Source organism: Bradyrhizobium sp. Ken01 (assembly GCF_055807355.1).
This window is the reverse complement of sequence record NZ_JBVVPC010000006.1, coordinates 108,324-219,067: the sequence shown is the minus strand read 5'-3', so window position 1 is coordinate 219,067 and position 110,744 is coordinate 108,324. Positions and strand designations below refer to the sequence as shown.

Sequence of the window (110,744 nt, the reverse complement as noted above, 5' to 3'; positions counted from 1 at the left end):
GCGGCTTCCTGCGGGTTGTCGATCACCTGCCGCGCCGGGCCTTCCTCGACCACGACACCGTCGCGCATGAAGATGACTCGGTCGGCGACCTCGCGGGCAAAGGCGATCTCGTGCGTCACGATGACCATGGTCATGCCCTCCGACGCCAGCTGCTGGATCACGGCGAGCACCTCGCCGACAAGCTCGGGATCAAGCGCGGAGGTGGCCTCGTCGAACAGCATCACGTCCGGCTCCATCGCGAGCGCCCGCGCAATCGCGACGCGCTGCTTCTGTCCGCCGGAGAGCGTTGCCGGATATTGATCCGCCTTCTCCGCAAGGCCCACCTTCGCGAGTTGGGCCCGCGCCAGCTTCTCGGCGTCAGCCCTCGCCATGCGCCGCACCGTGACCGGCCCCTCCATCACGTTCTGGAGCGTCGTCATGTGCGGGAATAAATTAAAATGCTGGAACACCATGCCGGTGGTCGCGCGGAATTTGGCCTGCGTCTTCACGTCAGGCAGCTTTGTGCCTTCTCCGAAAGCAAAGCGCGTGTCTCCGACGCGAACGCTGCCGCCGTCGGGTGTCACCAGGAGATTGATGCAGCGGAGTAGCGTCGACTTGCCGGAGCCGGACGGGCCGATCAGCGCCACGACACCGCCCTTGGCGACGTCGAGGCTGATGCTCTTCAAAACCTCGTTGCTGCCAAAGCTCTTGCGCAGGCCACGGATCTCGATTTTCGACATCTCGCTCATTCGCCGACTGCCAGTCGTTTCTCGCCGCGCCGGACCATGATGGTCAGGGGAATCAGGATGGCCGCATACGCGACCGCGACGGCGGTGTAGGTTTCCAGCGGGCGGTAGCTGTCATGAGCAGCGACCTGGCTCTGATAGACCAGATCAGGCACCGCCAGCACCGAGACCAGCGAGGTGTTCTTGAACTGGATGATCGACTGGTTCATCAGCGCGGGAATCATGCGCTTGATCGCCTGCGGCAGCACGATGCGTCGCATGCTCTGACCCGGAGTCATGCCGAGCGCGGCGCCGGCTTCGGACTGGCCGCGGTCGATCGAGATGATGCCGCCGCGGATGATCTCCGAATAGAACGAGCCGCCATAGAGCGACAGCGCCAGTGCGGACGCCGTGATCGGCGTCATCTCGACACCCGCCAGGATCGGCAGCGCGTAATAGAACCAGATCAGCTGCACCAGGATCGGCGTGCAGCGGAACGCCTCGATGAAGGTGAGCGCGAGAAGGCGCACCGCGCGAAAGCGCGACAGGGTGCCGAACGCGCCGAACAGGCCGAAGACGAGGCCGAGCACCACGATGACAACGGTAAAGCCGACGGTGACGCCGAGCCCGTTGAGAAAGAGCCAGCGATAGCTCCAGAGGATGCCGAAGTCCCACTGATACATGCGTGTATTGCTCGTCGTACGCCTTGACCGCCGGCATTGTCGTTCCGGGGCGATGCGAAGCATCGAACCCGGAACTTCGAGATTCCGAGTTCGCCCTTCGGGGCGCCCCGGAATGACAGTGGAAGACTACAGCGAAACGCCCGGCGGAATGTCCGCCTCGGTCACGCCCACCAGTTCCATGTTGGTGATGATCGCGTTGCGGATGAAGCCGAGGCCCTTGTTGAAGTCGATCCAGGTGTTGACGTAGTCGCGCCAGGTCTTGTCGGTCTCGCGGCGGAAGCCGGCGTTCGACGTGGTGGCGAAGATCGGCGTCGGCAGCACGAACTGGCCGAGCGACGGATTCTTCTTCAGCACGGTCAGCGACAGCATGGTGATCAGGCACTGCGCGTCGACGCGGCCGGTCTGCAGCGCGGCGGTGGCGTCGTCGGCGGTCTTCAGCCGCGAGATCTGCGCCTTCGGCGTCAGGCGGCTCACGACCTGGTCGTGCGAGGAGCCCTGGTCGACCGCGATCTTGACGTCGGGCGAGTTCAGCTCGGCCCAGCTCTTCGGCTTGAAATCCTTCTTGCAGAGAATGCCGAAGGCGTTGTTGAAGACCGGCACCGAGAAATCGACCACCAGCGCGCGCTTCGGAGTCGGGTTGAGGCCGAAGAAGATGTCGATCTTGTTGGACTGCAGGTCGAGCACCGAATTGCCCCAAGTGGTCTCGGTGATCTCGAGCTCGGCCTCCATGTCGTCCGCGAGTGCTTTCGCGATGTCGACGTAAAATCCCTTCCACTGGCCCGTCGAAAGATCCTTCATGTAATAGGGCGCGCCGCCGCCGACCGCGCCGATCCGCATCTTCTTGGTGCGGCGGATGCGGGCGAAAGTCGATTCGTTGGTATCGGCGGTCTGCGCCACGGCCGGGGAGGCCAGCGTCGCCGCAGCCATCGCGCCAAGCCCGACAATCGATGCAACATCACGACGTGTAACCATTGGGATCAATCGCTTTTCTGTTGGAAGGAGTTCCGGCAGCGTTCTTACCAAGGCGCCTCCGGCAGTGAAAGCACAGCCTATCGGCTGGGCAGACCGGGAATTGCCCGGATGCTGGGCAAGCCACCGTGAAGCCCAGCCTGTTCAAGCCGATACCCGCTTGCTTTCCGGTCCTTTTGGCCCCAAATAGGGACCGGGAGATTGGCGGTGGACGAGCCACTCGCCAACCGGGTCAGGTCCGGAAGGAAGCAGCCCTAACGAGGTCCGGATCGGGTCGCTCGTCAGTCTCCTACCTGTTTTTCCGAGCGAATTGCGCCGGCGGCTCGGGCCGCCAGCGCGCTCCTTTCCGCAAAGCCGGCCGAAAGACACTTCATTGCGGATCGACCGATGACCGACGCTGGCGCCCCTCCCAATCCTGACAGCGCCGGCCGGGCCAGCACGCCCTACCGGGTGCTGGCGCGGAAATACCGTCCTTCCTCATTCGACGATTTAATCGGCCAGGAGGCCGTGGTCCGCACCGTCTCCAATGCGTTCGAGACCGGCCGCATTCCGCAGGCCTGGATCCTCACCGGCGTCCGCGGGGTCGGCAAGACCACCACTGCGCGCATTCTTGCCCGTGCGCTCAACTACGAGATGCCGGATGGCTCGGTGAAGGGCCCGACGGTCCAGATGCCGACGCTCGGCGTGCATTGCCAGGCGATCATGGAAAGCCGGCACATGGACGTGCTGGAGATGGACGCGGCCTCGCATACCGGCGTCGACGACGTTCGTCAGATCAATGACAGCGTCCGATACGCGCCGGCGAGCGCCCGTTACAAAGTCTACATCATCGACGAAGTCCACATGCTGTCGACGGCGGCGTTCAACGCCTTCCTGAAGACGCTGGAGGAACCGCCGGAGCACGCCAAATTCGTGTTCGCCACGACGGAGATCCGCAAGGTTCCGGTGACCGTGCTGTCGCGCTGCCAGCGTTTTGACTTGCGCCGCGTCGAGGCCGACGTGCTGATGAAGCATCTCGCCAACATCGCGGCCAAGGAAAACGTCGAGATCGAGCCGGAAGCGCTCGGCATCATCGCGCGGGCCGCTGAAGGCTCGGTGCGCGATTCGCTCTCGCTGCTCGATCAGGCCATCGCGCATGCGGCCGGCACCGTGAAGGCCGATGCCGTCAGGCAGATGCTGGGGCTCGCCGACCGCACCCGTGTCATCGACCTGTTCGACTCGCTGGCGCGTGGCGACATCGCGTCCGCGTTCAGGGAGTTCCGCGACCAGTACGACGTCGGCGCCGATCCGATCGTGGTGCTCTCGGATCTTGCCGAGTTCGTCAATTTCGTCACCCGCGTGAAGATCGTGCCGGCGACCGCCGACAACGTCGCCTATGGCGAGACCGAGCGCGTACGCGCACGGGATTTCGCCTCGAAGATCTCGATGCGCGTGCTGTCGCGGATGTGGCAGATGCTGCTCAAGGGCATCACCGAGGTGCAGGCCGCGACGCGGCCCGCCGCGGCAGCCGAGATGGTGCTGGTGCGCATCGCCTATGTCGCCGACCTGCCGACGCCTGACGAAGCGATCAAGATGCTGGAGCAGAGCGGCGGCGGTTCGCCGGTCGTGAGCGGCGGCAGTGCCGCGCGCAACGCGCCGGCCGGGCCGGTAGCGTCCGCAGCTCCAGTTCGCATGCCGAATTCCTCGCCGTCCTCCTTCGGCGGCGGCGGTGCCCGTCCGCAGATGGCAACGCCTGCGCCGGATCCGCAAGCTGCCGCGCCCGTGTTGCGCGTCACGAGCTTCACCCAGCTCGTTGCGCTGGCCGGGCAGAAGCGCGACCTCCTGACCAAGGGCGCGCTCGAAGGCGACATGCGCCTCGTTCGTTTCGAGGAGGGCCGGCTCGAAGTCGCGCTCGAGCCCAACGCCTCCAAGACCATGATTTCCGATCTCGCGCGCAAATTCGAGCTTTGGACCGGGCGTCGCTGGACCGTGATCGTCTCCAACGAGCCAGGCCAGCCGACGCTGCGCTCGGTGAGCCAGGCGGCCAAGCAGGAACATGCGCGCACCGCCGAGGCCGACCCGCGCGTGCGCGAGGTGCTGTCGCGTTTTCCGGGTGCGAAGGTCGTCGAGGTCCGCAGGCTTGCCCCCGAGGCGCCGGAATCCGATATTAATGCCGACTACGGCAGCGACGATCCGCCCGACGGTTCCGACGGCGACGATCTCTAGAGCCAAATTTTCCAAGGACAGCACCGATGGTCGATATTTTCGGCATGATGAAGCAGGCGCAGCAGCTGCAATCCAAGATGCAGGAGATGCAGGACCAGCTCGCCAACGTCGAGGTCGAGGGCATCTCCGGCGGCGGTCTCGTCGCCGTGCGCATGACCGCGAAGATGGACGTCAAGGGCGTCAAGATCGATCCTTCGCTGATGAAGGCGGAAGAGCGCGAGGTGCTCGAGGATCTGCTCGTCACCGCGTTCGGCGAGGCCCGCCGCAAGGCGGAAGCCGCCATGCAGGAGAAGATGCAGTCGCTCACCGGCGGGCTCGGCCTGCCGCCGGGGCTGTCGGGGCTGTTCGGCCAGTAATATGGGCGCTGTTGCGGGTCCTGAGATCGAGCGGCTGGTCCAGCTTCTCGCGCGGCTGCCGGGCCTCGGCCCGCGCTCGGCGCGGCGCGCGGCGCTGCATCTGATCAAGAAGCGCGAAGCGCTGATGATGCCGCTGGCCTCGGCGATGCAGGTCGCGCTCGAGAAGGTCCAGGTCTGCAAGACCTGCGGCAACATCGACACGCAAAGTCCCTGCACGGTCTGCACCGATCCGAGGCGCGATCCCTCGATCATCGTCGTCGTCGCCGACGTTGCCGATCTCTGGGCGCTGGAGCGCGCCAATGCCACGCAAGGGCGCTATCACGTGCTTGGCGCGACATTGTCGCCGCTCGACGGCGTCGGCCCGCAGGACCTCACCATCGAGGCGCTGGTGGCGCGCGCGCATGAGGCGCAGGTGCATGAGGTCATCCTGGCGCTGAATGCCACCGTCGACGGCCAGACCACGGCACATTACATCACCGACCTGCTTCAGGACGCCAACGTAAAAGTAACCCGGCTCGCCCATGGTGTCCCGGTCGGTGGCGAGCTTGATTATCTCGATGAAGGCACGCTATCGGCCGCGATGCGGCAGCGTACCCTGTTCTAGCCATCCAGACTCACGGAACGGACGACATGACGAAACTTTTCGCCACACGATGGGCTTTGCTCGCGACGCTGACGATGCTGGCGACGCCGGCCATCTCCGCGCAGCAGGACGACGGCGCTCCGCCGCCGTCGAAGCCCGGCAAGCCGATCAATGCCGGCGAGGTGCTCTCGGGCGAGCTGAACACGATGAAAGTGCGCGACGTCAAGAACGTCGGTAAGCGGATTGCGATGTACCAGATCACCTCCGAGCCGCGCCGGCTGCCGCCGCCGAACGGACTGTGCAATCTCGAGACCGGCCCCGAAACCTTCCAGCTCGTTCCCAGCGGCGACGCCCAGGCCGCACAGTTGAAAACGTTCGCCGGCAAGGAGATCTCGGTCAAGGTCGACGAGATCGCCTGCGCCAACGATCCCGGCCAGATGAGCGAGGCCGTGATCACGAAGTGGAGTTTGATCAAGAAGCAGTAGGGGCGGCGCTAAACCCTTACCGGCCCCAGCGCATCAAAATGCCCGCGCTTCTGCAGCCAGGCCAGCAGCACCAGGCTCGGGATCGCCACCAGCATGCAGATCACGAAGAACAGCGGCCAGCCGGTGGTATCAGCCACGAAGCCAGCGCCTGACGAGAGATAGGTCCGCCCCACCGCGGCAAGCGCTGTGAGCAGCGCATACTGCGTCGCCGTGTGCAGCGGGTTCTGGCAGAGCGCCGAAAGATAGGCGACGAAGATCACCGTGCCGATGGCGCTGGTGAAGTTCTCACAGGTGATGGCGAAGGCGAGCGCCCATTGGCTGGTGCCGACGAAGGCCAGCCAGGAGAAGGAGAGGTTCGCGAGCGCCTGCACCACGCCGCCGATCCAGAGGCTGGTCGCAAGCGAATAGCGCCGCGCGACGAAGCCGCCGGCAAAGCCGCCGATCAGCGTCGCGGCGAGACCGACGCCTTTCACGATCGCCGCATAGTCGTTGCGGGAGAAGCCGAGGTCGATCACGAACGGCGCGGTCATCGTGCCGGAGAAGGCGTCGGTGAACTTGAACAGCACGACGAAGGCGAGTGCCGCAAGCGCGTCCTTGCGCGTCAGGAATTCGGAGAAGGCGCCGACCGCCGCGTGCAGCACGCGCGCCAACGCGGTCTGCGTCTGCGTCGCGGCTTCCGCCCGCACCGACTGCTCGGGCTCGGTCGCGACCAGCGCCGTGATCGTCCCGATCAGCACCATCGCCGCCATCACCACATAACCCCACATCCAGGCGGACGTGCGGGTGATGCCGGTGCTCTCGAAGCCCGAGACGATGAACAGCGCGCCGGCGGTCGAGACCAGCATGCCGATGCGATAGGCCGCGACATAGGACGCCATGCCGGCGGCCTGCTCGCTTTCCGGCAGGCTCTCGACCCGGAAGGCGTCGACCACGATGTCCTGCGTCGACGAGGCCGTCGCCACCAGCAATGCGCCGAGCGCGACGTAGAACGGCGAGCGCGCGGGATCGGTCAGCGCCAGCAGCAGGATCGCTGCGATCAGCAGCAATTGCGAGAACAGCAACCAGCCGCGCCGCCGCCCGAACGCGCGCGTGAACAGCGGCACATGCATCGCATCCACCAGCGGCGCCCACAGGAATTTCAGCGTGTAGGGCGTGCCGACCAGCGCAAACAGCCCGATGGTCTTGAGATCGACGCCCGATTCCCGCATCCACACCAGCAGCGTCGAGCCCGACAAGGCCAGCGGCAGCCCGGACGAGAAGCCGAGGAACAGCACGATCAGCACCCGCGGTTGCAGGTAAACGGCAAGGCTGTCACGCCAGGAGGTGGGGGCCGTGCCGGGGCCGGCAGGGGAGGTCGCGTCGGGTGCGGTCATGGCAGGGTGTTAGCAGATTCTGGCGGCCATAAGTGAGGTGTCGCTCCTGCCGGCCAAAGAGGAGGCGTCGTCGCCCGGCTTGACCGGGCGACCCAGTATTCCAGAGGCCGGCATTATGGGGGGCAGCAATCCCCGAATAGAGATCGTTCCAATCCGGATTGTCTTTCTCGATCAGCGCGATCTTCCAATCGCGCTTCCACTTCTTCAGCCGCTTCTCCCGTTTGATCGCATTCTCCGGGTCGTCGAACTGCTCGAAGTAAACGAGCTTCACGACATCGTAGTCTTTCGTGAAGCTCTCGATCAGTTTCAACTTATGCTCTGCCACCCGGCGAATGAGGTCATTCGTCACGCCGATGTAGAGTGTGCCTCCGATCTTGCTGGCGAGAATGTAGACGTAGTAGCAGCGAGCGCCCATCTGCCGCCTCTGGGATACTGGGTCGCCCGGTCAAGCCGGGCGACGACAGTGTGTTCTATATTCTACTCCCCCGCCTGGAGCTTCCGCGGGAACAGTTCGGCAGCGCCGGTCGCCACGAGATGTGGGGCTTCGGGCGCATCGCTCTTGCTGAAATCGAGCTCCTCGATCCGGCCCGCGCGCTTCTCGATCTTGTCGGCGGAGATCAGGATCTGGCGGACGTCTTCGTTGGCGTCGGCAAAGTGCTTCTGCAATTTCAGCACGCGGTCGCGCAGGCGGCCGAGATCGTCGCCGAGCTTGATCACCTCGGTCTGGATCTGGTCGGCAGCGTCGCGCATACGCGCGTCCTTCATGATCTGCTGCATCACCTGGATCGCCAGCATCAACAGCGAGGGCGACACCAGCACGACGCGGGCGCGATACGCCTTCTGAATCACGTCGTCGAAACCGTCGTGGATTTCGGCGTAGACCGATTCCGATGGCACGAACATCAGCGCCATGTCCTGGGTCTCGCCGGCGACGAGATATTTTTCCGCAATGTCGCTGACATGCTTCATCACGTCGCCACGCAGCCGCTGCGTGGCGATCCGCTTTTCCTCGTCGGTGCGCGCACCATGCAGCGCGGTCATCGCTTCCAGCGGGAATTTCGCGTCGATGCAGAGCGGCCGCTGGTCGGGCAGGAACACGACGCAGTCAGGACGCTTGCCGGTCGAGAGCGTGAACTGGAACTCGTAGGCGCCCTTCGGCAGACCGTCCTGGACGATCGCTTCCATTCGCGCCTGCCCGAAGGCGCCGCGCGACTGCTTGTTGGCGAGCACGTCGCGCAGGGTCGTCACCTGCGTGGTGAGATCGGTGAGGTTCTTGTGCGCGCTGTCGATGATGCCGAGCCGCTCGTGTAGTGCGCGCAGGCTCTCCATGGTGTTGCGGGTGGTGTGCTCCATGGACTGGCCGACGCGGTGGGTCACCGAATCCAGCCGCTCGTTGACCGCGCGTGCCATGTCAGCCTGGCGGCCGGCCAGCGTCTGGGTCATGGCGTCGACGCGCCCCGAAGCCTCGCTCTGGGCATGCAGCATCTGGCTGATGCGTTCCTCGAGCTCGTCGGCGCGGATCGCGTTCGCCATCGCGAGTTCCGCCCCGCGCCGCCCGGAGCGGGCGATCACGACGGCGATCGTCACCATCAGGATAAGGACCAGGGCGCCGAAGCCGATCAGCGCGTCCACGGTGCGCACCGGCCAGTCGCCAAGCATGAAAATGATCTCGTTCATGCCCCTGCTTCTAGCCGATTCGCTCGCCCGCACGAACGAATAGCGAACATTTCGGGCAAATGCCCTGTTGATTTTGATGGTTAACGAAACCCGAAGTTTTATGGTTAGCGGAGGGTTAACGGGGTTCCCGGCCGGATTGACCGCATCGAACGCGCGGCTTAAATCGCGGCCATGGCCCTCAGAGAAATCATCATCCTGCCCGACAAGCAGCTGCGTCTGGTCTCCAAGCCGATCGAGAAGGTCACGCCGGAGATCCGCAAGCTTGCCGACGACATGTTCGAGACCATGTACGACGCGCCCGGCATCGGGCTCGCGGCGATCCAGATCGCGCAGCCGTTGCGGCTGATCACCATGGACCTCGCCAAGCCCGACCAGGACGGCGAGACCAAGCCCGAGCCGCGCGTCTTCATCAATCCGGAAATCATCGCCTCCTCCGAGGACCTGTCGGTTTACGAGGAAGGCTGCCTGTCGATCCCCGAATATTACGAGGAGGTCGAGCGGCCCGCGAAGGTGCGCGTGCGCTACATGGATTTGGACGGCAAGGTGCACGAGGAGGACGCCGAAGGCCTCTACGCCACCTGCATCCAGCACGAGATCGACCATCTCAATGGCGTGCTGTTCGTCGACTACCTGTCAAAGCTCAAGCGCGACCGCGTGCTGAAGAAGTTCGAGAAAGCCGCCAAGCGCGGCGAGTGAGTAGGGTTCTCTCTCGTCGTCATGGCCGGGCTTGACCCGGCTATCCACGCGTTGCTTGCTTGTCGCCAAGACCGTGGATGCCCGGGACAAGCCCGGGCATGACGGAGAACCATCCTTACCGAGCGCCGCCACATGTCCCTCCGCCTGATCTTCATGGGCACGCCCGATTTCTCCGTGCCGACGCTGCTCGAGCTCGTCGCGCACGGCCACGAGATCGCGGCCGTGTATACGCGCGCGCCGAAGCCCGGCGGCCGGCGCGGGCTGCAATTGCAGCCGACCCCGGTGGAAGAGGCTGCGCGAAAGCTTGGCGTGCCGGTGCTGACGCCGAAGACGTTGAAAACGCCAGAGGCGCTGGACGAATTTCGCGCCTTCGACGCCGATGCCGCCGTCGTCGTCGCCTATGGCATGATCCTGCCACAGGCGATCCTCGATGCGCCAAAGCTCGGCTGCTACAATCTGCACGCTTCGCTGCTGCCGCGCTGGCGCGGAGCTGCTCCCATCAACCGCGCGATCATGGCCGGCGATGCCGAGAGCGGCGTGATGGTGATGAAGATGGATGTTGGCCTCGACACCGGCGACGTCGCCATGGCCGAGCGTCTCGCGATCACGGACAACATGACCGCGCTCGATCTGCATGATCGTCTGTCCCGGCTCGGTGCCGATCTGATGGTGCGCGCCATGGCTGCGCTCGATCGCGGCGGGCTCCAGTTGAAGAAGCAGAGCGAGGATGGCGTCACCTACGCCGCCAAGATCGACAAGGCCGAAGCGCGGATCGACTGGACCAGGCCCGCGCGCGAGGTGCTGCGCCATATCCACGGCCTGTCGCCGTTTCCCGGCGCCTGGGCCGAGCTCACCGGCGTGAGCGAGAACGCGCGGGTAAAAATCCTGCGCTGTGAATTGGCGAAGGGTTCGGGCGCGCCGGGCGAGGTGCTCGACGATCACCTCACCATCGCCTGCGGTGAGGGCGCAATCCGCCTGATCGAGCTCCAGCGCGAAGGCAAGGCGCGCATGCAGGCCGCGGATTTCCTGCGCGGCGTGCCGTTGAAGCCCGGCGCCAAATTCACCTGACGCTGTCATACCCCGCGAAGGCGGGGTATCCAGTACGCCGAGGCTTCTCGGTCGAATGGATAGGCTGCGGAGTACTGGATCGCCCGGTCGAGCCGGGCGATGACAGCGAAACTGGACAAGATGCCCCGCTACAAGCTCATCATCGAATATGACGGCGCGCCGTTCTTCGGCTGGCAGGTGCAGGAGACGCTGCCCTCGGTGCAGGGGGCGCTGGAAGCGGCCGTGAAGGCGATGACCGGCGCGGATGCGCGCGTGCACGGAGCGGGCCGCACCGATGCCGGCGTGCATGCGCGCGGCCAGGTCGCGCATGTCGATGTCGACAAGCAGTTTCCGCCGGGCCGTTTTCGCGATGGCTTGAATGCGCATCTGCGCCCGCATCCGGTGGCGGTGCTCGAGGCGGACATCGTGCCTGATAGCTTTGAGGCGCGCTTCTCGGCCGTGAAGCGCCACTATCGCTATCGCATCGTCAACACCCGCGCCAATCTCGCGCTCGATGCCGGCCACGCCTGGCGCGTGCCGCGCCGGCTCGACGCCGATGCGATGCATGCGGCGGCGCAACGCCTGCTCGGCAAGCACGATTTCACCACCTTCCGCGACACCGAGTGCCAGGCCAGGTCGCCGGAGAAGACGCTCGATCAGCTCGACGTGTTGCGCGACGGGCGCGAGATCACGATTCTCACCTCGGCGCGCTCGTTCCTGCATAGCCAGGTGCGCTCGATGGTGGGGTCGCTGATGTGGGTCGGCGAAGGCCGCTGGACGGCCGACGATCTCTCCGCGGCGCTCGCCGCGCGCAACCGCGCCGCCTGCGGCATCGTCGCCCCGCCGGACGGGCTGTACCTGATGCAGGTGGATTATTAGAGCGTGATGCCGCCACTGGCGTCATGGCCGGGCTTGTCCCGGCCATCCACGTGCGGCAACATGCGACCATGCATGGGGGATGGGTGTACATCCTGGCGAGCGCGGCCAACGGCATTTTATATGTCGGTGTGACGAATGACATTATTCGTCGCGTGTACGAGCATCGAAATGGACTCGTGCCTGGCTTCACCAAGAAGTACGGAGTCAAGCTGCTCGTCTATTTCGAGCGCTATGAAGACATCCAGACTGCCATCCAGCGCGAGCACAACATCAAGCATTGGTCACGGACGTGGAAGGTCAGGCTAATCCTGAAGGACAATCCCGAATGGAAGGACCTTTACGATACGATTGTCCAGTAAGGCGGGCCTGAGCTCCCGCCACAGGCGTCATGGCCGGGCTTGTCCCGGCCATCCACGAACTTTCCTGCAAGGACGCCGAAGAACGTGGATGCCCGGGACAAGCCCGGGCATGACGGCGGACTGATTGGCGGCAGCGAGATAGCCTCACAGCCTACCCAAAATACCTCGTCAAAATCCCGCGATACACCTTCGTCAGCTGCTCCAAATCCCTGACCGGCACGCGCTCGTCGATTTGGTGCATGGTCTGGCCGACCAGGCCGAACTCGATCACCGGGCAATAGCTCGAGATGAAGCGCGCATCCGAGGTGCCGCCTGAGGTCGACAGCTCCGGCTTGCGGCCCGTCACCTCCTCGATCGCGGACACCGCGAGCTCGGTGAACGGGCCGGGCTTGGTCACGAACACGTTCGAGTTCGAGGGCTCCCAGACGATGCGGGCGCGGATGCGGTTGCCGCAGGTTTTGGTCAGCCGCGTCTCGACCAGCTCGCGCAGGCTCGCCTGGGTGTGGTTGTCGTTGTAGCGGATGTTGAATTTTGCGCGGGCTTGGCCTGGGATGACGTTGTTGGCGGTGTTGCCGACGTCGACCGAGGTGAATTCGAGATTGGAGGCCTGGAACTGCGCGCTGCCATGGTCGAGCGGCTCGTCGGAGATCGCCACGATCAGCCGCGCGATGTCAGGCACCGGATTGGCGGCGCGGTGCGGATAGGCGACGTGGCCCTGCACGCCGTCGACATACAGCGTGCCGGATTGCGAGCCGCGGCGGCCGACCTTGATGGTGTCGCCGAGGGTCTCGACATTGGAGGGCTCGCCGAGCACGCAATGATCGAATTTCTCGCCGCGCTCGGCCGCCCACTTCAACAGCTTGATGGTGCCGTTGATCGAGACGTCTTCCTCGTCGCCGGTGATCAGAAAGGAGATCGAGCCTTTGACATCGGCGCGCGGCTTGCCGTCGTTGGCGGCAAGATGCTCCAGCACCGCGGCGACCGAGCAAGCGATGCCGCCCTTCATGTCGACCGCGCCGCGGCCATGCAGAAAGCCGTCCTTCACCTCGCCCGAGAACGCGCCGACGCTCCAGGCGCTCTCGTCGCCAGGCGGCACCACGTCGGTGTGGCCGGCAAAAGTGATGTGCGGCCCGTCAGTGCCGATCCGCGCATAGAGATTGTCGACGTCGGCGGTGCCAGGCTCGCTGAAGGTGACGCGGTGGCATGTGAAGCCGGCCACGGTGAGAGCTTGTTCGAGCACGCCCAGCGCACCGGCATCGGCCGGAGTTACCGAGGGGCAGCGGATGAGATCGCGGGCGATCGAGAGAGCATCGGTCATACGCCCCGCTTAACATGCATGCCGCCGGGTGGGCTAGCACTGGGCGGGACAAATTCGATCTCGCTCTGCTGGTCCCAGCTGTTCGCCGCAGGCGAGGCGGGCGCGGAGTCATCCTCAACCTCGGCCAGTGGATCGGGGCCGAATCGGTTGTCGCCGGAGGTGCCGGGCACAATGAACATTTCGACGAGGCCCCAAAACCACGGAATGTGCATGGCCCAGGCGAGGGCAACAGCCCAGTTTGAATTGGTGGGCAGCAGGTCCGAGAACTGGTCGAACAACGCGGGCACGACGAAGAACGGAACAAGCCACCAGCCGCTCCGGTCGCGATCGTGCAGTCGCTTGGTCGCGGTTGCGAGGTAGATCCACAGGAATAGCGAGGTGCCGAGCACCTTGAAGATGAGGGGCGCGCGGTCGGTGGTTGCCAGCAGACGATAGGCCCTGGGATCGACCAGCTTGAAGATGCCGTCGATACCGAAGTCGAGGTCGAGCCTGTAGTTGAAGGCGAAAGTTGCGGCCCCGTTCATCACCCTGATGGCCTGGTCGATCATCCCGAGCAGGCAGGCCAGCACCATGACGATCAGCAGCGCCTGCCACAGCAGGGCGCGGTTGATGCGGCCGTCGAAGCGGAAGAGATACCAGGTCCAGTCCATGCCAAAGGCTCCGGGCGGGAGAGGTCGCCCGGATGTTGGTCGCGATGGAGGGAGGGAGGGTTCGATGGACCCTCGGCGTCGTCCCGGCCTAGTGCGCAATTGCGCACGGGGGCCGGGACCCATACCGCGGAATCTATCGGTCGTGGACGGTCGGCGTACCCAACTGCAAATCTTCGCCAAACCACTGCCTGTGGTTATGGGTCCCGGCCTTCGCCGGGACGACACCGACGGATCAATCCCGCAGCAGCTCGTTGATGCTGGTCTTGGAGCGCGTGCGCTCGTCGACGCGCTTGACGATGACGGCGCAGGCGGTGCTCGGGCCGATCTGGCCGTTCTTCATGGGCTTGCCGGGCAGCGCGCCGGGAACGACGACTGAATACTCGGGCACTTCGCCGATAAAGACCTCGCCGGTGTCGCGGTCGACGATCTTGGTCGACGCACCCAGGAATACGCCCATCGACAGCACCGCGCCCTTGCGCACGATCACGCCCTCGGCGACTTCGGAGCGCGCGCCGATGAAGCAATCGTCCTCGATGATCACAGGCTCGGCCTGCAGCGGCTCGAGCACGCCGCCGATACCGACGCCGCCGGAGATGTGCACGCGCTTGCCGATCTGCGCGCAGGAGCCGACGGTCGACCAGGTGTCGATCATGGTGGATTCATCGACATAGGCGCCGAGATTGACGAAGGACGGCATCAGCACGACGTTGCGCGCAATGAAGGCCGAGCGGCGCACGATGGCGCCGGGGACGGCGCGGAAACCGGCGTCGCGAAAGCGGTTCTCGCCCCAGCCGTCGAACTTGGAGGGCACCTTGTCCCACCAGGTCGCCTTGCCGGGGCCGCCGGGAATGGCGCCCATGTCGTTGAGGCGGAACGAGAGCAGCACCGCCTTCTTCAGCCACTGATTGACCTTCCACTTGCCGTCGGCCCCGCGCTCGGCAACGCGGGCCTCGCCCTTGTCCAGAATCTCCAGCGCGTGATCCACTGCCTCGCGAACCTCGCCCTTGGTCGAGGTCGAAACGCCGTCGCGCGCCTCGAAGGCGCCGTTGATGGTGGATTCGAGGGCGGACAGGGACATCGGGATTTCCTCACAGGCAGGCGGGAATTTGCGGTGATTTGGAGCGCTTTTTCGGGATTTGGGGGGACGGAGTCAAGCTTGGTTCGGTGTCATCACCCGCGAAAGCGGGTGATCCAGTACGCCGCGGCGGTCGTGATGACTCGAGACGGCGGCGATTACTGGATACCCCGCCTTCGCGGGGTATGACGGCTACCTTGGTTGGGACAGCCTTCCCAAGAACCCCGCGAGATCATCCGTGACATGGTCGACATGGGCGGCATCACGGCCCGCCAGCTCCCAGTCCTCACGCACGACCTCTTTCGTCCCATCCGGCACCACCAGCACCGTCGTCATTCCGAGTTCGTGCGGGACGGTGAGGTTGCGGGCGAGGTCCTCGAACATCGCGGCGCGGGTCGGATCGACCGAATGGTCGGCGAGAAACTTGCGGTAGGTCTGCGGCGCCGGCTTCGGCTCGAACTCGGCGGCGATGATGTCGAACACGCCGTCGAAATGCGTGGCAAAGCCGAGCCGCGCCAGCACCGCATCGACATGATCGACCGAGCCGTTGGTCAGGATCAGCTTTCGCCCCGGCAGTTTTGCAATGGCCTCGCCGAGTGCCGGGTTCGGCTCCAGCGGCGAGTGATCGATCTTGTGGACGTAGGCGAGATAGTCGTCGGCGCGGACGCCATGCAGGGTCATCATGCCGCGCATGGTGGTGCCGAAACGCTGGTAATAATCCTTCTGGATCTTGCGCGCTTCCACCGCTGTCAGATTCAGCCAGTTGCAAACGAACTCGGTGATCCGTGCATCGACCTGCTGCCACAGATTGACGTGGTGCGGATAGAGCGTGTTGTCGAGGTCGAACACCCAGGTGTCGACATGGCCGAAGGCGCGAGGAGATTTCATTTTCACTCTCTATCCGTTGACCGCGGCGGCGCTCCACCCTCAATCGTCGTCCTGGCGAAAGCCAGGACCCCTACGCCGTGACGGATCATTGGGGCACTCTGGTCGTCGTTCTCTGCCAAACCTAATCCTGCGGTCATGGCTCCTGGCCTTCGCCAGGACGACAGCGGAGTGCGCGTCCTGATCACAACACCACCCGTCACGGCATCGCAAAGCGCAGCGTCTTGCCGCCGCTCGACATGTCCACCGCGCCAAATCCCGTCGCCGCGAAGCCGCGCGCGCCGCAGTCGGTCTGCTCGTTGGTCTCGAACTTGGTCTCGCGCGTGCAAAGCTGCCTGTCGCCGCCCCAGTTCAGCGGCTTGTCCTTCAGCTTGACGATTCGGTTGTCGGCGTCGATGGCTTCCGCGAAGCTGAAGATCTGCTTCGGCTGGCCGCTTACGTCAGGGTGCAGGCAGGTCTTGGGGTCGATGCGATACCAGCCGCGGCTGGTCACCGACTTGCCGTCGTCGGTGGCGACCGCCGCCATCACCTTGTGCGTGGTGTCGTTGCACCAGGTGAGGCCGGTCGCAGACGGCGTCTGCACGGCATCGACCATGGTCTTGAAGAAGTTCGGCGACGACAGGATGTCGGACGACAATCCGCGGCTCTTCAGGAAAGCGGCCAGCGCGCCTTGCGTCTTCGGCCCGTCGACGCCGTCGATTGGCGCGGCGTCATAACCTGCGATCACCAAAAGCCGCTGGATGCCGGCAAGGCGAGCCTGCTCGTCGTCATATTCGGAGTCCTCGGCGAGATAGGCGACGAAATTGCCGTCCGCGCCTTGCGTCGGCGTGATCTGGGTGAAGGCGGCCTGGGTCTGGCCGCTGCGGCACTGCCGCGCGGCCGCGATGACGAAATTGTCTTGCGCGACGCACAGCGTGTCGCTGCCGTTCTGCGGGATCGGGGATGCGCCGTAGACGCCGAGCGCGCGGGCGTTGAGCAGGATGCGGTCGGCGGAGAGCGTGCCCTGCACCACCACGCGGCAGGTAGCGGGGTCGATCCTGAACCAGCCGCGCGTCGCGGTCGCCGCCTTGTCGTCGATGCCGATCGCGGCCTCGACGACATAGGACATGCGATTGCAGATTTTCAGGTCGGCGAAAGCCGGTGCGGAGGAGAACACGAACGAGATGGCTGCAGCAGGGAGCGTCATCAGGAAGCGCGTCAGGACGGAGCGGCGAGGCCGCCGAGTCCTCAACTCGTCATGCCCGGGCTTGTCCCGGGCATCCACGTTCTTGGCGCGGGACGAAAGGTCGTGGATGGCCGGGACAGGCCCGGCCATGACGGCGTCTCTCGTTTTCTCTTCTCTCACTTGTGGATCAGCGTGCCCGTGCCGGTGTTGGTGAAGAGCTCGAGCAAGACCGCGTGCTGCATCTTGCCGTCGATGATGACGACACCCTCCACGCCCTGTTCGAGCGCGTAGATGCAGGTCTCGACCTTCGGGATCATGCCGCCGGAAATGGTGCCGTCGGCGATCAGCTTTCGCGCATCCTTGACCGAGAGCTGCGGGATCAGCTTCTTGGATTTGTCGAGCACGCCCGGCACGTCGGTGAGCAGCAGCAGCCGCTTTGCCTTCAGCGCGCCGGCCACGGCGCCGGCAAAAGTATCGGCGTTGACGTTCAGCGTCTGGCCCTCTTTCGAGGTCGCGAGCGGCGCGAGCACGGGGATCAGCTCGTAGCCGATCAGCTGGTTGAGCAGCGTGAGGTCGACCTTCTCGGGATCGCCGACGAAGCCGAGATCGACCGCCTTCTCGATGTGCGAGTCCGGATCCATGATGGTGCGCGTCGTCTTGGACGCCTTCACCATATTGGCGTCCTTGCCGGACAGCCCCACCGCCTTGCCGCCGGCCTCGTTGATGTAGCCGACGATCTGCTTGTTGACGGAGCCGGCGAGCACCATCTCGACGATCTCGATGGTGGCGGCATCGGTGATGCGCAGGCCGGCTGCGAATTCCGAGACGATGCCGAGGCGCTTGAGCATGGTCGCGATCTGCGGGCCGCCGCCATGCACCACCACCGGATTGATCGCGGTCTGCTCGAGCAGCACGATGTCGCGGGCAAAATTTTTCGCGGTCTCCTCGTCGCCCATGGCATGGCCGCCATACTTGATGACGATGGTTTCCTCGTCATACTGCTGCATGTGCGGCAGCGCTTCGGACAGGATGCGGGCCTGGTCGAGCGGGGAGATTTCGGTCATGAGGCGGATCTCGCTGGCGGGATACTCGGGCCGCGTTCTATCCGATTGGCGGGCGGGGCGCAAAGCGATGTTCTTCCCCTCTCCCGCAAGGGGAGAAGGAAGAAGAGTGATTATTTCCTCACCACCGCCGCCGCGAGCGTCACCGCCAGCCAGCTCAAGATCATCACCGATCCACCCGTCGGCGCCGCATAGGGAAACAGCGAATGGCCGGCATATTGCCGCAAGGTGAGGTCGCCCGCGAACAGCGCGGCGCCGGCTGCGAAGCCGGACGCGGCGATGATGCCAATTCCGCCGTGCAGAAGGCCGCGGCCGAGCAGGGCGACGGCCGCGAGTATGGCAGTTGCATGAAACAGCAGCATGGCACTTGCGGCGGCGAGCCGGCTCGCATCGCCGCCATGTGCGGAGGCGGCGGCCAGCGCGACGCCGGCGGCGCCCATCACACCGGCAAGCCCGATCAGCAGGCGGAATGCCGCCGTCACGAGGTCCGCTCTTCCAGCAGCTTTGCGATCGCGGCGCGCAGCTCGGCCATGCCGGTCGCGCTCCGTGACGAGGTCGCGAGCACGTTCGGGAACGCGGCCGGACGTTTGGCGAGCGCAGCCTCGGTCTCGACGATGCGCGATTGAAGCTCGGTGGCCTTGATCTGGTCGGTCTTGGTTAGCACGATCTGGTAGCTGACCGCGGAGCGATCGAGTGTCTTCAGGACTTCGAGATCGACGTCCTTGAGGCCGTGCCGCGCGTCGACCAGCACGTAGACGCGCGCGAGGCTGGCGCGTCCGAGCAGGAATTTGTGGATCAGCTCGGTCCAGGACGCGACTTGGCTCTTCGGCGCCTTGGCATAGCCATAACCGGGCATGTCGACGAGGCGCAGGTCACTTTTCCCGGGGACCTCGAAGAAGATCAGCTCCTGGGTGCGGCCCGGCGTATGCGAGGTGCGCGCCAGCGCGTTGCGGCCCGTCAGCGCGTTGATCAGGCTGGACTTGCCGACATTGGAGCGGCCGGCAAAGGCGATCTCCAGCCCCGCCATCGGCGGTAGCGTTTCAGTCGAGGGCGAGGCCCAGATGAACTGCCAGTCGCGGGTGAACAGTTTTCGCCCGACCTCGATCAGCTTCGCATCTTCGTCGTCGGTCATGCGAAGGCTTTCAGTTGGTTTACCTCGTCATTGCGAGCGACTTGTCCGCCGTAGCTCGAAGAGCGAAGGCGGAAGCGAAGCGCTCGCAATAACTGTGGCTACGTCGCCTTCTTCGCGAACGTCGCCTTGAGATTATCGAATAACTCCACCTTCACGCCATTGCGGCGCATGATGAAGCTCTGCTGCAGCACCGATAGCGTGTTGTTCCAGGCCCAGTAGATCACGAGGCCTGCCGGGAAGCCCGCCAGCATGAAGGTGAAGATCAGCGGCATCCAGTTGAAGATCATCTGCTGGGTCGGATCCGGCGGCGTCGGATTCAGCTTCATCTGGAACCACATCGTGATGCCCATGATGATCGGCCAGATGCCGAGCGCCAGGTAGTGGCCGAACACCGGGATCGTGGTCGGATCGAACGGGATCAACCCGAACAGAGTGAACAGGTTGGTCGGGTCCGGCGCGGAAAGATCCTTGATCCAGCCGAAGAACGGCGCGTGCCGCATCTCGATGGTGACGAACAGCACCTTGTACAGCGAGAAGAACACCGGGATCTGGATCACCACGGGAAGACAGCCGGCGACCGGATTGATCTTCTCCTTGCGGTAGATCTCCATCATCTCCTGCTGCTGCTTCACCTTGTCGTCAGGGTAACGCTCCTTCAGCGCCTGAAGCTGCGGTTGGACCGACTTCATCTTCGCCATCGAGGCGTAGGACTTGTTCGCCAGCGGGAAGAACAGGAGCTTCACGATCACGGTCACGAGCAGGATCGAGATGCCGAAATTGCCGAAGAAGCGGTAGAAGAAGTCGAGGCCGAGGAACATCGGCTTGGTGATGAAGTAGAACCAGCCCCAGTCGATCAACAGATCGAAATGGTTGAGGCCGAGTTCCTTGTTGTAGCCGCCATGGCCGGCGAGCGGGAAGTTGATGCCGACGACGCTGGCTTCCTTGGCGCCGGCGAACAGCCGCGCGTTCGCGGTCGCGGAGCCGCCGATCGCGACGGTGACGGGATCGAGCAGATAGTCGGTCTGGTAGGTGTGGACGTTGCCGCTCGGGTTCGACGAGAAGCGCGCCTGAATCTGCGCGCTGGTGTCCGGCAGCAGCGCCGAGGCCCAGTATTTGTCGGTCATGCCGAGCCAGCCATTGGTGGCCTTGAAGTTCACCGTCCTGGCTTCGTCGATTTTCTTGTAGGCGTATTCCTGCAAGCCATCGAGATAGCCGATCAGGCCTTCATGCAGGATGTAGTAGCCGGAGACCTGCGGCGTGCCGTGGCGCGAGATCAGCGCGAACGGATAGAGCGTGACCGGCGCGTTGCCGACATTGCTCACCTCGTCCTTCACGGTGAAGAGGTAGTGGTCGTCGACCGCGATGGTGCGGCGGAAGCTGAGGCCTTCGCCATTGTCCCATTTCAGCACCACCGGCGTGGTCGGCGTCAGGCTGCCGCTGCCGTCCTGCTGCCAGACGGTCTGCGCGTCCGGCAGTTTCGCCGTCACGCCCGTCGCCGGCACCCAGCCGAACTCGGCGTAATAGGGCTCCGCGGTCCCCGAGGGCGAATACAGAACGATCGGCGGTGACTTCGGATCGACCGTTTCGCGGAATTGCACCAGCGCGACATCGTCGATGCGTCCGCCCTTCAGCGAGATGCTGCCTGCGATTCGCGGCGTCTCGATCTTCACGCGCGGGCTGGCGGCAATCGCAACGTCGCGCGCAACGACCGGCTGGGCTTGCTGGTTCGTGCTCGGCGTCGCCGGTTGGGCCGTGCTGCCGGCCTGCGGCGTGGCGCCCGGCGTCGCGGACGCCGTCGGCTGCGGCGTGGTCTTCTGCAGCTCGGCCTGCGCCTGTTGTTGGGCGCGCTGCTTCTCCATCGCCGGCATGTTGTAGAAATATTGCCAGGCGATCAGCACGAAGCCCGACAGAATGACGGCGAGGATGGTATTGCGGTTGTCGGTCATCATTCTCTCGTCATCAATCCGGTTTGCGGCTGGTCGCAGGAGCGGGGCCGGGCTTTAAGCCGTCGGTTCTTGAGTCGGTTGTTGGGCTGCTTTTTGAGCCGCGTCCCTTGTGCGTATGCCGCGCGGGCTTCGCGAACGCTATGCGCAGATCGTCGAGCATGGTGGCGAAGTCGCGCGAGAGCGCGTCCCTTCGGCCGACCAGCACATAATCATGATGGGGCTGCATCGACACCGGATCGAGCCGCTTCACCAGTTCGCGAAGCCGGCGCCGGATGCGATTGCGCTGGGGGGCGTTGCCGTTCTTTTTGGTGACGGTGAAGCCGATCCGGATCGGGCCGCTGTCGTCTCGGCCAAGGTTTTGGCGGTCAAGGCTTCGGCGGTCAAGGCTTTGCAGGACGAACGCGGAACTATTCACCCGCGCGCCATTGGCAACGGCGAGGAAATCCGCTCGCTGCCTCAGCCGATCCATGATGAAATCCCAAAAAGGGGGTCCGGCTCAGGCGCTCAGACGCTTGCGGCCGCGGGCGCGGCGGGCGGCGAGCACCTTGCGGCCGCCGGCCGTGGCGAGACGGGCACGGAAGCCGTGACGGCGCTTGCGCACCAGTTTGCTGGGTTGATAAGTCCGCTTCACGGGTTTTTCTCCGCTGACCGGGCAATTTGCCTGTAGAATTGATGATAAAGTCCGGAAGATGCTGCCCAAAACGAGCCTTTTTCGGCCCCAAGAGAGCCGCTCCCGGCGGTCACACCGGGTCATCGCGGACAATTGGCCGGCTTATAAGCGAGCGCCTTCTTTTCGTCAACGCCGCACAAGAGCTCAATTCCGGCGAATATCGCTGTTTGTGCGGGGTTTTTAACCCTTGAGGTGGCGACTCGCCAGATCTGCGCTTACATCCGACCTTGGCAGATTGACGATCTGTAATTTGACCGCGCTGGGGGCGGGCCGCATCTTCATACGCGCCAACACCCTTCACCCGGCGACATCTTTCATCCGGCAAAGGCAGCGAGGGCGAATTTCGTGGCAGCGACAGACCTCCAGCCGATCCAGGATGGGGATCAGCGGGACCCGCCGGCGGCGCTGCCGCGGGGGACGCGCGGGCTTGGGCTGTCCGGCAAGCTGCTGCTGCTCACCGTTCCCCTGGTGATGATCGCGGCCATCCTGCTCTACGTGCCGGCCATCGCCAACTTCTGGGTCAACCGGCTCAACGACCGCGTCGCCGCGGCCAACACGGCGGCGCTGGTGCTCGATGCGGCGCCGCTCGGCATGGTCCCGGATTCGCTGTCGCGCGAGATCCTGAAGAGCATCAATGCCCGCGCCGTCGCCATCAAGATGGGCCAGCAGCGCCGTCTGCTCGCCAGCGACAATCTGCCGGCCGCCATCGAGCACGATATCGACCTGCGCGATATGACGGCGTGGGAGGCGATCACCGGCTCGTTCCGGATGATGCTGGAGACCGGCAACCAGGCGATCCGGATCGTCGGGCCCGGCGTCGGCAACGCCCAGTTCATGGAGATCGTCACCGACGAGCTGCCGCTGCGGCAGTCGATGTACCGCTTCTCCCGCAACGTCGTGGTGGTCGCGCTGATCATCGCGGTGCTGACCGCGGGCCTCGTCTATCTCGCCATGCATTATCTCTTCGTGCGCCCGATGCGGCGGCTGACCGCGAGCCTGGTCGGCTTCCACGAAAATCCCGAGAGTTCGGCGGGGATCATCGTGCCGAGCCAGCGCAGCGACGAGATCGGCGTTGCCGAGCGCGAATTGTCGGACATGCAGCGCGATCTGATGTCGATGCTGCATCAGAAGAGCCGGCTCGCCGCCCTCGGCCTCGCCGTCTCCAAGATCAATCACGATTTGCGCAATCTGCTGGCCTCGGCACAACTCCTGTCGGACCAGCTTGCCAGCGTGCCGGATCCGCGAGTGCAGCGCTTTGCGCCAAAACTCGTGCGCTCGCTCGAGCGCGCCATCGCCTTCTGCCAGTCGACCTTGTCCTACGGCCGCGCCCAGGAAGCCGCGCCCGACCGGCGCATGATCATGATCGAGCCGGTGGTGCTGGAGGTGCGCGAGACCGCTGGCCTTGCCTCCGACGCCTCGATCGCCTGGGTCGCCGCAATCGAGCGCGGGCTCGCGGTCGACGCCGATCCCGATCAGCTCTTCCGCGTGCTGCTCAACCTCGTCCGCAACGCCGCCCAGGCACTGGAAAGCCATGCGTCCGCCGAGGGCGGTGCGCAGCAGATCCGGATCACGGGAAAACGCGAGGGCGCGGTCGCCATCATCGAGGTTTCCGACACCGGCCCCGGCGTGCCCCAGAAGACCCGCGATCACCTGTTCGAGGCGTTCCAGACCTCCGGCCGCCCCGGCGGCAGCGGCCTCGGCCTTGCCATCGCCGCCGAGCTGGTCCGCGCCCATGGCGGCGACATCCATCTGGTCGAAGGCACCATCGGCGCCACCTTCCGGATCGTCATCCCCGACCGCCCCGTGGAACTGCTCTCCGTCCGCAACGAGCGGGCGCGGGCGTAGTCGGCCAGCGGCCGAGTGCGGAAACCGTCATTTCCCAGCAAAATCTCCCCAATCCGGACCTTGCCAATCGGGGCAAGAGCGGTTAGTCAGAGCGCTCTTTCGCACCCCTCCGGCGTCGCCGGGGGCTGCCTGCGGGCCACGCCCGCACTGTCAGCGAAAAACGCGCCCGTAGCTCAGCTGGATAGAGCATCAGACTACGAATCTGAGGGTCGGACGTTCGAATCGTTCCGGGCGCGCCAGCACTTAGCGGCTTCTGCCGTGCAAAAAGTACGATCGTTTTACGGGATTTGCAAGGAAAGCAGCCCTTAGGCTTCCGTCCGCAGCCTAGCCTGCCCTTTTTGAATGTACCTCGGTCCTTGGGGCGCAAGCCGCTCGATCAGACAGGTGCCAGCTAGCAAACCTGATCAGTCTCAACCCCTCAGCCAAGCGGCAGCCTACAGGCTCATAACCTGAAGGTCATGGGTTCAAATCCTATCCCCGAAACCAGAAAAAGCCGCCAGGTCAATAAGGTGGCTTTTTTCATTGAGGGCCAATCTCGAAAGCGTGACGTGTCAACATAGTATCAACACTGGCAGGGTGGTTGGTGATGGCAAGTCCCGCCAGCAAGTCTCTAGCCTCACCGGCACGATCGCAAAACGGCATTTGCTCAGAGCAGCCGCTCAGGTGTTGCGGCGCATTAAAAAGCAACGACAGTGGTGCGGTCCCCGCTAAGGTTTACCCTTGTGAGCGACTGCGGCTGCCGATGCGGTCAAGGGAAGACGTTTTCCAACGCGGTTAGCGGCAGACATCGCCGTCGGGGAGCCGCCGTTCCCACGGCGGGTCGCGCCCTGCGAGATCGACGTCCCGTGCCGACTTCCTTCAGCAGGGCGGCCAGCGGCCCAGGGGGGAATCCTCCCGCAGATCGTCGTTCCTGCCCTCTCAGAGTTTTCCTGAGAATTACTGGCTCCGACGAACCACTGTTCAATATGTTTGCTTGCGTCTCAGATCTTGCTGCCACTGCTTGGTTAGCAATGATGTCACGCGAAAGCGCCCAAAGAACTCGTGGACAACAGTGATCGAAGAATAGAAACCGGGAGCACCAAAAATCTTGGCTGTGTAGATGCTGGTGTTCAACGCACTGACTTGACCGAAATCGAGAGAGGCCGTTGGCTCGCCAGAGTAAAGCGACAGTATCTCATCTTCGATTTGATCCCGCTTTCCGGCTTCCGCTTTTCGGCTGAAGTTGTGATACAGGTGGCCGACCGCGAAATTATCCGGGAGTGTCCCGCCGCAAGCCTTGTGGACGATCCCGAAGGACAAGGCGGTGAAGACACGGTCAACCCTGGCGACGTCAACCTTGTAAGCAACTGCACCGGAGGAGAGTTGAACCGAGTCTCTTGTGAGCGTCTTACGTAGCGCGTCCTCGTTGTAGCTGAGCTGCGGCACGATTGTCTTTAGGAAGACCTCGCGCGACCTGTTTGAGGGCGACGCGTTCAGGCAAATCTGGGCGAGGACGTAAGTATCGTCGATAGATTTCGCATTGTTGTGGGCCTTACACGAGGGCACAGTTATGAGCTGGTTGCGCTGATCTTTCGGGAAAAAGCATTTCGGCGGCACGTGCTCCATCGATGTTTCGGGCTCAGAGCAGCCTTGAAAATAGCAGGGCATCGGTGTCCTCACTCACAAGGATCTCTTACCAGAAGGCCGCTTTTCGACCGTGAATGCAATAGAGTCTCGCAGACAATTGGGAAATGCAAGAATGGACAAAATTAGGCTCGAACGATTCTCGTATCGTTTTGCAGAACAGGTGCTCAACAGCAAACTCGTTATCAAGCAAGAAATTGAGTCGCTGCTAACAGGTTGTCCAGCTGCTCTAGAAACATTGTCGCGTCCTAACTTCAATAAAGCTCTTCGAGAGTCGTTCGTTGCGAAAGGGTGGACCGACCAGCCATATGTCTTTGGTGAAGACGATGATCTCGGCGCCAAGATGGACTTCTTGAAGGATCGCGTTGGTGTTGAGGTTGGATTTGGTCACGCGAGCTTTATCGGCATAGATCTTCTGAAGTTTCAGGTTTCATCCTATTCCGCACTCGATCAGATCGATGTAGGTGTCTACATAGCAACCACCCGACGCTTTCAGAAGCATCTAGCGAAGCTCGGACAAAACTGGGAAGGCAGTCTCACGTTCGAGAAGATCACGAAGTACCTGCCTCAATTCAAGAGCGCGATTCAGGTCCCCATCTATGTTCTGGGAATCGATATTTAGCTTCTGTTTCACCTTCGCCAAACCTTTCGTTCAGCTCTGAGTGAAAAACACGCGACGTTCTTCGTCTGCGTGGAGATTGTGCTGTGCAATGTGGCTGATGCTGCGGGGCGCAGTCGCGCTAAACAATCTGAACGGAAGCTCGTCGATGCTGATCTCGGCAACAAGCGCTGAGAAATCCTTCTCATAACATTCAGCAAGAACCTTCATGTTGGTGGAAGGAAAGCTGTTCTTGAACTCCTTATTGAAGGGGGGTGGAAGTAGCGAATTAGAGATGCTTCGTAGAGGGTCGTTCGCTCAGCCTCGTTGGTCCCAAAAAGCTTATCGAGGCCCTTCTCGATTCGCTTCGAAGTCTGGCTTTGATCCTTCGCTCGTGGATTGAACATGGTGACAAGCTGGTGCGCAGGCTCGACGGCAAGCATTAGGATAGTAAGCACGTAACCATCGGGAACGCCCTTGATGGCGATCTTTTGAAGTGTCTCGTGCTTCTTGAGGCGGTCAAGGGCATTGCGAGATCCATCTTGGCCAAAAGCTTGGCCGATGTAGAGCACGTCGAACCCGACTGCGTCGTATTCTGCCGCGAGCCGTTGTTGGATCATAAAGCCGCTAGGAAAGGATCGTCTGCCCGCAGGGTCCTCGACGTACCAACCTTGCTCGCCATTGCCCTTTAGTGTCGCCCCGGTCGGCATCGGCCAGTGTATGTCATGTCGCTTGCTTGCGACCTCGATGCTCGTAACGAGGTTGTCTTCGTCTTGGGTCGCTCCCACGAAATCGAACTTTGGGACCGTGCCAATGAGATAGATATGGCAATGCCGAATCTCACCGAGAAGAGGTGCGACCTGCGCGTCATCGTAGATTCCGAATGCTGGCAACGAAACGAAGCTCTTGGCGTACATAACTAGGGCGTGTTCAACGTCGAACGCCTTGTCTTTGAGGAAGTCGATCATTGGCCCTCGGTAAGTTGGCGAGTTTGTCTTTCGCCGATTTGTGCCTGTTCAGAACTGAGAACGCAGGTCATTCCAGTAGCTACCGCTTCGCAAGCCATTAATCGCCTGGGCTAGCTTAAGCTTCTGACGTAATTCGGAATCCGTCCATATTTGGACAAGGCGCAGCCGGCTCTCACCAGATTGTGTATGTCACCTAATCTGTAAGGTGTTAGCTTACGCCTTACGGAGGTGCAGCTAATGACCTTGCTCTCGCGTGATCCAGGAATTCCTCGGCATCCCGGCGAGTACGTCCGGGAAGTGGCGCTCGTCCCCCGCAAGATGACCGTAACCGAGGCAGCTAAGCTGATTGGCATTAGCAGGCCTGGCGTTTCTAACTTTCTGAACGGGAAGGTGGCTGCGACCTCGGAGATGGCGTCACGTATCGAGCGGGCTTTTGGGATTGCTGCTCAGGTGCTTCTCGACATGCAAGCGGCCCACGATGCTTCACAAGCGAAGCTAAGAGGTGCTCCGTCGAACACCAAGGTTTACGTGCCGCCCTTCCTCCAGTTCAAGTCGAATGACATTGAGCATTGGGCGACGACCAGGATCGCGCCACGAACGAGACTATCGGTGTTGCTGCGGACGCTCGTGCATTCAACGGGTAGCGGGCTGAAGAGCGTCGATTTTCCTGGGAATGACGATGCCGAGCGGGCCGGGTGGGATGGCGTCATCGAGGCGAGTGAGGGGACACCGTGGATACCCACCGGTCGCTCCGGTTGGGAGTTCGGAGTAAACCAAGATATCAAATCCAAGGCCGATGGAGATTTCGAGAAGAGTGTCAGGGCTGTCGGAAAAGCCGATCGCCTAGACATTGCTTTTGTGTTCGTAACTCCGCGACGCTGGGCCGGGAAGGCTGCCTGGCTAACGGCGATGAGAGCCAAGAGACAATGGAGAGAAGTCCGAGCATACGACGCGCAAGACTTGGAACAATGGCTTGAGCAATCGTTGGCAGGACAGGCTTGGCTTGCGAATGAAACCAACCGGCCTTCCGAAGGAATACGCTCTCTCGATCGATGCTGGCAAGATTGGGCAAACGTAGTCACTCCTCCTCTTGTCGAGGGTTTCTTTAAGTCGTGCGTGGATGCTCCCAGAAAATCGATGTTGGCGCGTCTCTCCAGCCCGCCGACCGGACCAGTCATAATTGCTGCGGACTCAGCGGAGGAAGCGCTTGCCTTTCTTTCGGTGCTGTTTAGCGAAAGCTCTGATGAACTCGGCCGCTACAGAAGTAAGATTCTGATTTTCGGAGTTCACGGAATACTGCCGCGACTTGCGCAAGGAGCACAAGAGTTCATCCCGGTTGCCTTCAATCGAGAAGTTGAGCGCGAACTGGGCCCGCTTGCGGGGGTGTTGCATTCCATCGCTATCTATCCACGTAACGCAACCGGTATTACTCCAGACATCATTCTCGAACCTGCCAAAGAAGAGGATTTTAGGTCGGCGTTAGATGGCATGGGATTCGATCGGGATCAGATCACTCGGTATGGCGACGAATCGGGACGATCGCTGACAGTGCTGCGGCGCCGTCTTTCCCAAGTCCCCGCTGTGCGCAGTCCGCGTTGGGTAAGTGATCGGAGGACCGCTCCGAGCCTAATTCCTATTCTCTTGGTTGGCGCTTGGAACTCAAACAATAAAACAGATCAGGCCGCACTATCTTTGTTGGCGGAAGACGTAGGCTACGAGGAGATAGAGAAGGAGTGTCAGCTACTATCGCAGATCGATGATGCACCCGTGTGGTCTGTAGGCTCATACCGCGGCGTCGTTTCAAAGATTGATCTACTCTTTGCAATTTCGGGCTGGATCACGGCGATCGATCTGAGGAGATACTTCGAGGTAGCGGAGCTAGTCCTGTCAGAAGACGACCCGGCTTTGGATTTGCCAGACGACAAGCGTTGGGCCGCCCACATCTATGGCAAGCAGCGGGAATTCTCTGCAGCCTTTCGTAACGGGATCTCCGAAACCCTTGTCTTGCTTGCGGTCTACAGCAACGCTCTCTTCGAGCGTTTGGGGGTGGCTACTGATGAGATGGCATCGCAATTGGTGCAACGGCTCCTGCCTTCCCCAGTGGCAGCCCGCAAACTGGAGGCAAATGATCGTGATCTCCCGACGTACGCCGAAGCGGCGCCCGACACTTTTCTTTCCATCATCGAACGTGACTTAAAGACAGGTGCGCCCCAAGTATTCAGCCTTCTCAGACCGGCCGATCCGGGGAGTCTCTGGGCGCATCCAAGCAGGACGGGTCTTCTGCGGGCTCTTGAGGGACTGGCATGGAGCCCGGTCACACTGCCACGTTCCGCGCTGATCTTGGCCCAGCTGTCTCAGATTGAAATCAGCGACAATTGGGTCAACAAGCCAATTAATTCTCTGTATTCCATCTTTAGAGCGTGGATGCCGCAAACGGCGGCCAACCACGATCAACGCCTTGAAGTGTTAAAGATGCTGATCCAGCGGGTGCCCGATGCGGGGTGGAAGATTTGCATCAGGCAATTTGATGCATATGGAGATACAGGCACATATAGCCACAAGCCTCGTTGGCGATCCGATGGGTACGGATACGGAGAGCCGTTTCCCACCCGAGCCCCAATTGTCGCTTTTCTTCAAGATTTGCTGAAGCTGCTTCTTACTTGGAGAAATTACACGAGAGATCAGGTTAGTGACCTAATTGAGAGGCTTCAGAGCTTCGACGATCAAGCTCAGATCGAAGTCTGGAAGCTCGTAAGGAGTTGGGCGACCGGCCAAGCGTCGGATGCGGACAAGGCCATTCTGCGTGAAAAAATTCGAGTCACCGTCCTATCCCGTCGTGGGCGCTTAAGGTCCACCAAGGAAGACTACGAACGCCTTAGGGAAGCTGCGCAAGCCGCTTATGAGGTCTTGGAGCCCACGGATCTTCTTAACAAGCATGAATGGCTCTTCCGGGAAGGATGGGTCGAAGAGTCAATGGACGAAGTCCAGGGCGAAGAGATTGATTTTCGTAAGCGAGAGCAGCGCGTCGCCGATCTACGAAAAAAAGCTTTGCGCGAAATCTTAGCGCAGCGCGGATTTGAAGGAGTCTTTGATCTTGCTCGGAAGGGGCGAGCGGGAACGCAAATCGGCGCCTTGCTTACGCTGTACTTGCTCAACGATGAGAAGTTGCAAGAGTTTTTGCAATCTGCGTCGGAGCAAATGTTAGATCCGGAAGCCTGGTCAATCCGAAATGTAGTTGCTGGTTGTCTTCATTCCATCGAGGACGACGGCAAGCGGACGAGTGTAATTTTGCTGCTCAAGGGGGCGGTTTCAGCTTGTGAGTTCGTTCACGTGCTCTTGGCCGCTCCGTTTAGACTGAGTACTTGGCGTCTTGTTGATGGCTTGGATGCGCCCGACCGAGAGGAATATTGGGGTGCTGTTAGACCGCAGTGGATCTTTGAGTCTGATACCGAAAACGCAGATGCCGTTAAGCGTTTGCTCGACGCTCGGCGGCCACGCGCAGCGTTTTCGTGTCTTCGGTTGGGGCCAGAGAAGATCGAGCCCTCGTTGCTGTTTCGAACTCTCATGGAAATGGCGAAGGGGGGCGAAGACAAGCCCGGCGAATACCAGTTCGAGTACTACAGCCTAGCGAAGGTATTTAAGCTTATTGACCAATGCGCCGATCTTTCGATGGAGCAAAAGGCCGGTCTTGAGTTTACTTATGTCGAAGCGCTCGATCGCAGATGGAGTGATGATAAGGACTATGGTGTTCCGAATCTCGCAAAGTACGTAGAGAAATATCCAGAGCAATACGTCCAGGCGATTGTTTGGAGCTACAGACGTTCCTCCGGCGGAGAAGATCCGACAGACTACAAGGTTCCCCGTGGCCGCGAGGCTGAATATGCCAAGCGGGGGCACGCTCTTCTTGATGCGGTTGGCCGCATACCCGGGCTGGCCGACCTCGATCAGCTTTTAAAATGGGTCAAGACTGTTCGCGAGTCCTGCAGTCAACTTGATAGGACGGAGATCGGAGATATTGTTTTAGGACAGTTGCTGGCAAACGCTCCGATTGGCGCGGATGGCATTTGGCCCTGTGAAACGGTGAGGCAGCTCATGGAAGAGGTTCAGTCCGACGCCATCTCACGGGGGGCGAGAACCGGCAAGTACAATCTAAGAGGCGTACATTTCCGTGGAGAGGGTGGTAGCGATGAGCGGAAGCTCGCGAGCATGTATCGTTCATGGGCGGACGCGCTGCAGTATTCTCATCCGTTCGTCGCGGCGTCATTGTTGACGCAGCTCGTCAAGACGTATGAACAAGAGGCGGGAGTGCATGATGACGATGCTGGTATAAGGCGTCGCCTAAGTTGAGACTTGATAGCGTGGGAATGCTGTGATCGCTTCCATGCGCTTCTTCAAGGTCACCTTCGTGTAATCCTGTCCCTTTGTTCGGGCTGCATGTCCGCAGATCGCGTCGAGTGTCAGTTCGCTTAGCCCCGCTTCGTGGCCATACGTCTTGAATGTGTACCGCCACGCGTGGTTCGGTTGAACACGTGGGTCCGGAACGACGCTTCGCAGAAGATCCCGAATGCGCTTGTAAACACCATCGGCAGGACCCGATGTTGTGCCGTCTTTTCCAACCTCAAAAAAGAGGTGGCCCGGCTTTGCGCTCTGTACGAAATCGATGAAACCTAATGAGACGAGATGCTCGTGTAGCGGGACATCTCGATATTCATTGATCTTCATATCACCGGCCTCAGGCGTGAGGCGAACAATCCAATGCCCGCTCTCCTTCCTTAGGTCCTCCTTACGCAGTTGGATCATCTCCATGACTCGGGCTCCCGAATAAGCACATGGCCACGGCACCCAACGCTTGGCAGCGGAGGTCTTGGGATTTTCTCGATCAGTGCCTTTGACGGCCAGTGCTGCTCTAAGAATTGCGCTATATTCACCGGGTAGGAAGAACTTCTCTCGGGTGACTTTCCTGGCTCGCCCTTCGATGCGGGCCTCCCCTGCGGGGTTCGAGGTCAGCCAAGCTCTTTTTTTGCCCCACCCAAACACAGCTCTCAGTGCGGCAAAGTCGGTGTCGTTGATAGTCTTCGCCGCGATGCCCTTTGCGCTCCGTTCGTCACCCCATCTCTGCACTGTCTCGGGTGCCACTCGGCTTAGATCATCGTGCCGGAGCCAGTCCTTGAACCTGATGACAACTGCCTCCCAACGCCTCGCGTCTCGTGGGCGGACACCTCTCGCCAACGCTTCCTTACGCCACGCCTCTGCGAGGCCTGTGAGTGTCTTGCCGCCCTTAGCAGTGGGCTTCGTTGAGTCTACGGTGGGAAAGCGGCTGACATAGGCGTCGGGTGAGTAGTCACCATCCGCATTTCGCGCGAGCTTTTTGGCCCCTTCCGTGAGGTCACGCGACAACGCTTCGATGAGTTTCCATCGGCTTTCGTCATCGGTGATGATGCCTTCTCGCAGGAGGGTAGCGTGCGCCAATCCACCGAAGCGGTGTTCCATGGAGATTTCGCGCCGGTCTTTGCCGCTCTTGGCAATCAGCAAAGGGTTGCCTCGCCTTGCTGCCTCGTTTGCCTCCGCGACGTTGAGCCATCCTTCCACGGTGAGGCCAGGATTGTCCTCCAACGCTTCGGTAAAAGCTCGATAGGCAATTCCAGACAGCGCGGTGATCTGCCTTACGGTGAGAGGCTTGGGCCCTTCGCGGAGCGCCTTGAGATGTCGCTCTACCGTGGCCGCGACTTCACCGCACTTTGCCTTGGCCGCTGTGCGGTCGGCAGTGCCCAGAGAGATGCTGATGTGCGTCTTGTACCAACCGCGAGGGCGACGCTCCTTTGGGAGCTTCTGCAAGATCGCTTGGACATCCTTCGGGATGGTGCGGCGATAGTACCAGTTGTCGGTACCTTGTCTTTTGGTTGGGCAGGCCATTCTCAGAATCAGATGCATCACTCCCGTGTATCAGGGAGCGGTCCGAAAACCTCAAGGCCTTCAATAGGCTACTGATCTTTCCGGGAAAAAGCTGGTGCTGCCAGACAGGATTGAACTGTCCGATACTCGCCCGTCGTTCCATAACATTCGATTGGCGAATTCGCGCCTCGCCCGATTGCAGCTTGGAAGTTAATGGCTTCCAGTTTTCCGAGCAGATGCGCTGACCAGAACCTGCTTTTCCCAATCAGCTGGGATGGTATCCGACAGAGCAGGCATCTCGGTCCCTGACTGCAGCCCCGTTCAGGATGGCTTCGGTGATAGCCGGTGAGAGCAGGGAGAGCCAAAGCAGCCGGCACAGATAGGACTCGTTGTCGGCTTTGGCGCGCTCTCGCCCCGAGCTGGTTTCGACGAAGCATGTTGCGCCAACGATACGCCCACCATGACCGCCTTGATCAACGATTTGTCTAGCTTAGGCTGCGCCGGTGACCAGCCTAGCGTTCTCAAGTAAATTAGAAACCTGATTCGCATGACGTTCAAACTTTAGGAGGAGCAGTGAGTCGCTTCTACCCCACAGGCGCACCAAAAGTCATGACTGCCGCCCAGAACTGGCGCGATGTCGCTTTAGTAAGAGGTAACTCGATCTTCACGACAGAACAGGTGTGGTCGACTGCGAACATAGAGGTTCTTGATCAGGTTTTTACCCAAAATCCTGACGAGTCTGATCGACCGTTCTCTGCAAAACTCCAGGACCAGCTCAGCGCATGCACGAGTCGGGTCAAGCAATTGGCGGCAGAAGTATTATGGCTGTTGTTGGTGTGTCCAAGCAACATCTCTCCCGAGCGAAAAAAAGAAAATATCAGAACGATTTGGGAGTTGTCGGAGTCTCCTTATCCTGCTGAGAGTGAATGGTTAGCTGACGAAGTTCTTTCCGGTATTGGAAGCGCGGGCCCTGGATATAGCAATCACCGTCCTAGGGAGCTGACATTCTGCATAAATGTCCTTCTTGCATTCCGGCGGCTGAGCCAGGACCGACAAGCTTTGCTGCTGACCCAGCCGTGGGAGTTCGCCGAATGGCTGCAATCTGTACCCGACGCGCGGGCGCGTCAGTTCCGGCACATGCTTCTTCATCTGCTGTTTCCCGATGAATTCGAGAGAGTGTTCTCTGCAGGCGATCGCAAAGCAATAGCTGAGCATTTTGCGGGCGTTTCACCATCGGAAACTAACAAAATGACAGCATTAGAGCTTGACCGGCTACTGCGCCAGACGAGAGCCAAGCTCGAGGAAGAATACGGCACGGCGGAGTTGGACTTCTATAGAAGCCCACTTCGGGAGCTTTGGCAGCAGGATTGGCAAGCTGATAGTTCGTCGATAGCCGATCGTCATGTGCGACAGGCAATCCAGGAGCTCAAAGCAGCAGGAGTGCCGTCTGATGCGAGGTCGTCAAGATATGACCTCCTGGATGATGGAAAGCGATACCCGCCCAAGCTTATCTTTTCACTCGCTTACAAATACGCCACGGGAAAGGAGCTGCCCAGGAACGAATTTCCTGGAGGAGACGACACAGCTTCGTTTCGGATCCTTAGAAAGCTCGGCTTCTCGATAGTGCCGAAGGACTTGATTGGCGATCTTGTCTCCAAGTTCTTGGCCCAAGCGGATGCTGGTCAAGATTTGCGCACAAGCGAGTATCCGAAAGAGTATGGCAGTCTTCAAGTCAGGGTTAGCTTTGGCCAAGGGGTTTTTTCGCGAGTGCCGTGGGTTGCCTTCTTGGCTCCTGGCCAAAAGGTAAGCGAAGGCATCTATCCGGTCCTCCTTTATTACCGAGAAGCAAGGTCCTGCTCCTTGCTTTAGGCGTCAGTGAAACCAATCCACCTGGAAAGAGCTGGGATCATACTTCAGAATTGAGCACCGTGGCAGATCTAATGCGCGAGAAGCATGGCAGAGAAGCAGAACGCTATGGTGACTCGTTCGTAGACGCTGCCTTTATTGTTCCTGACGGTCTGGAAATGAACAAGCTGACAGAGCGCTTGGATGCTGTCATCGATCGATATGAGCGGACGCTTCAATCGGCAGTCAAGTCGGTTAATCACCGGCCCGTCCAGGAGTTATCATTAGCTGACCTGTTGAAAGACGTTTTCGTTGAACGCGAGTTCTTTGAAAGATTGCTTCAACGGTTGGAGTTGAAAAAGAACATCGTCTTGCAAGGACCGCCAGGGGTAGGCAAAACGTTTTTGGCCCGGCGATTGGCGCAAGCAGCAACTCAAGCGGTAGAATCAGATCGCATTGGGATGGTGCAATTCCATGCGTCATATGCGTATGAGGATTTCGTTCAAGGCTATCGACCCGATGGCAAGGGTGGATTTGAGCGACGCGACGGTGTTTTCATACGGTTCTGTCGACGCGCGCTCGCAGATCCGGCTCGGCCATACGTCTTTGTCATCGATGAGATCAATCGAGCCAACCTGAGCAAGGTCTTTGGTGAGCTGTTGATGCTGATTGAAGGCGATAAGCGGAAAGAGCTCTATGCGGTGGAATTGGCATACTCGACGGACGACGACGCGCGCTTCCATGTGCCGCCGAACGTTCATATCATCGGCCTCATGAACACTGCCGATCGATCTCTGGCGCTGGTCGACTATGCTTTACGTCGTCGGTTCGACTTCTTCAACATTATGCCGGGCTTTGAGACCGAGCAGTTTCGAATTCACATGCTGTCTAGGGGCATGTCGGACGATCTCTTCTCGCATCTCAAGCAGAGTTTCAGTGAATTGAATAAAACCATCGCTGAAGATCGGGATCTGGGGCCGGGCTTTGTGATTGGCCACAGCTTCTTCTGTGACCTCCCAATGACCGTAGATGTCGAAGATTCCTACAACGAGGTAGTTGATCTCGAAATTGTTCCACTGCTCCGAGAGTATTGGTACGAGGGTATGCGTGCCGAAGAGTGGCGCATGAAGTTGTTCAAGGTCTAGGTCATGGGATCGTCGATTCCGATCGCAAACCTCTATTATTTGCTCTGCTATGCTTGGGATAGACTGGATCAGGGTAAACTTGTTGACGTCAGTCCTCTGCCATCAACGGAGCTGGTTGACTTGTTTGCTCTTGTGCTTTGCGATGGAATTCATCATCTCGCACGTCGCGGCCTGGAACAAAGCTACGATGTTCGCGAGGAAGAGCTTGGCGGAATTCGTGGCCGCATTGACATATCTCAGAGCTTGCGCCGTTCGCTGTTCTTGCGGGGGCGCGCTCATTGCCGTTTCGATGAGCTGTCGGTCGATACCCTCGCTAATCAAATCCTGAAATCAACCTTGATCGCTTTAATCGAGGTAAAGGAGCTGGATCGAGGACTGAGGCATCGAGCCTATCGCACAGCTCGGTTGTTGCACGGCATACGTCCCTTCCGGCTCTCTCAGAGAGACTTTGAAAGGGTGCGCGTGACCTCCAATAACCTGTTCTATCGATTCTTGCTGGGCGTGTGCAAACTTGTATTCGATTCTTTGTTGGTGGATGAAACAACTGGAGCGACTAAGTTTCGTGACTTCACGCGAGACGAAGCGAGGATGGCCCTTTTATTCCAGTCGTTTCTCTATAATTTCATCGCACGCGAATGCTCCGAGTGGAAGGTCAAGAGCGAAAACATTGCCTGGCAAGCGACCAGTGCGACAGATCCGCAGTTGCGTTTACTGCCACGAATGCAGACGGACATCTCAGCCTTCCGCCGGGGCGAATACCGCATCATTGATGCCAAGTTTTATCAGCGGAGCGTTGGCTCATATTTCGGGAGTGAAAAGTTTCACAGCGACAATCTGTATCAGATTTGCAGCTATCTTCAAAATTCACGTTTGATTGGGGATGTCCAAGCGAGCGGAGTGCTGATCTACCCTCGTGTCGATCGTCAAATCCGGGAGCGCTATGAAATCATGGGGAGGACGGTCTCTGTTTACACCGTCGATCTCAACGCTCCCTGGCAGGCGATCCACAACGAACTTCGCGAGCTGATGCTCTAAAGCGCGCAGCGCCAGGGCCACCGGACTCGATCTAGACAATGGCGATGCCAGAACCGTTGTAGTTGGCGTTTTCGACCTTGATTTTATCATGCGTTCAGTCCGGGGATCTGTTTTGTGTGGCACTCTTGAGTGGCACCATACAACGCGAATTAACTCGGCGCATTCGCATTTACGCTAGCTTCTGTGGCGCTGTTGAGCGGACCATGCATGTCTAGGACATGATCGATCTTGTTCATGTTCGCGGGCCATTCGGATCTTCCTTGACTCCGCGGGCTACGATCCTTAGTGAGCCGTCCGGCAACGGGCGCTGCAGCAGCAAGGCCTCCTCCATAGGTGCGGTCATCCAGGTCTCGACTTCTTCGGACGTCGTCAGGATCACCGGCATGGCCTTGGGGTGGATGGCGCCGACCTCGGCGTTCGGCTGCGTTGTGAGGAAGGCGTAGAGGTCGTTGGTGGTCTCGCCTTCCTTGACCTTTCGGACTGATGTCCAGTTGGTCCAGATGCCGGCAAAGCAGGCGAGGGGCCGGTTTTCATCGAGCGCGAACCAGATGTCGCCGCCTTCGGCCTTGTTGAACTCGCTGAACGAGTTGAACGGCACCACGCAACGGTTCTCGCCGCCAAGCCAGCGCGTCCAGTGTTTGCTCTGCACGTTGCGGATGTTGGTCGTGCCGGAGTCGGGCTCGATCCGGAGCAATTCCTTGAAGTCGACGCTCTTCCCCTTGGCATGCAACTTCTCGGCGCGCTTCTTGGTGGCATCCATCAGAGCCTTTGACGACGACGGCATGCCCCACCGTGCGGTGGCGAGTTCGCGCCCTTCGGCGCCGTTCCGGACGATCGGCGCCCTGTAGTCGGGAAAGACGCCTGGCATCGGCGCCAGGTTGCCGACGTAGCGGTTGACCACCCGGAACAGCTCGATGATGGCGGCCTGGTTGGTCGTGATCGAGTAGAGATTGCACATGATTCAGGGATCGGTTCGGGAATGACGCAGCTGGGCGGTGAGTTGTAGCAGAGTCGCTGCGGGTCGCCGCCCCGCTGTCGCGCATTTCCGGCAGCGCAGCCGACTAGCGAGATCGTGGATGAATGTGGTCGGCACGTGCTTCATCGCGGCCAGATCGACATTGCTCGGGGTCTTGCATCGCGGGCAGCGGATTTCCAGCCACGGGAAGCCCGCATTGATGGCCTGGTCGATCGTGGGCGAGGGATCGATCGGCTCACCGTCCGACCACATCCGCTCGTTCCAGCTTTCGCATAGCAACCTGTCCGCTTGCTGCAGCATGATCTCGGCCTTGGCCCGCATCTCAGTCGACTGCGCAGCCAGGATGTTGGCCATCGCCCGCGACTTGCCGAGCTCCTTCTTCAGGGCCTTGCGGTCGCCTCCGGAAAGGGGCGTCGGGTGATACTTCGGCGACATCGAGCGGCGCCTAGGCCACGTCGAAGGTCGGCCAGCAGCCGTCTTCCTCATGGCGTCCGGTTCGGTTGCCGCAGGTATCATCGAGCAGCCGCTGACCGACATCCCTCCAGACCGCCCCCGGACCGTAGAGCCTGGTAGCGTCCGCCTTCTGAATCTCGACCGCCCTGCCGCAGCGCCGGCAGCCCACCCTGAGAAGGTGCTGGGGTATCTGCCTCAGGCGCAGCAGGCGTGTCGAAGCGCCAGGACCTGAGCCGACCGCTTCCGCGCGAGGGTCCTCCAGCACGGCCTGCCAATATTCCGGCGGCAGATCCTCGTTCGGGGCCAACCCGCGTCCGGGCGCGGCCTTTCTGCCGACTGCAGCTGCCATCTTCTCCATCTGCTTCAGTGTCGGCATGCGCCAGCTCGCGGGTCGGTCGGCCATGGGCCATTAGAACATATCAAGAACACAAGAGTCGAGTCCGCCCAAAGTCGGATTGGGAAATGATGCCGCCGCTCGGTGTCGGAACCGCGTCACGGCCCCGCGAATGGAGAGGCTTCTTGAAACTCACTCGTCACGTGTCCCTGTATCCGGAGATCTCTGAAAGCGGGAAGATTTCATGCAAGGAACCGAAAGCTTCCTCGGCTCGCCCGGCTGGATCTCCGTCCTTCCGAAGTAGAGCCGCACGGTCGTTCCGATACCTGGCGCACTCTTGATCCTCAGCTTGCCGTAGACCTGACTGAGGCCGAGGCACGTACCTTTGCCGACGTCCTTCGTCGTGAAGAACGGTTCTAAGGCAAGTTACGCGACCTGTGCGCTCATGCGCTGATCGGTTTAGTCAGTGCGAGTACGCCTGCCGCATCGTGCTCCTCGATCTGAAGCGGCATTAACCCAATAATCAAGTCGCCTTAATCCGGGCCAAATGTCGTCTATGGCTTGATGCTCCGAGGTGGGCATCGCTGTGATCAAGGTCGTCGTACTTGGATTGGTTTGCGTCGGGGGTATCGGTGCTATTGCTGCCGCCGCCTCCAAGTCTGCTCCGGCGCCGACACCTTCGATCGCTTATCCTGCTGTAGCCGGCAACAAGGCTGATCGGCTATCGCTGGTCAGCATGCAAGACGTCCAACCAACTGTTGAGAAGGTCGCCCTCGCCTTTACGACACCTTCCGAGCCGCCGACGTCGCCACCGCCTCAGCCAAACGAAGTGGCCAAGGCGAAGGCTCCACAATTCATTGCTCGCCACTGGCACGATCCTAATGACAGCCGAGTCAGAGCCAGAAATCCAAAGTCGGAGCCTTCGAGAAGTACCTCACGGAACGGGTCCGCTGCCAAGTTGGCTGACGCGCAAGAGTGCCGAGTAGATGGCCTCAGCTCGATGCTGCGCAAGTTCAACTTGCAGCCGGCCTGCTCCCGCTAATTCCTGCGGAAGGAATTGTGCGCTGCGTCTAAGCTTGGCTTTCTCACTCTGAAGTCAAACGGCTTGCACGTTTCGTTGCTGCCGCGCGCTGTTCTCATGCATACTCGCCAATGCGCGGCTGAACGGCTCACAAGAATACTGGAACAGTTTGCGCTTTAAGGGAGGACAACGATGCGTCGTTCTTACGTCAACTTTGTCTATTCGACCGCAATCACAGCGGCACTTGTTGCAACGCTCTCGTCGACCGCTATTGCTCAAAAGAAATACGACCCCGGTGCAACCGACACTGAGATCAAGATCGGCAACATCATGCCGTACTCCGGTCCAGCATCCGCGTACGCTACGATCGGCAAAACTGAAGCCGCCTACTTCACCAAGATCAATTCTGAAGGCGGCATCAACGGCCGGAAGATCAACTTTATCTCCTATGACGATACGTACAGCCCGCCTAAGACGGTCGAGCAAGCTCGTAAGCTCGTTGAGAGCGATGAGGTGTTGTTGATTTTCAATCCGCTAGGGACGCCCGGAAACACCGCTATTCAGAAATACATGAATTCGAAGAAGGTCCCGCAACTGTTCGTATCGACAGGTGCTGCCAAGTGGAACGATCCAAAGAATTTCCCCTGGACGATGGGCTGGCAGCCCAGTTACCAGGTCGAAGCTCGCATCTACGGCAAGTACATCCTTCAGAACTACCCAGGCAAGACGGTCGGCGTGCTCTATCAGAATGATGACTTTGGAAAAGACTACGTCACCGGCCTAAAGGATGGCCTTGGTGACCAAGCCAGCAAGCTGATTGTAGTTGAAGCTCCTTATGAGACGAGCTCTCCTACCGTCGATTCTCAGGTCGTGCAAATCAAGGGAGCCAATCCGGACATCTTCGTAAACATAGCGACACCTAAATTTGCTGCCCAGGCGATAAAGAAGGTCGCTGAAATGGGATGGCATCCGGTGCAATTTCTTACAAACGTGTCTGGTTCAATTGGCGGCGTCATCAAACCTGCCGGTTACGAGGCCAGCCAGGGCATCTTGTCCACCGCATATCTGAAGGATCCGAAGGACGCTGAGTGGAAGAACGACGCATCCATGAACGAGTGGCGATCTTTCATGACAAAGTGGTACCCTGAAGGTGATCTCGACGACTCTGCGACTGTCTTTGGCTACGGCGTGGCAAAGGGCCTGGAGCAAGTCCTACGTCAGTGCGGTGATACACTGACGCGCGAGAACGTAATGAAGCAAGCAGCGAACCTCGATTTTGAGATTGGAATTTACCTGCCTGGCACGCGGATCAAGACTGGCCCGGATGACTTTGCCCCGATCGAGCAGCTTCAGATGATGCGGTTCAAGGGTGAGAGTTGGGAGAGATTCGGGCCGGTTATGAGCGGCGCCAAGGGATCCTGATCGACCATTTTGCGGTTGTACTTTGGCCCGCACCGTTCGTTGATTGAATAGGTGCGGGGCAGAGCGGCCGACTGTCATTCTGTTCAAGAATCTTTTGAAAAGCGGTCAAAGCATCCAATCTGCGAGTCAAAAATGACACAGGCTGAAATCGAGACCGAGCTGCTCGCCTTGCGTTCCGAGCTCAATGAGCAAGCTACCAGAGCTAAATCTCGCGAGATCGAGTGGCGTAGGCTTGGCTTAATTGCGAAGGGAAGCAGTATATTAGCTTCGTTGACCGGCCTGGGGCTCATCATTTCGAATCTGCTGATCCCGAAAGCGCCATCCAATGGCAATTTTCACGACCAGCTTGTTATGATGAGTATATTTATGATCTTGCTTGCCGTTCCCCTGATGCTCATAGGCCAGGCTTTGCACAAGTCGCCGCAACTGGTTATCGGACGATCCTGACCGGTAGAGTTGTGGGTGGCCCGGGTCGAAGTGACGTGCCGCACATACAGGACCCCAGTGAGCTCCCATTGTATTGGCACAGACACGCAATAGTGCCGTCTGACTTGGGACCACGAACATGACAAGTTTTCGTACAGGGCTCTTCGCCATCGCAACCGCGGCCGTAATCGTTTCGACCGTCGGCTCGGTCTCCACTGCAAGTGCAGGACCATACGATTGGATGAGCAACAAACCATATGTTGCCTGCGTGCAACAGGCTTACAGCCACGGCCAGGTAATCACGCAGCTCTACGGTCATACGGCTGGTGTGATCGCCTACAACCGCGATCGTCGCGCTTGCAACAGGGCGAATGGCTACCCGGATGCCTGATATTGTTCATGAGTGAGCCGGTAGATTCGCAATCGGCTCACCATGATTTCCGAACGTGCGCTGACACGAATACTTCTATTGCCCAACAGTGGAATATCTCAGATGCGCTGGTTTCTTTTGAATGTTATTGGCGCGTCGATCGGCTTAGGAATGCTGCTCATTACGTTGTTTGATAACTGGATGAGGGGTTACAGCATATTCTGGTGGGTCATGCTGGCGCTTCTCTCGATGTTCTCGATCCTAATCAACGCACTGATGTTGGTGGTGCGGATAAAGCGAGCCAGCGCAATCGCTACACCCGCGGCGGTTCGGGAGAGCTAACCGGACCCACGAAACTTAGCTTCAGCCCGCTACTAGCGTTGGTGGCCTAATCCGATCCCAAGCTTCAATGCTTTCTGGCGCAAGGAACCTACGGACCTCTTCGTCAGCTTTGCGATCTTGGTAACAGGTGTTCTTGCTTTCGAATGAGCCCGCAATTCCTTCACATCATCCTTGGTGTATTCCCGCCTGACTGTCTTCTTTGATTTTTTGGCCATGTCGACTCCGATTAACTGGAGTGGCCTTCTATCATGATTAGCTTGATGAGCAACTTGATTGCACGAAGGCTAATAAGTTTCGCTATCTGCACTCGACGATCGCATTTTTATTCGCGGCCGTTGGGATGCAGATAGGCAACGAGTCTGGGTAGCGCTGCCCTATTGAAGGATGTTGCCGCCCTAACAGTTGATCGCCATCCCCGCAAATGCGATGGATAGTTGCCTATAAGACGCTCTTTGTTGTTTATGGAATTTGAAAGTTTAGATGCTGGATTGTGCCAGCCTCGCGGCTTGTGAGCCATCAACATCTCCTTTTTTGCGAATGTGCTGGTAGCCGCCATTGCAAGCCGGCGTCCATGACCGACATGAAATGCCGGGCCTTGAATTCGAGCTCCTGCGGGAACTGCCACCTTTTCCTGGCGTTAGCCGAGGGGAATCGGTGTGGAGAGCAAAGCCTTTATGCAGAACCTCGCCAATGCAGCGTTTTCGCCGGACGTGATCGCTGCGATGACCTCCGCTCTTGAGGCTGCAGTCGCGAATTTGCCTGAGCCGGTGCATTTGTCTCACGTCAACCTTCTTGCAGAGTCCATCCTGCGTACTGCAGGTGCAGGGGAACGCGACCCCGTGGCCTTGCAGAGGCTGGCGCTCATTGAACTACAACTGGTGCGCAGAGATTAGCTTCACCAAGGGACCCTGACGTCGGTGTGCCATCTGAAAAGGGGCGGGGAGTTGATGAGGCGTGCTTCGGGACCTCGTGAAAAAGCTTCAAGTGCTTGTGCGTGACGCCAGGGTGAGCGTGCGCTTTCAGTTCCACAGGGCGGAACTCTTGTCGGGCCGCAACATTGTAGTCGGAGAGGCAAGACCATGAGCGACCCACCATCCTCGATTTCCAAATTCTTTGGTAATCTGGCCAACCAAACTTCGCTTGCGGCTGGGCGCGCTTCAACCTTCCTCCTAGCGGCCGGTGTGGTGGTCGTATGGGGCGTAAGCGGCCCGCTCTTCCACTTCTCAGACACTTGGCAGTTGGTCATTAATACTGGGACCACAATCGTAACTTTCCTTATGGTATTTCTGATTCAGAACTCGCAAAATCGTGACAGCGCGGCCATTCAGGTGAAACTGGACGAACTCATTCGCGTGAGCGCGGCGCGCAATAGTCTCGTGGGAATCGAGCACCTCACGGATGATGAGATTGAGGAGCTTCGCTCGAAATGTGAAGCGCGTGCCCGGGCCGAAAAAGCCGGAGATGAGACACTCGACCGAACCCGACAGTCAGCGCGGCGAGCCGCCGAGCAGATCGCCAGCTGACGATGTCAGCGCCGGCATCATCGAAAAGACCGGTAGAAAACATCGATGCCATCCTGCGGCTTGAAAAGCAGGATGAGAAAAAGATCGCTCTTCATCATCGTGTTTTTCATGCAATCGGATCGTTTGCGGGAACTCCGCAGTTCGTTGTGCTGCAGTGCGGGGCGGTGGTGTGTTGGATTGCGTTCGGCGGGGTATTCCCCGATCGCGCGCTTGATCCATTCCCGTTCCCGCTGCTCGGGACATTCCTTGCGCTGGAGGCGGTACTTCTCACCTCCTGTGTCCTCATTCGCCAAAATGCGACCGACCGCATCTTGGAGAAGCGGGATCGTCTAGAACTTCAGATTAATCTGCTCTCTGAACGGGAGGCGACGCGATCTTTGAGAATATTGCAGAAGCTTGCCACGCGGCTGAATGTCGATGACGAGGATTGCCAACAAGACGAATTGGCGCAGGAGACGTCTGTTGATCAACTTGCCCGAGGCTTGCGCGAGCGCGAGCAGGCTGAAGAGGCTCAATGAGATGTTGGCCCCAAGTACCCGACATGCCGGTCGCCCTGATGCCACCTGCGTGGTCGTCATCATCTACACGAGCTAAGCCTGAACGTCGTCGAACAGAGTCCGTGCGATGCGCACGGTGCTAGAATTTGAGCGTAGTCCGGAGCCCGAACACCGAGGCGTTTTTGAGGACCTTTCCGGCGGATGACGTCGCCGGCCCCGTGGCGCCGCCGCCCGGATGGATGATGTATTGGAAGTTCGGCTGCAACGACCAGCCGTCCTTTATCTGATACTGGTAGACCGTCGTCAGCAACCCCTCGAAGTTTCGCAAGGGCCAATTTGGATTCGCCAACGTCCGGTAGTCGGCATCGAGCGCCTGCGCCCGTTTGGACACATGGGCATAACCCGCGGCGATCCCGAACTTGTCGTCGGGCCGGTCGTCACGAAGCCCGATGAACTCGAGGCCGGCATCAGCGTATATATCGACCAGGTTGCGATCAGCGGGCGCGCCGGCGGCCCTTGCGAACACACCGATCCCGCGATCGTCGCTGTGAGGCACGCGGTAGATCTGTTGCTCGAAGACCGCCCAGCCACCGATGTCTCCTGCCAGCAATAGCGGCTCTCCGCTGCTACCGGGAGCGGCGAACGAGACGCCGTTGGACGCGAGCTGTTGATCCGCGAAAGAGCCAAAGTGCCGCCAGCCGCCGAACTTGATCTGGCCGGTCAGGTTGGCATCGCCCTTCTTGTTGTTCCAGGCGTACTGGATCTGACCCAGTAACAACGGCGGATCGTTGACGCGGAAATTGACGCCGTAGCGATTGCGCTCCTGCGGGTCGCCCGGTCCGGGTCCCGCTTGGTCGCCGTCGAAGATCCCACCCAGAACGGAAAGCTGGTCGGTCAGGTTGACCAGTAGCCTTGCGCCCATAGCCGCCAAAGGTGGCGACGGTCCGCCGCTGGGAAGATTGAGCGACGTGATCGCGGGCCAACCCATTGAGGCGTTGGTGAACACGTCTGTATATTTGGTGTTGAAGAATTCGCTGTCGGCGGCGAGCTGACCCACTTTCAACGAGATCCTCTTCGCGCCCCACTGCTTCTCGAAATACGCTTCGTAGAGACGCGTTGAGGGTAGAGCCTCGATTCCGCTGACGACAAAGAAGTTCTGAAGATTGCTCCGGGACAGGCCATCGCCATGGATCTCGAACATGTTGGCGTGAAAAGTGAGCTTATCGATGCCGACGAGTTTCTGCAGATCGACATCCACCGCAAGGTTGAGACGGCCTTCGTAGATAGCGCCCCGCTTCAGGCCGCCGGAAGCGTTACCCAACGCCTCGCCGATGTAAGTGGCAGCGAACTTCACGCCGTACTTCTGCAGCGGATTGGGCAGAAGGCCGAGCGTCTTTTCCTCGACTGTGCTCTCACCCGTATCTGGATCTGCCGGCTTATCGTCGTCGGTCTTCTTATCCTCCTGGGCGGCGGCGCCGGCTGCCACGAGCAAGAGGACCGACATCGAAAGAACGACCTGCCTATAGACTCGCTGGGGTCTCGACACGCGAGTGTTCCTGATCTCGAGGATAGCCTTACGACTTGCCCGATCTTACAAGACAAGTCCACCGTGCAGGCATCTTCCAAAGGTACGGTCAGACCAGCTGGCTTGGCCTATCGCGACCGAAACTTTGTTGAGTCGCGCTGAGCGAATGTTGGCTATATTGGGACTTTCGCGTTCTGGGGAGTATTGATGTTCGATGCGGCAACCACTGCGCTAGTGCGCGCGGTCTTGGACCAGGTCTGCGAGAGCGTTTTGCAGCGCGAGATCGGACCGCGTAGCCATGTCGCCTCAAAGATACTTGAGGCGGCGACTAGAGGCGAGGTATCGCAGGACGAACTCACGCAGGTCGGCCGTGGCGCCCTTTGGCCGGCGCCCGCGATGATGTGGCGCTGATCGGTCGAGGCGGGCGTGAATTTCCAGGTCACGGTGCTGAAGATCCTGGTGAGCTATCCGGACGGCTTCGCCGTCATGGATGACCTGAAGCGCGACATGGCCATTCTGGCGACCAGCGGCCGCGATTGGGCGGACCGGACCAAGCGCCTCGCTGCGCAGGTCCCCGCCCTCGACATCTTTTCTCAAGGCTTAGTCGAACGCATCAGCGGGGGCTGGCAGATCACGGCAAAGGGTCGGGCAGTGCTTGAATTCATGGAAGCCCGCCCGGAGGCATCCGCGCCGGCCCAACAGGCCGCAGCCCATGAGGCTCCCAAATTGGTATCCGAGACAGCGCCGGTTCCTCCGCTGCGGCAACCTGCCGACCGTGCCGAGCGGCGGCGCGCACGCCGCCAACGTCGTCGTGAGGCGCGCGAACGCGCGAGAGCGAACGCCTCTTGAGGTGGATCGAAGCCAAAGAAGAAGCCGCCGGGTGGGCGCTGCGGTTGAAAAAGTCCCAGACTTTCGTACCTCCTAGCCCGAAGCGTACCGCCGTTACGTTGTTTGCGGCCAGGCTAGTCCGACCTAAGAACGGCATTGCTTCGGGTCGGGACGGCGACTTGTGCACGGATCCTTCTACCCGAGCCGGGAGGCGCGAATGCGAGGACGGAAGCCGAACCCGCGCGGTAAGCGACCGTCCCGCCGGCCCGCACCACGGCTTTGAATGGAAGGCCCCTATTTGCCGACGAGAGCACCAGCCGAGGCCTGCCTGGAGGCATCAAGGAAGACGCAGGCATCCGGAGACCGGGTACGCGAGGCTAGGCGGGCACCTTCAGAGAATCGAGACGCTTCCGGAGAAATGCCAGCACCATGATCTCGTCGGAAGTGAGCTTTGCGTACTGGCGCTTGAACTTCTGCGCGATCTTGGCCTCAATCATCTTCACGAGGTCACCTGACATGTAGGCGTTCAAGACTTCCGGGTGCACGTAGCACTTGCGGCAGATGGCTGGTGTGTTGCCGAGCTGCTTCGAGACGCTTTCGATCGCAGCGACGACGTTGCGCTTCGCCTCGGCCTGGCTGTCGTACTTCTTGAATTCGGCAAGCGCCAACGCCGCCAGAACGGTTCCCGCCCAAGTCCGAAAATCCTTGGCGCTGAAGTCCTCGCCCGTGATGTCCTTGATGTAGGCGTTGACGTCGCCAGAATCGACGGTGCGGGGCTGTCCGTCGTCGTCCAGGTACTTGAAGAGCTCATGTCCCGGGATCTCCGCGCAGCGCTTCACGATCGCGGCTATCCGCTTGTCCTCGACGCGAAGCTTCCATTGTTTGCCCGACTTGCCCGTGAAGTCGAACCGAAGGACGCCGCGCCCGACCTCGACGTGCTTGCGGCGCATGGTCGTGAGCCCGTAAGACTTGTTTTTCTCGGCATATTCGGCATTGCCGACCCGGATCAATGTCTTCTCCAGAAGACTAACGATGGTGGCCAGAACCTTCTCGCGCGGCAGTCCGTCCCGCTTCATGTCGGCGGCGACCCGTTCCCGCAGCGCGGGCAGCGCGGCAGCGAACAGGATGATATGCTCATACTTGTTCTGGTCTCGTAGCTCGCGCCATTTCGGATGGTAGCGGTACTGCTTGCGACCCCGCGCATCGAGCCCGGTTGCCTGGATGTGGCCGTTCGACGACGGGCAGATCCACACGGACTCGTAGGCCGGCGGGATGCCGATAGATTTGATGCGTCGGATGACGGCGGCATCGGTGATGCGCTTGCCATCCTTGTCGTAGTAGCTGAAGCTGGTTCCAGTCTGCTTGCGCGTGTACCCCGGCGCGGAGTCGCTGACGTACCGGAGGCCTTCTTCCGCGATGGTGGCCGCGACCTCGGCGGTGCGATCCAGAACCTCTTCTTCGTTGCTGGCTTGTCGGAGCATGGGCCGGCCCCCTCGGAAGCACCCGGGGATCGAGGCTCCACTCTTTCTCAAGGGATGATGACACCTGTTGGTTCCGCTCTGAGGTCGAACGCGGGGTCTGGATCAGTGGCCCTCCAGAATAGCGGGACCTCAGATGGCGAGCCGGTCCGGTTCCTTTCGACAAGGCGCTGCGCAGTCGATGACGGCATGGTCTAGCTTCAGACAATCGCCACAAATTTCACCGACACGCTTCCCACAGTCAGTCTTCACGAAGGCCCCTATGCCCCAGTATTCGCTCGATGCGTTGCGCCGGCGCTATGTCGTCGAGAAAAGACCGCTCGAGGCCGACATCGAGCAGATCTTGCGGGCCGACGCCCGCGCGGGAGCCCGTGCCATCCTGGCTTCAATCGACAAGCGGCGCTCCGAAAACAGGTCCGAAGGGCAGCGCCTCCGTAAGATGTTCCGCTTCGAGACCTCTCTCTGGGAAAGCGGCCAACATGCCGTGGCAGGCGTGGACGAGGCCGGAATGAGCCCTCTCGCCGGGCCAGTCTCTGCTGGCGCCGTGATCCTGAAGCCCGGCACGCGGATAATCGGAATCGACGACTCGAAAAAGCTCGATGCCGCCGCTCGCGAAGAACTCGCGAAGGAAATCAAGGAAAAGGCAGAGAGTTGGTGTGTAGCATTTGTCGAGGTCGAGGAGATCGACGAAATCAACATCTATTGGGCAGGCATCCAGGCGATGCAACGTGCGGTCCGGGGCCTAGGGTTGACGCCGCAGCACTTGCTGATCGATGCGAAGCGGTTGAAGGAAATCGACATCCCTCAGCAGCCCATCATCAAAGGCGATACCAAGTCCGCCAGCATTGCGGCCGCCTCCATCCTGGCGAAAGTCGAGCGCGACACGGTCATGCGGACCCTCGACGAGCGTCACCCCGGCTACGGATTCGCGGATCACAAGGGCTACCCGGTACCGGCTCATTATGAAGCTCTCGCCAGGCTTGGTGCATGCGCAGCTCACCGAAGGTCATTCGGACCTGTACGCAAGGCCCTCGGATTGCCGCCCCTGCCGCCGTGGCCTTCGGCATCCGAGCGCGCCGCCAGCTGAACTCCAGATCGAACGCTTCGTCTCGGCGGCATTATTTTCGCGACCAACTCGTTTCGCGAACGACGTCCTTGGCGTTTTTGTCCGACCTCAGGCCGAGATAGACCGGCTGGCGCAGCTCGCCCTTGCTGGTCCACTCCGCGAATTTCACTTCCGCAACCAACGAAGGACGAACCCACGTCGTAACCCGCTCATCCTTCACCTTGCCAGGGAAGGGCGACTTGGCTGTCTTGAGCCTGACGAGCTTGTTATGAAGCTCTTCGAGAACCTGGTGGCTGAAGCCGGTGCCGACGTGGCCAATGTACCGCCATGCATCGGCGTCGCGTACCGCCAGCAGGAGGGCGCCGAAGAAGGGCCGGGTTCGCCTCGGCGGTGAAGCCGGCGATCACTACCTCCTGCCGCTGCGCGGTCTTCACCTTCAGCCAATCGGCGGTCCGGCGTCCGGACGCGTACGGGCTGTCGGCGCGCTTGGCCATGATGCCTTCGAGATGTCTCAGCTCGGCTTGTGCAAAGAACTTTGTGCCGCTGCCTTTGCGGTGGTTGCTGAACGCGATGAGCTTGTGGCGCGGCAAGAGGGCCTTGAGCCGCTTCTTGCGCTCGAGAAGCGGCAGCGCACGCAGGTCCTCGCCGGCTGCGAACATGAGGTCGAACGCGCAGTACAAAAGCTTGGCCTCGTGACGCAGGGCGTTTTGAAGCAACTGGAAATGGGATACGCCGTCCTTCCCGATCGCAACGAGCTCGCCATCGATCACGGCGTCCGCCTTCACTCCCTCAAGTGCTTTCGCGACCTCGACATAGGAGTGGCTGATGATCTTCCCGTTGCGGCTGTAGAGCGCGACCCGACCACGCCGGATTTCCGCGACCATGCGGAAACCATCGAATTTGTCCTCGAAGACCCAATTGGGATCGTCGAACGGCGCATCTGTGAGCGTGGCCAACATGGGCTGCAGGCGATAAGGCAGGGTCGATTTGCGGGCCATGGTAGGCTCTTTCTACACGGCCGGCAGAGGCCGAAACGAGGAGGACGGAGGGCGAGCCCGCGCGGTGTCACCAGCCGCGACCATCCCGCCGGCCCGTACCACACCCAGCACCCCAGATTTGAACGGAGGGCCCGTTTCCGCCGACGAGAGCACCTGTTGCTTAAGGCCGGGGTGGAAGCGGTCGATCAGAACGCAAGGCGTCCGGAGGCCGGTCAGTTCCACGATGGCCGTTGGTCCAAGCTCGATGAGCGTCCCGAGCGGCATCCGCTCAAGGTCCAGACCGGCAGTGGTGATGTTCTCGCCGAGCTCTCCCGGTCGTACCTCGAAGCCCGCGTCCGAGAGGGAGGCAAAGAGCTCGGACGGGATCAGGTGGACCTGCCGGAGATTGGGCAGGCCTGGCCGGCGGCGGGCGAGATAGCGGTGCCGGACGAATGGGCCGGCGTGGGCGTCGCCTTCGACGCCGTGGCCTTCCACCAGGACGATGCGGTCCTGGAGCGGTTTGCTGAAGTTGTGCCCCGGGTCGGCGGCGACCGCCACCACCCTTCCCTGCAGCGAGAGATCGTGCGCCTGCGGCATCAGGCCGCCCGGGCGACCGAGCGCCGCTTCTGGCGGAGGTAGCGCGTGATCTCCGGAAGGGCCATCGCGTTCAGGACCCGGTCGGCAGGGACGCCGCCCTTCCGGGCCATCTCGACGCCCCAGTGCATGTGGTCGAGCTCGGGGATCGAGTGCGCGTCCGGATTGATGCTCATCATGCAGCCGAACTCGAGGGCGGCCTGATGCCAGCGCCAATCCAGGTCGAGCCGCCAAGGGTGGGCATTGATCTCGACGACGACGTCATGCCTAGCGCATGCCCGCAACACCTTCTCGATGTCGATTTCGTAGCCCGGCCGCCGCTGCAGCTGCCGCCCGGTCATATGGCCTATGATGGTGGTGTGGGGATCGGAGATCGCACGAAGCAGGCGCTGCGTCTGCGCCTTGGGGTCGAGTTTGAATCGGCCGTGGATGCTCGCGACCACGAAGTCGAAGCGCTGCAGCACGTCGTCCGCATAGTCGAGCGAGCCGTCGGCCAAAATGTCGGACTCGATGCCTTTCAGGATCCGGAAATCCTTGCCGAAGCGCTTGTTCAACCGGTCGGCGTCCCGGTGCTGCTGCCTGATCTCTTCCTCCGAGAGGCCGCCCGCGTAGTGCGCGGACTTGGAGTGGTCGGCGACGCCGAAATACTCGAAGCCGCGCTGGCGCGTGGCCTTGGCCATCGTGTCCAAGCTCTCCGTGCCGTCGGAGGCATCGGTGTGGCAATGAAGGATTCCGCGCAGGTCCTTGTCGGTGACGAGCTTCGGCAACTTGCCCTTCAGGGCGAGCTCGACCTCGCCGCGGCCCTCACGGAGTTCAGGATCGATGAACGGCAGACCGAGGGCACTATAGATCTGGACCTCGTCGCCGGCGATCAGGGTGCGGCCCTTGTGCAGCCCGTCGCTCTCCAGCCGCATTCCTTTCTCCGCGGCCAAAGCCTGGAGCCTCTCGATGTGAGCGGCTGAGCCGGTGCCGAAAAGAAGGGCGGCGCCGAAGTGGTTGCGGTCCGACAAGCGGATTTGCAGTCCGTCGGTCGCCGAAGCATTCGCCGCCTTCTCGATCTTGGCAGCCTCCGCAACGATCGTGAGGTCGCCGACGAGTTCGCAGCCGCGGCGGAAGTCGCCTGCGATCGTCACGCGCTTGAGCTCCGGCCGAGCCTTGCGGAGCGAATCCTTGGCGTGCGCGAGCAGGGCGGCGGCACGGTGCAGATGGAGGCGACCTTCTCCACTTTTGGCGATGGCCAGGTTTTGCAGGATCTTGGTCTGCAGCGCGGCGCCGAGGCCTTTGGCCTTCTTGATACGGTCGTCCTTGGCGGCGGCCTCCAACTCGGCGAGCGAGGTGATGCCGAGATCCTTGTAGAGCCGCAGCACCTTCTCGGGGCGGAGGCCGGGAACGGCGAGCATCTCGAGCACGCCCTCGGGAATCTCCTTCCGGAGCTTCTCAAGGCTCGGATGAGAGCCCGTCTTGTGAAGCTTGGCGACGATGTCGGCGATCGCCTCGCCGACGCCGGGAATTTCGGTCAGTCGGTCCTCGGCGATGAGCACGTCCAGGGGGACGGCAAGGGCCGCCAGGCTGTCTGCGGCCCGCGTGTAGGCTTTGGCCCTGTAGGGGTTCCCGCCACGCAACGCCTTCCGCTGTGCGTATTCTCGCAGGAGACTGACGATCGTGCGAACGTCCACGGAAGCCACTCAACGAGCCTCCCGTTCCGCGCCCGTCCTCACCGGAGCAAAGTCTCCTTTAGCGGGTGGGCTGTCATCGCGCCGGCGATCGAGAGATGCCTCAAGTTTCTGCGCTGCCCGGAAGTCCTCAAGGTGCTGCGTGTTCGGGCTATAAGCGGCCTCCTTCTTGAGGAGATTGTAAATTCGCCCCGCAACCAGCTGCAGATGCTTCATCCTGCCCTGCGGCATGGATCGGGCCTTGCAAAGAGCCCGGACAGCGTAGGCGCGGAAGTAGTCAAAAGCGTCCGACATGATGTCGGTAAACGCCCATTCTCGCGTATAGTTCGGTCGACATCGTCAGCCCGCAGGTCCGTTATGATCGACATTTAGGCGTGCGCCTATCATCGTCAGCAGGTCACAGCGCAGAAGGCAGGGCGATGAAAGCGCAGCTGTCACATTCGTTCGCGGCCGCGCCTGTTCGAAACGTTCAGACGTCACGTTTTCGGACTTGGCAGCGGAGTGGGGAGAGCTTGGGGAGGCTGAGAAGGTGTAGGACTACTCTGCTGCTGCGGCGCCGCGGGGTCGCCACCTCCATGAGGAACGCACGTACCGATGTTGCTGAGCAGGCGTTTGGCCTGGAGATCGCGGACCTTTGAGTATTCGCGCCGTCGCTCGATATTGGCCGCCGCCCATCTGTCCCAAGCCTCGAAAGCGTCCGTATAGTGCTTCCGCATCTGCTCCTCGGCGGCGAGGCAATCGGCGAACTTGTCGAAGACCAGGTCGGTGTTGACCGGGGTCATTCCTCCTACCAGAACAACGAGCATCCATTTCATCTTGCCGATCGCCTTTCGCCGGGCGAATTCTTCGCTAACGCGAAGAATTCCGTTCACGGTGGCTAGATGGCCCGACGACTGCGACCGGCGACAAATCCGTAGACAAAAAGCACGATGATGGCGCCCACGACTGCCCCCACGAGCCCTGCGCCTTCTCCTGGGCGGTACCAGCCGAGGGCCTGGCCAAGATAGGTCGCGACGAACGCCCCCACTATTCCCAGGATCGTGGTCAGGATGAAACCCGACGGCTCATTATCGCCGGGCATGATGAACTTCGCGATGATGCCTGCGATGAAGCCGATAATGATCGACCAGATGATGCCCATGTCTCTCTCTCCCTCTCGATCGCTGTGATTATCCCGCCGATGGAGCCGGAAGACGTCCGTCAGGTGTGTATTTGTCCACGGCTGTAGGAAGCTCTCGGGACAAGCGGTCGAGAATCTCCTGCTGCGACAGGCCGGTCTGCTGCTCCAGCTTTTGAAGAACGTCCGGACCGATAGCCTGCTGGAGTTCGGGCGGGGTGACTTCGCGATTTGGCCCCTGATTGACCCAGGATTGAGCCGCATCGCCCTGTCCGTTCTGCTTGAAGTGCTCGAGCAACTCGCCGATCCCGCCGTTCAGCAGCGAACCGACGCCGCCGCCTCCCACAAGGCCGCCAAGATTGCCGAGCATGCCGCCCAAGGAATCCTTGGCACCCAACGGCTGACCGGCGCACCCAACGGCTGACCGGCGGTCGCATTGCGGAACATGTCGGCGAGCTTGTCCCGATTTTGATAACCGGCGATTGCGAGCATACCCAAGAGGGCGGTCATCGATGGCATTCCGCGGCTCATATTCGGCTCCTCAGTTCGATCATTGGTAACCGTGCAAGAAAAGGGCGGCCCGGCTGGGGCGGGGCCGCCGGCTAATTCATCGCACTCCGGTGCCGTAAAGTTGGCGCTCTTTGCGGACCTCGTCCGCGCCATAAGGCTGAGCGGAGGGATCGTAAGTCTTCCAGCCGGCCTTCTGCCAGGCTGCGCTCCGTTCGCGGAGATTGACGGCGGACTGGTTCAGGATCGCTTCGTAGCGCGCGCGGTCCGCATCAGGTACACGAGCCGAAACCAGGGTGCCGCCGCGCCTAACACCTTCGGCGTAGAGTGGTGCTTCCTCATCGGATACGCCGGCCTGCGTCAACGCTCCCACGACCCCGCCCGTCGCGCCGCCGGCAACGGCACCGAGCGCGGTCGATGCGAGCCATCCGGCCGCCACGACCGGACCCAAGCCAGGTATCGCCAACAAGCCAAGGCCCGCGAGCAAGCCGGCCGCGCCACCGAGGCCTGCGCCGACGCCCGCTCCCGTGGCCGCACCTTCAGCCCGATCATCAACCCCATCTCGATCTCGATCGACCTTCTTGTCGGTGCTGTACCAGTTGTCGGAATTGTTCGCGACGATGCTTAAATCCGAATGCGGCACGCCCGCAGCCTCCAGGCTCGTCACCGCGCGCTGCGCATCGGAGTAGTTATCGTAGAGACGTGAAATCGTGACGGTCATCTTGAATCCCTCAATTTTGTTGGGCGCAGGTTATTTCGCCGCGTTCACGTTGCCTTGGAAATCCAGACTCACATCGGTCGAGGCGCCGCCTTTGCTGGCCTTTCCGCGCCAGACGCCGTTGTCGTCCTTCTTCAGGGATGTGACGTTGGTGTAGCCCGCGTCCTCAATCTTCGATTTGGCCTGACCCTCGGTGAAGCTGTTGGCCCCTGCGACCGGCTTGTTGGAATTGTTCTGACCGGTACTGTTGACCGCGTTATTGTTGGGCCGATCAGTGGCCGGCGGGTTTTGCGCAAACGACGGACCCGCCAGAAGCAAAGCAGCCGTTAGCAGAAGAAGCAGTCTCTTGTTCATGTCGTCCTCCAGAAGTGGCACGGCACAAACATGCGCTGGACTGAGAAGTTCCAAGTTTTCCCGGTCCGTGGGTTTGGAATGGAGGATGTAGAAAAGGATCTGCAAGAAAACGGGAGCGGGCTCCGGGCGCGTACTTCATCCTCATTGGGCCGGAGCGTTCGGAGCTGGCCAACTCAGGCGACTGCGCCAAAGGGCCGCTGTGCTCATGCGGTGCGACGAAGCCTTCGTGCAGGCGGTCGAGCAAACGAAAATGGAAAGGCCAACCAAGGTGGAGCCGAGATGCTGCCGGCGCTCGTTCGGCTTCGGCGCGCAACAGCTTCTTTGCGGGAACCCGGTGATTCCTTGAAGCGTTGCACTGCCGTCAGCTTGGCAGACGGAGGAGCAGATGGCAGCGAAGAAGACCGCACGGGGACGCAAACAGGATCGCGCCCGCGTGGCTAAAGGCCAGGACTACGAATTGCGGTACGAAGCAAAGAAGACTGGCCGCTCGGCCTCGGCGGTGAAGAAGGCCGTGAAGAAGGTCGGCAACAGCCGCAAGCGGGTCGAGAAACGTCTCGGCCGCTGAGGGCAGGTTCGCGCGCGTAGCATGGCCGTTGGCGGCCATCAGATCCTGCAGGAGAAGCGGGTGAAGGCGGTCAGCGTCTGCAGGCGCGGCTCCACATCGCGCAGGTAGATCTCGGTCCGGAGAAACGCGAGCTCGGTGTCCAGCGCCGACTCGCAGACGTCGACGTACCAGGACTTTGGCCGACCGTCCGTGCCGTCGCTCCAGTGATAGCCGCGCCGCTTCAGCGAATCCTTGAGTTCGAACGGCGACTGTTCGGCCCAGATCCGGATGGTCTTCTGTCGTGCGGTCTCGAGCAGGACGGCGAGCGCGGGCGCGCCGGTCGTTGGTAGGTCGAAGTCCAAGATCTCGAGCAGCGCGTGACAGTCGTCAACCGCCCGGTGCGCCTGGTGGAAATAGCCGGCGCCATTCAGAAGGTAGCCGAGCTTCGCTCCATCGAAGCCGTGCTGCCGCCAATCGACCTCCGTCGCGGAGCATGCCCACGCCTTCCGCTCGAAGACGGGCCAGTAGCGTTCGGAAAACTTGCGATCGAATCCACTGTTATGCGCGATGATCAGGACCACGGAATCATCGACGAAGGCGTTCACGGCCGCCTCGTCGATCTTGTGGCCGGCCACCATTTCGTCGGTGATGCCGGTAAGCGCCGTGATCTCGGTCGGGATCGGCTCGGACGGCTCATTGAAGGCGGAGAACGTGTCCCTGACTTCAATGATGCGCCCTTCCGGGGTGTAGCCGAACTTGACCATGCCGAGCTCGATGAGTTCGTCCTTGCGGTGGTCGAGGCCGGTGGTTTCGGTGTCGAGCAGGATGCCGACTTTAATTTCCTGTCCGGAGGCCGGCATCGACGTTGGCCGCGGCACCAGGCGCCGAAGCACCCGGTAGTCGCTCGATCGGCCTAGTGCCTCGGCCATCGCGGCCAGATCCGATGCGTCTCGAAACATCTCTTCTCGTGGTGAGCCGATGAGGTAATCCGTCAGGCCCCACAATATCGGGACCGCTCGGCGCGAGATATCTGAAAGACAAGCAATTCACGAGCTTTTCGGGAGTGTCGGTGCAGTTGGACCCCCTTGCGGGACGCTCGCGCAGGGCCTCAATCGCGAGCGCTCCAGAGGTTTACGCTAACGGGCGGATCGGCGGAGCAGCTCCAAAAGGCTAGACAGGCGCCCGCGTGTGGTGCCGACCCCGGATTGCTACGGTCCCACTGGTGCGTGATCGTTTACGATCTGCAGCTATATTTGGGTCCATGGAATCCTCGTACGACTCCGAGCGCGAGGCCGTCGCGGCAATGAAGCTTGCCGCCGACGCCGATGGGCTAGAACGGCAGAGATGGATCACCGCCGCCCTGGCGTGGTCGGAGCTCACGCGCCTACGCGGGAAAGCCGAGGACAACCTGCCGGAAGGTTGCCCTACGCGGTAGCTCGTTCCCGTGCAAGGGGGCGCCTCTCCGCACCCCGTCCAAGCCGCTAGGATTGCGTTCGGGAAGGCGATGCCGCACCCGCTCACGGCATCAAATCCTCGCAGGTGAGGCCAGGTCCACCGGCTGGGTAGGCGAGCTTGGTCCTGGGGAGGCGTCTCTCGCGGCTCTCTTCGCGCACTGCGGGACGGCCGCCAGGCTCTATCGGGTGCGCGGTGCGGCACCATCGAGAACGACACGGGTGTGGGCGTCACGCCTCGCCGGGCCCAGAGAAAATCGCTGCAGGCGGCGTCGTGCGAGGCGTCGGCAGCGGCCGCTCGGTCGGTCCGGATGCCGAGGGCTGCCTGCCCCTGCTGTCATACCGTTTGGCGAGATCTAGGAGACGACGCCGGGTGAACGGATCGGCTTTCTCCGCCATACCTCGGACCCTTTGGGCCAGACCTCGGTAGAACTCCTGCTCCATGACACGCCCCTCAACATCACTGCCCAGAGTTGAGTGCTGTGCGGCGGCGGAGTCAAGAAGGCGCGCAACAGTGCGTGAACCCGACCTAATTTTTATCGGCCAGCTTGAGCTCGCGATCTCGGCTGAACTAGAGTGCCATCGCAGGGGGAAAACAGATGGCCATGCTCCATCCGGTCCGGAAGGCGTGCCCGGGGTGCGGCAAGCCGATGAAAGCTGTGTCCGACGAAGCTTCGGAACGGCGGCCGCGGTACGTGTGCACCAATTGCAACGATGACCCGCTACACGACCCGGGTGCCCGCAAGTGGGCGGATGGCCCGCTGCGCCCTCCAGAGCCGTAGGGATTCGAGCTGCGCGCGGTCTTGGTCTCGAGCATGGAACGGGCTCGGCCGGATATCGTTGATGTGGCGGGCCCGCGCGAATGCACGGCCTGCGTGGCTCCGCCCTCAAGCCCCCCAGCCCCCGAAAAGGCGGGCCACGCTCATTCTTCGCATTCATTCCGCAGAAATTTCCGCTGACCGTAACTTGCGTGAATCCCTGACTGTGCGGGTTCAGGCAGAATGCTGCTTTCGCTGGGGGAGACCTCCAATGTTCGATGCCGAAACCACCGCGCTTTTGCGCGCGGTCCTCGACGAGGTGTGCGAGAGCGTGTCACGCTACGAGACCTCTGCCCGCACCCACGTCGCCTCCATGATCCTCGAAGCCGCCAGCAAGGGCGAGACATCGGTTGACGGGCTGAAGCAGATCGGCAGGAGTGCACTTCGCGAGGCTTCGATCGCGGAACTAATCCGGCGAGCCGCGAGTCGTCATGGGCCGGCAAGAACCGCCCGCCCGGCGCCACCAACCTACGGTGCTAGTCAAAATTTGCGCTGACAGGGCGCTATGCGTCCGCTCTGCCTCTGATAACCGGCGGCATCTCACCAGAGCTCAGACTTAGGTCCCGGTGGGGGACGCCTCGACTTCGTGCAAGATTTGAAATTCCTTGGCACCCGCAGCCAACTGCGTAGACTGGTCGCGATCATCCAGGAGGGCGACTTGGCGATCGACCGGCAAATCCGACGGTTGACCACGATCCTGGCGGCGGATGCAGTCGGCTACAGTCGGCTTGTGGGCAGTGACGAGGAAGGTACGCTCGATCGCCTCCGGGACCTTCGCAAGGACTTGATCGATCCCGCCATCACTGCCCATCGAGGTCGCATCGTCAAAACTACTGGAGACGGTTTGCTGGCCGAGTTCGCGTCGGTTGTGGATGCGGTTCGTACGGCGATCAATGTGCAACGTGCCTTGGCCGGGAGCAACGCCCACCTAGCGCCGGATAAGCGCATTGAATTCCGCATCGGCATCAATGTTGGTGACGTGGTCGTGGAGGAAGACGGCGATCTCATGGGAGATGCGGTCAATGTGGCGGCGCGATTGGAGGGGATTGCCGAGCCTGGCGGTATTTGCCTGTCCAGTGCAGCCTATGACCAGGTACGTGGCAAGATTGATCTCGCGGCGCAAGATCGCGGCCGCCAGAAATTGAAGAATATCGCCGCGCCAGTCCAAGTCTATACGCTATCGCCCGCGCGCTCGGTAGCAACGGCGCCGGACAACGCCATCGCACCGCGGCTCTCCATCGTCGTCCTGCCCTTCGTCAACCTCAATGGCGACAGCGAGCAGGACTACTTCGTCGATGGTGTAACCGAAAGTCTGACAACCGACCTATCCCGCATTCCTGGAGCTTTCGTCATAGCTCGCAACACGGCCTTCACCTTCAAAAGCAAGCCAGTGGACGTCCGGGTGATCGGCCGCGAACTTGGCGTTCGATACGTGATGGAAGGTAGCGTGCAGGGCGGCGCCGATCGCGTTCGCGTGAACGCGCAGCTCATCAACACAGAAACCGGCGCACACATTTGGGCCGAACGTTTCGACAAGCCGCGCGCCGACATTTTCGACATGCAAGATGAGATCACCACACGGCTCGCTCGGATTGTTGGAATCGAGCTCGTTGCTGCGGAAGGCCGCCGGGCCGAGCGCGAACGGCCAAACAACATGGATGCCGTAGATCTAGCTATGCGCGGTTGGGCGATCCTCAACCAACCCTTGTCGCTGCGCCGCGACCGTGCGGCGTGTGACCTGTTCGACGAAGCGCTCAAGTTGGACGCCCAAAACATCGAGGCGTTGGTCGGTGTCGCGTTCTATCATGGCAACGAACTTCGCACCTTTGCCTCGACCAATCGGGACGAACAGCTACGAATCGCGCTTACCGCGATCACTCAGGCCCTGACGCTGGCCCCTAGCAACGCTCTTGCCCATTTTGTCCACGCCAACGTCCTGCATGTCTCGGGCGCGACAGAACGAGCCCTCAGCGAGCTTGAGTTCGCGATCGGGCTGGATCACAATCTTGCTTGGGCTCACGCCGACGCAGGCTTCATGAAGGTGCTACTCGGGCGCGCGGAAGAGGCAGAAGCTAGTCTCACAAACGCAATCCGACTCAGCCCGCGCGATCCCGGACTGGATCGCTGGCACGCCCTGCTTGGAATTGCCGATCTGTTCCTCGGCCGGCTCGACTCTGCCCTGGACCGGCTACGTAAATCAGTCGGATTGAATCCTAATGTCGGCATGCCTCATTTCTTCCTGGCGGCGGCCTCAGCGCTCAGCGGCCGCGCTACGGAGGCGCGAGAAGCGCGGAATGCCGGCCTCCGGCTCGACCCGAACTTCACTGTCGCTAGATTTCGCAACGAACGCCGCAGCGAAAACCCGATTTTCCTAGCGCAGCGTGAGCGCATCTACGAGGGCCTACGCTCGGCAGGTGTGCCGGAGGGGTAGGCTCGCCGCGAGACTGTCACGTCTACATTGGGTCACAAGCCGCAGATCACGCTCCAGTTTCACTTAGGAGCCGAGGTTCATGAGTACAGACTCTAGCTGAGGCTGATGCCTCGAGCTACCAGGCTCGCGCCCAAGTGCACCTGATCGACACATCGTTGCACTGGTCCTGGGTAGTCCCGCTCTACCCAGGACGCATCGGCCAAGCGAACCTCATCGAGCTTCGAGAGCCGAAGGCAGATCCAGCTGGCTTGGAGAGGACGCCTGATGCTCGAACCGGCGTCCACAAGGAGAGCGAATGCGCGCTCCTCCCCGGCGGCGTGGCCCAGGATGTAGGGACAGACCGTCTGGCGCTGGCCGGCATTGCTCACGTGCACGGGCCGGCGTTCGAGAAGCGCCTGTCGCAGCGCAGTGAAGACTTCGCTGTGGCCTTCGCTCAGTATCTGGAACGGTCGCTTGCGACCCCGGCGGGGTCGGTACGCGGCGAAGTTTGGGTTGAACGTCGCTGCTCGGGTGATCCCCAGGCGCTCCGTCATCGTAAAACTCGTTCGGTCGATCAACGAAAAGCTCTCGTCCGGAAAGCTTGCCTCGATCTCCGAAGCCGCATCCAGATCGGCACGGATGACGGGTTCGACCCGAACTCCGCTGTCGCGCAGCCGCTCCCAAAAGCTTTCCGCCACGTCCTTTCCGAGTTTGGCTCTGAGCAGTTGCCACGTTTCGGTCAGCACCAGGTCGGTGGTAAGGTGCTGGTCGATGCTCCGGAGGATCGATTTGGCGCGCTCATTCTGAGCGTCCCGCTTGGGGCGGCGGCAAACCAGACCGAGCTGTCAACGAACGCTCTCATCCGCGTCACTCCTGAACAGGGTATTCCCAAATCTCGCGCTTCGGCTCGTTGGCCTCAACCCATTTCTGCGCGCTCTCTTTGGAAGCAAAGAGCCTGACCCAATCGGCATCCCCAACGTCTGGGGAGCCCGGGTCCGGCGAGTAGAGCCAGACCGATCCTTCGACTGGACCGCCTTCCACTTCGTATTCCCAGGCCACGCCTTCAGGGTCATTTTCCTTGAACCACCTGTCGGCGACGTCGGCAGACGCAAACACCTTTATCCATCCGGGCTCGCCTGCCGCGAGCGTTCTGCCGTCCTGGTGGTCGTCGAGGTAGAGCCATACGGTCCTTTCTTCACAACGAGCCTCGTCATGGTGACGGACAGCCGCGTTCACGCGTTGCCGGTCGGCGCGATCGGCCTCAGCCAGGGACATCACGGCAGCGTAGAGTTCGGCAGGAATGTTGCGCCTGTCGCCACGCGGTTTGTAGCGCCATTTCAGCCATCGATCGAATGCATCCGACATGTGGCTCACCTCCTTGGCTTGACGCGAAATGGACTATCGATGGTGAAGGCGCCCGGCGCGATCCCGCTCTCGATCCGCTTCCATGTCACGGGCGCGGCGATCGGAAATCCCTCCCGGGCGCGCGGGGAATACGTGCCGATGGCCGTGGTACCGCGGCCATTGCGCAGATAGTCGAGGAAGATGCGATCGCGACGCTTTGCCTGCGCAGACAGAAGGTAGCGGTGTGGATGGCGCGCTGCGAGGGCGGACACCAGCTGATGCGCCACCCGATGTGCTTTGTCGTGCAGCACCGGCTGATCCAGGGGGGCCATCAGATGAATTCCTTTGCCGCCGGTGAGCTTGGGCCAGGTCTCGAAACCTTCCCGTTTCATCAGCGCGCGCAACTCGAGCGCGGTCTCCACGACGGCATCCCAGTCGACGCCCTCGCCGGGATCGAGATCGATCACGATGCGGTCGGCATGTTCGAAGTCCTCGACGGTCGCATTCCAAGGGTGCAGCTCGACGGCCCCGATCTCGACCAGCCCAAGGAAACCTTCCAGGCTCTCGACCCACAGGCGCGTGCCTTCGCCGCCCTCGCGCTTCTGAATCCGGAGCTGGTGCACGGCCGCCGGAATGTCCTTTGGCAGCGGCCCCTTGTGATAGAAGGTCGTGCCGTGCATGTGACGCACCAGCTTGAGCGGGCGATGGCCGAGGTGCGGGAGGGCCTTCTTCCACACCCTGCGCCAGTAGTCGGCGAGTTCTTCTTTCGAGGGGACAACCGCTTCGGGCAGAAGCTGTAGGATGTTTTCTCGGGAAACGCCCAGCTTCGGCCGGCCAGCCAGCGAGGGCACCAGTCGCGGCGCCTTGACCTTGCGCACCGCAAGATCGTCTCGAAAACCCTTGAACACGGCTTCACGAAGTAGGCCATCATCGGTCAGCGCGCCATACTGGACCTCGACTTCGAGCGTCGGCTCGACCCAGGTCGCCTTCGGCTTTGTGACGGCGACATCGAGCGGAGAAGCCTTGCGGATCAACGGATGAAGCCGCTCGCGCAATTCCCGGGCCGTCGTCTCGGTGTAGCCGGTACGCACCTTGCCGGCGTAGAGCAGCTTGCCGTTCTCGCGCCGGCCGACGTAGAGTGAGGCGACCTTGCGCGGGCGCGCCCCTAGCTTCTCCACGAACGCGATGATCGGGAAGGTCTCGCTCTTCTTGCATTTGAGCTTGATCCAGCTCTCCTGCCGCCCTGAGCGATAGGGTTCGCCGAGCCGTTTGGCGACCAGGCCCTCCAGGCCCAGCTTACACCCTTTGTCGAAGACCTCGTTGCCGTCGGCCGCAAGCGCTTCGACATAGATGAATGTCTCCGGTGCGTCCTTCAGAAGCCGCTGCAGCAGGCGCTTGCGTTCCTCGTACACGACGCGGCGCAGGTCGTACCCGTCAAGGTATAGGAGATCGAAGGCATGGTACCGCACACGCTCGCTGCGCTTTCGGCCGAGCTCTCTCCTGAGCTGCTGGAAGTCTGGCAAGCCGCCACTGCCGTACACCACCGCTTCGCCGTCGATGATTGCGGTGTGTGCCTTGAGAAATTGGGCGCCGGCTGCGATCGAGGAGAACTGCTCCGTCCAGTCCAGGCCCGTACGCGAATAGACCTCGGCGTCCCCATTTCGCACGTGCAGCTGTGCGCGGTAGCCATCCGCCTTGATCTCGTAGACCCAGTCTCCGCCGCGCGGCGGCTTTTCGCGCAGCGTGGGATCACACGGATCGATGTAACCAGGAATAGCAGCTTTGATGGCGCCATGGACGCGCGATACTCCGAAACGGGACTGACGCAACGCCACGGCACACATGCCGATTCAACGCGGGCGCGCTGATTCGTTCCTTCCTCGTGCAGGACCCGTCCGGAACGAGGGTTGTCTCCGAGCTTTGGCGAGTTGTGGGCGCGGGTAGGAGCGGCGCGATGATAGAATCGGAGACCCTGCTGGAGAAATGTCCCCAATGCGGCGCATGGCCTATGGCGGCGAACATCCAAAAGTCCGCTTCCGCGCAACGCCAAATCCAGTTCAGGTGTCCGAGGTGCCAGGCGGAGGAGGTCGGCCGGCTCCGTCGACCAACGTCCCCGCTGCGCGCTGCCTGACACAACGCGGCCAAAGCATCGGAGGCGCTATCACCGTAGCCTTCCGCGGTGGCGGGTCCTCGCCCGGCGGGGAGACCAGGCTGACCAGTGATTCCAATAGTCCCCACGAGCAAGGCGAGTAGCTCGCGCGCTTTCAATCCACAGCATCAGGCGTCTGGAACGTAATTGACGTTCCGGCTTTTTGCTCTGTGACAGTGGGAGGGAAGTGCGATGAAATCGACGAGCGCTCTCGCATTGGCACTTGTCGTCTCGACAGCGACGGCCTCGGCGCAGCCGGTGCGATGGACCAGGTACACCATTCCCCAGACCGGTACCTCGATGGATTTCCCATCTTCGATCTTCACGGAAGAAGCTGGCCGACCTGACGGCTACGGGCAACGGTTCCGAACCGCCGACGGACGTGCCGACATCACGATCCAGGCCGCGCCTAACGTCGAGAACGATTCACCCGCGGCCTTTCTCGCCAAAAAGCATCCGCCTTCACGCATTCAGTACAAGCGAGTGACACCACGGTTCTTTGCAGTGTCCAGCTACCGGGGCGACAAGGTTTGGTACAACCGCTGCAACTTCTCGGGGCGGCTGATCCATTGCGTGTTGATCGACTATCCCGCAGAGGAAGAGCACGCCTGGGACAACATCGTCACTCGAATGAGTCTGTCGCTCAGCGGAAGGTAGTTGCCTTGCAGGGCTCCGCACAGAACATCTCCGCGCGTCCCTTCACAAGGTGCTCAGGTCTTCCGGCACGTCGCCGAACTTGCAGATCACGCTTGCGTCTCCGAATTCGCCTGTCGCCGGATCCCCGCTGCGGCTGAAGGCCACCGCACCAACGACGCCGGGCTTTCGCGAAAGTGCCTCGGCTTTCATCACGGCAGCGTTGGGATTGAAGCACTCCACGGCCTCGCCGGCAGCGACGCCGTCATCCGAACGGAGGAACGGCAGAGCCACATAGTAGGTCACCGCGGGCATGTTAGTCGCGCGGGACGTCGAACCGGCCGCGCGAGTAGCCCGCAGAAATCGAAGCCCGCAGCTCTTCGACCTGCGCCTCGAGGAAGCATTCGCGACGATGAGCGCCTTGAGAGCTTCCCGGGCATCGCCCCCACAGGCCGCAATCGCCTGGTCGGCAGCGTCCTCCAAGTCGAAGCTGGCCGGTCCAGATGCCATGGGTTGGGCCATCAGTGCATGTTCTTATTTTGTTCGTAAGAGTCAAGACTGCCCGCCACGTCCGCCAGGCGATTGACCGGGAAGTGGCCTGAATTTGCGGTGGACGCCTGCGGGCAGTGTCGGAACTGTGTCGCGCCGTTCGTCTTGAGTCCAAGTCCCCGTACCTGGAGCGTTGCGTAATCATGGCCCCCCGCGCGAACTGGAAAGGCTTTCTTCGGTTGTCTCTCGTCACCTGTCCGGTCGCGCTCTACCCGGCGACGTCGGAGAGTGAGAAGATCTCCTTCAACCAGCTCAACCGGCAGACCGGCCATCGTATCAAGTACCTGAAAGTCGACGCCGACACCGGCGACGAGGTGTCCAACGAGGACATCGTCAAGGGCTACCAGCTCGAGAAGGACCAGTTCATCGAGGTGACCAAGGAGGAGCTTGAGGAGATCGCGCTGGAATCCACGCGGACCATCGAGATAGACGAGTTCGTGGACAAGGCCGATATCGATCCGCGCTACCTAATCCGCCCCTACTACATCCGTCCGGACGGCAAGGTCGGGCACGACGCCTTCGCCGTGATTCGCGAGACCATTCGCGAAATGGACAAGGTCGCCATCGGCCGGGTCGTGCTGACCAACCGCGAGCACATCGTCGCGCTGGAGCCGATGGGCAAGGGTCTTGTCGGCACGCTGCTCCGCTATCCGTACGAAGTGCGCAGCGAGCAGGAATATTTCGACGAGATCCAGGACGTGAAGGTCACGAAGGACATGCTCGATCTCGCCAGGCACATCGTGAACCAGAAGGCTGGATCATTCGAGCCGGAGAAGTTCGAGGACCATTATGAAAGCGCGCTGATCGAGCTCATCAACCAGAAGCGCGCCGGCAAGCCGATCGTGCCGAAGGACAAGCCGGCGGCGACCAACGTCGTCAACCTGATGGAGGCGCTACGCAAGAGCGTCGGTGGCGCAGCAGCCAAGACCGAGGCTCCGAAAAAGCCTGCCAAGAAGACGAAGAAAGCTGCGGCGGCTCAGAAGGAGATGCTGATGCCGATCACCGGTAAGAAGCCGGCTAAGGAAGCGGGTGCGAAGAAGCCGGCATCTGGGGCGCGGCGCAAGTCGGCCTGATGTAACGTGAAGTATCCGGTGACGCCCGACGGTCGCTACTTCGTCGTCCGTGGCAGGTTGTGGCGCATGGCCAACCCCTGGCCTCGGTGAAGCGGAGCGGACCGGTCTCGTCGGCCATCTGATGAAGGCCCGTCGCGCGGTCCGCGACGCCAAGGGGAGCGCAGACCTCAAGGCGGAGGCAGCAGCGCGTAAGGCAGTGGACAAGGCAAAACGCGAGCTCGGAGAGAGAGGCCCCGTCTGGTGGGAAGACGGCTCGCCTGATCTCAACCGGCACATGGCCAAAAACACAACCTACGCCGAATGGTACTCGAAGATCGATCGCTCACGCTCGGGAGGATCCTGAATTGACCAAAGCTGCAATTTTCGACGTGGACGGGACGCTCTTGGATTCGGTCGATCTCCACGCCCTCTCCTGGCACGAAGCGATGGTGAAATTCGGCCACGATGTCAGCTTCGAGCAGGCGAGAGGCCAGATTGGCAAGGGCGGCGACAAGCTGATTCCGCACTTCCTGGCCGAAGAAGCCCAGCGGGACCACGGCAACGAGATGGAGGAATGGCGCAGCAACCGCTTCAAGTCCCAGTATCTGCCGCTGGTTCGCCCATTCTCGGCGGTCCCCGATCTGTTGCGGCGCGTGAGGGATGCCGGCGTCCGGATTGCCGTCGCCTCCTCCGCCAAGAACGATGAACTTTCCAAATATCTCGAGATCGCGGGCATCGGCGACCTGGTCGACGTGACGACCTCGTCGGACGACGTCGAGGAATCGAAGCCAGCTCCCGACATCTTCGAAGCGGTACTGAAGAAGCTTGGGGTCGAGGGCCACGATGCGGTGGCGATCGGTGACACCCCCTACGATGCCGAAGCGGCGAGGAAAGCGAAGATCGCGATCGTCGGCGTGATGTGCGGCGGCTTCACCGAGAGTTCGCTAAGGCAAGCTGGATGCGTCCAGGTATATCCCGGCCCGGCCGCCCTGCTCGCCTGCTTCGGGGATTCGCTCCTCGCAAGATGAGTCCCAGGGGGAAGGTCATGATCAAGGCGAGCCTTGAGGCGGCGGTTTGCTCTTGATGTACGGAGACGCCTTTTCGCGAACCATCTGACCGGCTACAATACGCTACACTTAGCGGGGACAGGGTGTTGTTCGACGGATTGTACAAATGCGAGTATCGCGGTGGTTCCGTACTGAACCGTAGCGTCATGCATGTCCGCGGTGGCCGCATGCTGGGCGGAAACTCGGCTTTCGCCCACGTCGGAAGCTACGAAGAGATCGACGGCGCGATCGTCGGTCGCGTAGCCGGACAGCGCCATGCCCTCAATCCCGAGGTGCGGCAGCTCTATGGTGCGGACGATGACGAGCTGATCCTGCGCGGCCGTGCGGTTTGCGATTCCTATCACTTCGACGCCTCTCCGGTCCGGCTCCCTGATCAAGTGATGCATGCCGTGATGACCAGCTTGGATCAGGAGTCATTGCCGCCGCTAGGCAAGGTCGGCAACGGCGGCATCCCGAATGGCCTTTACGGGCTGCGCATCCGCGCGCTCGATGGGATTGACGGCGGACTGACCGGTGTGATGCTGCTGGAGAACGGCCGCATGCTGGGCGGGGACGCCTTCTTCTACTATCTTGGCTCTTACTCGTCTGCGGATAACCGCTGGCGCGGTGAAATCGTCAACCAGGAACACACGGCGGCTCGCGACGCGATCTTCGGCGGTTACCAGGTGGGCATTGGCTTTTCGGGCAGCTGCGAGGCCAACGGCGCGGTTTGGGAGGCGACGGCGCTGGCCGGAAAACGAAGTTTCCAGCTGGCGGCCGAGATGAAGCTCCTGCACAGGATCTGATCAAGAGTTCAGTTCGTGGTCGGGTGAGGCCGCTGCAGCCTGAGATCAACAAAGCGGCGAACCAGTAGAGCTTGAGCACGGATGGGGGCGCTCTGGACGAGCAGGGTGGCTCCGAGCACCTGTGCATAGGAACGGCCCCGGCACCGCGCGGTTGGTGCTGGTTCAATTGAAAATGCGCCGATGCATTTGGTCCGACGAGCAGATAGCCGGAGAAAGAGCTCCGCAGGATCGGTCCTGACCTTGGTTATGGCCTGTTGGGCGGGATCGCTGATCCTCCACGCGCCCAGTTGTGAAGAGTTCGAGCAGATGTCGCCTGGCGGCGCTCCATGATTATAAAGACGGTCGAGATCATCGCAGGAATTGTCCTGGTCGTCCTCGCTCTTCGCGATGTATTCGATACGGTGGTGGTGCCCGGTGAGAGCCGAGGCGCGCTGCGCGTGGCGCGGCGGCTGCTCGCCATCATGCTTCCGATTTGGAAGTGGGCCCGCCGCGGCAAAAGCGGGGTCTCCACCAGCTTTGCGCCGGCGATCCTCATGGGCTCCTTCCTGATCTGGATGGTCCTTCTGTGGCTGGGCTTCGGCCTGATCGCGCATGCGCTGGGCGATTGGTTCGCGCCGCCAGCCGATTTCCAGGAGGCACTGTTCATCGTCGGAAGCGCGTTGTGCACGGTGGGACTGAGCGGCATCGAGGCCCACGGTCCGGCCCGCTGGGCCCTCGTCTTAGCCGGCCTTTCGGGCCTTTCGGTCCTGACCATGGCCGTCACATACCTGCTCCAGGTGCAAGAAGGCATTTCCCGCCGCGATGCCGGAATACTCAAACTTACGACGGCTGCGGGTCAGCCGCCCTCGGCTCTCGGACTGCTGGAGCGTTATGCTGACCTCGACTCTCCGGAGGAGATCAGGCGCGTGCTTTACAAAGGACGGGACTGGTGCGCCACCGTTCTGCAGAGCCATGCTTCCCATCCATCCCTGATCTACTTTCGATCGGTTGGCGTCGGCTCGGGTTGGCCTGCAACGCTCGGAGCCATAATGGACCTCGCACTGATGTTCGAACTGCTGATCGAGGACCGCGAGAGCCGAGCGCTGGCGATCCTGCTTCGAAGCGAAGGATTGCGCCTCATCGACGATCTGAATGGACTGATCGGCCTTGAGGCAAAATCTGACGACACCAGTGCTGCGGCACTGCCGCGGGTTTGTGCCCGCTTGACGGCGGCTGGTTACAAGGTGCGTTCGTCGGTGGATGCGGCGGAATTCGCGGAGCAGCGGCGAAAGCACGCTGGCCGGGTGCGCGCCGCTGCCGAGCATCTTGGCACTATGGTGGCGCCCCGGGTCCCTTGATCGACACCGGCATCGGACCGTGGGTTGTTGGTGCGGTTCAGTCGGGCGGGCATTCAGGGCAGGTATCGCCGATCGAATCCAGCACTTCACAGACCTCGGCGACAGCCTGGTCCGGAGACAAGCCGTCCGGAGGCTCCTGCCTCGCGATGTCCAGCGCGCGCTCCCGGGCGTGAGGGTCGGCCCGCTCCTTTGCCCAGCCGTGCTCCTCGCATTCATGGACGGCGCCCGCCTCCTGCAGCACGCCGAGCGCCCATCCGCGCAACGTTCTGATCGCCGGCCGTCTTTCCTTCGTCATCAGCATCGAGCTTGCTCCTGCCGGACGAATCCCTTCGCCCGTCTTTTCGTTCCGGGCGGTTAGCACGCAGCAGGGATTCGCAATCGGCAGGGCTGAGGTTTGTCCCCGTGTTCCGCGGCGCTGTGCACAACGCCACCTTCCGGTGCCGGCATGAGGCGCGTCCCAGTGCCCTGAAGGCTGTTCGGCATTGCTATCCCGATCGCGGAAGGTGTAATTGCACTCGTGGGTACCTCCGAAGTGACAGGAGGGGTGCATGGGTAACTGGCTCGTTGTTCCCAAAGGCACAGGCTTGGCGAGGCGGACCCGAGCGCGCCGTGCTGCGCAGTACGATCGAATGTCGAGAGAGCTCCAGCGCTACTCGATCGCGAACCAGATGGCGACCATCGCCGCCTATGCCGAGACGAACGCGCTCACGATTGTGCGCACCTATCGTGACGAGGGCCGCAGCGGGCTCCGGATCAAGGGGCGTCCTGGTCTCATTGAACTGATCGAAGATGTTCAGTCGGGCCGCGCCGACTTCGACCACATCCTCGTTTACGACGTCGGTCGCTGGGGCCGGTTCCAGGATGTTGACGAGAGTGCGTACTACGAATTCCTGTGCAAGCGTAGCGGCGTACAGGTCGAGTATTGCGCGGAGATCTTCAAGAACGACGGCACCTTTGTTTCCGGGATCGCGAAAAACCTGAAGCGCGGCATGGCCGCCGAGTGGAGCCGGGAGCTCTCCGTCAAGGTGCACGCCGGACAATGCCGGGTCGCGAGCCTTGGATACCGCGTTGGCGCTCCCGTCGGCTACGGCCTCCGACGCTTGATGGTCGACGAAAGCGAGCATCCGAAGGCCCTTCTCGCAAAAGGGCAATTGAAGGCTCTGCAATCGGATCGCGTTCGGCTGCAGCACGGCTCAGCCGAAGAGGCCGCTGTGATCGGGGAAATTTTCGATCAGTTCGTCAACTGCCGGCGATCCTACAGCGACATCAGTCGCCAACTGAACGATGCGGGCATCGCCAATCACAACGGTCGGCCCTGGACCGACGGCATGATACCCACCATTCTCGGGAACGAGAACTAAATCGGCAAGACCGTCTACAATCGCACTTCAAGACGCTTGGGCCAGAAGCTGGTCAAGAATCCGGATAACGCTTGGGTTCGAGGTCCTGCGGCGATCGAGCCTATCGTGGACCAAGGCATCTTCGCTCGCGCCCAGAAGCTGCTGGCCGATCGACGCGTGGAGATTCCGGAAGAAGAGATGCTGTTGCGCCTTCGTCTCACGCTCCGCCGGCGCGGTAAACTCAACTCGCACATCATCAATACGACGCTGGGTCTCAATCACGTCTCCTCGTACGTGAAGCACTTTGGTTCGCTGCGGAAAGCCTATGCGCTGATCGGATATGTGTCGCCTCGCGACTGCGACTGGATCGATACCCGGGATTTTTGGGCCGCCGAACAATCGAGGCATGCCACCGAACTCGCGGAGGCGCTGCGAACGGAACTTGGTCTCCAGGCTAATCTTGTTCCGGACGGCATAGGGCTTGATGTCGGAGGCGCGCGGGTGGTTTCGTTTCTCGTCGCGCGACGACTGGCGTATCGTGGAAAAGACCACGCGGCGCAACGGAAAGCCTACCGTAGGCAGATCTCATCGGGCCTACTTGCCGTGATGCGGTTGGATGCGGCAAATCGCGAGATCGAGGATTACGTTCTACTGCCTGCCTCGTTGAGGTCGGGACGCTACGTCTGGCTCGCATCAGGCTCCCTTCGTCGCCATCGCGGGGCGCTTTACCGGGAAAGGGGGGCACTGTTCGCGGCCATCAAAGCAACGCTGGCAAAAACCACCCGTGCCGCCCCAACCAGCTCAGCACCGCCGAAAGAGCGATCGAAACCAGGCCGGCCCAAAGCCAAGGGCTTCGGCGGGCGGCGCTCACGGTGCGGAGATACAAAACCGCTCCAATGAACGTGCCGTAGTTCCTTCGGAAGTCCCCATTCAGTTTCGCAATCTTGGACAATTCCGAGGACGTCTCGACGTCATTTGCCATCGGGCTGGCTCCTTCGTCTTGGTAGGACCAGCGCCTTATGAACCACTGTTTTGCCCGACGGCGCAAGTGCTATTTCGCGTTATCAGAAATCCACATGGTCGTACTGGAACTTGGCCGTAGGCTTTAGCCCTTGCCCCGCATTGCACGGTGAAGGTGCGGCCTTTCAATCCTGGGCAGCGCTTTACGCTTTCGGTGCTTCATTGGATCACTAGCTGCGCAATGTTTATTCGCCGGCAGGTGCGAGACGTGAAGGAACCCGTGCAGACTTGGCAGGTTTGAGTGCGATGACAAAGCTCGGCATAGGCTCTCCGCATTCTTCCCTGACGCGCCGTGGTGCGCTTGGACTGTCGGCAGCGACGTTACTGGCTGTGAACGCCTCGCGTGCCGGATTGGCTCAGGCAGCTCCTGTAGACACCGGGATGACGCAAGGGGACAAGTTGAACTTCCGGTCCATCGTAAGATCAAGCGAAGCGAGCGAAGAGAATGCGGACGGACCGCTCCCGGCGAGCGAACGCGTCGGCTTCGCCATCGTCGCTTTGGGTCGTCTTTCTGTCGAGCAAATACTGCCTGCGTTCGGGCAAGCGAAGAAAAGCCGCCTGGCCGCGCTGGTTTCGGGATCGCCGGACAAGCTGACCGTGCTTGGCCGCCAGTATGGCGTCCGACGGGAAGCTCTGCTCGGTTATGAGGAACTCGAGCGGCTCCGCGAAATGGAAGACGTCAAGGTCGTGTACATCGTTCTGCCGAACTCGATGCACAAGGAATACGTTCTTCGATCGGCGGCGATCGGAAAGCACGTGCTCTGCGAGAAGCCAATGGCGACGAGTTCAGAGGATGCTCGATCGATGATCGAGGCGTGCTCATTGGCCCGCGTCAAGCTGATGATCGCGTATCGCTGCCGCTACCAGCCTCATCATTTGGAGGTCATTCGTCGTGCGCAAAGCGGAGAGCTCGGGCCGATCAAGCTGGTCGAGTCGATCAACGGTCAGAATCAGGGAGATTCCGAGCAATGGCGGCTCCGCAAGGCATTGGCCGGCGGCGGATCCCTGCCGGACGTCGGCATCTATTGTCTCAACGCCGCGCGGGCTGTCACCGGCGAAGAGCCGGTCGAAATAGAGGCTCGCATTCACTCGAGTAAGGGCGATCCGCGCTTTCGGGAAGTGGAAGAGAGCGTCGCCTGGATCATGCGGTTCCCATCGGGCGCTATGGCCAACCTTTCGACCAGCTACGGTATTCATAGGGCATCGCGCCTGGCGGTCCACTCGGACGGCGGCAGTCTCCTGTTGGACAATGCCTATCCGTACAAGGGGCAGCGGCTGACAGTGCGTCGCGCAATAGACAGTCGCGAGACCGAGACGTCGATCGAGATCCCTGCAAAAGACCAGCCCTCGAGTTGGATCACATGGCGGAATGCGTTCTCACCGACAGGTCGCCAAGGACGCCGGGTGAGGAAGGCCTGCGCGACATGAAGCTCATGGAAGCGATCTACAAGTCAGCGGATCAACGAACCCTTGTCAGGATCGACTGAATTCTCAGATGCGGCCGCATAGCTCGGCCCTTCCCTGGAATGGCTACGCTGCTTCGCGGTACCCCTCTTCGCTCCGCTTCTTGTTGATGAGATTCAACAGCTGCGCCGAGGCCCGTGCATCGCATAAGGCTCGATGATGATTGTCGAGCGAGATGCCATATATCTCGCAAAGTTTCCCAAGTCCGTAGGACTTGTGTCCCGGATAGCGCCGTCGCATGCCGGCGCACGTGCAGAGCTTGGGAAATCTGAAGCGCCGCGCGATCCTTTCGAATTCGTAGGCCATGAAACCGTAGTCGAAGCTGACATTATGGGCGACGAAAATGCCGTCCCCCATGAACTCCATGAAACGGTCCGCCACCTCCGCGAACAAAGGTGCATCCCGAACCATTTCGTTCGTGATGCCGGTCAGCTGAACGATCTTTGCGGGAATGGAACGCTGAGGATTGATGAGAGAATGCCACTCGTCGACGACACGATGATTGCGAACCTTCACCGCGCCGATCTCGGTGATGCGATCGCCATTCGACCAGGAGCCGGTCGTCTCGATATCGACCACCACGTAGTCCTGCTCGGGATCGAAACGATAGTCCACCCGGCCGATCTCGGCGATGATGCCGGCGGCGCCGAGCTGGCGGAGGCGGGTCAGCTGGTTGCGGCGGATCACGTCCCCCTCCGCCTTGACCTCCATGAAGGACGCTTTGCCGTCCTGCAGCAGCATTAGATCGGGGAAACCGTCCCGCATGCCGCGGAAGTCGTCGCACATGCTGCGGACGATGCTGGCTATGGCGGCTGGATCGAATCCTTCGAGCAGCGCGCGGAGCGCCTCCACTTGCACGTGATCCCAGCTGAAGATCCCATTCGGGCTGCCCCATTTTGCTGCGACGGTGCGGAGGATCAACGGAAGAGAAGCTCCGGACGCGATGGCGGCCAGTTTCTCGTCGATCGGCACGGCGAAGAGCCGACGGAAGCTGCGGTCCTTCAAGCAATGGGGTACCCAGTCGAACCCGCTGGGCATCCGGGTGCTCTCGAAGAGCTCGTCCCAGAAGAGAAGGCCGAACAGGGTGTGCCACAGCACATTCTCGGTGAAGAAAACCTTGGTGCCCTCGCGCCGCAGAACGCCGGCGACGCCTGCTTCTGGATTGCCGCGATGCGTATCGTCGACGGTGATCGTTCGCCCGGACCGCAGCAGTTCGGTGTAGACGCCTGTGCGCCTTCCTCCGAACTTGCGAGCGTAGAAGTCGGTGGCGAAAAGATGCTCCCCGTCGCTGGCGGGATCATCGATCATCCGTTGCAGCAGGTCTTCGGCCCCAATGCGATCCCCGGTATTGTAAAGCAGGCGGACCAGGCGCTCGTTGCAGTCCGGCGAGCACCCCACCCGGTAGAGCTGACGGGCAAGATCGCTCTCGCCCGCTTTCTCGAAGAAAAGTCCGGTCTGATGAGCCGCTCGGCTGCGCAGCTCGTTGGCATACTGTGTCCCGCAGGCAGGCCCGGACAGCACGTCGATGGCGGCCCGCCTGTGGACAGGCTCCGATCCGTCCTCAAGGCTGTCAAGAATTTGGCTGTAGTGGAACGAGGCAAGCGCCTCCTCGGCATCGGTGAAGCGTGCGCTGAACGTGGTCTCGCTATTGGTGCGGAGGATCCCCAGGTCACGCAGCGCGAAGTTCTTGAGGTTCACCTCGGTCTTGCCGAAGTAGAGATAGAGCAGGAATTTGATCGGCCGCGTGCCGTCGAGAGCGATGAATTTCCGGGCGCCGCAGTGCTGCGCGGCCGTCGAAAAGGGGATCTGTTCGAGATAATAATCGATGAACTTGGCTTTGGCCCAGGACTTGCGGACGTCTTTGCGCCCGGCCGCCTGTGCTCCGGTGAAGAGGACATCTTTGGGAAGAGACGCGACGAACCCCGCGTAGTCGGTTTCACCGATCACCCGGGCATGACCGACCATCATCAGATCCGACGTCGCCTGCTCGATATCGTCGATCTCGGGGTACTCGAACAGGGACCGATTGAATATCGCACCTCGCCGGTTGATCATGCGGATCAACAGGCATCGGGCATCTCTCGAAAGGCCCTCGAAGCGCGCTATGAACGCGTGATGATCTCGGCCAAGAACGGATTCGTAAGTTCGCTGCACGAACCCGAGCATTTCGGCGAAATGTTCGAGATAGTAGTAGACGGGCAGTTGCGGCAGTTTAGCCAAGCGGACCTTCGCGGTTGGAATCGTTTGTTCTATTTTTGTTCGAATGCCGTGGGTAAAGTCAAGCGCCTCGAAGGACTCCCGCTTCCCCACGTTGCCATGACCGCTCGCTGCGCCGTCCAGCCGCCGCTCGCTGGGCTAAGAAAGCGGAGGTGCGGTATCTTCCTTCACTCCGCGTGCGAGGATTCGAAGTGCCCCGTCAGGTTCGACCTCGTCGTCAGGATCACGGGCATCGCCTTGGAGTGGATTGCGCCGACTTCTGCGTTCGGTTCCGTCGTCGAGAACGCGTAGAGATCGTTGGTCGTCTCGCCCCCCTTCGCCTTCCGCACCGACGTCCAGTTGGCCCAGATGCCGGCGAAGCACGAGAGCGGACGGGTCTCGTCAAGGGCGAACCAGATGTCGCCGCCCTCGGCCTTGTTGAACTCGTTGTGCTTTGAACGGCACCACGCAGCGGTGCTCCGGATCCAGCCACCGTGCCCAGTGTATGCTCGTCATTTGAGCCCCTGTTTCCAGCGGGCGCTGGGCGGCATGCCACGTCGCTCCCCGGCGGCATTTGGCTAAGCTGCACCGCTCGTCCTTGATCGCGACCGGCGGCGGTGGCGTCCAAGGGTGGGTCACCGACTCCTCCGGTTTTATCTGCTCACATCCGGAGGCGAGCACCTCTATCCACGGGCATACTGGCTAACACATTACCTGAAGAAATATTTTTCTGCCCTTGTAGGGTGCCGTCCTGCGCTCCGTTCTTTCCCGCATAGAAAATGAGATGGCGGAAGGACCCACTAAAAATGGTGAGGGCGACTTCCGATTTATTTCTCTATTCTCCATGCCGGATTACGAAGGTTGATCAGAACTCCTTCTAGATAGTTCACCGGTGGAAGAAGATCTCTTCTTATTATTCTTCTTCTTCTTGATTAGTCTTATATTAGAATAAGGAGTAAGAAAAAGGGGCTGATACCGCGCCCGTCCGAATCGGGATAGGCACGTACGGTTACATCGAGACCAATGGAGCGAAGGACCATCGATCATCTTAGATGATAGCTGGTGAGTCGATGCATCACGGACCTGCCACGTTCGCCCATAGATGGTCGTGTAAGAGCCGAGACGATCCGGCATATCGCGCCAAGGCGCGCCGGCTCGCAAGACCCAGAAGATGCCGCCGAGGATAGCTCGTCGGGGATCATCGGCGGCTGGCTTGCGATGGTGGAGACGTTGGCGATTTTGCTTTCTTTAATCTGTCGATACGAAGACGAGGGCGTGGCTGGCGATGGTCCGTCATTTACCGGTTTGCAACACTTTGTTGACTGGGAGCGAGTGCAGCAGGACTGCAGCTCGTTACAGGCACCAGGGCAATCTTCCAATGTTATTGACGGCTCCGTACCGAATTCAAAGTTCTCCAGCAGCCTGGTCGCTCGCCTCGAAGATTGAGGCGCCGCGCGCTTCCCTAGACCCCGGGAGAACGCGCGGTCGAGATCGAGGGGCTAATAGAGGACGCGGCGGTCTAACGAGCTGCGAGAAGGCAGAAGAGTCCCGTGAGGTCAAAGTTGATCAGAGGCGCCCGGTAAGAGCAGCGCAAACGGCGCATCTGATCACTGCACTTTGCGCCCGAGGTCTTTCAGGAGCGAGTGGAGATAACCACTTGCATGGTCGTACCGCGCGCCGCCGCTCGCCATGTCACCAGCCAGGGGCTCCACTACACTGCCGACGGTTCCTGAACGTCGGTGCGATAGTCGACGCCTCGCCCATCGGAGCCGCAGCTGGACTAGAGCTTGTGCTCATAACTTCGATCAGCCCACGGTACCGAGGCGGTCGTTCAGTTTTCGCAAATGGACTTGGCCAGAGATAGTTGCCCCCTACAGGGCTGTTAGGTTGGTGCCCCCTCGCACGGCATCGCTAATTCCGCTTGTGGTCCACCGCGACATTTGCGGCGGCGGCACAAAGGTGGACGGCATCGACGCAAAGCGGACATGGCCGACTTTATGGGTAATGTAGGTATACCTCCCCGCCGCGGCTGTAGTTCGCTCGGCGGAGAGGCTGGCTCGCCTCAGAAGAAATTCATCCTCTTTCTGTTGTCTCCCTCTACCACGTCTGCCCAATGGCCATCGTTGGCCATCTGGGTAGCTTGCGCCGCGATGACTTCGATTTTCCAAAGTTTGTAGGCGCTCCAGATTTGAGCCGCCTGTTCAGTGACGGCGTAGCCCAAATCTAGAGGTCGACAATGTTCTACAAGATTTTCCAGGGAGGAGATTCCATACTGCTCCGCCTTTAGGGCTCCCTCTTGCTCTCGCAAAGCTTCTGACAAATTCCAACTACTCGCGGGGAGACCAGCGGGGGATTCTTGAACAAAATCTCGAAATGAGCTGTTCGGGGTCGATGTTCTCATGAACCAACCAACCAAGTCGGGTTGCCGGCCGGTACGTTTCTTTGTTCGCAGGTGCTCATCTGGCTTTGTACCAAAAACAAGTGCCAGCTTCTTCGCCACCTCAAGGTTAGGAGTTCCCTCCGAGATCAGCATTCGTGCGTAACGGATGCCGCAGCCGACCAAGTCTGCGACCTGCCTAACCAGCTGAGCATTTTTTTGTCGCTTCTCGGTCCGACGACTTTGTGCGTCTCGCTTCAGCCGCCAGCCCTCCTCGCTGTTGGCGGTGACGTGGCGGCCATCCAAGACAGCTTCATCGAATGCATCCTGCAGGAGCTCCTTCAAAAACTCGGGTGAAAGTTGTGGCTGGTTTCTGAGAGTCCACCAGTTGTCTAGACAATAGTGAATTGCGCTGATGCTTGCGCTAGGAAAGCGCGCGATGATTCTATCGATCATTGCATCGAACCGCTTTCTGCTTTTCTGGTCCGATCCAATGTTCTTCGGCGCTTTATTGGCTAACCAAGCTCCGAGAAGATCCTTTTCTTTATCAGTTTCGAGGCCGGAAGACTTTGGTGCGTTACTGCTGGTCATAGTGTGCTCCCTGCAAAAGAAAGCTTTCATGCAGACAATTCTGCAATCGCGATGGTCGCTGCGGAAGTTCGACGGTGCTTTCCGTTGAGCCGTTTTGCCATTTCAAGTACGCCGCGAAATCGAAAGACGCGTCGTCAAACAGCGCATCGATCATCGAAGGGGGCATGAAGCGTTGCCGCACGCAGACTTTGCGGAGTAGGGCCAACGCGTTGGCCATCGGTGACCGAAGCTTCGCCTTCGCCCAGAGAGCATCGAGCTGTGCGATGTCGGCCGGCGACGACCAGTCGCTCCATGTCCGCACTGCACTCAAAAGTGCTCGAAAGGCGTTTGGATCGCCTTCCGAAGCGTCGTGAAGCGCCTTGATAAAGGCCGCTTTCCCACTTCTTTGCAGGATATCCGGAAGTACGAGCATGCTGAGCATAACTTCGGCTCTGCCGGCATCGAGCAAACTGCACTTTTCACAAAAGGGATAGGCGGATCTGAACTGCGGCCAGCGTCTCGTTTTATACCGCTTGCGTTTGGTCTTCATGATAGAATTCCTTCTCGAATTAGAATGACTGTTCCTGGGTTTCTGCATCTGGGCTCGCGTGAAGGGCGCCAGCTTCTTTCGGCAAATTGCGAATCCATTCGACGACCACTTGGCGCTCGTAGCGGACCCACTTGCCCTCGCCCGACCATGGCGGCCCGTGGCCCCGCGCACGCATTCCGCACAAGTGCTGAGGCGTCACACCGAGCAGCGCAGCGCATTCGGTACTTCGAATGAAGGGTGAATTGAGCTTGTCGGCGCCAAGCTGTTCGGCAATCGCTTGCGCAATTTTGCGAGCAAGCGCTTCGACGTCATCCTGCCCAGTGAAGGCGGCGAGCGAAGAAATGGCTTTTGAAGGCGACATGCGCTGTTCTTTCGGTGTTGACCGAATGAGGTGCGCCTACGTTGTCGAAGATGTTTCTAGCGGGATAAAAGAGCGACAGCGACGAGCGCCCCCATTCGAGATGGGTTGCATTCGTCGGACGCTTCAGTATGGCCTCTGCTAACCCGATGTTCCTAGGCCTGAAGGAGCTGGGCTCCGTTAGCCTACGTCGCGGGGCAATTGCGTTCCGATATGAGGACCACCGGCCATCGAATGTGGTCAGTTTCTAGAATATGCGTCTTTCCTTACAAGTTCAACTGCATGCTTGAGAAAGGGTTAATCCTGTCTTTGGGCACGAAAACAATTAGGCACCTCAACACGCATCCCGTCTGTAGATCCGTCAACAATCGCGACCGTTCGCGCGACCCGGAAGCCAAAATAGCCGGCTGGGAGTTTGTCGCCGTTTCGAAGCGCTAGGCGCGTAGTCGCGCGTAGTGTTTTGGTGTCTCCCTTCCAATGTTGGCCCCGTGAGGCCATCCATCCGACAGCCTCTTTGCGGCCAGCAACAGACGGACTTCCTTCCACTTCAAAGACGATCCAAACTTCTCGGCCGTCACCCGTATAAAAGCAGAGTTGGCGGCTCGGAGACGGATTGGCGTCAAGGTGTTTTGCGAATTGCTGCGCAGCGCCGCTCCGCGCTTGATGCAACCGACGCCTCGAAGCCTTGCTTGTAGTCGAGGCAGCGATTTGCCGATCGAGCTCATCGATCAGCTTAAGCAGCGCAATCGATTTGCGCTCTTGGCGCAAACCCAGAATATAAAACGATTTGAGATTCAGAGGGCCATCTGCCAGGACTGGCTCCTGCTCAAGGTCGGCTTCTGCCTTCCACGCATCCAGGAAACTCATTGGGAGGCCACCATGCTTTTGATTATAAACGCCGAGATCTGCTCCTGCGCATCTCGAAGGGACGCGAATAGGGCCGGCACATTCGCATACGCGTCGGTGACATCGTCGTCGATGGCATGATTCATCAGAATCTTCAGATGAAGACGATCGATGCCGGCGGCGGCGGCCAAGGTCCGGAACGAATGCCGAAGGGCGTGCCCGGTGTGGGATAGCTTTTGGCGGCCTTCCTCCTTCACTTCCGCGACGTGGCCACCTGAAGCCGGGAATATCCATTCCTTGCTTTCCTCGGGGAAATAGGTACGCCCCCCTTCTCGGGCGCGCTCGAGGCATTCAACCATGGCGTTCGAGAGCGGCAGTTCGAACGCACGCTCGTCGCCCCCTTTTGGTAAGGGGAGCTTGAGAGAGGGGCGTATAAGGTCGAGGTTTGCCCATCGTCCGGTGATAACGTCCGTGCGTCGCAATCCCGATAGAAGGCTGAAGAGATGCAGTTCGCGGCGGATAGGATTGGCCAGCGCCTGGAGCTGGGCCCACCAGGCGGGAAGCTCTGACACGCCCATGCCTGTGCTGCGAGCCTTTTCCTTATGGAATAGCTTACCCGACCGGAACGGGTTGCGCTCAGGGAGTCCCGGGGCTTCAAGCTCATCTTTGGCGTAGTTCCAAACCGCACGAGCGAAGCGCATCGTGCCGTTAGCGGCGTACTTGCCGCTGGAGTATTTTTGGCCCGCCCTTGATTTGCGGGCGCGCTCCGTGATCGCGGCGTGCTCCTGTATTACGTCTTCGCGCTTGATGTCGGCCAGTGGCCGACCATGCCAATCCTTGAGGTGGCGGTCGAACTTGTCCTGGTAGTCGGCAATGGTCCGAACGCTCTTACCCTCCTTTGTGATTGCCGCTTTGTACGCGTCCCAGGCCGACTTGAATGTCAGAGCTGGTGCGGCTTCCGGGACGGCGGCGACGACAAGACGGGGGATGGCCTCGCCGCGGGCGCGCAGCGCCTGGATCTCGAGGGCCTTGGCCCTCGCCTCATCTGCGGTGGCATGGGGATGTTCACCCAGCCACTGGACCATTGTGGTGCCGCGCTTGCCGCCGATCCTGGGCGTCTCGTATTGGAGCCGGTAGGTCTTGGTGGTTTTGCCGACCCAGACGTGGAATCCCGGAATTCGGGCGTCCCGGACGATCTGTGGCTTGGCTTCGGAGTAGGGCAGGCCTTTCACGGCCTTTTCGGTGAGCAAGATGCGGCGGGTAGACGGAGCGGACAACATGGAACCTCCTGCACGGTATTTGCACGTAAGCAGAAGCCCAGCACCGCGCATCGCAATCTGGAGGGGTAGCCTTGTTTTGATTAAGGGACGTTAATTTCCCTCATCAAATCCAAGGCTTAGCCTTCCCCGGCGCGATCTCGCTTAACGACCCATAACCAGGATTTGCCGCCTGGCTAAAACTACGAATCTGAGGGTCGGACGTTCGAATCGTTCCGGGCGCGCCATTTACGCCAAAGCACGATATGGACAGCCTGCGGCTACCGTTCGACCCAAACGCATCTTGATCTCCGCCATTTTCCAACAGCTCGCGCGCTGTTTGAGCAGCTCTATAGCTCTGATTTGGTCTGGTTTGGCGCTGTGATGAAGTCGCAGTCATTAGCTCGCAGCAATCGATCTTTCAGGGCGGCAGCGATCATGCGACGTCACGGTTCTCTATGCGGTACCACCTCGAAGATCAGGCAGGTCGTGCTCGCCTGGGCGAAAAGCCTGCCACTCGCATCCGACAAGCTCGCTTCCGCCATCGCTGTCTGGCGGCCCAGATGGATGACGCGCCCGACCGCCTTCATTGGTCCGGACTCGCGCTTGACGCCCCGGAGGTAATTCACCTTGATTTCCAGCGTCGTGTACGCCCGTCCGAAAGGAAGCTTGGTGTGGACGGCGCAGCCCATTACCGAGTCGAGAACCGTGGCGATTATGCCGCCATGGACTGAGCCGATCGGATTGTATTGCGACTCTTGCGGCTTCAGAACCATTTCAACGCTGCCATCCCCAACTCGGTCGATACTGAAATCGACCAGACGGCAGATCGGCGGGAGCGGAACGTCGCCTCGAAGCATAGCTTCGAGGAAATCTCGCCCGCTCATCGTCTGACCTGCTGCGGCCAAGGCTTGCGGATCGTCCCAGCGAATTGTGCGCTCGCGCGGGAGCTGTGCGGATAGCGTCGGCATGTCGATCATCCAGCGAGGACGACTTTGCCAAACGGTCGATCCTCGATCAGATGGCGCAGGGCTTCGCCCGCTTCACCGAGGAGATAGACCCGCTCGACGACAGGTTTGACTGACCCGCCCACGATCAACGGAATGATGTCCCGCCATGCCGCGGCAACGTCGAGCGGAGACTGGGCGAACAAAGAGAAACCGCTCATACGCGCGCCTTTCCAGATCAGGTCTGTCACATCGATCGTGGTCTTGCGTCCGGCGGAATAGCCCAGCGTAATCAGGACACCGCCGAATGTGAGGGTGCTCAGCGCCTCACTGGTCACGGTGCCGCCGATGCCATCGATAACGATGTCGACGCCCTTGCCGTCCGTTATCCGGCGCACGCCGTTGGCAAGATCTTCCGCGGAAAGGTCGATCACGTCTTCGAAACCAAGCTCGCGTGCTCTGGCGGCTTTCGCAGCGCTGCCGGCCGTTGAAATCACCTTGCCGGCGCCCTGTGCCCGCGCGAGCTGATAGGTCGCGTTGCCCACCGACCCACCGATTGCCGGAGCCAGCACCGATTTGCCCGGTTTGAACCCTGCGAGCGTCAGCGTGATCTGCGCCGTCAGATAGGCCACCGGGAGGCTGGCCGCGACGACATTGTCGATCGCGTCGGGCACGAGCGCTGCATCTTTGGGGCTCACCAGCAGCCATTCTTGCCATGCGCCGTTTTCGCGAACGCCATAGGGACCGGCGAACATCACGCGACTTCCCACCGCAAAACCGGAGTCGCCGGCATCCTCGATCACGCCGACGCCTTCATTGCCGAGCACCAACGGCGCCTTCGCCCGGGGCAGCCCACCCGACAGAATTGTGTGATCAAGCGGCGTGACGCCGGCGGCCGTGATGCGAACCAGCAACCTGTCCTTTGCCGGTTTCGGTTTGAGCAATTCGATCTGCCGCAGCCCGCCATAGCCGGAGAACGTTTCCGCCTGGATCGCACGCATCGATATTCTCCATTAAAGTTACAGACCTGTTAGTAACTTTTATATTACGGACAGGTCTGTAACATTGTCAAACGATAAGTCGTCAAGGCGAGAGCAAGCGGATATGGAGACAGTAACCCGACCCCGGCGGGGCGCCCCGCCAAAGGGCGAAGTGAGCGCCCGCGAGCGTATTCTTGCGACGGCAAGCGAATTGTTTTACCGCGAAGGCATCCGCGCCATCGGCGTAGACACGGTCGTCGAGCGATCCGGTGTCTCGAAGACGAGTCTCTATCGCCTTTTTGAATCGAAGGACGCTTTGATTGCTGCCTTCGCCGCCGAACAGGATCGGTTGTTCTGGGTGTGGTGGGATCGTGTGGAAGACCAGCACGCGGGTGATCCACGCGCTATTCTCGAGGCTTTGCTTTCCGGTATCGCAAAGCGGATCGCGCACCCCGCCTATCGCGGTTGTCCGTTCCTCAACCTGGCGACGGAATTTCCTGACGACAACCATCCGGGCCGGGTCATCGCCCGGCGCAACAAGAAGGAAATGCGGACGAGGCTCGCGGCCGTGCTTGGCAAACTTGGCGTCGGTGATCCCAGCCGCACCGCGTCACAAATAGCGCTGATCATCAACGGCGCATACGTCACGGGCCTCATCGCACAACCGGCTGATCTGAGGGGCGACCTCAGCGATGCCGTCATGAAGTTATTGGTCTAGTGATTCCATCGCGTGAGCGCGCTACATCACACGCGATCACATCTCTTCGGGTTCTGACGTGATTTTGGATACAGCATCATAGCGTCAGGGCGAACCGATAGTGCCCATCTTCATCGGCCGCGGCGCGCCATTTCGGAATACGCGATCAGCGCCGATTTCCCCACCCGACCGGTTCGGTTTCATCCCCAGCGGCGTACGCGATTGGCGAGTACAACTCGCTGCACTGCTTCCAGGATTCCGCGTGCCGTGACCAAACTCGCTTAGCGCCGCCCAACTTCCTGCGCCGCCGGATCCGAACCAAGCCCCTTGCTCGTCAGCAAACGGTTGAACTGATCGGCGGAAAAAAGCTGCCCGTCCGGAGCCGTTATCGACACCGCAAAACCATTCACCGCGTGCTTGCGGGCCAGGATCACCGCAACGATCGCGCTGTCACGGAAATCCACGGTGCGGCAGTCGTCTTTTATAGCTTCGATGATAAAAGTCATTTGGCCCACGACCAACGTTGGCACGCGCCAATTGCGCGCCGGGCAATTCAATCCCGTATCGGTGAAAATGATATTGCCGACAAGCCAGCTATTGACCCGATGGAACCGCGACCATACCCATATTGGGGTAAACAACAGACCGATCCTGCCTCACGCCCTCCGCCACGGATACGGACAACCGGCTTGCAACGGGCTTGTGGCGTCGGACCGGAAAACCGTAGAAACGGGACTGGTGATGGTTGGTACGACTGAAGGCGAGGACATCGCGTCGGATTTGATCCGAACCGTCTCTCGGCACTCGTTGGCCTACATGCTGTGCGCGGCCAGCGAAATGTTCCGCCACTACGATTTCGATCCGCTGGACTTGATGATCATTCATGCGGTCTTGAACGCCAACGTTCTCAAGATCATGAAGAACCCCGAACTGGACCGGCAATTTGGCAGTATCCAGGCGGTCGAGCCGGACAAGATCAAGCAGGGCGTTTCCCGTGCCGCCCTGTCCCGCTTTTTCGGCCTGCCGATCGAAACCGTCCGGCGGCGCGCCGATCGCTTGAAGAAGCAAGGCATTTTCCGTGAGACCGACCAGGGACTGATCGTAACTGAGGCTAACCAGTTCAAGTTCGGCAATAATCACGAGCTGCAGCGAACCAACATGCTCCTGGTGCGGAAATTCCTCCGGGACCTGACGGAAGCGGGCGTCGAGCTTCCGGGCGGGATTTGATGGCCGGATCCGGCGCTTGTTTGCCGGCGGCATCCTTGGCGCCAAGTGAGACGATCCGGTTGAATCTTCTTCGCGCATCGCTGCCGCGAGGTGCGGCACGCAAGATCACCTGTAATCTGCTTCACACGCAAATGCCCCTAATGACGCTAGATGGAACAGGCGGCGCCTTCCGCGTGGCCTGTTCGGAGCTGGCGATGATGGCTGCACTGGCAAAGGCGATATCCCGCGCGACGAGAACCAACGTCGACGTCGAAACTCTGAAAGTCCTCGCGATCTTTTCCGGCGCGGGTTTGCTGCTCTCTCTCGTGGCCGCAATGATCTACGGACAGGCTGCCAGCGCCGCTTTGTTTTGAGAGCGCGCGCTTCGCCAAGTCGAGGGTTCGCCTCAGCGCCACCCCAGCGCCGGCGCCACGTGCGTGAGGATCGCCTCGATCGCGTGCGCGCAATAGTCGACACCGAGCTGGTTCGGGATCGTCAACAGCAACGTGTCGGCCTCGGCGATCGCTTCGTCCTGCTTGAGCTGTTCGATCAGCACATCCGGCTCCGCGGCATATGAGCGGCCGAAGATCGCGCGGGTGCGCGGGTCGATGAAGCCGACCTGGTCCTCGCTGCCGCGCTCGCCACCGAAATAGGCGCGGTCGCGATCGTCGATCAGCGCGAAGATGCTGCGGCTGACGGAGACGCGGGGCTCGCGGGGGTGGCCGGCCTCTTTCCAGGCTGCGCGATAGGTGCGGATCTGCGCGGCTTGCTGCACATGGAAGGCCTCGCCGGTCTCGTCGTTCTTCAGCGTCGAGCTCTGGAGATTCATGCCGTGCTTGGCGGCCCAGACCGCCGTCGCATTCGAGCCGGCACCCCACCAGATCCGTTCGCGCAGGCCTTCCGCATGCGGTTCGAGCCGCAACAGCCCCGGCGGATTTGGAAACATCGGCTGCGGGTTGGGCTTTGCAAAACCTTCGCCGCGCAAGATGTCGAGAAAGACCTCGGCATGACGCCGCCCCATGTCGGCGTCGCTCTCGCCCTCGGCCGGCTGGTAGCCGAAATAACGCCAGCCGTCGATCACCTGCTCGGGCGAGCCGCGGCTGATGCCGAGCTGGAGGCGCCCGCCGGCGATGAGATCGGCAGAGCCTGCGTCCTCCGCCATGTACAGCGGATTCTCGTAGCGCATGTCGATCACGGCCGTGCCGATCTCGATCTTGCTGGTCCTGGCGCCGACCGCGGCGAGCAGCGGAAAGGGCGAGGCGAGCTGGCGCGCGAAATGGTGCACCCGGAAATAGGCGCCGTCAGCGCCGAGCTCTTCCGCCGCAACCGCAAGCTCGATGGATTGCAGCAGCGTGTCCGCGGCCGAGCGGGTCTGCGATTGCGGCGAGGGCGTCCAGTGCCCGAAGGAGAGGAAACCGATTTCTTTCATGGGGGCAACATATGGATGACGGGCAGAGTTTGCGACACCTCGGCCGGAGGAAAGATGGCAAAGATGGAAGGCGTGTGCTCGTAGGTGGTGCCGCCCCGGGGGAAGCACACCTAAACGGACAAAGCTGCAAGCGCGCCTTTTTGACCCGGAGCTGAAATTCAGCGCATTGCCCCGTGTTGCTGTCGTGAGCAACTGAAGGTATTTTGGTCGCCTCTCAGCAGAGGCCACACCTTGTTCGGGCTCGGTAATCTTCCGTCACAGGCGTGGAGGTCCGATCATCAGCTGACCTCAAGTAGTTTCTGGAGAGCTTGGCAAAACGCAAGGCGCCAACGCGCGCCAGCCATTCCGGCCTATGAGAAAGGGCCAGCCGTAGGGCTGGCCCTTCAAGTATCTTATGTAAACCGTCAGTAACGAGAAGCCGACGCGGCGCCCCAATTGAACCGGTAGTTCAGGCCGGCCTTGATGGTGTGCTCGTCATTGCGGAAGCCGACGGCGGTAACAACACCAGCGGCGCTGGTGAAGAGAGCGTTGCGCGTGCCGAAGTCGTAGTACTGATATTCGACCTTGCCCGACCAGTTCTGGGCGAACATGTATTCGAGACCACCGCCCACGGTGTAGCCGTCGCGGCCGCCGCCGTTGTTGGTAAAGGTGCCGCCGCCGAAACCGTTCGTAAGGCGGGAGTCAGCCCAGGCATAACCGCCTTTGACGTACAGCAGCGCCGGACCCCAGGTGTAGCCGAGGCGACCGGCGACGGAACCGAGCCCACGGTTGACGAACGGATTGTTATTGGTGTCGAGGAAGCTGTAGTTCGCTTCAATGCCCAGCACCCAGTTCGGCGAGAACTGATGGTCGTAACCGACCTGCACGCCGCCCATGAACACGCCATCGTTGCTGCTGGTGCCGGTGAAGCCGGGGGCCAGAATGTTGTTGCTGCCGCCGAATGCGCCGCCGACGTGACCGCCGATGTAAAAGCCGGTCCAGTTGTAAATCGGCGAGGCCGCCATCGGTGGGGCTTTGGTGTAAGGACGCGCGGCCATATCAGCTGCCGATGCTGTACCCGCCAGGGCGGCGAAAGCGACAGTAGCGAGAAGGAACTTTTTCATTTCGAGTCTCTCAGGTTTAAACAACGTGTGCCAAACGCTTAACCCAACTCACCGAATTTGCTGTAGCGCGCCAGACACACGTGTCCGATCTGGGTGTGGAACGCTCTGGTCATTTGTTAATTGAGGAACCGTGAAGATTCGGAACCGGGCATCTGAGCGACAAGTTCCGCGGTTCCGTCATCGCGAAGCACTGATCATTTGAGCATTCCAAAGCCCGGTATGATGCGGGGCTTTTTTGCCGTTCATACTGGAAGCTCATCGACCCGATGTCGCAGCTTGGCCCATCGCTCCCGTTGGCGCGGTATCGCTGCATGTCGGCTCACAAGGTAGATCGGAAGTTTGAAGTCGGCCGCCAGTTCGACCGCTTGTGACTACGCGCCCTGGCGCATCCGGCGTCGCATTGACGCCGGCCGTGTTGACGAAGCCGTGGCGCCTCAGGCGTACGCGACCCAGCCTCGGAAAGTGAAGCCGGTATAGAACAGCGTCGGGTCGGAGAAGCCGGCCTGCCGCAAAATCGCTTCGTCATGCGCGGGCGCGAGAATTTCCAGATGGTTGGTGACTGCGTTCCGCGCGGCCGCCGCCCGGTCCGGCTCGACGCCGGACGCGGCGAGGTACGCGGAGTACCGCGAGAGCCACAGCGGGCGTTCCTCTTCGCCATCGGGCGCGCTCAAATGCGCGACCACGAAAGGCGCGCGCGGCTTGAGCCGGCGGCGGATCTCCGAGGCGATGCGGCGTCGCTCCTCGACATCGACGAAGTGCAGGGTCAACAGGCAGGTAGCGCCGTCGAACGGGCCTTCCGGAGCATCGTCGATGTAGCCCTGATGAAGACGCGCGCGTGGCGCGAACGATCCCAGGGTTTGCCGCGCAAGCCCCAGCATGGCCGCGGACGGATCGACGCCATCGAAGCTCCAGCCTCGATGCGCTTGCGCAAAGGCCTTCAACTCCAGGCCGCCGCCGGCTCCGAGGACGAGGATCTTGGCATCGTCACGCGCGCGCTCGGCCAGAAGGATCGCCGCCATGGACAGCATGGCATTGTAGCCGGGGACGAACCGTGGCGGTCCTTCGGTGTATCTTGCCACCGCTTGCGGATCGGAGAACATGTTCTGAACGTCGGCCATGATGTCGTCCTTGCTGAATGGGCCAATCACGCGCCATGCGCGCTCATGCCCTGAAGCTTTCGGGAGCCGAGGCGTTTGCGCAGATCATCGCCCAGCATCGCCAGCGTCACCTCGCCAAGGCGCGACAGCAGCAGCGCCTGCGCATCCCCAAAGGCCTGATCGAGGGCGGCATTGACGGACTGCTCGACGAGGCAGCCCGGCGCCTCCGTGCGGTTGCCGATCGCCAGAAGCGAGGGACTGCCGAGCGCGGTGTAGACGTCGCGCAGCGTCACCTTCGTGAGGTCGCAAGCCAGCGTCCAGCCGCCGCCGTGGCCTCTTTCGGAGCGGACGTAACCGAGGTCCCGAAGGCCGGCCATGATCCTCCGGATCACCACCGGGTTCGTATCCATGGCCTTTGCCAGGGTCTCGGACGTGAACGGACCAGGGTGCTGTGCCATGTGCAGCAGAACGTGAAGCACGCCGGATAATCGACTGTCTCTTTTCATGTAACTTTATATGTTACATAACTGCATTCAGGTCAACCGATTTCGGCGCGTGCTCTTCGCTTTCATGGCTGGCAAAAGGCTTGTGTACCAGGCTTCATTCGTCGGGTAATCTCCTTCGAACCCTTACCCATTGTGGTGCGGTTGATGGCTGAAGATGACCGGATCACTTTAATCATTGAGGGCTTGCCCGAGGACAACGGGCAGGTGCGCCTTGGCGCGTTCATGAATCAGCTTCAAAAGCTGAATGCGACCATCACGAAACTGGACCGCGAAGCCAACGACGGAAAGCAGGCCACCGTCTATAAGATCGCGGAACTTTCCTACAAAAGCCCCGTGCGGGTTGTCCTAGAGCCGCAAGCGCTTCCTAAGCTCCCATATGTTGGCCACACCATCGTTGAGAGATTGCGCCGCGTAAGTCATGCGCTCGAAAATGGCGATGATCTTTCCGGGTTGGATGCTGACTTACTCGAGGATATTCGCGGTCTCGCCAAGCCCGTGGGGAAGTCCGTCGCCAACGTCACGCTTCTCTTCAACGATCACCGTCTGGATCTGACGCCAAAGATTGCTTCCAAGGTCGATACTGCTCTGGCGGTCGACGAGGAATGTATCGGTGCGATTGAAGGCATGTTAGAGCAGATAAATTTGCACGACGGCGCGAACGTTTTTTATGTCTATCCTGAGGTCGGACCACGCAAAGTCACCTGCCATTTCTCGCCGGCTTTGTACGACGACGCTGTCTCTGCGGTCGGACGCAAGGTCGAGGTGTACGGTACGCTGCATTATCGGAGCGGTGCCACGTTTCCACACCAGGTACAGGTAACTCAGATTGAACCGTTCCCGCCTGAGTCTGAATTGCCGGATTGGGACGACGTGCGTGGCATGGCTCCAGATGCCACCGGCGAGTTGAGTAGCGAAGCTTTCATTCGGGAGCTTCGCGATGGCTGGTACTGAACCGGTCTACTACTGGGACTCGTGCCTGTTTTTGGCTTGGATCAAGGATGAAGAACGCCCGACTGGTGATATGGATGGTGTTCGAGAAGTCATCGAACGCACGAAGCGGCGGGAAGCTAAAATTATCACCTCGGTTCTCACAACTACCGAAGTGCTGGAGAGTCGGCTCCCTGCTGGCATGAAGAGCCTCCTAGAGGGGCTCATGAAGCGTGTTATTCGCGTTGGCATGGACATCAAGATCGCGAGGTTGGCGCACGATCTCCGCGACTATTATATGCAACGGACGGCGCAATTTGGGGGCAAGACGCTTGGGGTTCCTGATGCCATCCATTTAGCAACGGGCATACTCAACCGAGTAACTGAGTTTCATACGTTCGACGGGGGCGCCACAGGCAAATCGCTCGGGTTGCTTCCCCTGTCAGGCGATGTTGGCGGCCATAGGCTCATGGTCTGCAAACCACGGGCAAGAAGCCCGCAGCTAGACCTGCGAAAACCGAAGCCCGACAAAACGACCTAGAACCAGCCAAGCGGTTTCACGCCGATCGGGCTTGATCCACCGTGCAATGGCCAATGCGTCCGATGATGGCATCCTGCTCCTGTTTTGCCCGACGGAGCAATGACTTTTTGTCCGGACGGATCAACGTCTCAGCAACGCGCCTAACCCATTGATCCCGCTCATGCCGGCTACTGTGCATGGGGTTGTTTTCGAGGTTTTTGTTTTGAGGGCACGACGGTGCGAGAATGAACCGGACCTGATCCGGCTCGCCCGCTACTTCATCACCCGCAGATTCTTGGTCGTGAACCGCTGCGTCTTGTCGCCGGGACGAACCGGCCGCCGCGTGCCGGCGGCCTTGCCGGTGCCGGGCGGCTGGTGCGCGGGGACCAGCTGGTCGGGGCGCGAGCCGATCAGATCGGCGCGGCCCATCTCTTTCAGGGCTTCACGCAGCACCGGCCAATTGTCGGGGTCGTGGTAGCGCAGGAACGCCTTGTGCAGGCGGCGCTGTCGCAGGCCCTTGATCGCCTCGACCTTGTCGCTGCCGCCGCGCCGCACGCCGCGCAGCGGATTGACGCCGGTGTGGTACATCGCCGTTGCGGTCGCCATCGGCGAGGGCAGGAAGGTCTGCACCTGATCCGCGCGGTAGCGGTTCTTCTTCAGCCACAGCGCGAGGTTCATCATGTCCTCGTCGGTCGTGCCCGGATGCGCCGCGATGAAATACGGGATCAGATAATATTTCTTGCCGGCCTGTTCGGCCGCGGCATCGAACATCCGCTTGAACTGGTTGTAGGCGCCGATGCCGGGCTTCATCATCTTGTCGAGCGGCCCGCGCTCGGTATGTTCGGGCGCGATCTTCAAATAGCCGCCGACGTGATGGGTGACGAGCTCCTTGATGTATTCGGGGCTCTCGACCGCGAGGTCGTAGCGCACGCCGGAGGCCACCATCACCTTCTTGATGCCCTTGGTCTCGCGCACCTTGCGATAGAGCCGGATCAGATCGTCATGCGAGGTGTTGAGGTTCGGGCAGATCTCGGGGAAGACGCAGGACGGCCGCCGGCACGCTGCCTCGACTTTCGGGTCCTTGCAGGCCATCCGGTACATGTTGGCCGTGGGACCGCCGATGTCGGAGATCACGCCGGTGAAGCCGGGCGTCTTGTCGCGGATCTTCTCGATCTCGCGCAGGATCGAGCCCTCGGAGCGGTTCTGGATGATGCGGCCCTCGTGCTCGGTGATCGAGCAGAAGGTGCAGCCGCCAAAGCAGCCGCGCATGATCGTCACCGAGAATTTGATCATGTCCCACGCCGGGATCTTCGCGTCGCCGTAGGACGGATGCGGCGCGCGCGCATAGGGAAGATCGTAGACCGCGTCCATCTCCTCGCTGGTCAGCGGGATCGGCGGCGGGTTGAGCCAGAGGTCGCGGTCGCCGTGACGCTGCACCAGCGGCCGCGCATTGCCGGGATTGCTCTCACGATGCAGCACGCGTGAGGCGCGCGCATAGGCTTCCTTGTCCTGCTCGACCTGCTCCAAAGCGGGCAGCCGGATCACGGTCAAGCCTTTCGTCCGCGAAGCGCCTTCGTCGGCGGAATCGAGATCGTCGGCGTGCAGTTCGACGTAGTCCTCAGGCACGCGGCGGAACAGCGCGACGCCCCTGATGTCGTCGAGCTCGCGCGGCGCCTCGCCGGCGGCAAGACGGTTGGCCACTTCGACGACGGCGCGCTCGGCATTGCCGTAAAGCAAGAGGTCTGCCTTGGCGTCGGCCAGCACCGAGCGGCGCACCTTGTCGGACCAGTAATCGTAATGCGCGATCCGGCGCAGCGAGGCCTCGATGCCGCCGAGCACGACCGGGACGCCCTTGAACGCCTCGCGGCAACGTTGCGCGTAAACGACGGTGCAGCGGTCCGGCCGCTTGCCGCCTTCGCCGCCCGCGGTATAGGCATCGTCGCTGCGTATGCGGCGGTCCGCGGTGTAGCGGTTCACCATCGAATCCATGTTGCCGCCGGTGACGCCGAAGAACACCTTGGGCTTGCCGAGCGCCTTGAACGGCTCGGCCGAATGCCAGTCCGGCTGCGAGATGATGCCGACGCGAAAGCCCTGCGCCTCCAGCAGGCGGCCAATGATGGCCATGCCGAAGCTGGGATGGTCGACATAGGCATCGCCCGTCACCAGAACGATGTCGCAGGCGTCCCAGCCGAGCGCGTCCATCTCGGCGCGGCTCATCGGGAGGAACGGCGCCGGCTTGCGCGGGCGCGCCTGCGCCATCAGGGGTTTTTCGGCGGCGATGATCTGGATGTCCATGGCGCATACGCATAGGACTCCGGGACGGCGAATACAACCGACGGGCACGCGAAAGATCCGGTTCCGCGGCCGGCAGCCCGGGCGTGCGACCGCGTTAACCGTTCGCGGGCGCCGCCATCAGCTGTCTGCACCTTCTCGGGTCACACGCAGGAACCAACTGCCCTCGCGAACATTCTGATGCAGGGTTGCGCCGGGCGCGGCTGGCGCGCGCTCGCCTCCGGGGTCTAATATTGCCTCGATGTTCGCCTCGGGCGGATGGGGGAGCCGTGAGTACAGTTATAGAGAACTTGCTGCTCCGAAAGCAGAAGCTGGTTGAGCAGCTGGAGAAGGCGCCCACGGTCGAGGACCGCGACAAAATCGAACACCAGCTCGAACAGATCAACACCGCCCTGGATTTTTTGGACAGGCCCGGCACGAAAGGCGCGCGGTAGCAGCGCTCAAACGACCTGCAGCGCTTTTGCGTAGACCACGCCCGAATTGGTGATGTGCGTGGTCATCAGCGTCGCGAAGGCGGCGAACTCGCCGCGGGCGAACAGATCGAGCAGCTTGCGATGCTCGTCGAAAGACGTGCGCGTGCGCACGTCGATCGGCGAAGTCAAATTGGTACGCAGTGCTGCGACGCGGCTGGAGGCGAGCTGATAGGATTCGGCGAGATAGCGGTTGCCGCAATGGCTGAACAGCGCCTCGTGGAAAGCGGCATCGGCGCGGCCATAGGCGATATTGTCCCTGGCTGCGATCGCCGGCTCCATCGCCGCGATCGCCTCGCTCATCGTCGTGATCGCACCGGTGCGATCGTGGTGGAAGGCGAGCTCGGCTGCCTTGGGCTCGAGCGCGATCCTGAATGTGCAAAGCGAAGTGATGTCTTCCGCGCTTGGCGTAAAGACAAAACTGCCGACCTGCGGCCGGATCACGACGAGGCCCTGGGCCTGCAGCTGGCCCATCGCCTCACGCACCGGGGTGCGGCTCACGCCGAAGGAGGTTGCCACCATCTCCTCGGAAATGGCGGCGCCGAGCGCGAACTCGCCGTCGATGATGGCTTGACGAAGCCGCTGCATCACCCGCTGCGACAGCGATTTCGGTGCATCGAGCTTCAGCGATCGCATGGTTGCCCTCAGATCACCTTGCCGGGGTTGAGCAGATGATCGGGGTCGAGCGCGGCCTTCAGCGTCCGCATCAGTGCGATCTCGGCCTCGCTGCGGGCATGACCGAGCCACTTCTTCTTCAGCGTGCCGATGCCGTGCTCGGCGGAGACGCTGCCGCCCATCTCGCGCACGAGACCGTAGATGATGGCGTCCATCGCTTCCTTCGGCTGCTGCTCGACGGCAAGCCCGGTCACCCAGGAGACGAGATGCAGATTGCCGTCGCCGATATGGCCGTAATAGACGCTCTCGCAGGCCTCGATGCCGTCGGCCAGCGCCGCCTTGCAGCGCGTGACGAACTCGTCCATCCGCGCCACGGCGAGGCCGATGTCGTAAGAGATGTGCGGCCCCAGCACCTGGCCGAACTCGGCGCAGATGTCGCGCACGCGCCAGAAGCCTTGCGTCTGCGCCAGCGATTGCGCCACGGCGGCGTCGGCGAGCAGTCCGCGCTCCATCAGCTCTTCGAGCCAGCTTTGGAAGCGCGGCGCGTCGAGGCTCTCGTCGGTGCCTTGGGCTTCGACCAGCACGTAGAGGCCGTGGCCTGCGGCGACCGGCGGCTTGACGCCGGCGCGAGTCGTGATCACGTCCCAGTAATCCGGCCACATCACCTCGAACGCCGACAGCAGCGGGCCGAGCCCGCTTCGCGCGGCGCCGAGCAGCGCGATCACCGCGGCATAGTCCTCGAGCGCGCAGAGCGCGGCCATGGTCGAGCGCGGTTTTGGAAACAGCCGCAGCACCACGCGGGTGATGATGCCGAGCGTGCCTTCCGAGCCGATGAACAGATGCTTCAGATCGTAGCCGGCATTGTTCTTCATCAGCTTGTTGAGGCTGGTGATGATGGTGCCGTCGGGCAGCACGACTTCGAGCCCGAGCACCAACTCGCGAGTCATGCCGTAGCGGATCACGCGGTTGCCGCCGGCATTGGTCGAGAGATTGCCGCCGATCGCGCAGGAGCCGCGCGAGCCGAGGTCGAGGGGAAAGAAGAAGCCGGCTTCGTCGGCCGCCTGCTGGATCGTCTGTAGCGGCGTGCCTGCCTTCACCGTCATCGTCATCGAGGCGTGATCGATCTCCTCGATGCCGCTCATGCGCTCCAGCGAGATCGCGACCCAGCCTGCCTCAGGCGATGCGCCGCGGCACAGCCCGGTCAATCCGCCCTGCGGCACGAACGGCAGATGCGCCTGCCCGCAAGTCCGAATCGCATCCGCAACGCCTTGCGCGTCGACCGGGCGGATCACCGCGAGCGGCGTTTGCGGCAGGCTCGCGCTCCAGTCGTTGCAATTGCGCGCGGGCACGTCGGTGCCGACAAGCACAGCAGCCGCGCCGAGCTTGTCGCGCAACGCGCCAAGCAACTGGGTGGGCCGCTCGACGGGGGTCACCATGTTCATGCGAGACCTCCTCGGAATCTGGCTGCGTGTCATGCGCGCCATGACGGGGGAAAGGATTTGCGCCTTTGTTGTATGTAAGGTACAAGGTGGAAAGTAAAGCAAAAACAGCGTTCGGGAAGCCTTCCTCAGATCTTTCGAGATCAGAGGCGTGGTCCGAAGCCACAGCAACGGATGGTGTGATGACGGAGGCAATTCGCGGGTTCTGGGTGGCGTCGGCGACGCCGCTGACGACGGACGGCAGCGTGGACTCCGCAAAGCTCGCGGCCCACGCCAAGCAACTCTTTGGCAAGGGCGTCGACGGTGTCGTGCTGTTCGGCACCACCGGCGAGGGCACCTCCTTCAATGTCACCGAACGGGTCGCGACCATCGAGGCCGTGCTCAAGGCCGGCGTCGCGCCGGACCGAATTGGAATCGGCGGCGGCTTCCCCGCGATCAGCGACAGCATCGCATTGACGCGCGCCGTGCTCGGCCTCGGCCTCCGTCACGTGCTGTATCTGCCGCCTTACTTCGACCGCAGCGTCACCGCTGAAGGCATCGAGGATGCCTTTGCGGCGATCCTCGACGGCGTCGCCGACGATCGCCTGCGTGCCTACCTCTATCATATCCCGCAGATCTCGGGTGTCGCGATCCCGACCGGCGTCGCCGCGAATTTGCGCAAGCGCTACGGCAAGGTCGTTGCAGGTCTGAAAGACTCCAGCGGCGACTTCAAGCAGTTCCAGGCATTCCGTGCCGCCGCGCCCGAGCTCGCCATCACCGTCGGCAACGAGGTTGACATCACCCGCGCGATCGCCGCCGGGGGTGCCGGCACCATCTGCGGCATGGCCAACATCGCGCCGGAGCTGGTCAAGGCAATGATCGACGGCAAGGATGTCGAGGCACGGATGCAGGCTGCCGTGGACATCGTGGTGAAATCACCATCCTTCCTCACGACGCTGAAAGCCATCCTCGCTGCACAGAGGGGCGATGTGAGCTGGCTGCGCGTGCGGCCGCCGCTCCGCGCGTTGTCCGACGGCACCGTGCTCAAGCGGAAGCTCGACGAGCTGACGGCTCCCGCCATCGCGTGAGAACGCGCAAAACCGCGACACGTTGCCGCGCATTCGCGCGCTACGTGTCGCGACCGCTGCGCAATCAATCGAGGATTGCCAAATATCGCGATTAGAGCCTAGAACCATTCAACACTAGAGCGATTCAAGTCCGCTTGCCGTTCTCTTCACGCGCAGCGGCTGTTAGACGCGCCAGCTTCTGCGTCTGACTTGGAAGTGAATCGAAAGTGCGTGTCTATCTGGACGGCCAGCGCGTCAGCGGCCGTCGAACGCCTGCCGGCGAGAGCTGCGCGGGTCTTCTCGTCGGAGCGGCCGTGCTGCTCGCCGAATGTCTCTCCAGCTCGGCGACCGCGCAGGCCCAATCCGCACTGCCGCCGGTGACGGTGGAGGCGCCGGCGCCGCGGCCGAAAGCGGCGCGTGCATCGGAGCAGGCTCCACGGCGCACGCAAACCGCCGCGCGCCAGCGCAATCGCAATCCGGCCCCCGCAGCGCCGACGCTCTCGGAGCGCGCCGCCGCGGAAGCCGCAACGCAACAAGCCGCAAAGCTCGGCTACCGCGCGATGCCGAGCGCAACCACGTTGCGCAGCGGCGCCTCGCCGCTCGACACCTCGCAGGCCGTCAACGTCGTACCCGAGCAGGTGTTGAAGGATCAACTCCCGCGCAACATCGACGACGCGCTCATCAACGTCTCCGGCGTCACCCAGACCAACACGCTGGCCGGCAGTCAGGATGCCGTGATCCGCCGCGGCTTCGGCGATAACCGCGACGGCTCGATCATGCGCAACGGCATGCCGCTGGTGCAGGGACGCAGCTTCAATCCCGCAGTTGAAAGCGTCGAGGTGCTGAAGGGGCCGGCCTCGCTGCTCTACGGCATCATGGATCCCGGCGGCATCGTCAACACCATCAGCAAGCGCCCGGAGCTCTATCAGCATGGCTCGGTCACGCTCCTCGGCTCCGCCTTCAGTGCTTCCAAGACGGGCGCCGACGGCTTGCTCGACGTCACCGGTCCGGTTGGTGACCAGGGCCTCGCCTATCGCTTCATCGGCTACGGCGTCAGCGAGGATTACTGGCGCAATTTCGGCCGCCATCGCGAGATGCTGGTTGCGCCGTCACTGGCCTGGTACGGTCAGGACACCACGGTGCAGCTCAACTACGAGCATCGCGAGTTCATCTACCCGTTCGATCGCGGCACGGCGTTCAATCCGGTGACGAAGGCGCCGCTGGCGGTGCCCACGACGCGCCGGCTCGACGAGCCCTTCAATAACACATGGGGCACGTCGGACCTGATCCAGGCGTCGGTCGAGCACCGCTTCAATCAGGACTGGAAGCTCTACGCCGGCTACAGCTACAACACCGAGACCTTCAGCGCCAACCAGCTCCGCATCTCCACGCTCAACTTTACGACGGGCGTCGAGACCCGCAGCAACGATGGCACGCAGGGCTCGCTCAGCAACGCCAGCTACGGAACGTCCTACATATCCGGGGGCTTCTGGCTCGGCAACATGCGCAACGATGTGGTGTTCGGAGGCGACGGCCAGTATCGCACCATCTACCGGGACAATCTGATCCGGCAGGCAACTCCCGCCTTCAATGTCTACAATCCCGTTTACGGCCTGATCGGGCCGGGAACGACGGTGTCCAATCCAGACAGTGCGCAGACCGACAAGCTCGGCCAATGGTCGATGTTCGTCCAGGATACGCTACATCTGACAGAGCGGTTCGCGTTGGTCGGCGGCGTGCGCTACATGGACTACGACCAGATCGCCGGGCGCGGGAAGCCGTTCGTCACCAACACGAATGTGTCCCAGGACAAGGTGCTTCCGCTCGGCGGCGCTATTTTTAAGCTCACCGACCAGATCTCGCTCTATGCAAGCTACACCGAATCGCTGAAGCCGAATTCGACTATTGCGCCGATCGGCGTTTTGATCGGCTCCAACGTCGCACCGGAAGAAGGCGTCTCATACGAGACCGGCGTGAAGTTCGATCTGAACAAGCGTGTCTCCGGAACGCTGGCGCTCTACGATCTCGACAAGAAGAACGTGCAGACGACGAAGACGAACAGCGCAGGCGTGGTAGAGCTCCACACCGTGGGCCGTGCCCATTCGCGCGGCGTCGAGTTGGACGTCACCGGCAGGCTCACCGATAGCTGGGCCTTGATCGGCAGTTATGGCTACACCGACGCCCGCGTGACGGCATCGGAGGATGCCACTCTCCTCGGTAGGAAACTGCAGAATGTCGCTCTGAACACGGCCTCGCTCTATCTGGTCTATGACTTTGGCACGGCCTTGCCGGGTCAGCTCCGCCTCGGCGGCGGCGCGCGTTATGTCGGTGATCGTCCCGGCGATTCGATCAACTCCTTCTTCCTGCCGTCTTATGTGGTCGCCGATATTTTCGCGACCTATGAGACGAAATACCAGAACACGCCGGTGATATACCAGTTCAACGTCAAGAACCTGTTCGACACCGTCTACTATCCTTCCGCCGTCAACAATCTGAACGTCGCCATCGGCGACGCGCGGCGGGTCTCGCTGTCGGCGACGGTGAAGTTTTAGCGATGGGCATGTCGCGCAGGAACGTCCGTCCGATGATCGCGCCGAGCAGGAGGCGCTGCGCCGATGCGTGAGTCCTGGCGCGCGATCAAGGCGGTCTTGCTTCAGGTCCACTCCATCGCCGGCCTCGTGCTCGCGCTGCTGCTTGCCATGATCGCGCTGACCGGCGCGATCATGAGTTTCGAGGACGAGATCGTCGATCATCTCAACGTCGGCATCATGCAGGTCGCGTCGCGCCAGGCACCGGCGCTGATGCCGGACGAACTGGTTGCGCGCCTGACCGCGATGCAGGACGTCGGCAGGGTCTCCGCCGTCACGCTGGCGAGCGACCCATCCGCCGCGGTGCATGTGCGCTTCGCCCGCGACGAACGAGGCGCGCGGCCGTCCTCGCTCTATGTCGATCCCTATGACGCGCGCGTGTTGGGCGCACCGCGCGGCGAAGAGTTTTTCGCGACCGTGCGCAAGCTGCATCGCTGGCTGTTGATTCCCGGCGACGCCAAGGGCTGGGGGCGTCAGATCACGGGCGTGGCCGCGGTCGGCTTGATCGTGATGCTCATCTCGGGCCTCGTGCTGCGCTGGCCGCGGCGTGCAGGCAGCGTGAAGATGTGGCTGAAGCCCAAGCTCGGTCTCAGCGGACGCGGCCTCCATCGCTCGCTGCACGCGGTGATCGGCACCTGGGTCCTGCCGGTCTATCTGGTGATGACGCTGACCGGGCTGTGGTATTCGTTCGACTGGTACAAGGATGGCGTCGTCTGGTTGCTGTCACGCCCGCAGATCGCCGCCGCGAAGATGCAGCCGAAGATGCCTGCAAAGGCGTCGCGTCCCTCCGGCGCCAGCGAGGCGGCACAGCCGATCGGCTTTGACCGCGCGTGGGCCGCCTTCCAGCGCGAGGAGGGCAGCCGCTTCTCCAAGGCGTTGCTGACGCTGCCCGCCGGCTCGGGCACGGTGATACGGATACGCTCGTGGGGTAAGAATTCCACTCTCGATACCGCGCGCGACGAATTCCGCATCGACGCCGTGACCGGTCAGTTGGTCTCCGCGGAACGCTACGCCGACAAGACGTTTGGCGAGAAGATCATCGCGAACGTGCTCGACATCCACCGCGGCGCGATTCTGGGTTGGCCCGGCAAGCTCGCGTTCATGCTCGCGGCTGTGCTGATGCCGCTGTTCGCGGTCACCGGCGTCCTGCTCTATCTGTCGCGCCGCAGGCTGCGGCGCCCGGCGCAGCCGCGGGTCGGGCAGCTTGTTCCCGGCGAGTGAACGGGCTGTCGCAAAGGCTAGCCAACACTTCTGCAATCGTTCAAAAGCCCATGGCCAATCCTCGTCAGGGTTTACGCCATGAAGCTCACCTCCGTCACTCCCGCCGATATCCGCCGTGCACTGCTGCTCCGCGAGGAGATCGCGCTGCTCGATCTCAGGCACGAAGCTGGTTTCGCGACGGGACATCCGCTGTTTGCCGCCAACATGGCCGCGGACCGGATCGGGATCGAAGCTGAGGTGCGGCTGCCGAGCAAGGACGTGGCGATCGTGCTCTATGATGACGGCGAGGGCCTCGTCACTGCCGGCGCCGACCGGCTGGCCGCGCTCGGCTATACCAATGTCCGCGCGCTCGATGGCGGGCTGAAGGCCTGGCGCGACGCCGGCTATCAAATCTTCGAGGACGTCAACTCCTACTCAAAAGCCTTTGGCGAGCTGGTCGAGTCGCGCCGGCACACGCCGTCGTTCAGTGCCGACGAGGTGGCAAAACTCATCGCGGACAAGGCCAACATCGCCATCCTCGACGTTCGCCGCTTCGACGAATATGCCACCATGAACATTCCGGGCTCGGTCAGCGTGCCCGGCGCCGAGCTGGTGCTGCGGGCAGGGCAGGCGGCACCCGATGCCGACACCACCATCATCGTGAATTGCGCCGGCCGCACCCGCTCGATTATCGGCACCCAATCGCTGATCAATGCCGGCGTGCCGAACAAGGTCCGGGCGCTGCGCAACGGCACCATCGGCTGGACGCTGGCGCGGCATACGCTCGACCATGGTGCTAAAAGGCGTGGCGCGATCGGATCGTTTAACGGCGGCCCGGCTAATGCGCGCGACGTCGCCTATCGCGCCGGTGTGCGCCACATCGACGCGCGCGAGATGTCTGCGCTTGTCGCGCAGACCGATCGCACGCTCTATCGCTTCGACGTGCGTGACGCCGAGGAATATGCCGCCGGCCATCTCCCGGGCTTTCGCCACTATCCCGGCGGCCAGCTCGTGCAGGAGACGGACATGGCGGCACCGGTGCGCGGCGCGCGCATCGTGCTGACCGACGACAAGGGCGTCCGCGCCGACATGACAGCGTCCTGGCTCGCGCAGATGGGTTGGGAGGTCTATGTGCGGGACGGCGGCTATGACGGCGCACTCGAAATCGGCCCGCCGCACGTCCTGCCCAGGCCCGACCCCGCCCACCGTTACCGCCGCCCCTATGAAGGCACCGGCGTCGACGAGCGCGCGATGCAGGCCTATCTCGACTGGGAATATGGTCTGGTCGACCAATTGCGTCTGGACGGAACGCACGGGTTTTACGTGATCTGACGACCGCCCCGCCATCTTCTCCCCGTATCCGAACCCTATTGTGCTGCGCATCCCCCGCGGTCTATGAGCTGCGGCGAAGCTGTACCCACGGAGATTTCATGCCAGCCCCAGGCCAAAGCCCTGAGCGGAACGCGAAGGCGCTGCTGCTCGAAGGCGTCAACGACAGCGCCGTGGACCTGTTCAGAACGGCGGGTTTCACCAATGTCGAGCGCCTGACCAAGGCGCTGGACGGCGAGGACTTGCGGCGGGCGCTCAAGGGCGTGTCGTTGCTCGGCATCCGCTCGCGCACCCAGATCACCGATCAGGTGCTGGAGGCGGCCGACCAGCTTCTCGCCGTCGGCTGCTTCAGCGTCGGCACCAACCAGGTCGATCTGCTGGCGGCGCGCAAGCGCGGCGTTCCGGTGTTCAACGCGCCGTTCTCCAACACGCGCAGCGTCGCCGAGCTCGTGATCGGCGAGATCGTGATGCTGCTGCGGCGCATCTTCCCGCGCTCGGTGTCGGCTCATGAGGGCGGCTGGGACAAGTCGGCGACCGGCAGCCGCGAGGTGCGCGGCCGCACCCTCGGCATCATCGGCTACGGCAATATCGGCTCGCAGCTCTCGACGCTGGCCGAGGCGATCGGCATGCGCGTGATCTATTTCGATCGCACCGACAAGCTCCGCCACGGCAACACCGAGCCGGTCGAGAAGCTGGAGGAGCTGCTGGCGCAGAGCGACGTGGTCAGCCTGCACGTGCCGGAGACGCCGGAGACATCAGGGATGATCGGCGAGAAGGAGCTACGGGCGATGAAGCCCGGCTCGCTCCTGATCAACAACAGCCGCGGCACCGTCGTCGATCTCGATGCGCTGGCGGGAGCTCTGCGCGACGGCCATCTCGCGGGTGCCGCGATCGACGTGTTTCCGGTCGAGCCGTCCTCGAATTCCGATCGCTTCAAGAGCCCGGTGCAGGGCCTCGGCAACGTCATCCTCACCCCGCATATCGGCGGCTCGACCGAGGAGGCGCAGGAGCGCATTGGTGGCGAGGTGGCGCGCAAGCTGGTCGATTTTTTCATCACCGGCTCGACCACGGGGGCGGTGAATTTCCCGGAGGTGCAGCTGCATCTGCGTCCCTCCGGCGCGCGCTTCAGCCACGTCCATCGCAACGTGCCCGGCATGCTGCGCCGGTTGAACGAGGTCTTTCTCCAGCGCGACATCAACATCGCCGCGCAATATCTGGAGACCTCCGGCGACCTCGGTTACGTCGTGCTCGATGCCGACCTCGGCGGCCAGGATTCGGGCGCGCTGCTTGCGCAGATCCGGTCGCTCGAGGGCACCGTCGGTGCGCGGCTGGTGTTTGAGCACTAGCACTGCATTGACGACCGGCCGGAGGGCGCCTTGAATGCGGCCTCCTGGCAGAACGAACGAGAATAGAAAGTACAGGGGGAAACGATGGCGCAAGTGCGTGCGAAGTTGTGTGTATTGCTCGTGGGCGCAGTGACTGCACTGGGCGCGAGCTCCGCCTCGGCAGCGACGCTGGCCGAGGATGCGGACACCGTCTGCAAGGGTCTCGTCGGCAGCATTGACGCCGTAAAGGTGGATTCGGCGACGTTGCTGGCGCCGTCGCAACTGGCCGTGGCCGAACGCGGCCCGACGCCGTCCGGGCGCGTCACGCCCGCCAATCCCGGCTTCTGCAAGCTGCTCGGCCATATCGATCCCACCGATCCCAAGGCGCCGCCGATCAGATTTCAGGTCAATCTCCCCGTCGAATGGAACGGCCGCTCGCTGCAATATGGCGGCGGCGGATTCAACGGCGTGCTGATCACGGGCCTGGCGCTGCCGCCGGCCTATCCCTTCGACAAGCCGTCGCCGCTCGCGCGCGGCTTCGTCACCTACGGCACGGATTCCGGCCACGAATCCAAGCCGGGCGAGCCGCCGCAGCTGTTCGCGCTCAACGACGAAGCCTTCGGGAATTTCGCCCATCGCGCCTACAAGAAGGTGCGCGATGCCGCCGTCGCGCTGATGCAGCGCGCCTACGCCAAAAGACCTGAGAAGATGTATTTCATGGGTTCGTCCGAAGGCGGCCGCGAAGGCCTCACCATGGCGCAACGCTACCCTGATGATTTCGACGGCATCTTTGCCCGCGTGCCCGTCATCAACTGGGTTGGTTTGCAGCATGCCGGCACGCGTTCCGGGCTAGTGACCATGGGTGACGGCTGGATCAATCCCGCCCAGGTGAAGCTCGTGGGCAATGCCGTGCGGGCCGCTTGCGACAAGGCCGACGGCTCCGATGACGCGCTGGTGCAAGATCCCGTGTCCTGCAAGGCGGCGTTCAAGGCGGAGACGCTGCGTTGCGCGAGCGGCAAGACGGGCGATCAGTGCCTCACCGACGCACAGATCAAGGCAATCGAGACCTTGCATGCGACCTACAAATTCCCGTTCCCGCTCGCCAACGGTCTCGACGATTATCCGGGCTGGGGCGTGTCGGGCGAGGATACGCCGGCGGTCGGCCCGACCGGCGGCTGGGTTGCATGGTGGCTCGGCACGGCGCCTCCCGCTCAGCCGCCCGCGCCCAATAACGGCATCGCCTGGATCTACGGCGCCGGCGGCATCCAATATGTGTTCGCGCGCGATCCCAAGCTCGACGTGACGACGTATAAGCCCGAAGAACACAAGGCGCGGCTGCTCGAGGTCTCCAGCCTGATGGATTCAACCGACCCCGATCTCAGCCGCTTTCGCGCTCGCGGCGGGCGGCTGATCATGCTCGAACACATGGCGGACTACGCGCAGAGCCCCTATGCCGGCATCCGTTATTTCGAGAACGTCGAACGCAAGCTCGGCAAGGCCGAGACGGCCGAGTTCGCGCGGCTCTACACCGCGCCCGGGGTCGACCATGTCGGCTCCGGCGCGCCGGCCAATGTCGACATGCTGAGCGTGCTGGTCGACTGGGTGGAAAAGGGCAAGGCGCCCGGCGACCTCGAAGTCGCCGAGCAGAAGGTCGAGGCGCCGTCGTTTGCGACGCTTCGCGCGCTGCCGCTGTGCCGTTGGCCGGCCTGGCCGCACTACAAGAGCGGCCCGGTGACGGCGGCGTCGAGCTTCACCTGCGCGCCGTGACAAGACCAACACGTTTGACAAGAGCCTTGCGCGCCGCTATCTATTTCGCATGCGAAGTAAAGGAGCCGGCGCGGGGCACCATCGGCTGATCTACCTGCTGAGCGTTGCGCAGCGGCGGTTGCAGCGCTGGATGGCGGCGCAGCCTTCGAGCGAGGTCACGCCGGCGCAGGCAGGACTCCTGTTCATCCTGGGCAAGCAGGACGGCGTCCTGATGGGCGAGGCGGGCACGGCGCTCGATCTGGGGCCGGCCGGCATCTCCGGCCTCGTCGACCGCACGGCAGCTGCAAAATTGATCGAGCGGCGAGCCGATCGCGAGGACGGGCGCGCTTGGCGCGTCTGGCTGACGCCGAAGGGCCGTGCAGCGCTCGCACAGGCGAAAACCAACGCGGCACGGGTCAACGCGGCGTTGACGGATGGATTCACCAGTGCGGAGATCGATATCGTCGCGCGCTGGCTGACCAGCATTCGGGACAAGTTTCCAAGAGAACTTTCAACAGAGCTTTCGAAAGATCCAGAGGAATAGAGGAGAGACCCATGACCGAGCACGTCCGGATCGAGAACGACGGCGGAATTCTTGCGCTCACGCTGGCACGCCCCGACAAGAAGAACGCGCTGACGGATGCGATGTACGGCAAGCTCGCCGATGCCATCGAATCCGCCGACTCCGATGCGTCTGCCCGCGTCATCCTGATCCGCGGCGAAGGCGACATGTTCACTGCCGGCAACGATGTCGGCGAATTCGCGGCGGTCGCAGCGGGCAAGTCGGAAGGAAGCCGCAACGTCGTGCGCTTCATCCAGTCGCTGGCGCGCTGCACCCGGCCCTTGGTTGCGGCGGTGCAGGGCCGCGCCGTCGGCGTCGGCACCACGATGCTGCTGCATTGTGACCTCGTCGTGCTTGCCGACAACGCGCAATTGTCGACGCCGTTCGTCAGCCTTGCGCTGGTGCCGGAAGCAGCCTCCAGCCTGCTGATGCCGGCGCGCATCGGCTACGCCCGGGCCTACGAGATGTTCGCGCTGGGCGAGACGGTGCCGGCCAAATCCGCGCTGGAATGGGGGCTCGCCAACCGCGTGGTGCCGCTCGACAGGCTCGATGCCGAGGCGCTCGCGCTGGCGCAGCGTCTTGCCCGTCAGCCGGCCGGCGCCCTCACCGCCACCAAGAAGCTGATGCGCAATGGCGAGGCGCTGGTCGCGCAGATGAATGCCGAGGGCGAGCAGTTCGGATTGCGCCTGCGCACCGCCGAGGCGCGCGAGGCCTTCACGGCGTTCGCAGAGCGCCGCCCGCCGGATTTCTCCAAGGTTGCGTGATATGGGGGCACCGAGCCTCGTCCGGGGGGTGCTCACAGCAATTCGATTAAACTTAACGGAACATTGGCATGTCGCGGGGCAAGGTGGCGCCCGAAGAATAGGCCCCCGACCCCAGGCCCGCGACACCATGGCAATGTTTAAGAAATCGGTAAGTTCGCTTCTCCTGACCTTGATGGCGCTGCTGGCCGCGGGTGCGCTAGCCTCCACGGCGATCCAGATGGTCGGGGCGTTCGGCCGCTATAGCGACAGCCTCGAGACCGCGCGGCTTGCCGCCGCCGACAAGGCGATCTTCCATGGCGTGCTGGCGCTGCGGAACAATCGCGGCGATGCGCAGAGCGCGATCCTCGGCGAGGACGACCCGCGGGCAAAACTCGACGCGGCGGAGAAGGCCGAGCAGGGCGGCTATGACGCTATCGGCGCCGCGCTTGCCACCGTCGACTTCGCCCGCCGCGACGAACTTGCTGGCACATTGAAGCAAGGCTGGAGCGCCGCCTCCCCGCAATTCCAGCTGTTCTACGACGAAGCCAAGCGCCCGCGCGCGGAGCGCAAGATCGAGCGCACCAATTCATGGTATGATGCCGTCACCAAGGTGATCGACACGGCCAACCTTGCCTCCACCGCGGTGTCGAACCGTGCCTGGATGGACGATCCCTTCATCGCCCGCATGATCCAGGTCCGGCGCTTCGCCTGGCAGGTGCGCGACCGTTATGGAATCCATTGTTCGTCCCTTCGCTCCAACGTCAACGGCAGCAAGCCGCTCGACGACGCTCAGAAGCGGTCAGTGGCGCAATGGGATGGCACGATCGCCTCCGGCTGGGCGGGCATGGCCGAGTTGCTGGCCGCGCCCGGCGTGGCGGCGGAGCTGGTGACGGCAGCGGCGGACGCGAAGGCCAAGACCGACGGTGCCCTCAAGCAGATCGGCGACCTCACGAAGAATTTCGACGGCAGCGGCAAGCCCGCGATGCCCGCCTCGGAATGGAATACGCTGTGCCAGTCACCCTTCGCGTCCATCGTCGCGGTGGCGAACAAGGCGCTCGACCAGTCGATCGTCCGGGCGGAAACGGTGCAGGCCAAGGCGCTCACCAATCTCGTCGTGCAGTCGCTCGCGTTCCTGCTCGCGCTGGCCGTGACCCTCACCGGCGTGTACGTGGTCCGCAATCGCCTCATGCGCCCGGTGCGCGCCATCCTGGATGCCATTGCCAAGATCAGCGCTCGCGACTACGCGACGCCCGTCCCGCAATCCAGGCATCCCGACGAGTTCGGCACCATGGCCGCCGCACTCGAAAGCCTGCGCGAGAGCGCGGCGACCGCGGAACGCCTGGGCCGCGAGCGCGAATCGCAGCAGGCGCTGCAGCTTGCCCGCTCCGGCACCGTCGATGCGGCCTGCCGCAGTTTCGACGACACCGTGCAAGCCGTCATTCACAGCGTTGCGGCGTCGACCAAGGAACTCGACGCCACCGCGACCGACGTGCGCTCGCTGGTTTCGGAATCGAGCAGCCAGACCGCGGCGGTCTCGTCCTCCGCCGAGCAGGCCACCAACAATCTCGAGACCATCGCGGCCGCGACCGAAGAACTCTCGGCGTCCGTCGGCGAGATCTCCGCGCAGGTGCAGGCCAGCGCCCGCGAGGCTCGCGAAGCCGTGTCGCAGGCAGCGCAGACCAATGCGACGGTCGAGATCCTCGATCAGACCGCTGGCCGCATCGGCGAGGTCGTGAAGATGATCAACGCCATCGCAGGGCAGACCAATCTGCTGGCGTTGAACGCCACCATCGAAGCCGCGCGCGCGGGCGAGGCCGGCCGCGGCTTCGCCGTGGTCGCCGGCGAGGTCAAGAGCCTCGCCTCGCAGACGGCGACGGCGACGGAAGAGATCTCCCGCCAGGTCGCGGAGATCCAGGGCGCGACGGGCCAGGCGGTCACTGCCATCCGCGCGATCGGCGGCGCGATCAGCGGCATCGACGAGAAGATGACGGCGATTGCCGCCGCCGTCGAACAGCAGCGCGCGGCCACCACCGAGATCTCCCGCAACTTCCAGCAGGCCGCGCAGGGAACCCGCGAGGTCACCGACACCATCGGCAGCGTCGCCAGGCTCAACCAGGAAACGGGCAATGCCGGTTCGGTGCTGTCGGTGTCCGTGTCGAAAATGTCCGCCGACGCCGATCGTCTCCGCGTGGCGGTCGAGGGCTTTTTGGGCGCGGTGAGGACCGCATAACTTCGACAAATCCTTCCTCCCTACGTCGCGCGATCGGCATTGCCGCAGATGCGCGGGGCGGGTACATCTGTGACGCTGCGCGAGCGTTGCGGCAGATGTAAGAGATATCAGGGATGGAGAGTTCGATGCCGGTCACGCCCCAACACAAGGCGCAGCGCCCCTATCGCGGCGTGTTCCCGGTCGCACCCACCATCTTTAACGAGCGCGGCGAGCTCGACCTCGACGGACAGCGCCGCTGCATCGATTTCATGATCGACGCAGGCTCGAACGGTCTGTGCATTCTCGCCAATTTTTCCGAGCAGTTCGTGCTCACCGATGCCGAGCGCGAGACCGTGATGCATGCGGTGCTGGAGCATGTCGCGGGCCGCGTTCCCGTGATCGTCACCACCACGCATTTCAGCTCGGCCGTCTGCGCCGCGCGCAGCCAGCAGGCCGAGGCGGCCGGCGCCGCCATGGTGATGGTGATGCCGCCCTATCACGGCGCAACCTTCCGCGTGCCCGAGAAAGGCGTCGTCGAATTCTTCAAGGTGCTCTCCGGCGCGATCAAGATTCCGATCATGATTCAGGATGCGCCTGTCGCCGGCACGCCGCTGTCGGTCGAGCTGCTCGCGCGGCTGGCGCGCGACTTCTCCAACATCCGCTATTTCAAGATCGAGGTGCCGGGCGCCGCGTCAAAGCTGCGTAGCCTGATCGAGGCGGGCGGCAAGGATATCGAGGGTCCCTGGGACGGCGAGGAAGCGATTACGCTGCTCGCCGATCTCGATGCCGGCGCCACCGGCGCGATGACCGGCGGCGGCTACCCCGACGGCATCCGCCAGATCGTGGATCCCTATTTCGCCGGCAAGCGTGAAGAGGCCAAAGCCGCCTACGAACGCTGGCTGCCACTGATCAACTACGAAAACCGCCAATGCGGCCTGATCGCCTGCAAGGCGATGATGCAGGCCGGCGGCGTGATCAAGTCGGACACGGTGCGGCATCCGCTCCAGCCGCTGCACCCGGCGACGCGGGCAGGGCTGCTGGAGCTCGCGAAAGAACGTGATGCAATGGCGTTGAGGTGGGGGAAGTAGGGCGCTGCCTGCTCGGCGGTCGCCATATAACTCAGCCGTCGTCCTGGACGAGCGTAGCAAAGCGGAGCGCAGATCCAGGACCCATTACCCCAGGATGTCGTTTGGCGAAGACTCGGGAGGCTATGGCTCGCGCTATAACCGCTCCCTGGGGTAATGGGTCCTGGCTTTCGCCAGGACGACAGCGAGAATGACGCGCGAGCGCAATGCTATCTCGTTAACATCCACTCGCCGACGAGACGAAACCTTGCCCCCGCATTATCCTGCTTGAACAACGCAATGCGATCGACCACCAGCGTCTCAAGCCCGAGCGCCGCGAACCGCGCGCGCAGCATCTCCAGAATCGGGCCGCGCCGCTCCGCGTCCAGCCGCCCCGTCAGCGTCATGTGGAAGCGGAATTCCTCCATCACGTACGGGTAGCCCCAGCGATGGAGATAGTCGCGCTGCCGTTCGCTGAGCTTCTCGGGTTTGCGACGCGCACGATCTTCCGCCGTCAGGGCGGTGCGAAAGCGGTCGAACGCGCGGACGCAATCAGCGGCGAGCTCTTGGAGCGCATCGACCTGCTCGGCCGGAATGACCGCAATAAAGCCGCTGATGGCATCGACGACCGGGCGGATCACCGGGATCTTCCGCGCCTCGCCGGCAAAAGCCGCGCAGGCCGCAAAAAGCTCCGCTTCGGTCTTGCCCGGCGCGAGCGCCATCGGCGCCTTCAGCGTGCCGTGAAAACCGTATTTGCGGGGATCGGCGGTGATGTCGCGCCAGTCCGGCGCGAGACGGGATGCGTCGGCGGGAAAGGGCGGCTCGTTGCCGGTATAGGCATCGTAGCCGAGCAACTCCGCGCCGAAGCGGGACAGGGCGCTGTTGCTGCCTGCGGCAAAATAGATCGCGTAGCGGGGGAAACTTGTCATCGTCCGAGCATAGCGGGTTTATGCTGCGACGACAGCTTCGCGCGGGGTAGCTGCCATGCCAAGCAACCGCGTCGCGTCGGTGAGATGTACGAGCTTGCCGCCTGATATCACGGCGATCAGCCGCGGCCGCAGCGGCATGCTGTCGTCGACCAGCAGAATGTCCGCGCGCCGGCCTTCCGCGAGCACGCCGCGATCTGCAAGACCGGTCGCGCGCGCGGGCGCGGCGGAAACCAGGTTCCAGGCCTCGGTCAGCGGCAGCACGCCATCGGCGGCGAGCCGGAACGCAGCGAGCAGCTGCGCGGGATAGTAGTAGTCCGAGGCCAGCACCGAGCAAAGCCCTTTGGCGATCATGTCGGATGCCTTGGTCCAGCCGGTGTGGCTGCCGCCGCGCACCACGTTCGGCGCGCCGTAGACGATGGCGTCTCCGTGGCTTGCCGCCGCCCGCGCCGTCTCCTCGTTGATTGGAAACTCCGCGATCGCCACGCCCATGGCGCGAAAGCGCTGGCGCATCGCCGGCGTCGCATCGTCATGCGATAGCATCCGCACGTCGGCGGCGCGGGCTGTCGCGGCGAGCCGCGACACGGAAGCC

At 61.7% G+C, this 110,744-nt stretch carries 108 protein-coding genes, 1 tRNA gene, 1 other RNA gene and 7 pseudogenes (2 of these 117 cut by a window edge); 56 read left to right on the top strand and 61 right to left on the bottom strand.

The annotated features are described in order from the left end of the window. From AC0L3S_RS09470 to AC0L3S_RS09460, 3 genes are all read right to left on the bottom strand, one after another. A protein-coding gene (locus AC0L3S_RS09470) for an amino acid ABC transporter ATP-binding protein (RefSeq protein ID WP_473278867.1) crosses the window boundary here: on the bottom strand, positions 1-728 show its 5' portion. Its footprint begins 67 nt before the window's first position; only the first 728 of its 795 coding nucleotides appear in the window; the start codon lies at positions 726-728; the stop codon falls past the left edge of the window. After that, positions 725-1,387 (bottom strand): amino acid ABC transporter permease, encoded by a 663-nt coding sequence (locus AC0L3S_RS09465; RefSeq protein WP_018453014.1) that lies wholly within the window; start codon positions 1,385-1,387, stop codon positions 725-727. The genes AC0L3S_RS09470 and AC0L3S_RS09465 overlap by 4 nt, the downstream gene beginning before the upstream one ends. 126 nt (positions 1,388-1,513) lie before the next feature. Beyond that, on the bottom strand, positions 1,514-2,359 hold the full coding sequence (locus AC0L3S_RS09460; protein WP_473278865.1) for a transporter substrate-binding domain-containing protein: 846 nt from the start codon (positions 2,357-2,359) through the stop codon (positions 1,514-1,516). A gap of 193 nt (positions 2,360-2,552) precedes the next feature. On the opposite strand from AC0L3S_RS09460, the gene ffs reads away from it, so the two are divergent. The 5 genes from ffs (at position 2,553) to AC0L3S_RS09435 (ending at position 5,985) form a co-directional block, all read left to right on the top strand. Next, positions 2,553-2,649: signal recognition particle sRNA small type (gene ffs, locus AC0L3S_RS09455), an RNA gene on the top strand. Between the two features lie 94 nt (positions 2,650-2,743). Continuing rightward, on the top strand, positions 2,744-4,561 hold the full coding sequence (locus tag AC0L3S_RS09450) for a DNA polymerase III subunit gamma/tau (protein ID WP_473278864.1): 1,818 nt from the start codon (positions 2,744-2,746) through the stop codon (positions 4,559-4,561). A 26-nt stretch (positions 4,562-4,587) separates the two neighbouring features. Continuing rightward, positions 4,588-4,917 (top strand): YbaB/EbfC family nucleoid-associated protein, encoded by a 330-nt coding sequence (locus AC0L3S_RS09445; protein WP_007597704.1) that lies wholly within the window; start codon positions 4,588-4,590, stop codon positions 4,915-4,917. A 1-nt stretch (position 4,918) separates the two neighbouring features. Further along, a complete protein-coding gene (gene recR / locus AC0L3S_RS09440) occupies positions 4,919-5,521 on the top strand; it encodes a recombination mediator RecR (RefSeq protein ID WP_473278863.1) in 603 nt (200 codons plus the stop codon). A gap of 26 nt (positions 5,522-5,547) precedes the next feature. Further along, positions 5,548-5,985, top strand: coding sequence for a hypothetical protein (locus AC0L3S_RS09435; protein WP_473264465.1), 438 nt, complete (start codon positions 5,548-5,550; stop codon positions 5,983-5,985). 8 nt (positions 5,986-5,993) lie between these two features. Here AC0L3S_RS09435 and AC0L3S_RS09430 read toward each other — a convergent pair whose 3' ends face one another. The 3 genes and pseudogenes from AC0L3S_RS09430 to AC0L3S_RS09420 form a co-directional block, all read right to left on the bottom strand. Beyond that, the gene (locus AC0L3S_RS09430) at positions 5,994-7,358 is read right to left on the bottom strand and encodes an AmpG family muropeptide MFS transporter (RefSeq protein ID WP_473264464.1); all 1,365 of its coding nucleotides are present in this window, start codon (positions 7,356-7,358) and stop codon (positions 5,994-5,996) included. A gap of 118 nt (positions 7,359-7,476) precedes the next feature. Then, positions 7,477-7,773 (bottom strand): annotated as a pseudogene (locus AC0L3S_RS09425) (GIY-YIG nuclease family protein); the annotation flags it as partial. Between the two features lie 62 nt (positions 7,774-7,835). After that, entirely contained in the window at positions 7,836-9,035 is a 1,200-nt protein-coding gene (locus tag AC0L3S_RS09420; protein WP_473278862.1) for a DNA recombination protein RmuC, read from the bottom strand. A gap of 171 nt (positions 9,036-9,206) precedes the next feature. Between AC0L3S_RS09420 and def the strand changes: the two genes are divergently transcribed. The 4 genes from def to AC0L3S_RS09400 all read left to right on the top strand — a co-directional run bounded on the left by def (position 9,207) and on the right by AC0L3S_RS09400 (position 12,016). Further along, positions 9,207-9,731 carry a peptide deformylase gene (gene def, locus AC0L3S_RS09415; RefSeq protein WP_473278861.1) on the top strand — a complete coding sequence of 175 codons (525 nt, stop codon included), beginning with the start codon at positions 9,207-9,209 and terminating at the stop codon, positions 9,729-9,731. Between the two features lie 132 nt (positions 9,732-9,863). Next, positions 9,864-10,799, top strand: coding sequence for a methionyl-tRNA formyltransferase (gene fmt, locus AC0L3S_RS09410; RefSeq protein WP_473278860.1), 936 nt, complete (start codon positions 9,864-9,866; stop codon positions 10,797-10,799). A 120-nt stretch (positions 10,800-10,919) separates the two neighbouring features. Next, positions 10,920-11,657, top strand: coding sequence for a tRNA pseudouridine(38-40) synthase TruA (truA, locus tag AC0L3S_RS09405; protein WP_473278884.1), 738 nt, complete (start codon positions 10,920-10,922; stop codon positions 11,655-11,657). Positions 11,658-11,680: 23 nt separating this feature from the next. Continuing rightward, complete coding sequence (locus AC0L3S_RS09400) at positions 11,681-12,016, top strand: GIY-YIG nuclease family protein (RefSeq protein ID WP_473278859.1); 336 nt, start codon at positions 11,681-11,683, stop codon at positions 12,014-12,016. 151 nt (positions 12,017-12,167) lie between these two features. On the opposite strand, the gene dapE is transcribed toward AC0L3S_RS09400, so the two are convergent. The 11 genes from dapE to rpmH form a co-directional block, all read right to left on the bottom strand. Next, a complete protein-coding gene (gene dapE / locus AC0L3S_RS09395; protein WP_473278858.1) occupies positions 12,168-13,334 on the bottom strand; it encodes a succinyl-diaminopimelate desuccinylase in 1,167 nt (388 codons plus the stop codon). Further along, entirely contained in the window at positions 13,331-13,984 is a 654-nt protein-coding gene (locus AC0L3S_RS09390; RefSeq protein ID WP_473278857.1) for a DUF805 domain-containing protein, read from the bottom strand. The genes dapE and AC0L3S_RS09390 overlap by 4 nt, the downstream gene beginning before the upstream one ends. A 232-nt stretch (positions 13,985-14,216) precedes the next feature. Then, positions 14,217-15,062: a 2,3,4,5-tetrahydropyridine-2,6-dicarboxylate N-succinyltransferase gene (gene dapD, locus AC0L3S_RS09385; protein ID WP_473264456.1), complete on the bottom strand. Its 846-nt coding sequence runs from the start codon at positions 15,060-15,062 to the stop codon at positions 14,217-14,219. Positions 15,063-15,251: 189 nt separating this feature from the next. Continuing rightward, a complete protein-coding gene (locus AC0L3S_RS09380) occupies positions 15,252-15,947 on the bottom strand; it encodes a pyrimidine 5'-nucleotidase (protein WP_473278856.1) in 696 nt (231 codons plus the stop codon). A gap of 196 nt (positions 15,948-16,143) precedes the next feature. Further along, positions 16,144-17,130, bottom strand: coding sequence for a DUF1036 domain-containing protein (locus AC0L3S_RS09375; RefSeq protein WP_063996732.1), 987 nt, complete (start codon positions 17,128-17,130; stop codon positions 16,144-16,146). Between the two features lie 155 nt (positions 17,131-17,285). Further along, a complete protein-coding gene (gene argB, locus AC0L3S_RS09370) occupies positions 17,286-18,173 on the bottom strand; it encodes an acetylglutamate kinase (RefSeq protein WP_007597683.1) in 888 nt (295 codons plus the stop codon). Between the two features lie 110 nt (positions 18,174-18,283). Beyond that, on the bottom strand, positions 18,284-18,610 hold the full coding sequence (locus tag AC0L3S_RS09365) for a DUF423 domain-containing protein (protein ID WP_473278883.1): 327 nt from the start codon (positions 18,608-18,610) through the stop codon (positions 18,284-18,286). A 38-nt stretch (positions 18,611-18,648) separates the two neighbouring features. Next, on the bottom strand, positions 18,649-19,302 hold the full coding sequence (yihA, locus tag AC0L3S_RS09360; RefSeq protein ID WP_473264454.1) for a ribosome biogenesis GTP-binding protein YihA/YsxC: 654 nt from the start codon (positions 19,300-19,302) through the stop codon (positions 18,649-18,651). 98 nt (positions 19,303-19,400) lie between these two features. Beyond that, complete coding sequence (gene yidC, locus AC0L3S_RS09355; RefSeq protein ID WP_473264453.1) at positions 19,401-21,248, bottom strand: membrane protein insertase YidC; 1,848 nt, start codon at positions 21,246-21,248, stop codon at positions 19,401-19,403. A gap of 13 nt (positions 21,249-21,261) precedes the next feature. Next, positions 21,262-21,717: a ribonuclease P protein component gene (gene rnpA / locus AC0L3S_RS09350; protein WP_473264452.1), complete on the bottom strand. Its 456-nt coding sequence runs from the start codon at positions 21,715-21,717 to the stop codon at positions 21,262-21,264. A gap of 27 nt (positions 21,718-21,744) precedes the next feature. Further along, positions 21,745-21,879: a 50S ribosomal protein L34 gene (gene rpmH / locus AC0L3S_RS09345; RefSeq protein WP_008542748.1), complete on the bottom strand. Its 135-nt coding sequence runs from the start codon at positions 21,877-21,879 to the stop codon at positions 21,745-21,747. 384 nt (positions 21,880-22,263) lie between these two features. On the opposite strand from rpmH, the gene AC0L3S_RS09340 reads away from it, so the two are divergent. After that, the gene (locus AC0L3S_RS09340; RefSeq protein ID WP_219682512.1) at positions 22,264-23,763 is read left to right on the top strand and encodes an ATP-binding protein; all 1,500 of its coding nucleotides are present in this window, start codon (positions 22,264-22,266) and stop codon (positions 23,761-23,763) included. A 162-nt stretch (positions 23,764-23,925) separates the two neighbouring features. Next, positions 23,926-24,002 (top strand) — tRNA-Arg (locus AC0L3S_RS09335). 721 nt (positions 24,003-24,723) lie between these two features. Here AC0L3S_RS09335 and AC0L3S_RS09330 read toward each other — a convergent pair. Further along, positions 24,724-25,368 carry a hypothetical protein gene (locus AC0L3S_RS09330; protein ID WP_473278855.1) on the bottom strand — a complete coding sequence of 215 codons (645 nt, stop codon included), beginning with the start codon at positions 25,366-25,368 and terminating at the stop codon, positions 24,724-24,726. Positions 25,369-25,501: 133 nt separating this feature from the next. Between AC0L3S_RS09330 and AC0L3S_RS09325 the strand changes: the two genes are divergently transcribed. Then, on the top strand, positions 25,502-26,008 hold the full coding sequence (locus AC0L3S_RS09325) for a BglII/BstYI family type II restriction endonuclease (RefSeq protein ID WP_473278854.1): 507 nt from the start codon (positions 25,502-25,504) through the stop codon (positions 26,006-26,008). A gap of 203 nt (positions 26,009-26,211) precedes the next feature. Here the strand turns inward: AC0L3S_RS09325 and AC0L3S_RS09320 are convergent, their stop codons facing one another. Then, a complete protein-coding gene (locus tag AC0L3S_RS09320) occupies positions 26,212-26,952 on the bottom strand; it encodes a hypothetical protein (RefSeq protein ID WP_473278853.1) in 741 nt (246 codons plus the stop codon). 237 nt (positions 26,953-27,189) lie between these two features. On the opposite strand from AC0L3S_RS09320, the gene AC0L3S_RS09315 reads away from it, so the two are divergent. After that, positions 27,190-31,299, top strand: coding sequence for a HigA family addiction module antitoxin (locus AC0L3S_RS09315; RefSeq protein WP_473278852.1), 4,110 nt, complete (start codon positions 27,190-27,192; stop codon positions 31,297-31,299). Here AC0L3S_RS09315 and AC0L3S_RS09310 read toward each other — a convergent pair. Further along, positions 31,291-32,883 (bottom strand): DUF6538 domain-containing protein, encoded by a 1,593-nt coding sequence (locus AC0L3S_RS09310; protein WP_473278851.1) that lies wholly within the window; start codon positions 32,881-32,883, stop codon positions 31,291-31,293. The two genes, AC0L3S_RS09315 and AC0L3S_RS09310, sit on opposite strands and share 9 nt — an antisense overlap. Positions 32,884-33,417: 534 nt before the next feature. On the opposite strand from AC0L3S_RS09310, the gene AC0L3S_RS09305 reads away from it, so the two are divergent. The 3 genes from AC0L3S_RS09305 (at position 33,418) to mcrC (ending at position 36,869) form a co-directional block, all read left to right on the top strand. Then, positions 33,418-34,713: a ScoMcrA-related endonuclease gene (locus tag AC0L3S_RS09305; RefSeq protein ID WP_473278850.1), complete on the top strand. Its 1,296-nt coding sequence runs from the start codon at positions 33,418-33,420 to the stop codon at positions 34,711-34,713. A 71-nt stretch (positions 34,714-34,784) separates the two neighbouring features. Continuing rightward, the gene (locus AC0L3S_RS09300) at positions 34,785-35,834 is read left to right on the top strand and encodes an AAA family ATPase (protein ID WP_473278849.1); all 1,050 of its coding nucleotides are present in this window, start codon (positions 34,785-34,787) and stop codon (positions 35,832-35,834) included. 3 nt (positions 35,835-35,837) lie between these two features. Beyond that, a complete protein-coding gene (gene mcrC / locus AC0L3S_RS09295; protein ID WP_473278848.1) occupies positions 35,838-36,869 on the top strand; it encodes a 5-methylcytosine-specific restriction endonuclease system specificity protein McrC in 1,032 nt (343 codons plus the stop codon). Positions 36,870-37,101: 232 nt separating this feature from the next. On the opposite strand, the gene AC0L3S_RS09290 is transcribed toward mcrC, so the two are convergent. Genes AC0L3S_RS09290 through AC0L3S_RS09280 form a run of 3 tightly spaced genes read right to left on the bottom strand, consistent with a single transcriptional unit; the run spans position 37,102 to position 38,701 of the window. Next, positions 37,102-37,827: an SOS response-associated peptidase gene (locus AC0L3S_RS09290; RefSeq protein WP_473278847.1), complete on the bottom strand. Its 726-nt coding sequence runs from the start codon at positions 37,825-37,827 to the stop codon at positions 37,102-37,104. Between the two features lie 3 nt (positions 37,828-37,830). Next, entirely contained in the window at positions 37,831-38,280 is a 450-nt protein-coding gene (locus AC0L3S_RS09285; protein WP_473278846.1) for a hypothetical protein, read from the bottom strand. A gap of 10 nt (positions 38,281-38,290) precedes the next feature. Next, positions 38,291-38,701, bottom strand: coding sequence for a hypothetical protein (locus AC0L3S_RS09280; RefSeq protein ID WP_473278845.1), 411 nt, complete (start codon positions 38,699-38,701; stop codon positions 38,291-38,293). Between the two features lie 1,144 nt (positions 38,702-39,845). On the opposite strand from AC0L3S_RS09280, the gene AC0L3S_RS09275 reads away from it, so the two are divergent. The 4 genes from AC0L3S_RS09275 (at position 39,846) to AC0L3S_RS09260 (ending at position 42,213) form a co-directional block, all read left to right on the top strand. Next, complete coding sequence (locus tag AC0L3S_RS09275) at positions 39,846-41,075, top strand: ABC transporter substrate-binding protein (RefSeq protein ID WP_473278844.1); 1,230 nt, start codon at positions 39,846-39,848, stop codon at positions 41,073-41,075. Between the two features lie 132 nt (positions 41,076-41,207). Beyond that, positions 41,208-41,522 carry a hypothetical protein gene (locus AC0L3S_RS09270; RefSeq protein WP_473278843.1) on the top strand — a complete coding sequence of 105 codons (315 nt, stop codon included), beginning with the start codon at positions 41,208-41,210 and terminating at the stop codon, positions 41,520-41,522. A 118-nt stretch (positions 41,523-41,640) separates the two neighbouring features. Further along, a complete protein-coding gene (locus AC0L3S_RS09265) occupies positions 41,641-41,892 on the top strand; it encodes a hypothetical protein (RefSeq protein WP_473278842.1) in 252 nt (83 codons plus the stop codon). 102 nt (positions 41,893-41,994) lie between these two features. After that, the gene (locus AC0L3S_RS09260; RefSeq protein WP_473278841.1) at positions 41,995-42,213 is read left to right on the top strand and encodes a hypothetical protein; all 219 of its coding nucleotides are present in this window, start codon (positions 41,995-41,997) and stop codon (positions 42,211-42,213) included. A gap of 32 nt (positions 42,214-42,245) precedes the next feature. Here AC0L3S_RS09260 and AC0L3S_RS09255 read toward each other — a convergent pair whose 3' ends face one another. Next, positions 42,246-42,428 (bottom strand): hypothetical protein, encoded by a 183-nt coding sequence (locus AC0L3S_RS09255; protein ID WP_473278840.1) that lies wholly within the window; start codon positions 42,426-42,428, stop codon positions 42,246-42,248. 459 nt (positions 42,429-42,887) lie between these two features. Here AC0L3S_RS09255 and AC0L3S_RS09250 point away from each other — a divergent pair, with 459 nt between their 5' ends. From AC0L3S_RS09250 to AC0L3S_RS09240, 3 genes are all read left to right on the top strand, one after another. Beyond that, a complete protein-coding gene (locus AC0L3S_RS09250; protein ID WP_473278839.1) occupies positions 42,888-43,106 on the top strand; it encodes a hypothetical protein in 219 nt (72 codons plus the stop codon). A 186-nt stretch (positions 43,107-43,292) separates the two neighbouring features. Continuing rightward, on the top strand, positions 43,293-43,736 hold the full coding sequence (locus AC0L3S_RS09245; RefSeq protein WP_473278838.1) for a low affinity iron permease family protein: 444 nt from the start codon (positions 43,293-43,295) through the stop codon (positions 43,734-43,736). Between the two features lie 2 nt (positions 43,737-43,738). Further along, a complete protein-coding gene (locus AC0L3S_RS09240) occupies positions 43,739-44,254 on the top strand; it encodes a DUF1003 domain-containing protein (protein ID WP_275170249.1) in 516 nt (171 codons plus the stop codon). Positions 44,255-44,372: 118 nt separating this feature from the next. Here the strand turns inward: AC0L3S_RS09240 and AC0L3S_RS09235 are convergent, their stop codons facing one another. After that, positions 44,373-45,737 carry a carbohydrate porin gene (locus AC0L3S_RS09235; protein WP_473278837.1) on the bottom strand — a complete coding sequence of 455 codons (1,365 nt, stop codon included), beginning with the start codon at positions 45,735-45,737 and terminating at the stop codon, positions 44,373-44,375. A 228-nt stretch (positions 45,738-45,965) separates the two neighbouring features. On the opposite strand from AC0L3S_RS09235, the gene AC0L3S_RS09230 reads away from it, so the two are divergent. Together AC0L3S_RS09230 and AC0L3S_RS09225 are read left to right on the top strand one after the other, a co-directional pair. Beyond that, positions 45,966-46,169, top strand: a complete 204-nt coding sequence (locus AC0L3S_RS09230) for a hypothetical protein (RefSeq protein WP_473278836.1) — start codon at positions 45,966-45,968, stop codon at positions 46,167-46,169. Positions 46,170-46,184: 15 nt separating this feature from the next. Then, the gene (locus tag AC0L3S_RS09225; protein WP_085401355.1) at positions 46,185-46,607 is read left to right on the top strand and encodes a hypothetical protein; all 423 of its coding nucleotides are present in this window, start codon (positions 46,185-46,187) and stop codon (positions 46,605-46,607) included. A gap of 356 nt (positions 46,608-46,963) precedes the next feature. On the opposite strand, the gene AC0L3S_RS09220 is transcribed toward AC0L3S_RS09225, so the two are convergent. Next, positions 46,964-48,067, bottom strand: coding sequence for a DNA topoisomerase IB (locus AC0L3S_RS09220; protein WP_473278835.1), 1,104 nt, complete (start codon positions 48,065-48,067; stop codon positions 46,964-46,966). 259 nt (positions 48,068-48,326) lie between these two features. Between AC0L3S_RS09220 and AC0L3S_RS09215 the strand changes: the two genes are divergently transcribed. Further along, positions 48,327-49,151, top strand: coding sequence for a ribonuclease HII (locus AC0L3S_RS09215; protein ID WP_473278834.1), 825 nt, complete (start codon positions 48,327-48,329; stop codon positions 49,149-49,151). 31 nt (positions 49,152-49,182) lie between these two features. Here AC0L3S_RS09215 and ligD (AC0L3S_RS09210) read toward each other — a convergent pair. The 8 genes and pseudogenes from ligD (AC0L3S_RS09210) to AC0L3S_RS09175 form a co-directional block, all read right to left on the bottom strand. Next, positions 49,183-50,128 (bottom strand): annotated as a pseudogene (gene ligD, locus AC0L3S_RS09210) (non-homologous end-joining DNA ligase). Positions 50,129-50,140: 12 nt separating this feature from the next. Continuing rightward, positions 50,141-50,704, bottom strand: a complete 564-nt coding sequence (locus AC0L3S_RS09205) for an MOSC domain-containing protein (protein WP_473278833.1) — start codon at positions 50,702-50,704, stop codon at positions 50,141-50,143. Continuing rightward, complete coding sequence (locus AC0L3S_RS09200; protein ID WP_473278832.1) at positions 50,704-52,386, bottom strand: helix-hairpin-helix domain-containing protein; 1,683 nt, start codon at positions 52,384-52,386, stop codon at positions 50,704-50,706. Before AC0L3S_RS09200 ends, AC0L3S_RS09205 begins: the two co-directional genes overlap by 1 nt. Before the next feature lie 464 nt (positions 52,387-52,850). Beyond that, positions 52,851-53,189 carry a hypothetical protein gene (locus AC0L3S_RS09195; RefSeq protein WP_473278882.1) on the bottom strand — a complete coding sequence of 113 codons (339 nt, stop codon included), beginning with the start codon at positions 53,187-53,189 and terminating at the stop codon, positions 52,851-52,853. A gap of 62 nt (positions 53,190-53,251) precedes the next feature. Next, positions 53,252-53,515 carry a GlsB/YeaQ/YmgE family stress response membrane protein gene (locus AC0L3S_RS09190; RefSeq protein WP_473278831.1) on the bottom strand — a complete coding sequence of 88 codons (264 nt, stop codon included), beginning with the start codon at positions 53,513-53,515 and terminating at the stop codon, positions 53,252-53,254. 28 nt (positions 53,516-53,543) lie between these two features. Next, positions 53,544-54,022 (bottom strand): annotated as a pseudogene (locus AC0L3S_RS09185) (YidB family protein). Between the two features lie 76 nt (positions 54,023-54,098). Further along, positions 54,099-54,719: a hypothetical protein gene (locus AC0L3S_RS09180; RefSeq protein ID WP_473278830.1), complete on the bottom strand. Its 621-nt coding sequence runs from the start codon at positions 54,717-54,719 to the stop codon at positions 54,099-54,101. 30 nt (positions 54,720-54,749) lie between these two features. After that, positions 54,750-55,070, bottom strand: a complete 321-nt coding sequence (locus tag AC0L3S_RS09175) for a hypothetical protein (protein WP_473278829.1) — start codon at positions 55,068-55,070, stop codon at positions 54,750-54,752. Positions 55,071-55,455: 385 nt separating this feature from the next. Between AC0L3S_RS09175 and AC0L3S_RS09170 the strand changes: the two genes are divergently transcribed. After that, positions 55,456-55,635, top strand: a complete 180-nt coding sequence (locus AC0L3S_RS09170; protein WP_473278828.1) for a DUF3606 domain-containing protein — start codon at positions 55,456-55,458, stop codon at positions 55,633-55,635. A gap of 38 nt (positions 55,636-55,673) precedes the next feature. Here the strand turns inward: AC0L3S_RS09170 and AC0L3S_RS09165 are convergent, their stop codons facing one another. Continuing rightward, positions 55,674-56,573, bottom strand: coding sequence for a 3'-5' exonuclease (locus AC0L3S_RS09165; protein WP_473278827.1), 900 nt, complete (start codon positions 56,571-56,573; stop codon positions 55,674-55,676). A 723-nt stretch (positions 56,574-57,296) separates the two neighbouring features. Next, the gene (locus AC0L3S_RS09160; protein WP_473278826.1) at positions 57,297-57,509 is read right to left on the bottom strand and encodes a hypothetical protein; all 213 of its coding nucleotides are present in this window, start codon (positions 57,507-57,509) and stop codon (positions 57,297-57,299) included. A 585-nt stretch (positions 57,510-58,094) separates the two neighbouring features. Between AC0L3S_RS09160 and AC0L3S_RS09155 the strand changes: the two are divergent. Together AC0L3S_RS09155 and AC0L3S_RS09150 are read left to right on the top strand one after the other, a co-directional pair. Continuing rightward, a pseudogene (locus tag AC0L3S_RS09155) lies at positions 58,095-58,277 on the top strand (hypothetical protein); the annotation flags it as partial. A gap of 264 nt (positions 58,278-58,541) precedes the next feature. Then, on the top strand, positions 58,542-60,314 hold the full coding sequence (locus AC0L3S_RS09150) for an adenylate/guanylate cyclase domain-containing protein (RefSeq protein ID WP_473278825.1): 1,773 nt from the start codon (positions 58,542-58,544) through the stop codon (positions 60,312-60,314). Positions 60,315-60,406: 92 nt separating this feature from the next. Here AC0L3S_RS09150 and AC0L3S_RS09145 read toward each other — a convergent pair whose 3' ends face one another. The 3 genes from AC0L3S_RS09145 to ligD (AC0L3S_RS09135) are packed head-to-tail and all read right to left on the bottom strand — an operon-like array spanning position 60,407 to position 63,481. Beyond that, positions 60,407-61,129, bottom strand: coding sequence for a type II toxin-antitoxin system VapC family toxin (locus tag AC0L3S_RS09145; protein ID WP_473278881.1), 723 nt, complete (start codon positions 61,127-61,129; stop codon positions 60,407-60,409). Between the two features lie 31 nt (positions 61,130-61,160). Further along, positions 61,161-61,658, bottom strand: a complete 498-nt coding sequence (locus AC0L3S_RS09140) for a hypothetical protein (protein WP_473278824.1) — start codon at positions 61,656-61,658, stop codon at positions 61,161-61,163. A 5-nt stretch (positions 61,659-61,663) separates the two neighbouring features. Next, on the bottom strand, positions 61,664-63,481 hold the full coding sequence (ligD, locus tag AC0L3S_RS09135; RefSeq protein WP_473278823.1) for a DNA ligase D: 1,818 nt from the start codon (positions 63,479-63,481) through the stop codon (positions 61,664-61,666). A 497-nt stretch (positions 63,482-63,978) separates the two neighbouring features. Here ligD (AC0L3S_RS09135) and AC0L3S_RS09130 point away from each other — a divergent pair, with 497 nt between their 5' ends. After that, positions 63,979-64,443 (top strand): hypothetical protein, encoded by a 465-nt coding sequence (locus AC0L3S_RS09130; RefSeq protein WP_473278822.1) that lies wholly within the window; start codon positions 63,979-63,981, stop codon positions 64,441-64,443. 42 nt (positions 64,444-64,485) lie between these two features. On the opposite strand, the gene AC0L3S_RS09125 is transcribed toward AC0L3S_RS09130, so the two are convergent. Continuing rightward, positions 64,486-64,734, bottom strand: coding sequence for a hypothetical protein (locus AC0L3S_RS09125; RefSeq protein WP_473278821.1), 249 nt, complete (start codon positions 64,732-64,734; stop codon positions 64,486-64,488). A 377-nt stretch (positions 64,735-65,111) separates the two neighbouring features. Here AC0L3S_RS09125 and ku point away from each other — a divergent pair, with 377 nt between their 5' ends. The 5 genes and pseudogenes from ku (at position 65,112) to AC0L3S_RS09100 (ending at position 69,209) form a co-directional block, all read left to right on the top strand. Then, positions 65,112-66,041, top strand: coding sequence for a non-homologous end joining protein Ku (gene ku / locus AC0L3S_RS09120; protein ID WP_473278820.1), 930 nt, complete (start codon positions 65,112-65,114; stop codon positions 66,039-66,041). 66 nt (positions 66,042-66,107) lie between these two features. Further along, positions 66,108-66,384 (top strand): annotated as a pseudogene (locus tag AC0L3S_RS09115) (hypothetical protein). A 1-nt stretch (position 66,385) separates the two neighbouring features. Next, positions 66,386-67,048, top strand: coding sequence for an HAD family hydrolase (locus tag AC0L3S_RS09110; RefSeq protein ID WP_473278819.1), 663 nt, complete (start codon positions 66,386-66,388; stop codon positions 67,046-67,048). Positions 67,049-67,173: 125 nt separating this feature from the next. After that, complete coding sequence (locus AC0L3S_RS09105) at positions 67,174-67,872, top strand: GrlR family regulatory protein (protein ID WP_473278818.1); 699 nt, start codon at positions 67,174-67,176, stop codon at positions 67,870-67,872. Between the two features lie 437 nt (positions 67,873-68,309). Then, complete coding sequence (locus AC0L3S_RS09100) at positions 68,310-69,209, top strand: hypothetical protein (protein WP_473278817.1); 900 nt, start codon at positions 68,310-68,312, stop codon at positions 69,207-69,209. A gap of 37 nt (positions 69,210-69,246) precedes the next feature. Here the strand turns inward: AC0L3S_RS09100 and AC0L3S_RS09095 are convergent, their stop codons facing one another. Further along, on the bottom strand, positions 69,247-69,510 hold the full coding sequence (locus AC0L3S_RS09095; protein ID WP_473278816.1) for a hypothetical protein: 264 nt from the start codon (positions 69,508-69,510) through the stop codon (positions 69,247-69,249). Positions 69,511-69,757: 247 nt separating this feature from the next. On the opposite strand from AC0L3S_RS09095, the gene AC0L3S_RS09090 reads away from it, so the two are divergent. The 4 genes and pseudogenes from AC0L3S_RS09090 to AC0L3S_RS09075 all read left to right on the top strand — a co-directional run bounded on the left by AC0L3S_RS09090 (position 69,758) and on the right by AC0L3S_RS09075 (position 73,056). Further along, complete coding sequence (locus AC0L3S_RS09090; RefSeq protein ID WP_473278815.1) at positions 69,758-70,570, top strand: recombinase family protein; 813 nt, start codon at positions 69,758-69,760, stop codon at positions 70,568-70,570. 105 nt (positions 70,571-70,675) lie between these two features. After that, on the top strand, positions 70,676-71,449 hold the full coding sequence (locus AC0L3S_RS09085; RefSeq protein WP_473278814.1) for a hypothetical protein: 774 nt from the start codon (positions 70,676-70,678) through the stop codon (positions 71,447-71,449). Positions 71,450-71,815: 366 nt separating this feature from the next. Continuing rightward, positions 71,816-72,847: pseudogene (locus tag AC0L3S_RS09080) on the top strand (Gfo/Idh/MocA family protein); the annotation flags it as partial. A gap of 83 nt (positions 72,848-72,930) precedes the next feature. Next, complete coding sequence (locus AC0L3S_RS09075) at positions 72,931-73,056, top strand: hypothetical protein (protein ID WP_473278813.1); 126 nt, start codon at positions 72,931-72,933, stop codon at positions 73,054-73,056. 43 nt (positions 73,057-73,099) lie between these two features. On the opposite strand, the gene AC0L3S_RS09070 is transcribed toward AC0L3S_RS09075, so the two are convergent. The 3 genes and pseudogenes from AC0L3S_RS09070 to AC0L3S_RS09060 form a co-directional block, all read right to left on the bottom strand. Then, the gene (locus AC0L3S_RS09070; protein ID WP_473278812.1) at positions 73,100-75,253 is read right to left on the bottom strand and encodes an exonuclease domain-containing protein; all 2,154 of its coding nucleotides are present in this window, start codon (positions 75,251-75,253) and stop codon (positions 73,100-73,102) included. A gap of 135 nt (positions 75,254-75,388) precedes the next feature. Next, positions 75,389-75,739 (bottom strand): annotated as a pseudogene (locus AC0L3S_RS09065) (SOS response-associated peptidase family protein); the annotation flags it as partial. A gap of 342 nt (positions 75,740-76,081) precedes the next feature. After that, complete coding sequence (locus AC0L3S_RS09060) at positions 76,082-76,390, bottom strand: transposase (protein WP_473278811.1); 309 nt, start codon at positions 76,388-76,390, stop codon at positions 76,082-76,084. Here AC0L3S_RS09060 and AC0L3S_RS09055 point away from each other — a divergent pair. Next, a complete protein-coding gene (locus tag AC0L3S_RS09055; protein WP_473278886.1) occupies positions 76,292-76,675 on the top strand; it encodes a hypothetical protein in 384 nt (127 codons plus the stop codon). The two genes, AC0L3S_RS09060 and AC0L3S_RS09055, sit on opposite strands and share 99 nt — an antisense overlap. A gap of 616 nt (positions 76,676-77,291) precedes the next feature. Here AC0L3S_RS09055 and AC0L3S_RS09050 read toward each other — a convergent pair. The 7 genes from AC0L3S_RS09050 to AC0L3S_RS09020 all read right to left on the bottom strand — a co-directional run bounded on the left by AC0L3S_RS09050 (position 77,292) and on the right by AC0L3S_RS09020 (position 83,134). Then, complete coding sequence (locus AC0L3S_RS09050; RefSeq protein ID WP_473278810.1) at positions 77,292-78,197, bottom strand: hypothetical protein; 906 nt, start codon at positions 78,195-78,197, stop codon at positions 77,292-77,294. Continuing rightward, the gene (locus tag AC0L3S_RS09045) at positions 78,184-78,726 is read right to left on the bottom strand and encodes a hypothetical protein (protein WP_473278809.1); all 543 of its coding nucleotides are present in this window, start codon (positions 78,724-78,726) and stop codon (positions 78,184-78,186) included. Before AC0L3S_RS09045 ends, AC0L3S_RS09050 begins: the two co-directional genes overlap by 14 nt. A gap of 19 nt (positions 78,727-78,745) precedes the next feature. Continuing rightward, on the bottom strand, positions 78,746-79,087 hold the full coding sequence (locus AC0L3S_RS09040; RefSeq protein ID WP_473278808.1) for a hypothetical protein: 342 nt from the start codon (positions 79,085-79,087) through the stop codon (positions 78,746-78,748). Between the two features lie 294 nt (positions 79,088-79,381). Further along, a complete protein-coding gene (locus AC0L3S_RS09035) occupies positions 79,382-79,951 on the bottom strand; it encodes a hypothetical protein (RefSeq protein ID WP_473278807.1) in 570 nt (189 codons plus the stop codon). Further along, entirely contained in the window at positions 79,948-81,210 is a 1,263-nt protein-coding gene (locus tag AC0L3S_RS09030) for a tyrosine-type recombinase/integrase (protein ID WP_473278806.1), read from the bottom strand. Before AC0L3S_RS09030 ends, AC0L3S_RS09035 begins: the two co-directional genes overlap by 4 nt. Positions 81,211-81,632: 422 nt before the next feature. Beyond that, positions 81,633-82,157 carry a PaaI family thioesterase gene (locus AC0L3S_RS09025; RefSeq protein ID WP_473264450.1) on the bottom strand — a complete coding sequence of 175 codons (525 nt, stop codon included), beginning with the start codon at positions 82,155-82,157 and terminating at the stop codon, positions 81,633-81,635. 5 nt (positions 82,158-82,162) lie between these two features. Continuing rightward, a complete protein-coding gene (locus AC0L3S_RS09020) occupies positions 82,163-83,134 on the bottom strand; it encodes a quinone oxidoreductase family protein (protein ID WP_473278805.1) in 972 nt (323 codons plus the stop codon). A gap of 151 nt (positions 83,135-83,285) precedes the next feature. On the opposite strand from AC0L3S_RS09020, the gene AC0L3S_RS09015 reads away from it, so the two are divergent. After that, positions 83,286-83,831, top strand: coding sequence for a TetR/AcrR family transcriptional regulator (locus AC0L3S_RS09015; protein WP_473278803.1), 546 nt, complete (start codon positions 83,286-83,288; stop codon positions 83,829-83,831). Between the two features lie 260 nt (positions 83,832-84,091). Here AC0L3S_RS09015 and AC0L3S_RS09010 read toward each other — a convergent pair whose 3' ends face one another. Then, positions 84,092-84,451, bottom strand: coding sequence for a hypothetical protein (locus AC0L3S_RS09010; RefSeq protein ID WP_473264447.1), 360 nt, complete (start codon positions 84,449-84,451; stop codon positions 84,092-84,094). A 100-nt stretch (positions 84,452-84,551) separates the two neighbouring features. Here AC0L3S_RS09010 and AC0L3S_RS09005 point away from each other — a divergent pair, with 100 nt between their 5' ends. Both AC0L3S_RS09005 and AC0L3S_RS09000 read left to right on the top strand, forming a co-directional pair. Next, positions 84,552-85,037, top strand: a complete 486-nt coding sequence (locus AC0L3S_RS09005; RefSeq protein ID WP_106941182.1) for a hypothetical protein — start codon at positions 84,552-84,554, stop codon at positions 85,035-85,037. Continuing rightward, entirely contained in the window at positions 85,037-85,390 is a 354-nt protein-coding gene (locus AC0L3S_RS09000; protein WP_473278802.1) for a hypothetical protein, read from the top strand. The genes AC0L3S_RS09005 and AC0L3S_RS09000 overlap by 1 nt, the downstream gene beginning before the upstream one ends. Positions 85,391-85,422: 32 nt before the next feature. On the opposite strand, the gene AC0L3S_RS08995 is transcribed toward AC0L3S_RS09000, so the two are convergent. The 4 genes from AC0L3S_RS08995 to AC0L3S_RS08980 form a co-directional block, all read right to left on the bottom strand. Next, the gene (locus AC0L3S_RS08995) at positions 85,423-86,445 is read right to left on the bottom strand and encodes an LLM class flavin-dependent oxidoreductase (RefSeq protein WP_473278800.1); all 1,023 of its coding nucleotides are present in this window, start codon (positions 86,443-86,445) and stop codon (positions 85,423-85,425) included. 404 nt (positions 86,446-86,849) lie between these two features. Then, positions 86,850-87,548 (bottom strand): outer membrane protein, encoded by a 699-nt coding sequence (locus AC0L3S_RS08990; RefSeq protein ID WP_473278798.1) that lies wholly within the window; start codon positions 87,546-87,548, stop codon positions 86,850-86,852. Between the two features lie 434 nt (positions 87,549-87,982). Continuing rightward, the gene (locus tag AC0L3S_RS08985) at positions 87,983-88,666 is read right to left on the bottom strand and encodes a class I SAM-dependent methyltransferase (RefSeq protein ID WP_473278796.1); all 684 of its coding nucleotides are present in this window, start codon (positions 88,664-88,666) and stop codon (positions 87,983-87,985) included. 26 nt (positions 88,667-88,692) lie between these two features. Beyond that, positions 88,693-89,151, bottom strand: coding sequence for an Rrf2 family transcriptional regulator (locus AC0L3S_RS08980; protein ID WP_473278795.1), 459 nt, complete (start codon positions 89,149-89,151; stop codon positions 88,693-88,695). Positions 89,152-89,295: 144 nt separating this feature from the next. Here AC0L3S_RS08980 and AC0L3S_RS08975 point away from each other — a divergent pair, with 144 nt between their 5' ends. Both AC0L3S_RS08975 and AC0L3S_RS08970 read left to right on the top strand, forming a co-directional pair. Further along, positions 89,296-90,102: a hypothetical protein gene (locus AC0L3S_RS08975; RefSeq protein WP_473278793.1), complete on the top strand. Its 807-nt coding sequence runs from the start codon at positions 89,296-89,298 to the stop codon at positions 90,100-90,102. Then, the gene (locus AC0L3S_RS08970; protein ID WP_473278792.1) at positions 90,089-90,619 is read left to right on the top strand and encodes a type II toxin-antitoxin system VapC family toxin; all 531 of its coding nucleotides are present in this window, start codon (positions 90,089-90,091) and stop codon (positions 90,617-90,619) included. Before AC0L3S_RS08975 ends, AC0L3S_RS08970 begins: the two co-directional genes overlap by 14 nt. A 252-nt stretch (positions 90,620-90,871) precedes the next feature. On the opposite strand, the gene AC0L3S_RS08965 is transcribed toward AC0L3S_RS08970, so the two are convergent. Continuing rightward, entirely contained in the window at positions 90,872-92,893 is a 2,022-nt protein-coding gene (locus tag AC0L3S_RS08965; RefSeq protein ID WP_473264442.1) for a YgiQ family radical SAM protein, read from the bottom strand. Between the two features lie 266 nt (positions 92,894-93,159). On the opposite strand from AC0L3S_RS08965, the gene AC0L3S_RS08960 reads away from it, so the two are divergent. Beyond that, a complete protein-coding gene (locus AC0L3S_RS08960; protein ID WP_007597654.1) occupies positions 93,160-93,324 on the top strand; it encodes a hypothetical protein in 165 nt (54 codons plus the stop codon). Between the two features lie 6 nt (positions 93,325-93,330). Here AC0L3S_RS08960 and AC0L3S_RS08955 read toward each other — a convergent pair whose 3' ends face one another. After that, positions 93,331-93,996 carry a GntR family transcriptional regulator gene (locus tag AC0L3S_RS08955; RefSeq protein WP_473278791.1) on the bottom strand — a complete coding sequence of 222 codons (666 nt, stop codon included), beginning with the start codon at positions 93,994-93,996 and terminating at the stop codon, positions 93,331-93,333. 8 nt (positions 93,997-94,004) lie between these two features. Beyond that, positions 94,005-95,417: an FAD-binding oxidoreductase gene (locus AC0L3S_RS08950; protein WP_473278789.1), complete on the bottom strand. Its 1,413-nt coding sequence runs from the start codon at positions 95,415-95,417 to the stop codon at positions 94,005-94,007. A 179-nt stretch (positions 95,418-95,596) separates the two neighbouring features. Here AC0L3S_RS08950 and AC0L3S_RS08945 point away from each other — a divergent pair, with 179 nt between their 5' ends. The 10 genes from AC0L3S_RS08945 (at position 95,597) to AC0L3S_RS08900 (ending at position 109,250) form a co-directional block, all read left to right on the top strand. Next, positions 95,597-96,481 carry a dihydrodipicolinate synthase family protein gene (locus AC0L3S_RS08945; RefSeq protein ID WP_473278788.1) on the top strand — a complete coding sequence of 295 codons (885 nt, stop codon included), beginning with the start codon at positions 95,597-95,599 and terminating at the stop codon, positions 96,479-96,481. 206 nt (positions 96,482-96,687) lie between these two features. Then, positions 96,688-99,012 (top strand): TonB-dependent siderophore receptor, encoded by a 2,325-nt coding sequence (locus AC0L3S_RS08940; RefSeq protein ID WP_473278787.1) that lies wholly within the window; start codon positions 96,688-96,690, stop codon positions 99,010-99,012. 63 nt (positions 99,013-99,075) lie between these two features. Continuing rightward, a complete protein-coding gene (locus tag AC0L3S_RS08935; protein ID WP_473278786.1) occupies positions 99,076-100,269 on the top strand; it encodes a PepSY-associated TM helix domain-containing protein in 1,194 nt (397 codons plus the stop codon). 78 nt (positions 100,270-100,347) lie between these two features. Continuing rightward, positions 100,348-101,580, top strand: coding sequence for a rhodanese-like domain-containing protein (locus AC0L3S_RS08930; protein WP_473278785.1), 1,233 nt, complete (start codon positions 100,348-100,350; stop codon positions 101,578-101,580). Between the two features lie 98 nt (positions 101,581-101,678). Then, entirely contained in the window at positions 101,679-102,923 is a 1,245-nt protein-coding gene (gene serA, locus AC0L3S_RS08925; protein ID WP_473278783.1) for a phosphoglycerate dehydrogenase, read from the top strand. Positions 102,924-103,007: 84 nt separating this feature from the next. Further along, positions 103,008-104,669, top strand: a complete 1,662-nt coding sequence (locus AC0L3S_RS08920; protein WP_473278781.1) for a tannase/feruloyl esterase family alpha/beta hydrolase — start codon at positions 103,008-103,010, stop codon at positions 104,667-104,669. 49 nt (positions 104,670-104,718) lie between these two features. Continuing rightward, the gene (locus AC0L3S_RS08915) at positions 104,719-105,192 is read left to right on the top strand and encodes a MarR family winged helix-turn-helix transcriptional regulator (protein ID WP_473264432.1); all 474 of its coding nucleotides are present in this window, start codon (positions 104,719-104,721) and stop codon (positions 105,190-105,192) included. An 11-nt stretch (positions 105,193-105,203) separates the two neighbouring features. After that, positions 105,204-105,974 (top strand): enoyl-CoA hydratase, encoded by a 771-nt coding sequence (locus tag AC0L3S_RS08910; protein ID WP_473278780.1) that lies wholly within the window; start codon positions 105,204-105,206, stop codon positions 105,972-105,974. Positions 105,975-106,101: 127 nt separating this feature from the next. Then, positions 106,102-108,183: a methyl-accepting chemotaxis protein gene (locus AC0L3S_RS08905; RefSeq protein ID WP_473278779.1), complete on the top strand. Its 2,082-nt coding sequence runs from the start codon at positions 106,102-106,104 to the stop codon at positions 108,181-108,183. 125 nt (positions 108,184-108,308) lie between these two features. Further along, positions 108,309-109,250 carry a dihydrodipicolinate synthase family protein gene (locus AC0L3S_RS08900; protein ID WP_473278778.1) on the top strand — a complete coding sequence of 314 codons (942 nt, stop codon included), beginning with the start codon at positions 108,309-108,311 and terminating at the stop codon, positions 109,248-109,250. Positions 109,251-109,456: 206 nt separating this feature from the next. Here the strand turns inward: AC0L3S_RS08900 and AC0L3S_RS08895 are convergent, their stop codons facing one another. Beyond that, positions 109,457-110,155, bottom strand: coding sequence for a DUF1045 domain-containing protein (locus tag AC0L3S_RS08895; protein WP_473278777.1), 699 nt, complete (start codon positions 110,153-110,155; stop codon positions 109,457-109,459). Between the two features lie 18 nt (positions 110,156-110,173). Beyond that, positions 110,174-110,744: the end of an alpha-D-ribose 1-methylphosphonate 5-triphosphate diphosphatase gene (locus AC0L3S_RS08890; protein ID WP_473278775.1), read on the bottom strand. 623 nt of this gene lie beyond the right edge of the window; the window shows 571 of its 1,194 coding nt (coding positions 624-1,194); the start codon falls outside the window, past its right edge; the stop codon is at positions 110,174-110,176.

What these genes read in the sequence shown, in the direction of transcription:
- AC0L3S_RS09465 (WP_018453014.1), bottom strand. Translation starts at nt 1,387, where the DNA reads ATGTATCAGTGGGACTTCGGCATCCTCTGGAGCTATCGCTGGCTCTTT.
- AC0L3S_RS09460 (WP_473278865.1), bottom strand. Translation starts at nt 2,359, where the DNA reads ATGGTTACACGTCGTGATGTTGCATCGATTGTCGGGCTTGGCGCGATG.
- AC0L3S_RS09450 (WP_473278864.1), top strand. Translation starts at nt 2,744, where the DNA reads ATGACCGACGCTGGCGCCCCTCCCAATCCTGACAGCGCCGGCCGGGCC.
- AC0L3S_RS09445 (WP_007597704.1), top strand. Translation starts at nt 4,588, where the DNA reads ATGGTCGATATTTTCGGCATGATGAAGCAGGCGCAGCAGCTGCAATCC.
- recR (WP_473278863.1), top strand. Translation starts at nt 4,919, where the DNA reads ATGGGCGCTGTTGCGGGTCCTGAGATCGAGCGGCTGGTCCAGCTTCTC.
- AC0L3S_RS09435 (WP_473264465.1), top strand. Translation starts at nt 5,548, where the DNA reads ATGACGAAACTTTTCGCCACACGATGGGCTTTGCTCGCGACGCTGACG.
- AC0L3S_RS09430 (WP_473264464.1), bottom strand. Translation starts at nt 7,358, where the DNA reads ATGACCGCACCCGACGCGACCTCCCCTGCCGGCCCCGGCACGGCCCCC.
- AC0L3S_RS09420 (WP_473278862.1), bottom strand. Translation starts at nt 9,035, where the DNA reads ATGAACGAGATCATTTTCATGCTTGGCGACTGGCCGGTGCGCACCGTG.
- def (WP_473278861.1), top strand. Translation starts at nt 9,207, where the DNA reads ATGGCCCTCAGAGAAATCATCATCCTGCCCGACAAGCAGCTGCGTCTG.
- fmt (WP_473278860.1), top strand. Translation starts at nt 9,864, where the DNA reads ATGTCCCTCCGCCTGATCTTCATGGGCACGCCCGATTTCTCCGTGCCG.
- truA (WP_473278884.1), top strand. Translation starts at nt 10,920, where the DNA reads ATGCCCCGCTACAAGCTCATCATCGAATATGACGGCGCGCCGTTCTTC.
- AC0L3S_RS09400 (WP_473278859.1), top strand. Translation starts at nt 11,681, where the DNA reads ATGGCCGGGCTTGTCCCGGCCATCCACGTGCGGCAACATGCGACCATG.
- dapE (WP_473278858.1), bottom strand. Translation starts at nt 13,334, where the DNA reads ATGACCGATGCTCTCTCGATCGCCCGCGATCTCATCCGCTGCCCCTCG.
- AC0L3S_RS09390 (WP_473278857.1), bottom strand. Translation starts at nt 13,984, where the DNA reads ATGGACTGGACCTGGTATCTCTTCCGCTTCGACGGCCGCATCAACCGC.
- dapD (WP_473264456.1), bottom strand. Translation starts at nt 15,062, where the DNA reads ATGTCCCTGTCCGCCCTCGAATCCACCATCAACGGCGCCTTCGAGGCG.
- AC0L3S_RS09380 (WP_473278856.1), bottom strand. Translation starts at nt 15,947, where the DNA reads ATGAAATCTCCTCGCGCCTTCGGCCATGTCGACACCTGGGTGTTCGAC.
- AC0L3S_RS09375 (WP_063996732.1), bottom strand. Translation starts at nt 17,130, where the DNA reads ATGACGCTCCCTGCTGCAGCCATCTCGTTCGTGTTCTCCTCCGCACCG.
- argB (WP_007597683.1), bottom strand. Translation starts at nt 18,173, where the DNA reads ATGACCGAAATCTCCCCGCTCGACCAGGCCCGCATCCTGTCCGAAGCG.
- AC0L3S_RS09365 (WP_473278883.1), bottom strand. Translation starts at nt 18,610, where the DNA reads ATGGGCGCCGCCGGCGTCGCGCTGGCCGCCGCCTCCGCACATGGCGGC.
- yihA (WP_473264454.1), bottom strand. Translation starts at nt 19,302, where the DNA reads ATGACCGACGACGAAGATGCGAAGCTGATCGAGGTCGGGCGAAAACTG.
- yidC (WP_473264453.1), bottom strand. Translation starts at nt 21,248, where the DNA reads ATGACCGACAACCGCAATACCATCCTCGCCGTCATTCTGTCGGGCTTC.
- rnpA (WP_473264452.1), bottom strand. Translation starts at nt 21,717, where the DNA reads ATGGATCGGCTGAGGCAGCGAGCGGATTTCCTCGCCGTTGCCAATGGC.
- AC0L3S_RS09330 (WP_473278855.1), bottom strand. Translation starts at nt 25,368, where the DNA reads ATGGAGCACGTGCCGCCGAAATGCTTTTTCCCGAAAGATCAGCGCAAC.
- AC0L3S_RS09325 (WP_473278854.1), top strand. Translation starts at nt 25,502, where the DNA reads ATGGACAAAATTAGGCTCGAACGATTCTCGTATCGTTTTGCAGAACAG.
- AC0L3S_RS09320 (WP_473278853.1), bottom strand. Translation starts at nt 26,952, where the DNA reads ATGATCGACTTCCTCAAAGACAAGGCGTTCGACGTTGAACACGCCCTA.
- AC0L3S_RS09315 (WP_473278852.1), top strand. Translation starts at nt 27,190, where the DNA reads ATGACCTTGCTCTCGCGTGATCCAGGAATTCCTCGGCATCCCGGCGAG.
- AC0L3S_RS09310 (WP_473278851.1), bottom strand. Translation starts at nt 32,883, where the DNA reads ATGCATCTGATTCTGAGAATGGCCTGCCCAACCAAAAGACAAGGTACC.
- AC0L3S_RS09300 (WP_473278849.1), top strand. Translation starts at nt 34,785, where the DNA reads ATGCGCGAGAAGCATGGCAGAGAAGCAGAACGCTATGGTGACTCGTTC.
- mcrC (WP_473278848.1), top strand. Translation starts at nt 35,838, where the DNA reads ATGGGATCGTCGATTCCGATCGCAAACCTCTATTATTTGCTCTGCTAT.
- AC0L3S_RS09290 (WP_473278847.1), bottom strand. Translation starts at nt 37,827, where the DNA reads ATGTGCAATCTCTACTCGATCACGACCAACCAGGCCGCCATCATCGAG.
- AC0L3S_RS09285 (WP_473278846.1), bottom strand. Translation starts at nt 38,280, where the DNA reads ATGTCGCCGAAGTATCACCCGACGCCCCTTTCCGGAGGCGACCGCAAG.
- AC0L3S_RS09280 (WP_473278845.1), bottom strand. Translation starts at nt 38,701, where the DNA reads ATGGCCGACCGACCCGCGAGCTGGCGCATGCCGACACTGAAGCAGATG.
- AC0L3S_RS09275 (WP_473278844.1), top strand. Translation starts at nt 39,846, where the DNA reads ATGCGTCGTTCTTACGTCAACTTTGTCTATTCGACCGCAATCACAGCG.
- AC0L3S_RS09270 (WP_473278843.1), top strand. Translation starts at nt 41,208, where the DNA reads ATGACACAGGCTGAAATCGAGACCGAGCTGCTCGCCTTGCGTTCCGAG.
- AC0L3S_RS09265 (WP_473278842.1), top strand. Translation starts at nt 41,641, where the DNA reads ATGACAAGTTTTCGTACAGGGCTCTTCGCCATCGCAACCGCGGCCGTA.
- AC0L3S_RS09260 (WP_473278841.1), top strand. Translation starts at nt 41,995, where the DNA reads ATGCGCTGGTTTCTTTTGAATGTTATTGGCGCGTCGATCGGCTTAGGA.
- AC0L3S_RS09255 (WP_473278840.1), bottom strand. Translation starts at nt 42,428, where the DNA reads ATGGCCAAAAAATCAAAGAAGACAGTCAGGCGGGAATACACCAAGGAT.
- AC0L3S_RS09250 (WP_473278839.1), top strand. Translation starts at nt 42,888, where the DNA reads ATGCAGAACCTCGCCAATGCAGCGTTTTCGCCGGACGTGATCGCTGCG.
- AC0L3S_RS09245 (WP_473278838.1), top strand. Translation starts at nt 43,293, where the DNA reads ATGAGCGACCCACCATCCTCGATTTCCAAATTCTTTGGTAATCTGGCC.
- AC0L3S_RS09240 (WP_275170249.1), top strand. Translation starts at nt 43,739, where the DNA reads ATGTCAGCGCCGGCATCATCGAAAAGACCGGTAGAAAACATCGATGCC.
- AC0L3S_RS09235 (WP_473278837.1), bottom strand. Translation starts at nt 45,737, where the DNA reads ATGTCGGTCCTCTTGCTCGTGGCAGCCGGCGCCGCCGCCCAGGAGGAT.
- AC0L3S_RS09230 (WP_473278836.1), top strand. Translation starts at nt 45,966, where the DNA reads ATGTTCGATGCGGCAACCACTGCGCTAGTGCGCGCGGTCTTGGACCAG.
- AC0L3S_RS09220 (WP_473278835.1), bottom strand. Translation starts at nt 48,067, where the DNA reads ATGCTCCGACAAGCCAGCAACGAAGAAGAGGTTCTGGATCGCACCGCC.
- AC0L3S_RS09215 (WP_473278834.1), top strand. Translation starts at nt 48,327, where the DNA reads ATGCCCCAGTATTCGCTCGATGCGTTGCGCCGGCGCTATGTCGTCGAG.
- AC0L3S_RS09205 (WP_473278833.1), bottom strand. Translation starts at nt 50,704, where the DNA reads ATGCCGCAGGCGCACGATCTCTCGCTGCAGGGAAGGGTGGTGGCGGTC.
- AC0L3S_RS09195 (WP_473278882.1), bottom strand. Translation starts at nt 53,189, where the DNA reads ATGAAATGGATGCTCGTTGTTCTGGTAGGAGGAATGACCCCGGTCAAC.
- AC0L3S_RS09190 (WP_473278831.1), bottom strand. Translation starts at nt 53,515, where the DNA reads ATGGGCATCATCTGGTCGATCATTATCGGCTTCATCGCAGGCATCATC.
- AC0L3S_RS09180 (WP_473278830.1), bottom strand. Translation starts at nt 54,719, where the DNA reads ATGACCGTCACGATTTCACGTCTCTACGATAACTACTCCGATGCGCAG.
- AC0L3S_RS09175 (WP_473278829.1), bottom strand. Translation starts at nt 55,070, where the DNA reads ATGAACAAGAGACTGCTTCTTCTGCTAACGGCTGCTTTGCTTCTGGCG.
- AC0L3S_RS09170 (WP_473278828.1), top strand. Translation starts at nt 55,456, where the DNA reads ATGGCAGCGAAGAAGACCGCACGGGGACGCAAACAGGATCGCGCCCGC.
- AC0L3S_RS09165 (WP_473278827.1), bottom strand. Translation starts at nt 56,573, where the DNA reads ATGTTTCGAGACGCATCGGATCTGGCCGCGATGGCCGAGGCACTAGGC.
- AC0L3S_RS09160 (WP_473278826.1), bottom strand. Translation starts at nt 57,509, where the DNA reads ATGGAGCAGGAGTTCTACCGAGGTCTGGCCCAAAGGGTCCGAGGTATG.
- AC0L3S_RS09140 (WP_473278824.1), bottom strand. Translation starts at nt 61,658, where the DNA reads ATGTCGGATGCATTCGATCGATGGCTGAAATGGCGCTACAAACCGCGT.
- ligD (WP_473278823.1), bottom strand. Translation starts at nt 63,481, where the DNA reads ATGTGTGCCGTGGCGTTGCGTCAGTCCCGTTTCGGAGTATCGCGCGTC.
- AC0L3S_RS09130 (WP_473278822.1), top strand. Translation starts at nt 63,979, where the DNA reads ATGAAATCGACGAGCGCTCTCGCATTGGCACTTGTCGTCTCGACAGCG.
- AC0L3S_RS09125 (WP_473278821.1), bottom strand. Translation starts at nt 64,734, where the DNA reads ATGCCCGCGGTGACCTACTATGTGGCTCTGCCGTTCCTCCGTTCGGAT.
- ku (WP_473278820.1), top strand. Translation starts at nt 65,112, where the DNA reads ATGGCCCCCCGCGCGAACTGGAAAGGCTTTCTTCGGTTGTCTCTCGTC.
- AC0L3S_RS09095 (WP_473278816.1), bottom strand. Translation starts at nt 69,510, where the DNA reads ATGCTGATGACGAAGGAAAGACGGCCGGCGATCAGAACGTTGCGCGGA.
- AC0L3S_RS09090 (WP_473278815.1), top strand. Translation starts at nt 69,758, where the DNA reads ATGGGTAACTGGCTCGTTGTTCCCAAAGGCACAGGCTTGGCGAGGCGG.
- AC0L3S_RS09075 (WP_473278813.1), top strand. Translation starts at nt 72,931, where the DNA reads ATGGCGGAATGCGTTCTCACCGACAGGTCGCCAAGGACGCCGGGTGAG.
- AC0L3S_RS09050 (WP_473278810.1), bottom strand. Translation starts at nt 78,197, where the DNA reads ATGACCAGCAGTAACGCACCAAAGTCTTCCGGCCTCGAAACTGATAAA.
- AC0L3S_RS09045 (WP_473278809.1), bottom strand. Translation starts at nt 78,726, where the DNA reads ATGAAGACCAAACGCAAGCGGTATAAAACGAGACGCTGGCCGCAGTTC.
- AC0L3S_RS09040 (WP_473278808.1), bottom strand. Translation starts at nt 79,087, where the DNA reads ATGTCGCCTTCAAAAGCCATTTCTTCGCTCGCCGCCTTCACTGGGCAG.
- AC0L3S_RS09035 (WP_473278807.1), bottom strand. Translation starts at nt 79,951, where the DNA reads ATGAGTTTCCTGGATGCGTGGAAGGCAGAAGCCGACCTTGAGCAGGAG.
- AC0L3S_RS09030 (WP_473278806.1), bottom strand. Translation starts at nt 81,210, where the DNA reads ATGTTGTCCGCTCCGTCTACCCGCCGCATCTTGCTCACCGAAAAGGCC.
- AC0L3S_RS09025 (WP_473264450.1), bottom strand. Translation starts at nt 82,157, where the DNA reads ATGCCGACGCTATCCGCACAGCTCCCGCGCGAGCGCACAATTCGCTGG.
- AC0L3S_RS09020 (WP_473278805.1), bottom strand. Translation starts at nt 83,134, where the DNA reads ATGCGTGCGATCCAGGCGGAAACGTTCTCCGGCTATGGCGGGCTGCGG.
- AC0L3S_RS09005 (WP_106941182.1), top strand. Translation starts at nt 84,552, where the DNA reads ATGGTTGGTACGACTGAAGGCGAGGACATCGCGTCGGATTTGATCCGA.
- AC0L3S_RS09000 (WP_473278802.1), top strand. Translation starts at nt 85,037, where the DNA reads ATGGCCGGATCCGGCGCTTGTTTGCCGGCGGCATCCTTGGCGCCAAGT.
- AC0L3S_RS08995 (WP_473278800.1), bottom strand. Translation starts at nt 86,445, where the DNA reads ATGAAAGAAATCGGTTTCCTCTCCTTCGGGCACTGGACGCCCTCGCCG.
- AC0L3S_RS08990 (WP_473278798.1), bottom strand. Translation starts at nt 87,548, where the DNA reads ATGAAAAAGTTCCTTCTCGCTACTGTCGCTTTCGCCGCCCTGGCGGGT.
- AC0L3S_RS08985 (WP_473278796.1), bottom strand. Translation starts at nt 88,666, where the DNA reads ATGGCCGACGTTCAGAACATGTTCTCCGATCCGCAAGCGGTGGCAAGA.
- AC0L3S_RS08980 (WP_473278795.1), bottom strand. Translation starts at nt 89,151, where the DNA reads ATGAAAAGAGACAGTCGATTATCCGGCGTGCTTCACGTTCTGCTGCAC.
- AC0L3S_RS08975 (WP_473278793.1), top strand. Translation starts at nt 89,296, where the DNA reads ATGGCTGAAGATGACCGGATCACTTTAATCATTGAGGGCTTGCCCGAG.
- AC0L3S_RS08970 (WP_473278792.1), top strand. Translation starts at nt 90,089, where the DNA reads ATGGCTGGTACTGAACCGGTCTACTACTGGGACTCGTGCCTGTTTTTG.
- AC0L3S_RS08965 (WP_473264442.1), bottom strand. Translation starts at nt 92,893, where the DNA reads ATGGACATCCAGATCATCGCCGCCGAAAAACCCCTGATGGCGCAGGCG.
- AC0L3S_RS08955 (WP_473278791.1), bottom strand. Translation starts at nt 93,996, where the DNA reads ATGCGATCGCTGAAGCTCGATGCACCGAAATCGCTGTCGCAGCGGGTG.
- AC0L3S_RS08950 (WP_473278789.1), bottom strand. Translation starts at nt 95,417, where the DNA reads ATGAACATGGTGACCCCCGTCGAGCGGCCCACCCAGTTGCTTGGCGCG.
- AC0L3S_RS08945 (WP_473278788.1), top strand. Translation starts at nt 95,597, where the DNA reads ATGACGGAGGCAATTCGCGGGTTCTGGGTGGCGTCGGCGACGCCGCTG.
- AC0L3S_RS08935 (WP_473278786.1), top strand. Translation starts at nt 99,076, where the DNA reads ATGCGTGAGTCCTGGCGCGCGATCAAGGCGGTCTTGCTTCAGGTCCAC.
- AC0L3S_RS08930 (WP_473278785.1), top strand. Translation starts at nt 100,348, where the DNA reads ATGAAGCTCACCTCCGTCACTCCCGCCGATATCCGCCGTGCACTGCTG.
- serA (WP_473278783.1), top strand. Translation starts at nt 101,679, where the DNA reads ATGCCAGCCCCAGGCCAAAGCCCTGAGCGGAACGCGAAGGCGCTGCTG.
- AC0L3S_RS08920 (WP_473278781.1), top strand. Translation starts at nt 103,008, where the DNA reads ATGGCGCAAGTGCGTGCGAAGTTGTGTGTATTGCTCGTGGGCGCAGTG.
- AC0L3S_RS08915 (WP_473264432.1), top strand. Translation starts at nt 104,719, where the DNA reads ATGCGAAGTAAAGGAGCCGGCGCGGGGCACCATCGGCTGATCTACCTG.
- AC0L3S_RS08910 (WP_473278780.1), top strand. Translation starts at nt 105,204, where the DNA reads ATGACCGAGCACGTCCGGATCGAGAACGACGGCGGAATTCTTGCGCTC.
- AC0L3S_RS08905 (WP_473278779.1), top strand. Translation starts at nt 106,102, where the DNA reads ATGGCAATGTTTAAGAAATCGGTAAGTTCGCTTCTCCTGACCTTGATG.
- AC0L3S_RS08900 (WP_473278778.1), top strand. Translation starts at nt 108,309, where the DNA reads ATGCCGGTCACGCCCCAACACAAGGCGCAGCGCCCCTATCGCGGCGTG.
- AC0L3S_RS08895 (WP_473278777.1), bottom strand. Translation starts at nt 110,155, where the DNA reads ATGACAAGTTTCCCCCGCTACGCGATCTATTTTGCCGCAGGCAGCAAC.